We start from the raw sequence: 111746 nt of genomic DNA on the forward strand, positions 1-111746 counted from the left end.
TCCGGCCGATCGAGGAGAGAGAGAGGTCCGATGAGAAGGCACAGAACGACCCGTACCGCGGTGTTGTCGGCCGGGGCCGTCCTGCTGGCGTCGACGGCGATGGCCGCGGCGCTGCCGGCCGGGGCGGCGGCCGCCGGCTGTGCGGTCACCTACGCCGTGTCGTCGCAGTGGCAGGGCGGCTTCGGCGCGAACGTGACTGTCACCAACCTGGGTGATCCGGTCAACGGCTGGACGCTCACCTGGTCCTACGCCGCCGGCCAGACCGTCACCCAGGCGTGGAACGCCACGGTGACCCAGAGCGGAGCGGCGGTCAGCGCCCGCAACGTCGACTACAACGGGTCCATCCCCACGAACGGCAGCACGTCGTTCGGGTTCAACGGGGCCTGGACCAGCAGCAACCCCGCGCCGACGAGCTTCGCGCTCAACGGGGTGACCTGCACCGGTGGCACGACGCCGACGTCGCCGTCCACCTCGCCGTCCACGTCGCCGACGAGTTCGCCGACCACCTCACCGAGCAGCCCGCCGCCCACCGGGGCGGCGGACATCACCGTCAACACCGCCAGCCGCTACCAGACCATCGACGGGTTCGGCGCCGCCGTGTCGATCTGGGGCGGCGCCTGGTCGACGGCCGAGACGCAGACGCTCGTCGGGCTCGGCCCCAACCAGCTCGGCCTGTCCATCGTGCGTACCGGCATCTCGCCGGTGTCCGGCGAGTGGGGAACCCAGGTCAGCGCGCTGCGCACGGCGAAGTCGTACGGGTCGAACGTGAAGATCATGGCGTCGCCGTGGACCGCCCCGGCGGCCTGGAAGACGAACAACAGCCGGATCAACGGCGGCAAGCTGCGCACCGACTACTACGACGACTACGCAGGCCACCTCAACAGCTACGTCCAGTACATGCGCAACCAGGGCGTGACGATCGACGTCACGTCCGTGCAGAACGAGCCGGACTGGCACCCGGACTACGACTCGATGGACTGGAGCGGCACCGAACTCCAGACCTTCGTGCGGGAGCAGGGCGCCAAGGTGCAGAACACCAAGCTGATGGTCGCCGAGGCGGTGAACCTGAACTACAGCTACACAGACCCGACGCTCAACGACGCGGCGGCCCGCAACAACATCGGCTACATCGGCGGTCACCTCTACGGCACCGAGGCGTCCGGCCGGCTGAAGCCGTACACGCTGGCGCAGCAGTACAACAAGCCGGTGTGGATGACCGAGTGGAACCTGCACGAGGCCGACGGCGGCGGCTCCAACATCTGGGGCAACCCGGCCAACGCCGCGGCCTGGAACGAGACGCTCGACGACATCATGCGCACCGTGCACAAGTCGATGGAGTCGAACTGGAGCGCGTACGTCTGGTGGTACGGCAAGCGCTACTACTCGTTCATCGGTGACGGCGAGTCCGCGTACGGCACCGTGGCGGGCGCGCCGCTCAAGCGCGGGTACGCGTTCTCGCAGTACGCGAAGTACGTGCGGCCCGGCTACCAGCGGGTCGCCCTGACCAAGAGCTCGAAGGCGTCGCCGCTGGAGGTGACCGCCTATTCCGGCGACGGGAAGGTCACGCTGGTGATCCTCAACCGGTCGACGAGCGCGGTGAACAACGCGATCATCCAGGCGCCGCAGAACGTCAGCCGGGCGGAGTACGTGGCCACGTCGCAGAACGCGAGCGCGGCGAGCCAGCCGGTCGGCGTGAACGGCAACCAGGTCACCGTGAACGTCGGCGCGCGGAGCATCTCCACCGTCGTGCTCACTCTCTGACCGGGGACACGAACAAGGGCGGGGGCGGCCGGATCGGCCGCCCCCGCTCGTGTGACCTGCTAGCTGGCGTACGTCTCGAACTCGCCGACTCTCGGCGTACCGCTGGAGCTGTTGATCTTGAAGTTGATCTTCTTCAGCGAGGTCGCGCCGAAGGTGATCTGGCCGGCCCCGCTGCCGGAGGCCAGCACCGCGCCGTTGTCGTTGTTGACGAGCTGCCAGGACCCGATCGAACCCGAGGTGCCCGACGGCTCGCGGATGACCACGCGGGACACGGTGGTGGCCGAGCCCCACTTGATCGAGACGGTGCCGGTCGACCCGGACGGCGACCAGTACGTGCTCAGGTTGCCGTCGCGCACGTTGCCGTAGCTGGTGCCGTCGGCCTTGCTGGACCCGTCCGCGCCGGCGCCGGAGAGCAGACTCAGGTTGGTCCCGCCGGACGGCGGCGGGGTGGTCGTCCCGGGCGGCGGCGTGGTGGGTGCGGGCGTGGTCGGCCCGGGCGTGGTCGGCGCCGGGGACTGCGGCGTGCAGTTGCCGTCGGACACCCGCAGGCCGGTGTTGGCGCCCGCCGTCTGCCGCACGATGTCCGGCACGCAGCTCGCCGCGTCGAGCCGGTACGAGTACGGAACGCTGACGGTGGTCGTGGACGTCACGTTCGGCCCCGCCGGGTAGTTGTCGCTCCCGGGCGAGGACCAGGTCACGTTGTCGAAGATGTTGCCACTGACCTGCCAGGTACCGCGCTCGCTGGTGTAGAACGTGCCGAGCACGTCCTTGGAGTTGCGGAAGTAGTTGTTGTCCACCTTGGCCCGCGCGCCGGCGCGGGAGTTGATGCCCGACTCGTGCAGCCCGGTGTAGTGGTTGTTGAACATGTGGGCGATGCCGCCGCGCAGCAGCGGCGTACGGGAGTCGATGTTCTCGTACAGGTTGTGCTCGAACGTGATGTAGCCGTTGCCGCGGTCGCTCTCACTCGATCCGATGAGGCCACCCCGGCCGGAGTTGCGCAGGATGCTGTACGACAGCGTCACGTACTGGGTGTCGTCCTTCATGTCGAACAGGCCGTCGTAGCCCTCCGACTCCCCGCCGGACGCCTCCAGCGTGACGTGGTCGACCCAGACGTTGCGGACGCTGCTCTCCATGCCGATCGCGTCGCCGCCGTTGGAGGTGGGCGAGCCGGACTTCTTGACGTTGCGCACCGTCACGTTGCGGATGATGATGTTGCGGGAGTCGCGGATGTGGATGCCGAGCTGGTCGAACACCGCGCCGCTGCCCACGCCGATGATGGTGACGTTGCTGATCTGCTTGAGCTCGATCACGCCGTCCGCGGTGTTGCAGCTCGATCCGGAGACCTTGCTGGTGTTGCCGTGGTTGATGGTCCCGGTCACCTCGATGATGATCGGGGTGCTGCTGCCGGCCCGGCCACACAGCGCGGCGTGGATGGCGGTGCCGGTCGTGGCGCGTACGGTCTGGCCGCCCGCGCCGCCGGTGGTGCCGCCGTTCTGGGTGGCGTAGCCGGTGGCACTTCCGGCCGCCGCCGACGCCTGCGGGGACGGCAGTACCACGGCGATGGCGATACCGACGGCCGCCGTGGCCAGTGCCGCGTGGAGTCGCAGCGCGACTGGTCTTCTCATGTCGCCTCATTCCTTTTTCGAGCATGCGGGAATTGCCGCCGAGCAGCGGCAGTCACCGAATGGGAATAATGAGGAGCCGCGACGCGATCAGGCGCGCCGCCAGCGAATGTGGTTCATCTGCGATGCCCGGCCCGCACATGAAACATCGATGTAACGCAATCGTATGAAAGCGCTTTCCAGGAAGGCAAGAGCTGGCGTTTGCAGGTTTTTTGCACTACTCCGGCCACCGGGCGCGGGAGGGCGCCGCCTTGACGGGACGCGAGATCGATGATTGCCTGCACCCCACCCTGGCATCGAAGTTTGTCTACCTCATGCCCCCACGAGGAGCGTCATGCCCCATTCCCGCAGGACCCGCCCGCTCGCGGCGGTCGCCGGCGTCGTCGCCGCCGTGTTGGCCGCCTCGCCGGCACCCGCCGCACCACTGACGGCCCCGGCGGCCACCGAGAACACGTGGAGCGCCGACCTCACTGCCGTCGACTCCGACGACGTCAACGTCCGCTGGACCGGCACGGAACTCCGCCTCGCCGACCCGGCCCACCGACCCGCGGCCCGGCACGGCATCGCGGCCGAGGGCACGCTCGTCGTCACGCCGCATTCGCTCGCCGTACCGGCCAACCGGGTCCGCGCCGACATCGTCGCGACACCCGGCCCCGACGGCGCCGTCGAGGTGGCGGCGCGCGGCTGGCGATCGGGCGCGTGGACCGAGTGGCGGTCCGTCTCCGGCGCGGCCGTCTTCGACCAGCCGGTCACCCGGGTGCAGATCCGGGTGGCCCTCACCGCCGAGCGGCCGTCCACCGCGCCCACCGTGCGCGGGGTCCGGCTCGTCGCCGACTCGGTCGCCGCCGTCACGGCCGCCACCCCGGGCCTCACCTACCGGGTGTACGCCACCCGCGAGGGCCTGGTCGGCGGCACCACCGCCAACGGGCACGTGATCGTCTCGCGGGACCACTTCGTCGCGCTGCCGTCGGCCCGCGGGCTCGCGCCGAAGAACAGCGGCGACTACACCGTCCGGGTCTGCACCACCACCCGCAGCCGCTGCGAGTACGCGCCGGTCTGGGACATCGGACCGTGGAACACCAGGGACGACTACTGGAACCCGAGCGGTGTCCGGGAGATGTGGAAGGACCTGCCGCAGGGCTGGCCCGAGGCGCAGGCCGCGTACCAGAACGGCTACAACGGCGGCCGGGACCAGTTCGGGCGCGTGGTGGGCAGCCCGGCCGGCATCGACCTCGCCGACGGCACGTTCTGGGACGGTCTGCTGCTCACCGACAACGCCTGGGTCGACGTCGCCTACCTCTGGACCGGCACCGGCACCCGGGGCCGGATCGGCAGCGGCCCGCTCAACATCCGCTCCGGTCCGAGCACGAGCAATCCCGTCGTCGGCCTGGCCGCCACGTACGCCGACGTGCCGATCGAGTGCTCGGTCACCGGCCAGTCGGTCAGCGGCCCGTACCGGACCACCAGCCAGTGGAACCGCCTCGCGTCAGGACACTTCGTCAGCCACGCGTACGTCTCCAGCGTGACGGGCACGATCGCGCCCTGCTGATGACGACCCGCCCGGGGCGTGCGCCGGCACCGCGCCGCCCCGGGTGCGCTGGATGAGCACCACGCAGGCCAGCACCGCGCCCGCCACCACCAGCGCGCCGGGCGTGACCGCCTCACCGAGCAGCACCGCCGACCAGATCAGCGTGAGCACCGGCTGGACGAGCTGGATCTGCCCCACCTTGGCGATACCGCCCCGGGCCAGCCCGGCGTACCAGGCGAAGAAGCCCAGGAACATCGACACCACTGTGAGGTAGCCGAACCCGGTCCAGGCGGCGGCGCCGCCCTGCGGCGGGTGGACGAGAGCGGCCACCGCCGTGACCGGCACGGTGACCGGGAGCGACAGCAGCAACGCCCAGCAGATCGTCCGGGCACCGCCGAGTTCGCGGGCCAGCCGGCCGCCCTCGGCGTACCCGAGTCCGCAGAGCACCACGGCGGCGAGCAGGAACAGGTCGGCGGCCGACAGGGCGCCGCGCATCGAGCCGCTCGCGGCGAGGAACGCGAGCACCAGCGCCAGGCCGGCGGCACCGGCGAGCCAGAACAGCGGCGGCGGCCGTTCGCCGGCACGCAGCACCGCGAACACGGCGGTCATGGCGGGCAGCACGGTGACGACCACGGCGCCGTGCGCTGATGTCTGTGTGGTGAGCGCGAGCGAGGTGAACAGCGGGAAGCCGACCACGACGCCTAGCGCGACGATCGACAGCCGTCGCCACTGGTCCCGGGTGGGGCGTGGCGCACCGGTCAGCCGCAGGTAGGCCCACGCGAGCAGCGCCGCGCCGACTGCCCGTCCGAACGCGACGAACCAGGGGTCGAGTGTGTGCACCGCGACGCGGGTGGCCGGCAGCGACATGCTGAAGGCCAGTACGCCCAGCGCGCCGAGGGCGATCCCGGCGCCCGGTCTCACCGTTACCGTCGTCGGTGCAGTAGCGCTACTCTGTTCCGTCATGAACGATGGTAGCGCTATCGACCGTGTGGTCCGGCATCTGGGTGCGCTGGCGGCTGACGCCGCGCCCGGCACGCGGCTGCCGTCGGTACGGGAGCTGACCGCGCACCATCACGTCTCCCCCGTCACGGTCGCCGAGGCGACCCGGCGGCTCGTCGCGGACGGGCTGGTCGAGACACGTCCGGGCCGCGGCGCGTACGTGGCGGCCCGCCGAGCCGACCCACCGCGGGCGGACCTGTCGTGGCAGACAGTCGCGCTCGGCTCGCGGCGGGGCGGCGAGGAGGAGATGCAGGCGCTGCTGGCGCTACCGCCGTCGGGCGCGATCCCGCTGACCGGCGGCTACCTGGACCCGGACCTCCAGCCGGCCGCCGCGCTCGGTGCGGCGCTCGCCCGGGCGTCCCGGCAGCCCGCCGCGTGGCAGCGCGGCCCGGTCGAGGGACGCGCCGACCTGCGCGCCTGGTTCGCCCGCGAGGCGGGTGGCGGCCTGCGCGCCGAGGACATGGTGATCTGCCCGGGCGGGCAGGCCGCGCTCTCCTCCACGCTGCGGGCGCTCACCGTCCCCGGGGACACGGTGCTGGTCGAGTCGCCCACCTACCTGGGCGCGCTCGCCGCCGCGCGCGCCGCCGGGCTGCGGGTGGTGCCCGTCCCCGCCGACACCGACGGGGTACGCCCCGACCAGCTCACCGCCGCGTTCGCCCGTACCGGCGCCCGCCTGTTCTACTGCCAGCCCTTGTACGCCAACCCGCACGGCGCGACCCTGTCCGCCGCCCGGCGTGGCGAGGTGGCGGAGGCGGTGCGCGAGGCCGGGGCGTTCTTGGTCGAGGACGACTACGCCCGCGACCTCGCCATCGACGGCGAGGCCCCGCCGCCACTGGCCGCCGACGACCCGGACGGACACGTCGTCTACCTGCGCTCGCTGACCAAGTCCACAGCGCCCGGCCTGCGCATCGCCGCGATCGGCGCGCGCGGGCCGGCCGGGGCGCGACTGCGCGCCGCCCGCCTGCTCGACGACCTCTTCGTGGCCGGGCCGCTGCAACAGGCCACAGTCGAATTCCTCAGCGCGCCGGCCTGGGACCGGCACCGCCGCAGCCTGCGCGTACAGCTGCGCGCCCGACGGGAGGCGCTGCTCGCCGCGCTGGACCGGCACCTGCCGTCGCTGACCCCGCGCGCCGTCCCGCGCGGTGGCCTGCACCTGTGGGTACGCCTGCCCGACAACACCGACGACGTAGCGGTGACAGCGGCGGCCGCGGCAGCGGGGGTGACCGTCTTCCCCGGCCGCCCCTGGTACGCGGCAGAACCCCCCGCCCCCCACCTGCGCCTGACCTACGCCGCCGCCGCTCCCGAGCAGATGGACGAGGCAATCCGCCGCCTCTCCACCACCCTCCCCCACTGACCGCGGCAACTGACGCCGCCGTCGATCTTGGACTTGTGGTGCCACATCTTGCCGGCTTCGCCCCCGCTATCAGAGGTGCCACAACTCCAAGATCGCCGCGCCGCCCCCACACCACCCCGCCCCCACTCCCGCGATCTTGCAGTTTGGTGCCCCTCGTACCAGGAGTAATCCGGCAGTGCAGGGGCCGAAAGTGCAAGATCGCGGGGGCGGAACCGGGCGGGGCGGGGCGGGCGGGGTCGGGTTAGTTGCGGGTGATGGTGAAGGTTGTTGTGGTGTTCTTGATGTCCTGGGCGTTGTCGGTCAGGCGGAGGTTCGTGAAGGTGGCCGCGCCGACGGCGGGGCCCTGACCTGGCTCGGGCATCTCGTTGACCCAGATGCCGAAGCCCGACTTCGCGTCGAACGCGTCGCCGCTGCGCCGCGCACCCGAGATCGACACGTTCGTCAGCACCGTGTCGGTGATCGGGTTCTCCGGCTGGCTGCCGTTGTACTTGGTCTGGAACATGATCCCCGAGTACGTCGGATCGACGATGTCCACATCGGTCACCCGGATGCCACGGAACTCCTTCGACGCGGAGAACAACCACATCGCCGGGAACGTCTGCGCGCCCCAGAAGTGCCCGCCGGACCGGATCAGCGAGATGTTCTCGAACCGGGTGGGCGGGCTGGCGCCGAACCCGACGAACGGGTAGCCGAAGTCCAGCGAGCTGATCGTGATGCCCGAGTACGTGAGCTGGTCGGCGATGTACAGGTTGCGGAACACGTTGTCGTAGCCGCCGTACACCGCCAGCCCGGCCGCCCGCCAGGTCAGCGTGGCGGTCAGGTTCTCGAACACGTTGCCGTGGTTGCCGCCGGAGCCTCCCTGGTCGGTGGCGGAGAACAGCGCGAACGCGTCGTCGCCGTTGGAGCGGCCCTCCGAGTTGGTGACCAGGTTGTTCGTGCTGCCGTTCGTCATGTTCACCGCGTCGGCGAAGGTGTTGCGGAACCGGCTGTCCCGGATGGTCAGCCCGTCCACGCTCACCCCCCAGTACGCGCAGACGGTGTGCTCCACCCAGACGCTGTCCAGCGTCAGGTCGTCCACGTCCTTCAGTTCGCCCCACACCTTGCCGGGACCGTCGATCCGGTTGGTGTAGTTGCCGAAGAACGCCAGGTGGGCGAACGTGGAGCCGCTGGCCGAGGACTCGACCCGGAAACCGGCGTCGGTGTTCTGCTGGTTGCGCGGCGTCTGGAACCGGGTGAACCACATGCCGGCGCCGACGACCTGCACCGCCTTGCCGTACACCTGGAACTTCTGCGCCGTCTCGTACGTGCCGGCGGGCAGGTAGACGCCGACCAGGGTGCCGGTGGTGTCCATCCGTACCGCGTCGAGCGCGTTCTGCACGTCGGCGTGGCTGAATCCGGTCGGCACCTTGTAGCGGGCCGGGTCGGGGTTGGCGCGCGGCGAGACCAGTTCGGTGTCGACGAAGTCGATCGCGTACGTGGTGCTGTTCGCCGGGTCCTTCTGGAGCCGGATCCGGCTACCGGCCGGGACTGTGGTGTCGAGCAGCACGTTCGCCTCGTCGTACAGGTGCCGGGGCGCGCCGGCGCTCGGCGAGTCGCTCGGCCCGGCCTCCGCGCCGTAGAGCCAGATGTGCTTCGAGGTGAGGCTCATCGGCTTGTGCAGCACACCGTTGACGTAGACGTTGATGGTCGAGTCGATCCCGCCGCCGCCCGGCGCGTCCGGGATGGAGAAGCGGGCCACCAGGGCGTTGGCCGCCGAGCGGGTGGTCCACTCGACGTACGCGCCGGTGGTGTTGAGCGTGACCGCGCGGCGGCCGGACGCCTCCCCGGCGAGGTCACCGATCGTGCGGTTCGGGCCGATCACCTGCGCGCCGCCGCCGGTCGTGCCGTCCTCTGCCTCGTACGCGTCGTACGGCAGGTTGGCGCCGCGGCCGACGAACAGCGACCGGTCGCTGGTGTTGTTCTGCCGCTTGACCGGCAGCTCGTTGGCGTCGTCGGCGAGCACCACCCGCACCGTGTACCGGCCGTTCGCGGCGGTCCAGGTGCCCAGCGACACCGGTCCGGCGCTGGCCCCGGCGGCGATCGTGCCGCTGTACGAGCCGGTGAGCGTGCGGACCACCGCGCCGGACTGGTCGCGCACCGTCAGCGTGACGCCGTGCGCGCCGCTCGCCGACGCGATGGTGCCCTGGTTGCGCAGCGTCACCGCGAAGGAGACGGTGGCGCCGGCGCTCGGCGTGCCGGGTGACCAGGTGACGACGGAGGCGACCAGGTCGGAGCTGGCGACCGGGCTGACGGTCAGCGGGGTCGGGCTGGTGTAGGAGTTGTTCGCCTCGTTCTGCTCGATCACCGCGTTCGACTCGTCGACCTTCGCGGTGAGCGGGTAGCTGCCGGCGTCGCGTACGCCGATGCTCGCCGAGACGGTGCTCGACGCGCCTGCGGCGAGCGCGCCGACGGCGGCGGTGCCGACCTTCGTCGTACCCAGGTAGAGGGTGACGGCGGTGGCGGTGGAGGTCGCGGTGCCGGCGTTGCGCACGGTGGCGGACAGCGTGATCGTGTCGGTCTCCACCGGCGCGGACGGCGACGCGGTGACGGCCGTGACGGTGAGGTCCGGGTTCGGTGCCGGAACGCCGATGACCTGGAGTTCGGCGACCTGGCCGTTGGAGGAGCCGGAGTTCGCGGTGAACTGGAGCCGGACGTCCGCGGCGGTCGCGGAGACCGGGACGGTCACCGTGTTGGCGCTGTTCGGGTTGAAGGAGTACGTGGCGGAGCCGGCCAGGCTGGTGAACCCGGACGCGGACTGCTCCCGCCCGAGCACCTGGAACGTCTGGGTGCGCGCGCCCCAGGCCGGGTCCGGGTTGAGCTTCACCACGACGGCGCTGATGGCGGCGTTGGCGCCGAGCGCGACGGTGAGCGTGCTCGGGTACGCGCCGGGCGCGCCCTCCCAGTACGTGGTGACGTCGTTGTCGACGGCGTTGGCGGCGGCGAACACGTGCACCATCGACGACGCGGTGGCGGGCTTGCCGACCGCCAGGTTGGTGCCACCGGACGTGCTGCCGGTGCGGGTGACGGTGTTGCTGTTCGCGGACACGTTCCCGGCGGCGTCGCGGGCCCGGACGTGGTACGAGACGGTGGCGCTGTCCGGCTGGCTGTCCGTGTACGTGAGCGTGGACCCGCTGACTGTGGTGCGCAGCGTGCCGTTGGCGTACACCTCGTAGCCGGTGACGCCGACGTTGTCCGTGGACGCGGTCCAGGTCAGCCGGATCTGCCCGCTCGCCGGCTGGCTGAAGGCCAGGGTGCCGGGCGCGGTGGGCGCGACCGTGTCCCCGGTGTTGCCGGTACGGGTCACCGTGTTGCTGTTCGCCGACACGTTCCCGGCCGCGTCCCGCGCCCGCACGTAGTAGGAGACGGTGGTCCCGGCCGGCTGGGTGTCGGTGTACGTCAGCGTGGAGCCGCCGACGCTCGTGCGCAGCACACCGTTGGCGTACACGTCGTAGCCGGTGACGCCCACGTTGTCTGTCGACGCGGTCCAGGTCAGCCGCACCTGGTCGGTGGCGGGTTCGGTGAACGCGAGGTTGCCCGGCGCGCTCGGCGCCTGGGTGTCACCGGTGGCCGGACCGTAGACCTCCAGCTCGGCGAGCTGCCCGGCGGGCCAGGCGCTGTTTGCGGTGAACAGCAGCCGCACGTACCGGGTGGACGCGGTGGGCACGGTGACTGTCACCGTGTTGCCGCCGCCCGGGTCGAACGCGTACGACGCGGAGGCGACGAGCGTGCCGAACGTGGAGCCGTTCGTGCTCCCCTGCACGGTGAGCGTCTGGGTGCGCGCGCCCCAGCCGGACGGCAGCCGCAGCACCAGCCGGTTGACGCTGGTGGCGACGCCCAGGTCGGCCTGGATCCACTGCGGGAACGCGTTGTTCGGGCTCTCCCAGTAGGTGGCCGCGTTGCCGTCGTTGGCGTTGCCCGCGCCGTACACGTCGGCGTGGCCGCTCTCGGTCATGGTCCGGCCGAGCGCCAGGTTGGTCGAGGAGGTGGCCGCGCCGTACACCTCCAGCTCGGCGAGCTGCGCGGCGGCCCACCCGGTGTTCGCGGTGATCACGACCCGCAGGTAGCGGGCGTCGGTGGCGGTGAAGCCGAGCGTCACGGTGTTGGCGGCGGCCGGGCTGAACGTGCGGGCGGCGGACGCGACGACAGTGGTGAAGCCGCTGCCGTCGGCGCTTGCCTGCACGGACAGCGTCTGGGTGCGGGCCTCCCAGGCGGCCGGGAGTTCGAGCACGACCTGGTCGACGGCGCGGCTGGTGCCGAGGTCGACCTGCGCCCACTGGGGCAGCGCGCCGCTGCTCTCCCAGTAGCTGCCCTGGTTGCCGTCGGTCAGGTTGGCCGCGACGTAGGGGCCGTTGACGCTGCTGGCGGTGGCGGTGCGTCCGGCGGCGAGGTTCGGGCCGCCGGCGGCGAGGGCCGGTGGGGCCGGGGCCGCGGTGACGACCAGGCCGACCGCGGCGAGCACCGCGACGATTCCGGTACGGAGTCTGGACATGGTGGACGGACACCTTCTTCCCGGGGGAGGTGGAGAGGCGTTCGGGGTGGGGTGCGGTGGCGCGGCGGGACCGGGGCGGCCCCGCCGCGCCGGGTCAGGAGGCGTACACCTCGAACTCGGACAGCTGGCCGGCCGGCCAGCCGGTGTTGCCGGTGACTGTCAGCCGCACGTAGCGGCGGTCACCGGCGGGCAGCGTGATCGACACGCTGTTGCCGCCCGCCGGGTCGAACGTGTAGCCCGCCGCCGCCTTCAGGGTCGAGAACGACGAGCCGTCGGTGGAGCCGAGCACCGCCACGGTCTGGGTACGGGTCTGCCAGGCCGCCGACGGGGGCAGCCTCAGCACCACCCGGGCGACCGGCCGGGCGCTGCCCAGGTCGACTGTCACCGACTGGGGGAAGGCGTTGTTGGCGCTCTCCCAGTAGGTGCTGGCGTTGCCGTCGACGGTGTTTGCGGCGCCGTACACGTCGGCGTGGCTGGTCTCCGCGACCGGACGGCCCGCCGCCAGGTTGCCGGCCGGCGGCGCGGTGGTGGGCGGCGCTGTCGTGGTGGGCGGCGGTGTGGTGGTGCCGCCGCCGTACACCTCCAGCTCGGCGAGCTGGCCCGCCGGCCAGCCGGTGTTGCCGGTGACGGTGACCCGGACGAACCGGCGGTCGCCGGACGGCAGCGCGATCGACACGGTGTTGCCGGCGGCCGGGTCGAACGTGTAGCCCGCCGCCGCCTTCAGGGTCGAGAACGACGAGCCGTCTGTGGAGCCGAGCACCGACAGCGTCTGGGTACGCCGTTCCCAGCCGGGCGGGAGCTTCAGCACCACCCGGTCGACGGCGCGCGACGCGCCGAGGTCGACGGTGAGCGACTGCGGGAACCCGTTGTTGGCGCTCTCCCAGTAACTGGCGGCGTTGCCGTCGACGGCGTTGCCGGCGGCGTACGTCTGGGTGGTGCTGGTGGCGGTCGCCGGCCGGCCCAGGGCCAGGTTCCCGCCGGCCGGCGGCGTCGTGGTGGGTGGCGCTGTCGTCGGCGCTGCCGTGGTGGTGGGCGCCGGGCTGGTGGGCGGCGGGCTGGACGGGCCGTTGCCCCACTGCGGCTGCGGCCACGGCCCGCAGTACGGGGTGGCCGTGTACCAGCCGGAGTTGCCGGCGCCCTGGGTGATCTGGAAGCCGCTGCCGACGCAGTTGTGGATCGGGTTGGACTGCGCGATGCCGGTGGCCCGCACGTTGGTGAACCGGACCTGGCTGGGCGCCTGCACCTGGAGCGCGTACGTGCCGGCGCCGTCGATGCGGACGTTGTCGAACGAGATGCCGCTGGTCTGCCCCTCGATCCAGTGCAGCGCCGCGTACGAGCTGTCCAGGATGTCGGTGTCGGTGACGGCGATCGTGGCGCCCTGGATCGGCTCGTTGAGCGCGGAGAACCAGATCGCGCCGACGCCGAACTGCCAGTTGTAGTCGGAGTTGCCGTTGCGGATCAGCGTGTTGCGGGCCACCGTGATGGTCCCGGCCACTGCTGTCGGCCCGGTGACGCCCGGGTAGCGGTTCGCGACGTGGATGCCGCCGCCGTTGGTGACCGAGTCGGCGGTGACGTTGTCCGCGATGGTGATGTCCCGCCCGCCGTATGTGACCAGGTGGTTGGCCAGGATCGTCACGCCGATGGTGTTGCGGGTGAAGGAGTTGCCGACGTTCGGCACGCTCTGCGCCCACATGGCCAGCGCGTCGTCACCGGTGTTGCGGACGAACGTGTTGGTGACCGTGGAGTTGGTGACGCCCCAGTGGAAGTTCACCCCGTCGGCGGTCTGGTCGAGGATGCGGCTGTTGCGGATGGTGAAGTTGTCCATCGGCCCGTCCATCCAGGCCCCGACCTTGGTGTGCTGCAACCACAGGTTGTCCACCACCGAGTTCGTCATCGCGCCGCCGATGGCGTTGACCTGGTCCTCGTCCACACGTTCCCGGATGTCGCCGATGATGGCGAAGTCCCGCAGCGTGACGTTGCGGCTGGGCCCACCGGCCTCGTGCGGGCGGATCTCGCCGGAGTAGCCGCCGCCCGGCACGTACTTGCCGTAGATGCCGGCGGCGCGTTTACGGTCGGTCGGGTGCCGGCCGCCGAGCACCGAGTACCAGGGGCCGGCGCCGCGCAGCGTCACGCCGTCGACCACCACGTGGTCCCAGAGCGTGAACGTGCCGGCCGGGATCCACACCGCCCGGCCCTGCGCCCTGCCGGCGTCCACGGCGGCCTGGAACTTCGCCGTCGAGTCGGTGGTTCCGGTCGGGTCGGCGCCGAAGTCGGTCACCACGTCCAGCACGCCGGACGGCTTGGTGATCGGCCCTCCGACCAGCTCGAAGTCGGCCAGGTCGATGGTGAACGTGGGCGACTGGGCGGTCGAGGAGACCTGGAGGCGGATCTTCGTACCGGCCGGGTAGGTGGTGCCGAACATGGTCCGGGTCTCGTCGTAGAAGTGGTGCGGGTTGGTGTCGCCCGGGTTGTTGTGGAACGGGTAGCCGCCGTAGTACCAGCCGTACCGGGAGGTGACCGGCACCGCCTTGACCAGGGTGCCGTCGGCGCGCAGGTCGATGGTGGCGTCGCGGCCGGTGCCGGCGGCGTTGTCCGGCAGGCTGTACCGGAACGTGACCGCGTTGGCGGGGGCGGTGAGCGTGAACTCGACGTACTCGCCGACGGCGTCGAGGGTGACCGCCTCCCGGCCGGACGCCTCGGACGGCAGCGTGCCGTAGCGCCGGTCGGGGCCGATCTTCGTGCCGGTGTGTGCGGCCTGCTCGGCCTCCTGCTCCCGGAACGGCACTGTGGCGCCGCGTCCGGTGATGTCGAACGGGGACAGTCCGGCGGCGGACGCCGGGGTGGCGGTCGTGGTGAGCGCCACGACGACGAGTGTCGAGGCGGCGAGCGCGGCGGCGGCCAGGGCGGCCACGCCGGTGGTGCGGTGGCGGTGCGCGGTGCGGTGCTCGGCCATGCGGGGTGTGCTCCCTTTCGTCGGTGGCCAGATCCCCCCGTGCGGCGTTGCCTCTCCTTCCTCCTCCCCAGGTGTGTCGCGCGGTGGCGGCCGGGACGGGCCGCCGGTGTCGCGGCGCCGGCGGCGGGACGGGGCCGCCGGCGCCGCGGTCAGGCCGATCGGGTACGCAGCCAGACCGCGGTGTCCGGTGGCAGCCGGTCGTCGTCGAGTGGGCCGCTGGCGAGCAGCAGCCGGTCGTGCGCGGGCAGCGGCACCGCCGCGCCGCCGAGGTTGACCAGGCAGGTGAAGCCGGGTTCGCGGGCGAACGCGAGCACCCCGTCCGGTGCGGGCAGCCAGGCGAGCGTGCCGTCGCCGAGCGCCGGTTCGGCGCGGCGCAGCGCCAGCGCGGCCCGGTACAGCTCCAGCATCGAGTGCGGATCGCCGGTCTGGGCGCGGACCGTGCGGTCCTTCCAGTCCGCCGGTTGCGGCAGCCACGGCGCGGCGGTCGCGCCGTCCGGGCTGAACCCGAACGGCGGGGTGTCGCCCTGCCAGGGCAGCGGCACCCGGCAGCCGTCGCGGCCCGGGTCGACCCGCCCGGACCGCTCCCACATCGGGTCCTGCCGCAGCTCGTACGGGATGTCCTCGACCTCCCAGAGGCCCAGCTCCTCGCCCTGGTAGACGTAGGCGGCGCCGGGCAGCGCGAGGGACAGCAGCGCGGCGGCGCGGGCCCGGCGGGTGCCCAGTTCCAGGTCGGTGGGGATGCCCTCGCGCTTGGCGGCGAAGCTGAACCGGGTGTCCGCGCGGCCGTACCGGGTGACGTGGCGGGTGACGTCGTGGTTGGACAGCACCCAGGTGGCCGGCGCACCGACCGGGGCATGCGCGGCGAGCGTGCCGTCGATGCTCGCCCGCAGCGCGGTGGCGTCCCAGGCGCAGCCGAGGAAGTCGAAGTTGAACGCGGTGTGCAGCTCGTCCGGGCGCAGGTAGTTAGCGAACCGTTGCCGGTCGGGCAGCCACACCTCGCCGACCAGTGCGCGCCCGCCCGGGTACGAGTCGGCGATGCGCCGCCAGGCGCGGTACACGTCGTGCACGCCGTCCTGGTCGCGGAACGGGTGCGGCCGGTCCGGGCCGACCTCGGGCAGCGTGCCGTCCTTGACGAGCAGCCCGGCCGAGTCGATGCGGATGCCGTCCACGCCCCGCTCGAACCAGAAGCGCAGGATGTCCTCGAACTCGGCGCGGACCCGGGGGTGGTCCCAGTTGAAGTCGGGCTGCTGCGGGGCGAACAGGTGCAGGTACCAGTCGCCGGGGGTGCCGTCCGGGTCGGTGATGCGGGTCCAGGTGGGGCCGCCGAACTCACCGGTCCAGTCGGTGGGTGGCAGGTCACCGCCGGGTCCCCGGCCGGGACGGAACCAGAACAGGTCCCGCTCGGGCGCGCCCGGGCCGCCGGCGAGCGCGGCCCGGAACCACGGATGCGCGTCGGAGCAGTGGTTGGGCACCACGTCGACGATGCTGCGGATGCCGAGCGCGTGCGCCTCCGCGATCAGCGCCTCGACCTCGGCGAGGGTGCCGAAGACCGGGTCGATGTCGCGGTAGTCGGACACGTCGTAGCCGGCGTCGGCCATCGGCGACGGGTACCAGGGGCTGAACCAGATCGCGTCGACGCCGAGCGCGGCGAGGTGGTCCAGGCGGGACCGGATGCCGGCGACGTCGCCGATCCCGTCGCCGTCGCCGTCGGCGAAGCTGCGCGGATAGACCTGGTAGATCACCGCGGAGCGCCACCACGGGCTGTTGTCGGCCATGGACACGGGCACCTGCTTTCTGCGGGGTCGGTTCTGCGCTGGCGGGTTCGGCCGGCGGCGGCCGTGCGGCGGCCCGGTCAGCCCTTGAGGCCGCCGGTGGTCAGGCCGGACATGATGTTGCGCTGGAAGATCAGGAACAGCACGACGGTGGGGATGGCGGCGATCACCGACGCGGCGATGACCACGTTCATCGGGGTGCCGCCGGCGAAGGCGTAGATGCCGACGCTGACGGTCCGCGTCTCCGGCGACGGCATGACCAGCTTCGGCCAGAGGAAGTCCTTCCAGACCGCCGTCACCGCGAAGATCGCGACCACGCCGAGGATCGGGCGGGACATCGGCAGGACGATGGACCAGAGCGTGCGCAGCGGCGAGGCGCCGTCCATCACGGCGGCGGCCATCAGGTCCTCCGGGATCGAGTCGAAGAACCGTTTCAGCAGGAAGATGTTGAACGCGTTCGCCACCAGCGGCAGCCAGATCGCGAACGGCGAGTCGAGCAGGTTGACGTGCACGATCGGCAGGTCGATCACCGTCACGTACTGCGGGACGATGAGCACCATCGCCGGGATCATCAGCGTCGCCAGCATCATGCCGAGGATCAGCCTGCCCAGCACCGGGCGCAGCTTCGACAGCGCGTACGCCGCGGCGGTGTCGAACACGAGCTGGAACAGCACCGCCCCGGCCGCGTAGTAGAACGTGTTGAACAGCAGCTTCGCGAGATCCAGGTTGGTCCAGGCGTCGACGTAGTTGCCCGGCTGCGGATCGCGCGGGAACAGCGTCGGCGGCGTCTGGGCGATCTCCTGGCCGGACTTCAGCGCGCCGGTGACCATCCAGTAGAGCGGGCCGAGGAACACCAGCGTGAACCCGGCGACGACCACTGACAGCACGACCCAGTAGAGGACGCGGCCGCGACCGCGCCGCAGCTGGGCGTGGGAGATGAGGGTACGGTTGGTGCTGTCGGCGGCCATATCCTAGTCCTGTCTCGCGGTCAGTCGCAGGTAGACGGCGGAGAACCCGGCCAGCACCACCAACATGATCACGCCGAGCGCGGCGGCGCCGTTGAGGTCGTTCTGGAAGAACCCGTGCTGGTAGATCAGGTACGCCACGGAGGTCGCCGAGTCCTGCGTACCGGCGCCGTTGGCCAGGATCAGCGGTTCGATGAACAACTGCATGGTGGCGACGATCTGGAGCATCGCCAGCAGCGCCAGGATCAGCCGGGTCTGCGGGATCGTCACGTGCCGGATGCGCCGCCACACCCCGGCGCCGTCGATCTCGGCGGCCTCGTACAGCTCGCCGGGGATGTTCTGCAGCGCGGCCAGGTAGATCAGCACGGCGCCGCCCATGTTCATCCAGGTCGACGCGATCACCATGGCCGGCATCGTCATCGTCGGCGACTGCATCCACTCCGACGTGGGCAGTCCCAGCGCGGTGAGGATCGCGTTGAACAGCCCCGCCTCGCTCGGGTCGTACGCGTAGAACTTGAACAGGAACAGCGCTGAGGCCGGCGGCAGCATCACCGGCAGGTAGACCAGCACCCGCAGGTAGCCCTTGGCGTGGCGCAGCTCGTTGAGCAGGATCGCGACGAAGAACGGCACCAGGTAGCCGAGCACCAGCGCCAGGCCGGTGAAGACGAACGTGTTCTTCCAGGCGGTCCAGAAGCTCGGATCGGCGATGATCCGGCTGTAGTTGTCCCAGCCCACCCAGGTGGTCTCGCCCCGGCGGGTGCGCTGGAAGCTCATCACGACGCCGCGGACCATCGGGTACCAGGAGAAGACGGCGAAGCAGACGACAGCGCCGATGAGGAACGTGTGCCCGGTGAGGTTGTCCCGGACCTTGCGGCCGAGGCCGGTGCGGCGTCCGGCGGTACGCGACGACGGCGGCGCGACGGGGCCGGGACGGCGGGTGGCACCGGGGGCGGTGGTGAGCGCCAAGACGACTCCTGCGGTGCTCGGGGAGGTGGGGCCGGTGCGCCGGCCCCACCTCCGGTCGGGTCAGCTCTGCGCGGCCAGCAGCTGGTTGACCTTGTCCTCGGCGGTCTTGAGCAGCGCGTCGATGTTCGCGTTCGGGTTCGTCAGCACCCCGGACATCGCGGCGTCGAGCACCGCGTAGATCGCCTGGGCGTTACGCGGTTCGCCCTTGATCGGCACCGGGTTGGCCTCGAAGACCGCGAAGTTGGTGGTGTCCACGTTCGCGTTGGCCTTGCGCAGCTCCAACTCCTGCTTCTGCGCGTCGCTGCCGTTCGCGAACAGCAGTGGCTGGGGCAGGCCGACCGGGTAGTTCTGCGGCTTGGCGCGCACGTAGTCGAACTGGCCCTTACCCGGGGTCAGCTTCTGGTAGGCGAGCCACTTCAGGCCGGCCTTCACCTGCTCCGGGCTCAGGCCCTTCTTGAAGAAGTAGCCCTCGCCGCCGCCGAGCGTCGCCTTGGCCGGGCCGTCCTGGCCGGGCAGCGGGCCCATCGCCCAGTCCTGGTACTTGCCCTGGAACTGGCTGACGATCGCCTGTGTCGCGTCCGGCGCGCCGATGAACATGCCGACCTTGCCGGCGCCGGCGTTGGTGAGCAGGTCACCCCACTGGAGCAGCTGCCGGGCACCCATGCTGGTGTCGCCGTACCGCATGTCCTTGAGGTTCTGCAGGACCTGCCTGCCCATCGCGTTGTTGAAGTCGGCCTTCTTGCCGTCGGCGCTGAGCACCTGGCCGCCCTGGGAGTAGAGCAGCGAGGTGAAGTGCCAGCCGCCGGTGTTGCCGGCGCTGTACTCGGCGTACCCGGCGATGCCGTCGCCGAGCGCGGAGATCTTCTTGGCCGCGGCCCGCACCTCGGGCCAGGTCTTCGGCGGATTGTTGACGTCGAGCCCGGCCCGCTGGAACAGCGCCTTGTTGTAGATCAGGCCCATCGAGTAGTTCTTCACCGGTACGGCGTAGAGCTTGCCACCGTCGGTGAAGACCTCCTTGAGCGCCGGGTCGACGCTGTCCCAGGTGGGGATGGTGTCCTTTGTGGCGTACTGGCCGATGTCCATCGCCTGGCCGGAGTCCAGCACCTGCTGCAGGTCGGTCATGTAGCCGTAGAACACGTCGGTGACGGTGCCGCCGGCGAGGCGGGCGGTGAAGTCCGGCGGGTTGTTGCACTGCTCGCCGACGCTGACGCTCTTGACGACGATGTCCGGGTTCTGCCGCTGGAACTCGGCGACGTCGTCGTTCCAGTTCTTCAGCAGTTCCTTCTGCGCGCCGACCGGCTGGCAGTCGACGGTGATGGTGACCTTGCCGCCGGCGTCGCTGCTGTCGTCGCTCTTTGTGGAGCACGCCGCAAGGCTGAGCCCGAGGCCGGCCGCGAGCGCCACGGCCGCGACCTTCCGATACTGCGGTACGGACATCTGTCCATCCCTTCGGGAACGGGTGTATCCATGGCCTTCACTGATGTGCGGTGACCGCGCGGCTGCCCTCAGGTGGTGGAACGGCAGCCGCGCGCGCCCTGCCTCCGGAAACCGCGCCCCGGGTCAGGTGTGAGTGGAGTCACTGTAGCGACGCGTACCGAACCCAGCAAGATGCGAACGCAGGAATGCAAGAACTCGACTGCGGTGCGGGTGGCTCGTCGATCTTGGAGTTGTGGCACCTCGGATACCGGAACTAGGCCGCATTCCGGGCGCCACAACTCCAAGATCGACGGACGCGGCGGGGCGCGGCGACGCGGGGCGGGCGGGCGGAGCCCGCCGGGGGTCAGCGGCGGGGGGCGGGGGCGGTGGAGCCGCGTACCACCAGCTCGGGCTCGAACAGCAGCTCGTCGTGCAGCACGCCGGCGCCCTCGATCTGGGTCACCAGCAGGTCGACGGCGGCCTGGCCCATCGTCTCGATCGGCTGCCGCACAGTGGTCAGCGGCGGGTCGGTGCAGGTCATGAACGCCGAGTCGTCGAAGCCGACCACCGAGACGTCGGCCGGCACGGCGCAACCCAGGCGGCGGGCGGCCCGGATGGTGCCCAGCGCCAGCACGTCGCTGGCGCAGACGATCCCGGTGGCGCCGCGCTCGATCAGCTTCGTGGCCGCGACCCGCGCGCCCTCCATGGAGAAGCTGGACCGCTCCACCAGGGACCGGTCCTCGCCCCAGCCGGCGGCCCGGACCATCGCGTCGAGCTTGCGGCGCGACGGCACGTGGTCGGCCGGGCCGAGCACCATGCCGATACGCTCGTGGCCGAGGGAGCGCAGGTGCCCGTACGCCTGCTCGACGGCGACCGCGTCATCCGTGGACACCCGCGGGAAGCCCAGCTCCTCGACGCCGGCGTTCACCAGCACCACCGGCAGGCCACGGTCGGTCAGGCGCCGGTAGTGCTCGTGCGAGGCGTCGGCCAGGGCGTACGAGCCACCGGCGAAGATGACGCCACTGACCTGGTGGTCGAGCAGCATCTCCACGTACCCGGACTCCGGCACGCCACCGATGGTGCGGGCGCACAGCGCCGGGGTGAAGCCGCGCTGCGCGAGGGAGCCGGTGACCACCTCGGCCAGCGCCGGGAAGATCGGGTTCTGCAGCTCCGGCAGCACCAGGCCGACCAGGCGGGCGCGCTCGCCGCGCAGCTTGCTCGGGCGCTCGTATCCGAGCACGTCGAGGGCGGTCAGCACGGCGGTCCGGGTCGCCTCGGACACGCCGCCGCGGCCGTTCAGCACCCGGCTCACCGTCGCCTCGCTGACGCCCGCCTTGCGGGCCACCTCGGTCAGGCGCTTCGTCACGGCGGCAATCGTACGTCGGATTCTTGCAAGAAATGAACAGCCGGAGCGGGTCGGGTCTTGCCGCGAACGGCCGCAGCCGGTCCGAAAGATGCGAGCAGATTGATGCTTGAAAGGCGACAGAGCAGCGGAATAACATGGGGAACCTTGTCGATGGCCTGCGCCGCCGGGGCCACCCGTCCCCCGAGAAAGTGGGTGCTCCGATGTCGCGGAGCGTGCCGAGGATCCTCGCGGCGCTGGTCGTCGCCGCCGCCCTGCTCGTCCCGCCCGGCGCCGCCACGGCGGGCCCGCCGCGCGGACCGGCTCCCGTGGTGACCCGCGCCGGGCTCGACCCCGCGCTGGTGGCCGGGCGCGGCGCGACAGTGGACTACGTCGAACAGGAGGCGGAGCACGGCCGGACCACCGGCACCGTGATCGGGCCGGACCGGTCGGCGTACACACTCGCCGGTGAGGCGTCCGGCCGCCGGGCCGTACGGCTGCTGCCCGGCCAGTACGTCGAACTCACGCTCCCCCGGCCCACGAACGCGCTGACCGTGCGCTACAGCATCCCGGACGCGCCGGGCGGCGGCGGGATCACCGCGCCGCTGCGGGTGTCCGTCGGGCACGCGCGCGCCCGCACCATGACGTTGACCTCGCAGTACGCCTGGCTCTACAACCAGTACCCGTTCACCAACGACCCCGGCGCCGACCTGCTGCACCCGGACTGGTGGATCACCGAGTGCTCCTGCGTCCCGGCGGCCACCACGCCGACGCCGGTTATCAGCAAGCCGTTCCGGCCGCACCACTTCTACGACGAGCAGCGCCTGCTGCTCGGTCGTACCCATCGGGGCGGTGAGGTGGTCCGGCTGACCGCGCCGCGCGGCTCGGCCGCCGCGTGGACGGTCATCGACCTGGTGGACGCGCACCTGGTCGCGCCGCCCCGCGTGGTCCCCCGCGCGGTGGACGCGCTGTCCTTCGGCGCCGACCCGACCGGCCGGCGGGAGTCCGCCGACGCGTTCGACCGGGCCATCGCGTACGCCCGCCGGATGGACCGCCCGCTCTACCTGCCGCCGGGCACCTACCAGGTCAACCGGCACATCGTCGTCGACGACGTGACGATCGCCGGGGCCGGGAGCTGGTACACGATCGTGCGGGGGCGCGAGGTCGCCCTGGGCACCCCAGCGCCCGACGGCTCCCGGCACACGGGTGTCGGCTTCTACGGCCGCGACGCCGCCGACGGCGGCAGCAGCGACGTGCACCTGTCCGGTTTCGCGATCGAGGGCGACGTACGCGAGCGGATCGACACCGACCAGGTCAACGCAGTCGGCGGGGCGCTGAACCACAGCACGATCGACGGCCTCTACCTGCACCACACGAAGGTCGGCATGTGGTTCGACGGGCCGATGACCGGCCTGCGGGTCACGAACACGGTGATCGCCGACCAGATCGCCGACGGGCTGAACCTCCACACCGGCGTCACGCACTCGTCGGTGACGAACTCGGTGGTCCGCAACAGCGGCGACGACGCGCTGGCGATGTGGTCGGAAGGCACGGCGAACGCGTCGAACACGTTCGCGTACAACACCGTGCAGTCGCCGGTGCTCGCCAACGGCATCGCGCTGTACGGCGGCACCGACCTGACCGTCGCGCACAACCTGATCGCCGACCCGGTACGCGAGGGCAGCGCGATCCAGGTGGGCTCCCGGTTCGGGGCCGAGCCGTTCACCGGCCGGCTGCTGATCACCGGCAACACCACGGTGCGGGCCGGCACGTACGACCTGAACTGGAACATCGGCCTCGGCGCGATCTGGTTCTACGCGCTGGACCGCAGCATCGACGCCGCGGACATCCAGGTGACCGGCGACGCGTACCTGGACAGCACCTACAACGCGATCATGCTGGTCAGCGACTGGCCGGTGAAGGACAGCGTCCGCATCGACAACGTCCGCTTCCGCGACATCCGGGTCGACGGCACCGGCACGTCGGTGGTCAGCGCGCGTACGGCGGGCGGGGCGAGCTTCGCGAACGTGGACGCCCGCAGCGTGGGCGCGGTCGGTGTGAACAACTGCGGGTCGTTCCACTTCACCCCGGACGGGTCGGAGTTCGGCCTGGCCGACCTCGGCGGCAACGACGGCGGCTGGCTGGCGCCGTGGCTGCTGCCGAACACCGTCACCTGCGACGACCGGCCGCCGGTGGTGCCGCCGCCCCCGCCCTCGCGCTGGTGACACACGACGCGACCCCGACACACGACGCGACCCCCGCCGGCCGGGCCGGTGGGGGTCGCGGTGCGGGTGGATCAGGCCTCGGTGAGCTGGCCGCGCAGCTTGGTCAGGGCGCGGGCGAGCAGCCGGGACACGTGCATCTGGGAGACACCGACCCGGGCGGCGATCTCGCTCTGGGTCAGGTTGCCGTAGAAGCGCAGCGTGAGGATCTTCTGCTCCCGCTCGTCGAGCGTGGCGAGCGCCGGGCCGAGCGAGGCGCGCAGCTCGGCCAGCTCGTACTCGTTGTCCTCGGTGCCGAGCGTGTCGCCCAGCTCGGTGGCGCTGTCGCCGTCGCCGATCGGGGTGGACAGCGAGACCGCGTTGTACGCGCGGGCGCCCTCCAGGCCCTCCAGCACCTCTTCCTCGGTGACGTCGAGGTGGGCGGCGATGTCGGCGACGGTCGGGGCCCGGTTGAGCGTCTGGGTCAGCGTGCTGTTCGCCTCGGAGATGCGCAGCCGCAGCTCCTGGAGGCGACGCGGCACCCGGATGTTCCAGGTGCGGTCGCGGAAGTGCCGCTTGATCTCGCCGAGGATGGTCGGGATGGCAAAGCCGGCGAAGTCGACACCGCGCGAGGCGTCGAACCGGTCGACGGCCTTGATCAGGCCGAGCGCGGCGGTCTGGGCCAGGTCGCCGGCCGGCTCGCCGCGACCGCTGTAGCGGGCGGCCAGGTGGTTCGCCAGCGGCAGCCACGCCTCGATGACCTGGTTGCGCAGGGCGGCCCGCTGCGGGTGGTCGGCGGGCAGCGCGGCGAGCGCCACGATCAGCTCACTGGCGCGGCTCTCCTCACCGGTCTGCGGCGCGCGCTGCACCTCGGTCGCGGTCGATGCCATGGTCATCGTGGTCATGCTGCCCTTCCTGTCCTCGGAGAACGGGTGGCCTCCCACACCGGTCGTGCCAGCCACACTAGACCAAAGGCCACCATCAAATCAACCGAACGGACGATGGAGATTTAGTGTCATATCCGGACATAGAGCCGGTAGGGGCGCGTCAACGAGGCAGCAGCGGCCGGTAGTCGGCGGCGGTGAGCGGCAGCGCGGAGAGGCTTCCGTCCGCGCGGGGCACCTCCAGCGGCTGCCCGTCCCGGCGGAACGCCACGCTGTACACGTCCGGCCGCTGAGTGAGGCTGCACACGATCTGCCCGAAGGCCAGCACCTCGTCGTTGCGGCCGGTCTCCTCCCCCGCCTGGCGCACGTCGACTGTCGCCAGCGTGCCGGCCAGCGTCGCGCCGGCCACCGCCACCGTGCCCGGCAGCGCCGTGGCCAGCCCCTGACGGCGCTCGCCGCCGTCCGGCCCGGCCAGCAGGTGCTGCAGATGCGCGTCCACGCCGGGCAGCCCGTCCACCCGGCGCGTGACCACGACCAGCCCGTCGTCGCGGACGAAGCAGAACGGCTCGTCCACCCGCCCGTCCACGTCGGCGGTCGAGGACACCGTGGGAGTCGGGAACGCCCCCGGCGGCGTCTGCACCGGGCGGGGCTCGTCGTCCACCGGCACCCCGCAGCCGGCCAGCAGCACGACCGCGAGCAGGCCGGGCAGGAGCCGCCGCCGGCTCATCGCAGCGCCCCGGGCAGCTCGACCCGGAACCGGGCGCCGGGCTCGCGGTCCAGCACCGCGGCCGTACCGCCGTGCGCGGCGGCGTGCTGCGCCACCAGCGCGAGCCCGAGGCCGGTGCCGTCGGTGCCGGCCCGGTCGTGCGCCGCCCGCCCCCTGACGAACCGGTCGAAGATGATCTCGCGGTCGCCGGGTGGCACGCCCGGACCGGCGTCATCGACCTCCAGCACGCCCACGCCGTCGCGCCCGGCCAGGCGTACCGTGACCGGTCCGCCGCCGTACCGCTCGGCGTTCTCCAGCAGGTTCAGAAGCGTCTGGGCGAACCGGCGCCGGTCGACCCACCACAGGCGCGGGGCGTCGCCGTCGACTGTCACCAGGCTCTCCGGCAGCGACCGTTCCCGGCAGACCGTCCGGGCCAGCTCCACCACGTCGACCGTCTCGCGGTGGGCCGGCTGCTCGGTGCGGGCCAGCTGGATGAGGTCGTCGACCAGGCGCTGGAACCGGGTCACCTCGTCGGCGACCAGGCCCGCCGCGGTCGCGGTGCGTTCGTCCTGGTGCTCCCGGCGGCGGTGGAGCACGCTCGCGGCGGCGGCCAGCGTCTGCAACGGCGAACGCAGCTCGTGACTCACGTCGGCGGCGAAGCGCCGGTCCCGCTCGATCCGGTGCACCAGCTTGTCGACCATCTCGTTGAACGAGCTGGACAGGCGCGTGAGGTCGGGATCGGTGGTCGGGTCGAGCCGGGTGGCGAAGTCACCCGCGGCGATCCGTTCCGCCGCGTCGGCGACCGCCGTGAGCGGCCGCAGGCTGTGCCGGGTGGCGTACCAGCCGAGCGCCGCGCCCGCGCCGGCGACCATGATCGCCACGGCGATCAGCGCCAGGCCCACCACCTGGAACGTCTCCTCGACCTCCCGCAGCGAGGTCAGCTCGTAGTAGCCGAGCGCGCCGGGCAGCGGCACGCCCACCAGCAGCGCGGGCTGCCCGTCGAGCCGGATCCGCTGCACCGCGGGCTTGCCGTCGGCCACCATCCGCTGCAACTCCACCGGCACCGAGCGGGCGCCCACGTCGGCGGTCCGGGCGTACCAGCCGTCGGGCAGGTGCAGCAGCGGACGGCGGGCGCTGCCGGTGTCGAGCGAGCGCAGCACGGCCACCACGTCCGGGGTGCCGGTGTCCAGGCCGGAGCGAACCACTGCGGCGTCGTAGTAGGCGGCCCGGACCGCGGTGCGCTCCCGCTCGTCGAGCAGCGAGCGCCGGGTCAGGTCGTACGAGAAGAGGGCCATCAGCGCCGACAGCAGCAACGCACCGACGGCGAACGCCGCGGTGACCCGGGCGCGCAGGCCGGGGCGGGTCATCGCTGGAGCTTGTAGCCGAGGCCGCGCAGGGTGACCAGGTGGCGCGGGTTGGCCGGGTCGGATTCGATCTTCTGGCGCAGCCGGCCCACGTGCACGTCGACGAGCCGCTCGTCACCGGTCTCGTAGCCCCAGACGCGGCTGAGCAGCTGCTGGCGCGACAGCACCCGGCCGGCGTGCTCGGCCAGCTCGCAGAGCAGCCGGAACTCGGTGCGGGTCACCGGCACCGGCCGGCCCGAGCGCCGCACCTCGCCGGCCTCCGCGCTGATCTCCAGGTCGCCGAAGAACTGGGCGGGCACCGGCCCGGCCACCGTGCGGACGCGCCGGCGCAGCGCCCGCAGCCGGGCGGACAGTTCCTTGATCGCGACCGGCTTCACCACGTAGTCGTCGGCACCGGCCTCCAGCGCGGCGACGATGTCGTGGGTGTCGTCGCGGGCGCTGATCACCACGACCGGTACGTCGTCGTCGCGGCGCAGCTGACGGATGCAGTCGAACCCGTTCATGCCGGGCAGCATGAGGTCGACGAGCACGTAGTCCGCCGGCTTCTCCCGCTGCCGGCGCAGCCCGTCCTCGGCGGTCGGCGCGCCGTCGGCCTCGTAGCCCTCCTCCTCCAGGGCGAGCTGCAGCGCGAGCCGGATGCGGTCGTCGTCCTCGATCACCAGTACGGCCGTCATATGGGCATCATGACCGGCCCGGCACGGGTCGCCCAATCGCGTGGGCCGTTCGTGGTTTTTGTCATCGAACCGTCATACAACCGTCCGGTGACCTCCAAGATCCCTGCGCAGAGTGGGGACTGACCCGATCCCGTCACGGAAGCGACCCGATGCCTGCCAGCCTGCCGTCCCCGCCGGAGTCCGCCGTGCCGCACGTGCGCGTGGACATCACCGACGAGCTGGACCCCGCCGGGCTGGCCGAGGTCGCCCACGTGCTGGACCGCATCCTCGCGCTGCGGCCCCGCGAGCTGACCGTCGACCTCGCCGGGTGCCGGCATGTGGACCCCGCCGCCGTCGCGCTGCTGCTGGACGTGCACCGCCGGCTGGCGCGGCAGGGCGGCCTGCTCACGCTGAGCAATCCACCTCCACGGATCCGGCGCATCCTGGAGAACTCCGGGCTCGGTGCCGTACCTGTCGTCGACACGCCCCGTCCGGCCGTGCGCGGCCGGGCCCGGGTCGCGTCCGCATCTCGCTGAGGAGGAGTGGTGACCGGCAGCACGCTCGTCGGAGCGCTCGTGGTGGGTCTGGCCGTCGGCGGGCTGGGACGCCTCGTTCTGCCGGGGCGCAAGGCCGTCCCGGTGTGGCTGACACTCGCGCTCGGCGTGGCGTCCGCGCTGCTCGGCGCGATCGTGGTCGGCCTGGTGGACCACCGCACCGACGGATCGCCGGTGCTGCCGCTGGTGGTGCAGACCGGCTTCGCCGCCGTGGCGGTCGTGCTGGCGGTGGTCGCCGCGGGCCGGCCGGAGCCGGAGGGCCAGACGCCGCCCGGTGCGGGCGGCGGCCGGCGGAAGGAGGAGGTGTGACTGTCGTACCCGCTGACCACCTGATGATGCTCATCTGCGACGGCTGCGGCGACAGCGTCACCGGCACCGGCGCCACGCTGCCCGACGCCGAGGTGGTGTGGACGCTCGTGTTCGAGCACGACTGGGTCGGCTCTCCGTTCGCGTCCGGCCCCCACCACTGTCCCCGGTGCAGCACCCGGGCGGTCATCGCCGACGACGGCCTGGGCATGGACGATCTGGAACAGGTCGCCGGCACCCCGGCGGCGCACGACGTCGACCCGGCCACCGCGGTCCGCCGCGCCCTCGCCGAGCGCTCCCACCGCGACGACATGGAGCTGGTCGACCTGTCCGGCCTGGAGGTGATCGACTCCGCCGGGCTCAGCCTGCTGGTGCGCGCGCACCAGGACGCGCGGCGCGACGGACGGCAACTGTGTCTGCTGTCGCCGTCGCGGTTCGTGCTCACCGTGCTGCACACCATGCGGCTCGACGGCGTCTTCACCGTCGTCGACGGCCGCGCCCCGGCGCCGGGCCCCGCAACCCGGCGACCGGTCCTGACCGAACAGAAGGAGCCCTCCCCGTGGTGATGCCCTGGCCGTACCCCGAGTTCCCGTACACCGGCGGCGGACCGGAGCCCGACGACGCGGACACCCGGCTCGCGTCGCTCGTCGCGCAGCGGCTCAGCGCCGACTGGACCACCCGCCGGCAGCAGATCACCGTGACCGTGCAGAACCGGGTGGTCATCCTCGCCGGCCTGGTGGCCGACCCGGAGACCCGCCTGGTCGCCGCCGAGCTGGCCTGGGACGTGCCGGGTGTGTTCGACGTCTGCAACGCGCTGCGGCTCTACGGCGGGCGGCGCGGCGGCCGCTGAGCCGCAGTTGTTGCACGCATCGGCGTCCACCTCTACGCTCGGCCTGGGAGCGCTCCCCCCAGGCCGCCGCGTCGGGCTTTCCGGGCAGGTTCACGACGGGCACCGTCCGATCACCATCCAGCGATGGGACCTTCCCGCATGTTCTCGATTCCCCGCCCGTCCCGGCGGCACCTGCTCGCCGGCGGCGCGGTCGGCGCGCTCGCCCTGGCGGCGGTGGCCGTCCTGCCCTCGCCGAACGCGATGGCGGCGACCGGCTGCGCCGTCACCTACACCACCAACTCCTGGCCCGGCGGCTTCACCGCGAACGTGGCGGTGCGCAACCTCGGCGATCCGGTGAGCAACTGGACGCTGGGCTTCACCTTCCCCGACGGCGGCCAGCGCCTGGTGCAGGGCTGGTCGGCCACCTGGCAGCAGAGCGGCTCGGCGGTCACCGCGCGCAGCCTGGACTACAACGGCACGCTCGGCACCGGCGCGAGCACCACGATCGGCTTCAACGGCTCATGGACCGGGTCGAACCCGAACCCCACGTCGTTCACGCTCAACGGCACGGTCTGCACCGGCGGCACGAGCACCCCGCCGCCCGCGACCACGCCGCCGCCGACCACTCCCCCGCCCGCCACCCCGCCACCCACCACCCCGCCGCCGACCGGCACCACGCCGGTGGCGATCAACGGCCAGCTCCAGGTGTGCGGCGTCAACCTCTGCAACCAGTACGGGCGGCCGATCCAGCTGCGCGGTATGAGCACGCACGGGTTGCAGTGGTTCGCCAACTGTTACACCGACGCCTCACTGGACGTGCTGGCGAACGAGTGGCGCTCCGACCTGCTGCGCGTCTCGATGTACGTGCAGGAGCAGGGCTACGAGACCAACCCGGCCGGCTTCACCGCCCAGGTGAACACGCTCGTGGACAAGGCCGAGGCGCGGGGCATGTACGCGCTGATCGACTTCCACACGCTGACCCCCGGCGACCCGATGTACAACCTGGACCGGGCCAAGACGTTCTTCGCCACCGTGTCGGCGCGCAACGCGGCGAAGAAGAACGTGATCTACGAGATCACCAACGAACCCAACGGGGTGAGCTGGTCGACCATCCGCACCTACGCCGAGCAGGTCATCCCGGTGATCCGGGCCAACGACCCGGACGCGGTGGTCATCGTCGGCACCCGCGGATGGTCCTCGCTGGGTGTGTCCGACGGCAGTAACTCCGACGAGATCGTGAACAACCCGGTGCGGGCGCAGAACATCATGTACACGTTCCACTTCTACGCCGCGTCGCACAAGGACAACTACCGCAACGAGGTGCAGCGGGCGGCGAGCCGGTTGCCGCTGTTCGTCACCGAGTTCGGCACCGTCACCTACACCGGTGACGGCGCCGTCGACACCGCGAGCAGCAACGCCTGGCTCGACCTGCTCGACCGGCTGAAGATCAGCTACGCGAACTGGACGTTCTCCGACGCCCCCGAGGGCTCGGCGGCGCTGCGGCCGGGCACCTGCGCGTCCGGCTCGTTCGGCGGAACGTCGGTGCTCACCGAGTCCGGCGCGTACATGCGCGACCGGATCCGTACCGCCGACGACTTCCCCACCTCCTGACCGGGCGGCCGGCGGCGATCCTTTCCCCTTCGGGTCGCCGCCGGTCAGCCCTCCACCAGCCCGGCCCGGCGCCACAGCACCAGGCCCGGCCCGGCGACCAGACCCAGGTCGGTCAGGTGGTCGGCGATCCGCTGCGCGGACCAGCGCAGCGTGGCCCGCCAGTGCGGGTTCGTACGCGCCGCGGCCCGCCCGGCCGCCGGATCGATCCCGACCGCCGCGTACGCCCGCGGGTGGACCAGGCGTCGCGTGATCGAGTACGCGGCCCGGCCGATCACCAGCCGCGCGTACGCGAGCGCCACCGGCCCGGCGGCCTCGACCTGGCGGGTCAGCTCGTCGCGGGCGAAGCGGACGTGCCGGGCCTCCTCCACCACGTGGATGCGCGACACCATCCGGATCAGCGGCTGCAACGACTCGTCGGCCATGATCTCGCGCTGGAACGAGTCGAGGATCTCCTCGGCGATCAGGATGGCCGCGTACATCTGCGGGCCGGTCGCGGTGGACTTGAGCCATCGCCCGAGCAGGTGGTCGAACGGCTCGGCGCGGTAGACCGGCGCGCCGGTGGCCTCGATGAGCCGGCCGAACATGACGGAGTGCCGGCACTCGTCGGCGACCTCGGTGAGGGCGTACTGGGCGTGCCGGCTGGTCGGGTCCGCGTCGTAGTACTGCCGGATCAGCATCTGCATGAGGATCGTCTCGAACCAGATCCCGGCGGCGGCGGCGCTGGCGACCTCGTGCTTGGTCAGCTCAACCCGCTGGTCCTCGGTCAGTCCGTCCCACAGGGACGTGCCGTAGAGGCTGCTGCGCGTCGGCGGCATCCAGTACGCGCCGGGCACCGGTGGCGCCGACCAGTCGATGTCGACCATCGGGTCGTAGCTGGTGCGCACCGAGGCGGAGAGCAGGCGGTCGGCGACCGCCTCGCGCGGGAATCCGGCCATGACCCCTCCATATTGACGTAACTTCGAGTAACTGTTACGAGTGGTAGCATGCGACGGACCACCACCGATGTCAATGGCCCCGACGCCCCCCGGGAGCCGGCCGCACCCCGCTCCGGCGGGCGGCGCGACCGCTGGGCCGACCACCGTGAACAGCGGCGGCAGGAACTGATCGCGGCGGCCGTGCAGGCGCTGCTGCAGCACGGCCCGAGCGTCGACATGGACCAGGTCGCCGCCACCGCCGGGGTCAGCAAACCGGTGCTCTACCGCTACTTCGCCGACAAGGCACAGCTCTGGCTGGCGGTCAGCGAGGTGGTCGCGGCGCGCGTGGTCGCCGCCATCGCCCCCGCCGTGGAGCAGGTACGCGAGGAGCGCGCGCTGGTCGAGGCGACCATCGACGCGTACCTGAGCGTGGTCGAGTACGAGCCGTCGCTCTACCGGTTCCTCGTGCACGAGTCCGGGCATCCCGGCATCCAGCAGGTGGTGACGGGCACCAGCCGACAGGTCGCGACCGGGCTGGCCCGGGTCATCGGCGACCGGCTGCGTGCGCTCGGCCTCGACGCCGGCCCGGCCGAGCCGTGGGCGTACGGGCTGGTCGGGTTCGTGCAGGCGGTCGGCGACTGGTGGACCACGCACGGGCAGCCGATCCACCGGGCCGCGCTCACCGAATACCTGACCACGCTGCTGTGGAGCGGCATCGAGGGGGTCCGCCGGGGCGCGGACCTGCCACCGGAGCTGACCCGCGCGCACGAACGGATCGACAGGTGACCTGGGAGGGTACGGCCCGGATCGCCGGCACCACGGTGCGGCTGCACGGCGGCGGGCGGTTCGAGCCGGTCGACGGCCGCTACCACTGGGCCGGGCGGGTCGAGCCGGAACCGCGCCTGGTCCGGCTGCTGCGCTCCGGCCGCCGCGACGTGGAGGTCCGGATCGGCGAACGGGTCACCCGGGCCCGGCTGGCCGAGGTGGACCCGTGGGGCGGCATCCGCATCACCGGCGTCGGCACGCCACCCTGGCCGCCGGACGACGAGTGATCCGCGCCGTACCGTGAAGGGATGACGTCTCCCGCCACCGTGCTGCTGGTCTTCGGCCGTGGGGTGGTGGCCGGCGACGACGGCTACCGGCTCACCGCGGAGAGCGTCGCGCGCACCGAGGCCGCGGTGGCCTACGTCCGCGCGCACGCCGAGGCGTTCCGCCGCGCGCCGGACGCCCGGGTGGTGTTCACCGGCGGCTGGCCGCACGGCCCGGCCGGCGCGCCCGGCCCGCCCGCCGGCTACCGGGAGGCGGAGCTGATGCGGGCGCTGGCGCGCGAGGCCGGGCTCGACGCGTACGCCCGGTCGGCGGCCGAGACCCGCTCCCGCACCACGCTGCAGAACCTGGCGCACACCGTCCAGGACGGGCTGTTGGGCGCGGCGGAGTTCACCGCGCGGCACCCGCTCGGGCTGGTCTCCCACCCGTGGCACCTGCCCCGCGTCCGGATGCTCGCCGCGCGCGTGCTCGGCCTGTCCGGTCCGGCGCTGGCCGACGTGCCGGTGACCGCGCCCGACCCGGTGCCCGTCCGGCGGGAGCGGGCCGCCCGGGCGTTCAGCCGGATCGGCTTCCTCGGTGTGCGTACCCCGGAGGCGTCGCTGCGCCGCGAGCGCGCGCTGACCCGCGCGGCCGAGCGGATCGGACGCCTCACGCCCCGGCGGTGATTCACCGCCGCGCGCCCGGGGTACGAGCGTCCTCGATCGACCCGGCGGGCCTTGCCGGCGGGCGAGTCCACCCGGGAGGTTCCGTGATCGTGCTCGTGCCCGTGTACCGACCGGGTGACCGGCTGCCGCCGCTGGTCGGCGACCTGCGGGGCGCCCTGCCCGGGGCGGACGTGCTCGTCGTCGACGACGGCAGCGGCCCGGCCGCCGCCGGAGTGCTGGACGCGGCCCGCGCCCGGGGCGCGACCGTGCTGCGCCGCCGGGTCAACCGGGGCAAGGGCGTGGTGCTGCGCACCGGCTTCCGGTACGCCTCGACGCACCACCCGGGACGCGACGTGGTCTGTGTGGACGCCGACGGCCAGCACGGTGTGCCCGACGTGTGCGCCGTGGCGGACCGGATGCGCGCCACCGGAGCGCCGACGCTCGGCGTCCGCGAGTTCGACGGTGAGGTCCCGGCGCGCAGCCGGTTCGGCAACGCGGCGACCCGGGTGGCGTTCCGCCTGGCGACCGGCCGGGACGTGCGCGACACCCAGACCGGGCTACGCGCCTACCCGGCCGCGCTGCTCGGCTGGCTCACCACGATCCCCGGTGACCGCTTCGAGTACGAGATGACGGCGCTGCTGCGGCTGGTCCGCGCCGGGCTGCCGGTCGAGCAGGTGGAGATCGCCACCCGCTACCACGGCGACAACTCGGGTTCGCACTTCTCCGCGCTCGCCGACTCGGTACGGATCTACCGGCCGCTGGCCGCCTCCGCGCTCGCCCGCCTGGCCGGGCGCGCCGAGGTGGACGACGTGCCCGCCGCCACCGTCACGCCGTCGCGCCCCACACCTGCGTCTCGAACTTGCTGAGCCGGTCGCGCGGCGACGGCGGCCTCAGCCCTGCCGGGCCTTCTGCCGCCGGTCGGACTTGTTGAGGACGAACAGCTTGCCCCGGCGCCGGACCACTATCGAGTCGGCCTTGCGCTTGAGCGCGCGCAGGGAGCTTCGGACCTTCATATCCGCTCCTTCGGTTCCCGCCGGTGTCCGTCCGGCACGGGTACCCGCCGCCGGTGCGGTCATGCCCGGCCGCGCCCGCCCCGGTCGGGGCGGGCGCGGCCGGGACGCCGGCGCGACCCGCTCAGGAGGTGGTGCAGGTGCTGCCGTTGAGCGTGAACGAGGCGGGACTGCCGGTGTTGCCGGTGTGGGTGGCCTGGAAGCCGATGTCCACCGAGCCGCCCGGCGGGATCGACGCGTTGTAGGACACGTTGCGGGCGGTCACCGCGCCGCTGGACGGGCTGTACGTCGCGTTCCAGCCGCCGGTGATCGTCTGACCACCGGGCAGCGTGAACGCGAGGCTCCAGCCGTTGATGGCCGTGGTGGACGTGTTGGTGATCGTCACCGCCGTGGTCAGGCCGTTGTTCCAGGCGTTCACCACGTACCCGACCCGGCAGGCCCCCGACGGCGGCGGCGTGGTCGGCGGCGCCGTCGTGGGCGGCGCCGTGGTGGGCGGGGGCGTGGTGGGCGGCGCGGTGGTCGGCGGGGGCGTGGTCGGCGGCGCGGTGGTCGGCGGCGGCGTGGACGAGTCCAGGCCGAAGAAGCGGATGACCTGCGCCGCGTCGACCGGCAGGTTGTGCGTGACGCCCTGCATGCTGATCGCCTCGACGGTCGCGGTGCCGCCGGTGCCGCCGTAGCGGGTGCGGGTGTAGCCGGGCTGCGGACTGTCCGTGTACGCGGGCGTCTGGCTCAGCCCGTTCACGTTCGTCCACTGGTCGATCTGCTCGCCGAAGTTCGGGTAGCGCAGCGTCTCGTCGTTGGTGCCGTGCCAGATCTGCATCCGCGGACGCGGACCGGTGTAGCCGGGGTAGGCGTTGCGTACCAGGTCACCCCACTGCTGCGGGGTCTTCAGCACCTGGCCGTTGGCGCACTCGCTGTTCCACTCGGAGCCGTTGGTGGTGGCGAAGCATCCGAACGGCACACCGGCGAAGGCGGCACCGGCGCGGAACACGTCCGGGTAGTCGCCGAGCAGCACGTTCGTCATCATCGCGCCGGACGAGGTGCCGGTGACGAAGATCCGCTGCGACTCCACCGGGTAGCGCTGCCGTACGTAGTCCACCATCGACTTGATGCCCACCGGGTCGCTGCCGCCGTCGCGGCGCAGCGCCTGGGGCGAGGAGACGTCGAAGCACTTGCTGCTGCGGGTCACCGACGGGTAGACCACGATGTAGCCGTACCGGTCGGCGAGCGACGCGAACTGGGTGCCGGAGTACATGGCCGGACCGCTGCCGGTGCAGTAGTGGTTGACCACGAGCAGCCCGGGCCGGGCCGCCACGGTGTCCGGGACGTACAGGTACATGCGCAGGTTGCTCGGGTTGGCGCCGAAGTTCGTCACCTCGGTCAGCGCGGCGGCCGAGGCCGGCCCGGGGACGGCGAGCGCCGCTGCGACGGCGAGCCCGGCGGCGGCCAGCGCCGCGCCGAGCAGCCGGAGTCTGCTCATTCTGGACAGCATGCTGTTCTCCTCGGTGGTGGGAACGCCGCACGGGGCGGCGTCCTCGCCGGCGAGGCGCCTGCGACGGGCGGCCCGGACCCTCGGAGACGAGATAGACAGTCGCGGATCGATGCGACTCGAATCGGAGTCTAGGCTCCGCCCGGCGGGCCGACAACCACCGCGGCCACCCGGCGGGCGCGGTCCGCGTGGGTGAGCACGTCCACGCTGTCCACGTACTGGTCCACCGCACCCACCGGCGGCCGGTCGCGCAGTTCCGGGTCGGTGATCGCGGCGCGCAGCGCCTCGACGAACCGGCCCGCGTGCAGCACCAGGAACGGCCGGCCGTGGAACGGCCGCGCGGCCGGATCCACCGGCGCCGCCAGCGTCGCGCCGTTCGTCCAGCCGGCGACCGTCTCCAGCGCCCGGACCAGGCCGGGCTGCCGGGCCGGCCAGTCGCCCGGGCCGAGCGCGGCGGCGAGTCCGTCCACCACCGGCGCCGCGCCCGGCAGCGCCGCGAACACCGTGCCGAGCCATTTCGCGTACGGGGGCCAGCGCCGGTGCAGCAGCAGGCCGAGGCGCATCAGATCCCGGGCCAGCCCGGCGACCACGACCCGGCTGCCCAGATCGTCGCCGACCTCGGCGCACCGGCCGGCCAGGTGCTCGGCCTGCGCGACCCGCTGCCATCCGGCGGCCAGCACGTGCCGCCACACGTCGTCCGGATACCAGGCGAGCCGGGCGCGAACGGCGGTGAGCGCGCCGTCGAGCCCGTCGTGGAACACCGCTCCCCCGGTCAGCTCGGCGAGCCGCTGCGTCGGCGTCGCCAGCCAGTCCGCCGTCGTCAGTCCGGCGCGCGGGTCGGCGCCGAGCCGCTCCCGCAGCCACCCGCCCAGCTCGTCCACCGGAACGCCGTGCCGGTCGCCGTCGGCGCGGGCCGTGCCGAGCCGCGCCTCCGGCCCGCTCGCGTAGCGGGTCGGCCAGCCGAGGAACCGCGCCGGCAACTCGGCGTCCAGCGCCGCCCGTACCGGCGCCACGTCGTGCGCGCTGCCCACGAAGACCTGGGTACGCGGGCCCCAGTCGTGGTCGGTGGAGCGGGGCGTGTCGAGGCCGAGCAGCTCGGAGCCGCCGTCGAGCAGACCGGCGGAGTACGGCAGGCCGGGCAGCCGCCGCGCCAGCAGCGGACCCACCACCTCGTCGTGGAACCGGCGGGCCAGGGTCAGGCCGGGTACGAAGCTCACCCCGCCAGTCTGCTCATGCCATGCCCCGTGCGCCCCCAGGTTTTCCGGTCCGGCGGTCGCCTCCCCCATCCCGTCACAGGGCTGTGGAAGGCTTGTCGCCGTGGCACACCGACAGCCGATCCTTCTGATCGACTCCCCCAGCCTCTACTTCCGCGCCTACTTCGGGATCCCCGAGTCGGCCGCGAAGACCGGCGACGGCCAGCCCGTCAACGCCGTTCGCGGCTTCCTCGACATGCTCGCTCAGCTCGTGCGCACCCGCCGGCCCGACCGGATGATCTGCGCGCTCGACCACGACTGGCGGCCGGCGTGGCGGGTGGAGCTGCTGCCGTCGTACAAGGCGCACCGGGTCGCACCCGAGGGCGGCGAGGTCGTGCCGGACACGCTGTCACCGCAGGTGCCGATGATCCTGGAGGTGCTGGACGCGCTCGGCATCCCCGCTGTGGGCGCCGACGGCTACGAGGCCGACGACGTGCTCGGCACGCTCGCGGTGACCCAGCCGGGCCCGGTCGAGGTGGTCTCCGGCGACCGCGACCTGTTCCAGCTCGTCGACGACGCGCACCCGGTGCGTCTGCTCTACGTCGGCCGGGGCGTGGCCAAGCTGGACGACTGCGACGACGCGGCGGTCCGCACCCGTTACGGCGTGCCCGCCGACCGGTACGCCGACTTCGCGGCGCTGCGCGGCGACCCCAGCGACGGGTTGCCCGGCGTCGCCGGTGTCGGCGAGAAGACGGCCGCGCGGCTGATCGACCGCTACGGCGGGCTGGACGGCATCCTGGCCGCGCTCGACGACCCCCGTTCCGGTTTCGCGCCGGGGCTGCGGGCCAAGCTCGACGCCGCCCGCGACTACCTGGCCGTGGCGCCGAAGGTGGTCCGGGTCGCCACCGACGTGCCGCTGCCCCAGCTGGACCCGGCACTGCCGACGTCCCCCGCCGACCCGGACCGGCTGCTGGAGCTGGCGCAGCGCTGGAACCTGGCCGGCTCGTGCCGCCGCCTCGTCGACGCTCTGACCGGCGACCGATCGTGATCAGTTGATCACTAGGGGCGGTCTGTGCTCCGGCGGGTCGGGAACTGAGCGCCGGGCTGCGCCAGTGTCGAGCGGGCGCGCAGGCCGACCGGGTCGGGCGCGGGCTCGGCGGCCACGGTCTGCGGCCCCTCGTCGAGACGCGCGCTGACGTACGCGGCCCCGGCCCGGTCGTCGTCCGACGGCGCGGCGAGCAACGCGTAGACGAGCCCGACCACACCGAAGACCACCGCCAGCACGATCGGCACCAGCAGTCCGCTCACCTCGGTGCCGGAGGCCGGTCCGCGGCTCTCGTGCAGGTGCACCGACAGCGCGCTCATGCCGGTGAAGTGCATGCCGTTCACCGCGATGCCCATGACCAGTGCCGAGGCGGCGATGGCGAGCCCCCGCCGGACGGTCATCGCCAGCCAGAGCGCGACGGTGGCGGCCACGATCGCGATGACCACCGACAGCGTCACCCGCAGCGGGTCGTAGCCGAACGAGCCGTCCAGGCGCATCGCGGCCATGCCGGTGTAGTGCATGGCGGCCACCCCGGCGCCGGTGAAGAACCCGCCGGCGAGCAGCCGGGGCGCGGCCAGCCGGCCGGTGCCCACGATCGCCAGCCCGATGCCGACCGCCGCCACCGCGATCGCCGTGCTGGCGGCCGTCAGCGGCACGTCGTAGCGGATCCGGGTGCCGCCGACGGCGAAGCCGAGCATCGCCATGAAGTGCATGGCCCAGATCGCCGTGCCGCCGAGCGCCCAGGCGGCCAGCAGGCCCCACCAGGCGCGCTGGCCGGCGCTGGTGGCGGTCCGGATCCGCCCGGCGCAGACCAGGCCGAGCGCCGAGCCGAGCACCGACAACGCGTAGCTGAGCGCGGGTGTGATCCACCCGTACTCGAAGTGATTGATCTCGCCCACGACGCCCTTCCCTCACCCTCGGCTCAGCGCGACCCACGGCGCCCGGGGCAATGATGGGATAGGCCCTGACCAGGGCGTGCATCGGCCCCCCGACAATTCGCGGGGTGGCAGCACCGTGACGCAGCGGTGCGTCGATTCCCGGCGACCGGTGACCGAAAGTGACCCTATGCGGAGGCGTGGTAGGCCAGCACGCCCCGGTTGACCGCCGCGATCGCCTGCCGGGCGGTACCGCGCAGCTCGGCCGAGGCGCCACCCGAGTCGGCGACCTGGCCGAGCAGGTCGACCACCTGGCGCGCCCAGCGGACGAAGTCGCCCGCCGGCATCTCCCCGTCGATCTGGTGGCCGCTCGCAAGCACCTTCGCCAGCGCCTCGCCGCGCGCCCACCGGTAGATCGGCCAGGCGAAGCCGAGATCCGGCTCCCTTGTCACGGCCAGGCCGCGTGCCGCCTCGTCCGCCTCGATGTCGCCCCACAGCTTGAGCGTCTCGTCGACCGCGTCGGCCACCGCGCCGCGCGGCAGCGACGCCCGCTCGTCGACGTCCCGCCGGGCCTCGAAGACCACCACCGACACGGCGGCGGCCAGTTCGGCCGGGGACAGGCCGTCCCACACCCGGCGGCGCAGGCACTCGGCCACCAGCAGGTCGGCCTCGGTCCAGATCCGGGCCAGCATCCGCCCGGCGTCGGTGACCTCGCCGTCGGCGGCCAGGTAGCCGCGCGCGGTCAGCAACGCCACGATCCGGTCGAAGGTACGGGCCAGCGATCCGGTCCGCCCGGACACCCGCTCACGCAGCTCCTCGGTGTCGCGTTCCAGCCGGCGCCGCCGCTCCGCCCAGCGGGCGTGCTCCTCCCGGTCCGGGCAGGCGTGACACGGGTGGGCGCGCAGCTCGACGCGGAGCTGGCTGAGCCGGTGGTCCTCCCCCGCCGCCTGCCGGGACCGGCCGCCCCGCCGACCGCCGTGCCGGTCCAGGCCGGTGCCGCTGACCGCGGCGGCCAGGTCTCGCCGGGCCGCGGGCGAACGGTGGTTGAAGTGCTTCGGCACCCGGATCCGGGTGAGCACCTCGGCCGGGGTGGTGAAGTCACCGGGGGTGACCCGCCCGGCCCAGCGGTCCTGGGTGAGGACCAGCGGCCGGGGCTCGCCGAACCCGCCGGTGGCCGGGTCCAGCACCACCGCCAGTCCGGCCCGCCGCCCGGACGGCACCCGGATCACGTCACCGACCCGCAGCCGCTCCAGCGAGGCGACCGCCGCCGCCTTGCGCTGGGTCTGCCCCTGCCGGGCGATGGCGCGTTCCCGGTCGGCGATCGCCACCCGCAGCGCGAAGTACTCGTCGAAGTCGCCGTGGTGGCAGGCGGCCTCCGCGCCGTACGCCTCGATCGTCTCGGTGTTGCGCTGCACCTGCCGGGCCAGGCCGACCACCGACCGGTCGGCCTGGAACTGCGCGAACGAGGACTCCAGCAGTTCCCGGGCCGGTGCCGCGCCGACGCTGCCGACCAGGTTGACGGCCATGTTGTACGAGGGCCGGAAGCTGGAACGCAGCGGGTAGGTGCGGGTGGAGGCGAGCCCGGCCACGTGCCGGGGGTCGGTCTCCGGCGACCAGACCACCACCGCGTGGCCCTCCACGTCGATGCCCCGGCGGCCCGCCCGGCCGGTGAGCTGGGTGTACTCGCCGGGGGTGAGGTCGACGTGGGCCTCGCCGTTGAACTTCACCAGGCGTTCCAGCACCACGCAGCGGGCCGGCATGTTGATGCCCAGCGCGAGCGTCTCGGTGGCGAAGACGGCCTTGACCAGCCCGCGGACGAACAGCTCCTCGACGACCTCCTTGAAGGCGGGGAGCATGCCGGCGTGGTGGGCGGCCAGGCCGCGCTCCAGGCCGTCGAGCCACTCCCAGTAGCCGAGCACCGACAGGTCCTCGCCGGGGATGGCGGTGACCCGGGACTCCACCACCCGGCGGATCTCGGCGCGTTCGTCCGGGGAGGTCAGGCGCAGCCCGGCGGCGAGGCACTGCTGCACGGCGGCGTCGCAGCCGGCCCGGCTGAAGATGAACAGGATGGCCGGGAGCAGCCCTTCCCGGTCGAGCCGGTCGACGATGTCCGGGCGCATCGGGCCGCGCCAGCGGGGGCCGCGACGGCCACCGCCGGGGCCGGCGCTGCGGCCCTCGCCCAGCTCCAGCCGGCGCATCGTGTCCCGGGTGTAGCGCAGCAGCTCCGGGTGCACGTCGTGCTTGCGGGCCGCGTCGGCGTCGTGGAACAGGTCGAACATCCGCTTGCCGACGAGCATGTGCTGCCACAGCGGCACCGGACGGTGCTCGGAGACCACCACGGCGGTCTCGCCGCGCACGGTGACCAGCCAGTCCGCGAACTCCTCGGCGTTGGAGACGGTGGCCGACAGCGACACGAGCGTGACCGACTCGGGCAGGTGGATGATCACCTCTTCCCAGACCCCGCCGCGGAACCGGTCGGCCAGGTAGTGGACCTCGTCCATCACCACGTACGCCAGGCCCTCCAGGGTGGCCGAGCCGGCGTAGAGCATGTTGCGCAGCACCTCGGTGGTCATCACCACCACCGGCGCGTCGCCGTTTATCGCGTTGTCGCCGGTGAGCAGGCCGACCTGCTCGGCGCCGTAGCGGTCCACCAGGTCGTGGTACTTCTGGTTGGACAGCGCCTTGATCGGCGTGGTGTAGAAGCACTTGCGCCGGGTCGCGGGCGCGTCGCCGCCGGGCCGGCCGCGCAGCGCCAGGTGCACCGCGAACTCACCCACCACGGTCTTGCCGGCGCCGGTGGGAGCGCAGACCAGCACGCCGCTGCCCCGCTCCAGCGCCTCGCACGCCTCGCGCTGGAAGTCGTCGAGATCGAACCCGAGATCCAGCGAGAATTCGTCCAGGGCCGGGAAGGCGGAGGCCTGCGCGGCCCGGCGGCGCGCCGCGGCGTACCGCTCGGCGGGGCTCGACATGGATCCAAGATTAATCGGTGCTGCCGAGGAGTACCGGTCAAGGCCATCCGGCAGGACGGTCGGAGCGGTCGGTAGGGTGCACGACGTGCCGGACCGTACCGAACTGCCCCACGTCTCGAGCGGCGCCGACGACGCCGTCCGCCCGGGCCCGTCCCGCCGGCCCGTGGAGGCGGTGCTCTTCGACTTCCACGGCACCCTCGCCCAGGTGGAGGAGCCGCTGGCCTGGGTGCTCGCCGCCGCGGCCGCCTGCGGCGTCGAACTGGACCGGATCCGGGCCACCTCGCTGGCCGACCGGCTGCTCACCGCCGGGCGTGCCGGTGGCCCGCTACCGGCGCGGGTGCCGCCCCGGCTGGCCGAGCTGTGGGCCGACCGGGATCTCTACCCGCACGCGCACCGGGGCGCGTACACCGGGCTGGCGGAGACCGTGGACACCGGCATCGACGGGTTCGCCGACGCGCTCTACGAGCGGGTGCTGGTCCCCGAGGGCTGGGTGCCGTACCCGGACACCGCCCCGGTGCTCGGTGCGCTGCGGTCGGCCGGGGTGAAGGTGGCGGTGGTCAGCAACATCGGTTTCGACCTGCGGCCGCTGTTCGCCGCCTGGGGCCTCGACGCGTTCGTCGACGCGTACGCGCTGTCGTACGAGGTGGGGCGCTGCAAGCCGGACCCGGGCATCTTCCTGCGGGCCTGCGGGATGCTCGGCGTCGACCCGGAGCGCACGCTCATGGTGGGCGACACGCCGGCCGACGCGGGCGCGGTGGCCGCAGGGTGCGGGGTGCTGGTGCTGCCCTGCGCCGACGCGGGCCGCCCGAACGGGCTCGGCGCGGTGCTCGACCTGGCCGGGGCCGCCTGAGCACACCCCAGCGGCGCGAACGCGTCGCGGCGCACCGGATACCGTCAGGGGCATGACCGGTGTCCACCCCTTGCCGCCGCGTGCGCCGGGACGGCTCGGCGGGGTCGCGCTGGTCCTCGGCGGGGCGCTGTCGGTGCAGTTCGGCTCCGCGCTGGCCGCACTGCTGTTCCCGCGTACCGGGGTGGCCGGGGCGGTGACGTTGCGGCTGACCATCGGCGCGCTGCTGATGCTCGTGGTGTGCCGCCCCCGGGTACGCGGGTACGGACGGCGCGACTGGGCGGCGGTGCTGGCGTTCGGGCTGGCCCTGGCCGGCATGAACTCGATCTTCTACCAGGCGATCGAGCGGATCCCGCTCGGCCCGGCCGTCACCCTGGAGGTGCTCGGGCCGCTGGCGCTGTCGGTGATCGCCGCCCGCCGGGTGGCCGCCTGGTGCTGGGCCGCGCTGGCACTGGCCGGTGTGGTCCTGCTCGGCCAGGGCGGGTTCGACCGGCTCGACCCGGCCGGCGCCGCGCTGGCGCTGACGGCGGGCGCCATGTGGGCCGCGTACATCGTCTGCTCGGCGCGGATCGGCGCGCGGTTCCCCGGCGCGGACGGGCTGGCCCTCGCGCTGACCGTCGCGGCGCTGCTGACGCTGCCGTTCGGGCTTGCGGACGGCGGCGGCCGGCTGGCCGACCCGATGGTGCTGGGGCTCGGTACCGGGCTGGCGCTGCTCGCCTCGGTGCTGCCGTACAGCCTGGAGCTGGCCGCGTTGCGGCGGCTGCCGACCGCGACGTTCGCGGTGATGATGAGTCTCGGTCCGGCGATCGCCGCGGTGGCCGGTTGGCTGGTGCTCGGCCAGGCGCTGCGCCCGGTCGAGGTGCTCGCCATCGCGCTCGTGGTCGCCGCGAGCGCGGGCGCGGTCCGCGCCGCCGCGCCGCCGCCCTCGCCCGCGCCGCCTTCTCCGGCGCCGCCGGCCGTTCCCGGCCCGCCGTCTGCGGCGGACCCGGCGGGGGTCAGCGCAGCAGCCGCAGCGCCGCCGGCGCGGCGGTGACTGTCACCGGCAGGTCGAGGGAACGTTCCCCGTCGGCGTACGTGGTGATGCCCTCGGCGGCCAGCTCCACCGTCCGCGCCCGGTAGACGCGCGCCAGCGGGTGCGTGACGTGGGTGCCCCGGTAGATCTGCGGCTTGACCCGCATCAGCGTGCGCCTGTCGAACCGGCCGCCCACCACCACGTCCAGCAGGCCGTCGTGCGGGTCGGCGTCCGGACAGATCCGCATGCCGCCGCCGTAGCTGGCCGTGTTCCCCACCGCCACGAGCACCGCGTCGACCTCCTGCGCCACCCCGTCGAGCACCAGCCGGTAGCGGCGCGGCCGCAGCCGGGCCAGCTCCACCACGATCGCCATGTCGTACCGGCGCGGGCCGCGCGGCCAGCGCATCCGGTTGGCGCGTTCGTTGACGATCGCGTCGAAGCCGGCCGCGAGCACCGCGCCGAACCAGCGGTCGGCCTCGCCGGGCCGGGACAGCCGCGCCAGGTCCACCGGCCGGGAGCGGCCGGCGGCGAGCGCCGCGGTGATCACCTCGACGGCGGCCGTCGGGTCGGCCGGGAAGCCGGTGTCCACCGCGAAGTCGTTGCCGGTGCCCGCCGGGACCGGCCCGAACGGCACATCGGTGCCGGCGACCGCCTGCAACGCGCGGTGCATGGTGCCGTCGCCGCCCACCGCGACGAGCGCCCCGGCGCCGCCGGCGACCGCGGCGTGGCACGCCACCTCCGCCTCCTCGGGGGTACGCGCGCGCAGCAACTCGACCGGGCGGCCCGCTGCGGCGAGGCGCCCCAGGATCCCGGGCAGCAGGCCGCGGTGCCGCCCCCGGCCCGCTGTCCGGTTGGCGAGCACGGCGACGGGGCCGGGCGGGACATGATCGTGCGCGGTCACGGCGAGCACCGTACGGCACAGCCCGCGCCGCCCACCAGAGCCAGGTCACACGGCGGGTGGGCGGTACACGCCGACGGCGCCCGGCAGGGGGTGCCGGGCGCCGTGGCGGGGGTGGTTCAGGGCAGGTCGATCGGGCGCAGCACCCGGTCCACCGCGTGCGCGATCTGCTTGTTGCCCTTGTTGATGTCGTACCGCACCACCTTCGCGTTGCGGTCGCTGGTGTCGGCGTCGACCAGGCGCACCTCGCGGCCGTACCAGCAGCGCTTCACGTCCACCTCGACGGTGGCGCCGAGCGCGGTGGTCAGGTCCGCGCCGTCGGCCTTCAGCGCCGCCTTCCGGTCGATCGTCGCGCCGGGCACGACGTGGTAGAGCAGGACGTCCTCCACGGTGTCCACGCCCAGGCCGGCGACCGCGTCGAACGCGGCCTTCTCACCGGGCAGCTTCTTCGCGGCGGTGATGTCCCGCACCAGCTCGCGGAACGCGTAGTCGTTCGGCACGAACGCGGTCAGCGCGACGGTGCCGTCGGTGAGCACCTTCACCGGCGAGTCCGGCTTGGCCTGCAGCACCGTCAGGACCGCCTTGGTGAGGACGTCGAAGTCCCGCGAGTTGCGGTCAAAGCCGCTCTTGTCGGCGGTGAGCACGGCGGCCAGCGACCGCGTACCCGGCTGCTTGGCGCCGGCCTGGGCGGGCACGGCGACGGCGGTGGTGGCCACCGCCGCCGCGGTGGCGCCCACGGCCAGCCGGGCGGCGAGACGAGCGATGTTCATCGGGGAGCCTTTCGTCGAAGCGACCAGGTCCGTGACTGTCGTCACGACCATTGCTTCGCCCCGACCCTCCCCGGTGGATGCACCCGGATCGACGGTTTTCGCGGCCGCCTCAGCGCACCACCAGCCGCTTGCTCACCGACTGCACGCCGTCGCCCTTGACCTTCAGCGACCAGTCCCCCGCCGCGCCCAGTGTCACCACCGTCTCGGCCGTGCCGTTGGCCTCGGCCTTCATCTCGGCGACCCGCTTGCCGTCGGGGTTGAGCACGTACAGCGTCCGGGCCCCGGCGGTCTTGTTCGTCACCTTGAACGCGAGCTTCTCGCCGGGCTCCGCGATCAGGGCGTCCACACCGGTCATCGCGTCGTCCGTCAGCTCGATCGTCACCGACCGGTCGTAGGCCACCTCGGCCGCGGCGCTGGCCAGGTTGCCGTCGTCGGACACGATGATCTTCGTGCGCACGCCGTCGCCCTGCCGGCCGGGCTTGCAGGCCACCTCGTACGTGCCGGTCTGCAGCGACGCGCGCAGGTCGCCGGTGCGGCCCGCCGGCACGTCCGCGACCTCGGCGATCACCTTGGTGAAGGCGTCGCCCTCCCGGCCGTAGACGTATACCCCGGTGGCCTGCTGGCCCCGGTTGGTCACGGTGAAGGTGACGGTGCCGGGGGTGAACAGCGTGGTGGTGACCTCGCAACTGGTGTCGGTGGCGGTCACCGGCACCTGCTGGCCTTTCGGCGCGGGCTCGTCGTCACCGCAGGCGGTGAGCGCGGTGGCCGCGCAGAGGACGGTCAGGACGGCGGCGGTACGGCTCTTCATCGGGTTCTCCGGAGCGCAGGTCAGACGGGCTGACCGGAACGGGGCGCCGACGCACCCCGGCACACCGCCCGGGGGGCTCGGCGGAGTCAGCAGAGTCTAAGCGGGTACGGCGTCCCGGCAAGGCCCGAGGGCGACCGAAGTCCGGCCCCGGCCGGCGGTGGTCCGCGCGCGGGGCATGATGGCGGCATGCGGCTGGTCTCCCTGCTCCCCTCCGCCACCGAGATCGTGTACGCGCTCGGCCTCGGTGACGACCTGGTCGGCGTCACATTCGAGTGCGAGGTGCCCGCGTCGTACCGGTCGGGCACCACTGTGGTCGTCGGCGGCCGGGACACCCGGGGCATGAGTCCCGGCGACATCGACGCGTACGTCCGGGCGCAGGTGGCGGCCGGTGCCGACCTCTACACGCTGCACTCCGGTGCGCTGGCCGGGCTGGACCCGGACCTGATCCTCACCCAGGACCTGTGCCGCGTCTGCGCGCTGCCCTCGGGCCGGGTCGCCGACGCCGTGGAGCACCTGGGGTGCCGGGCGGACGTGCTGTCGCTGGACCCGTACACCCTGGACGACGTGCTGGAGTCGATCCGCGCGGTCGGCGCGGCGGCCCGGGTGCCGGACCGCGCGGAGGCCCTCGTCGACGGCCTGCGGGCCCGGCTCGCGGCGGTCCGCGCGGCGGTGGCGGGCCGGCCCCGGCCACGGGTCGCGGTGGTCGAATGGGTCGACCCGCCGTTCGGCGCCGGGCACTGGATCCCCGACCTGGTCGACGTCGCCGGCGGCGAGCCGGTCGCCACCCATCGCGGCGCCCGGTCCGTGCCGACAACCTGGGCGGCGCTGCGGGCCGCCCGTCCGGAGGTGGTGCTGGTGGCGCCGTGCGGGTTCCGTCTCGACGGCGCGGCCGAGCAGGCCGCCGCGGTGGCCGGGCAGTTCCCGGACGCGCAGGTGTGGGCGCTGGACGCGGACGGGCTGATCGTGCGCGCCGGCCCCCGCCTGGTCGACGGCGCCGAGACCGTAGCCGCCATCCTGCACCCCGACACCGTCCCCCCACCCCACCCCACAGCAGCCCGCCGCCTCACCTGACCCGCCCCGCCCCGCCCCGCCCCGCCGATCTTGCAGTTTCGGCCCAGACAAAGGGTGTATATCGGGCACTGGGCGGGCACAAAGTCCAAGATCGACGTGGGATGGGGTGGGGCGTGCCGGGAAGGCTCGGAGGGGCTGCCGTGGGAACGCGGACGCCGTCCCCGTGAGGTGGGGACGGCGTCCGGCGGTGAGCGAGGCCGGTCAGGTCATGTCGTCGTAGCGGCGCTCGATCGGCTTGGGGGCGACGATCGGCTCGGGTGCGCCGATCGGCTCGGACGCCTCGATCCGGCCACCGGTGGGCACCGGCTCGTCCGACAGGTCCAGCGGTGACACCTCGTCGTCGGCGATGCCGGCGTAGGCCTCACGCCCGCGACCGCGCCGCCTGTCATTGAGGAACGCCACCCCCACCGCGGCGAAGTAGAGCGCGCAGAGGCATATCGCCAGCGCGGTCATGCCGAACGGGTCGGGTGTCGGCGTGACCACCGCGGCGAACGCGAAGAACACGAACACCGCCACCCGCCACCAGCTCAGCAGCCGCTTCGCGCTGGCCAGGCCGACGAAGTTGAGCATCAGCACGATCAGCGGGAACTCGAACGCCACCCCGAACAGCAGGATCAGGTTCGTGACGAACGATATGTAGCGGGTCACCTCGAGGTTGGTCGCGATGTCGTCGCCGGAGACGTCGAGCAGGAACTCGAGCCCCTTGGTGGTGACGAAGAACGCCAGCACCGCGCCGGCCGCGAACAGCGGGGCCGCCAGGGCGGTGAAGACGTACGCGTACCGCCGCTCGTGCCGGTGCAGGCCGGGCGCGATGAACGCCCAGAGCTGGTAGAGCCAGATCGGCGCGGCGATGATCAGGCCCACCCAGAGGCCGATCTTGAGGTTCAGCAGGAAGACGTCGGCGACGCCGAGCTGCACGAACTTGCACTTGCCGGTCGCCGGGTCGAACGACTGCGGCAGGTCGCAGTAGGGCTTCGACAGCAACACCCGGACCGGCTCGGCCAGCCAGATGCCGAAGCCGAAGCCGACCAGGATCGCCAGCGACGCCCGGAACAGCCGGTTACGCAGCTCACGGATGTGCTCGATGAGCGTCATCGAGCCGTCGGCGGCCCGCGCGAAGTTGCTCGGGCCGCGCTTCTTCAACCCGAAGGCCACGGTGTTTGAGGCCCTCTCGGATCAGTTCTCGCGGACGCGCTGCACCGGGTCGGCCGGCGGGGCCACGGGCTGCTGCGGCTGCGGCGCGTACGGCTGCTGCGTGTACTGCTGCTGGGCGTACGGCTGCCCCTGCACGGGCTGCTGCGGCTGAAGCGGCTGGTAGCCGGCCTGCGCGTCGGCCTTCTCGGCGAGATCGCGGTCGTCGTCGTGCAGGCTCTTGGTCTCAGCCTTGATGATCCGCAGCGAGCGGCCCAGCGAGCGGGCCGCGTCGGGGAGCCGCTTCGCGCCGAACAGCAGGATCAGCACGACCACGAGTACGGCGATGTGCCACGGCTTGAGGGCACCCATGGGAAGCTCCAGTCGCTCTGTGTCGGTGAGGGGTGGGTCGTCGCCCATCGTACGTGTGTCGCAGCGGCTTGCCACCCCCGCGGGCCTGCCGGTGCGGGCCCGATCGGTGAAGTTTCGACCAACCCGAAGTGTCCCGTCAACCGTCCAGGTCCGCGCATTCCTGCGCGTAACCACCCGGGAACGCGCAGACGACGCTCACCGGGCCGACAGCCGTCGATCAGTCGCCCCGCTTGGCCTTGATCAACGTGATCCGCTCCTGCGCGAGCGCCGCCCGCTCCTGGAGCGACTCGGCCCGCGCCTGCAACTGCTCGGCGGCCGACCGCAGCGACTCCGCCTCGCCCGCCCGGCGCTGCAACGCCAGCGCGGAACGGCGCAGCCCGGGCAGGCGGCTCACCACCGGACGGATCGCCAGGGCCAGTACGACCAGCGCGAACACCACGACCCCGAGCACGATCCACTTCACCACGGCGGTCAGCCTATCGGGTGACGCCGGCGGCCGCCGGGTCGGCGCTGCCGGCCGGGGTGGCGTACGCGTCGAGCGCGGCCACGGCCTGGGCGCGTACCTGCTCGGCCAGCTCGGCCGGCGCCACCACGGTCACCTCCGGGCCGAGCCCGAGCACGAACCGCCGGGCCCACCCGAGGTCGGTGACGCGCAGCGACACCAGCCACTGCTCGCCGTCGGCCTCGACCCGCTCGCACGGATAGTATTCGGTGATCCACCGCTCGCCCCGCCCGATCCGCAGCGTGATCAGCGGCAGGTCGGCCGACGGGCGGAACACCCCGTCGCTGAGATCGTGCGGGCGGGCCTGCGGCGGCACGACCGCCTGCTCCGGCAGTTCGGTCACCGCGTCGATCCGGTCGGCCCGGAACAGCCGCACCGCCTCGGCGCGGCGGCACCACGCCTCCACGTACGCCCGGCCGCCGACCATCAGCATCCGCAGCGGGTCGATCGTGCGTTCGGTGGTCTCGTCCCGCGCCGCCGTGTAGTAGGTGATCCGCAGCGCCCGACCGCGCTCGACGGCGGCGCGCAGCTCGCGTACCCGGGCGCTGTCACCGGGCAGACGGACCTCGACCGGCGCTCCGGCCAGGTCACCGGCGGCGTTCTCGATCTTGGCGAGCGCCCGCTCGACCGCCTCCCGGTTCGCCACGCCCGGCGTCTCGGCGATCATCCGCAACGCCACCACCAGGGCCAGGGCCTCGTCCGGGGTGAGGCGCAGCGGACGGTCGATGCCCGCGTCGTAGGTGATGGTCACCCGGTCGCCGTCGAACGCCATGTCGATCAGGTCGCCGGGGCCGTAGCCGGGCAGCCCGCACACCCAGAGCAGTTCCAGGTCCTCCCGGAGCTGCTTCTCGGTCACCCCGAGGTCGTGCGCCGCCTCGGCGATCTCGATGCCGGGGCGGGCCAGCAGGTAGGGCACCAGGTTGAGCAGCCGGGCCAGCCGGTCGGCGGAGGCACGGCCCGCGCGGGCCGCCGGGCGGGTCACCGGGCACCCCCGGTCACTGCCAGCTCGTCGTGGCGGGCGGCGACCTCCTTGAGCCGCTGGATGACCGCCTCCCGTACCTCCGGTGGCTCCAGCACGCGCACGTCCGGGCCGTACCCGACGATCTGGCCGGCCAGGTAGTCGGCGTCGGCGTACGGCAGCACCAGCCGGTCGCCGTCCGGACCGGCCTGGCACTCCACCGCCCAGCGGCGCAGCCCGGCGGCCCGGCCCGGCGTGGCCAGCACGGTGGCCCGACCGGTGCGCTCCACCGGCCCGGACCAGCGGGCCACGTGGCTGATCAGGTCGACACCGGCGGGCGGCTCGTAGGCGCCCGGCTCACCTGTCGCCCGGACCGTGCCGACCACCCGGGACAGCCGGAAACAGCGGGTCGCCGCGCGGTCCAGGTCGTGGCCGACGACGTACCACCGGCCGCGCCAGCACACCACGCCCCACGGCTGCACCCGGCGGCGGGTGGGCGCGTCCCGGTCCGGCACGCGGTAGTCGAAGCTCACCTCGCGGCGATCCCGCGCGGCGGCGGTGAGCGGCGCGAACGCCGGGTCGACAGTCACCATCGGCTCCAGGCCCAGGGTGGCCTGCGGGTCGACGTCGATGCCGGCGGCGCGCAGCTTCGCCAGCCCGGACGACGCGGCAGCGGCCAGGCCGGCGTGCTGCCACAGCCGCGCGGCGATGCCCACCGCGGCGGCCTCGTCCGGTTCGAGCGGGATGTCGGGCAACGCGTACGCGCGCGGCGCGATCCGGTAACCCGGCTCGGCGTCGAAGACGCTCGCCGTGCCGGTCTCCAGCGGCACGCCCAGCTCACGCAGCTCGGCCTTGTCACGCTCGAACTTGCGCTGGAACGCCTCGTGGTCCTTGGCGTCGTCCGGGTCGTGCTCGTAGCCGGGCACGGTCGCGGCGATCTGCGCGGCGGTCAGGAAGCGTCGCGTCGACAGCAGGCAGATCACCAGGTTGACCAGGCGTTCGGTACGGGTCCGGGACACGCCCAAACGCTAGCAGCCCGCGCGTGGCGCGCGGGCACCCGCGCGGCGCGGCGCGGGGGTCTTCCCACACGGCGGCGGGCATCGACCGGTCATAGGGTGATCGCATGGCGGAACCGGAGGTCAAGACCGAGAGCGTGGGCACCGTCGTGGTGGCCGGCGCGGCGAACCTCGCCATCGCCGTCGCGAAGCTGGTCGCGGGCCTGATCTCGGGCTCCGCGGCGATGCTCTCCGAGGCCGCCCACTCGCTCGCCGACACCACCACCGAGGTGCTGCTCTACCTGGCGCTGCGCCGCGGCGCGCGGCCTGCCGACACCCGGCACCCCTTCGGGTACGGCAAGGAGAGCTACATCTGGGCGTTCCTCGCCGCGCTGTTCACCTTCGTCGCCGGGGCGGGCTTCGCCATCACGCACGGCGTCACCACCATCCTGGTGCACGAGCACAGCGGCGAATACCTCGTCGCGTACGTGGTGCTGGCGGTCTCCTTCGCGATCGAGTCGGTGTCGCTGGCCCGGGCGGTCCGGCAGGTGCGCGGCGAGTCCCGCCGCTGGGGCACCACCCCGCGCCGCTACCTGCGCCTGACCGCCGACACCACCGTCAAGGCCGTCTTCCTGGAGGACAGCGCCGCGCTGATCGGCCTGCTGATCGCCGCCGGCGGGCTCACCCTGTCGCACCTGACCGGCGACGAACTGTACGACGGCATCGCCTCGATCCTCATCGGCGTGCTGCTGCTGGTGGTCGCCGCCGTCCTGGCCCGCAGCAACATCTCGCTGCTTGTGGGCCGCTCGGTGTCGGACCGGCTGCACCGGCGCATCGAACGGGAGCTGGCGGACGTGCCGACGGTGGACCGGGTCGACACGCTGATGACCATGTTCCTCGGCCCGGACGACATCCTCGTCGCCGCCAAGGTCGACTTCCGCGACGACGCCACCGGCGCCGACATCGAGGCCGCCGCCGACGAGGCCGAACGCCGGCTCCTCGGGCACTTCCCGGAGATCGCGTACGTCTTCCTCGACCCCACCCGGTCCCGCTCCGCCGGCCGGCCCGCCCGCACCACCCAGGACGAGGCGGGCCGCCCGGTCGACGACCCGGACGCCTGACCCGCCCGGCGCCCGTCCCGGTGGCGGCCGATACCGTGCACCGCATGGTGCGATGGCGGTCCGGCACGGTCACGACGGTACGGCGACGGTGGACCGGCGCCGTCGAACTCGACGTCGACCTGCCCGACGGCACCAGGATGCGCGCCCTGGCCTACCCGGCCCTGGTCGGCGAGCCGGAACCCGGTGACCGGGTGCTGCTCAACGCCGGCGCGCTGCTGATGGGCCTGGGCACCGGCGGCTACGCGCTGGTCGTCGCGCTGCCCGACCGGCTGCCCCCGGACCCGCCGCAGGCCGGCGACAGCCGCGACGCCGGGCATCTGGTCAAGGCCCGCTACACGCCACTGCAACCGATCCTGCTCGGCGTGGACGAGGAAGCGTCACCGCACCACGACCGGCTCGCCGCCGCCGACACCGTCGACGGCATGCCGGTGGTCATCGCCGACCTGCACTCCGCGCTGCCGGCGGTCCTGGCCGGGGTACGCGCCGACGCGCCCGACGCCCGGGTCGCGTACGTGCTGACCGACGGCGGGGCGCTGCCGGCCTGGTTCTCCCGCACCCTGGCCGGGCTGGCCGGGCACCTCGTGGGCACGGTGAGCGTGGGCCAGGCGTTCGGCGGCGACCTGGAGGCGAGCACGCTGCACAGCGGCCTGCTCGCCGCCCGGCACGTGCTCGACGCGGACCTGACGATCGTCGCCCAGGGGCCGGGCAACCTCGGCACCGGCACCCGGTGGGGCTTCTCCGGCGTCGCCGTCGGCGAGGCGGTGAACGCGATCGCCACGCTGGGCGGACGCCCGGTCGGCTCGCTGCGCATCTCCGACGCCGACGCCCGGCCCCGGCACCGTGGCGTCTCCCACCACAGCCTGACCGCGTACGGCCGGGTCGCGCTGGCCCCCGCGGAGCTGGTCGTGCCGGACGGTCTCGACCCCGGCCTGGCCGCGGAGGTCACCGCGGCGCTGAGGCCGCTGGCCGACCGGCACCGACTCGTCACCGTGCCCACAGACGGCCTGGACGCGGCGCTGCGGAACAGCCCGGTCGGCCTGTCCACGATGGGCCGGGGCCTGGACGCCGACCACGCCTACTTCCTGGCCGCGGCCGCCGCCGGCCGGTACGCGGCGGGCCTGCTGACCTGACCGGCGCGGCCCGCCGCCGGACCGCGGTGGCCGGCGTCGCGGTGGCCGACGTCGCGGGACAGGCGCGGCCGGCGTCGCGGGACCGGGCCGACCGGCGCGGCGCTCAGCCGAGGAAGATGATCAGCCCGAGCCAGGCGCCCACGATCAGCGCCAGCGCCACCGCCAGTACCCACGTCGGCACCGTGTAGTCGCCGCGCCTGTTGCGTTCGATCTCGGCGCGGATCTTCTCCCGGCGGCGGTCGATCCAGTTGAGCTTCTCGGTGCCGTCACGGCCCGAGGACGTCTCGCGGCCGGGCCCACCGGCGGATTCGGAAGTGTTCATCGCGACGCCAGCGTACCCGTGGACGAGCGGCCGGTGCCGGGCACCGGCCGCCCGCACGATCACATGCTGGCGATCAGCCGTTCCACCCGCTCGTCGTAGGCCCGGAACGGGTCCTTGCACAGCACCGTGCGCTGCGCCTGGTCGTTCAGCTTCAGGTGCACCCAGTCCACGGTGAAGTCGCGCCGCTTCTCCTGCGCGTGCCGGATGAACTCGCCGCGCAGCCGTGCCCGGGTCGTCTGCGGTGGCGTCTCCTTCGCCTCGAAGATCTCCGGGTCGGTCGCCACCCGGTCCACCTCGCGGCGGCGCTCCAGCAGCCCGTACAGGCCACGCCCGCGCCGCAGGTCGTGGTAGGCCAGGTCCATCTGCGCCACCCGCGGGTGCGACAGCGGCAGGTCGTGCTTGCGCTGGTAGCGCTCGATCAGCTTCAGCTTGGTGACCCAGTCGATCTCCCGGGCCACCGGGTCCAGGTCGCCGGTCTCGACCGCGCGCAGCACCCGCCCCCACAGGTCGACCACCCGCTTCGCGGTCTGGTCGCCACCCCGGCGCTCCACGAACTCCGTCGCCTTGGCCAGGTATTCCTGCTGGATCTCCAGCGCCGAGACCTCCTTGCCGGAGGCGAGCCGCACCTTGCGGCGGCCGGTGATGTCGTGCGACACCTCGCGGATGGCCCGGATCGGGTTCTCCAGCGTCAGGTCGCGCATCACCACGCCGGCCTCGATCATTCGCAGCACGATGTCGGCGGTGCCGACCTTCAGCAGCGTGGTGACCTCGTTCATGTTCGAGTCACCGACGATCACGTGCAGCCGGCGGTAGCGCTCGGCGTCCGCGTGCGGCTCGTCCCGGGTGTTGATGATCGGCCGGCTGCGGGTGGTCGCCGAGGAGACGCCCTCCCAGATGTGCTCGGCCCGCTGGGACAGGCAGTAGACCGCGCCGCGCGGCGTCTGCAGCACCTTGCCCGCGCCGCAGATCAACTGCCGGGTGACCAGGAAAGGAATGAGCACGTCGGCCAGCCGGCCGAACTCGCCGTGCCGGGACACCAGGTAGTTCTCGTGGCAGCCGTACGAGTTGCCGGCCGAGTCGGTGTTGTTCTTGAACAGGTAGATCTCGCCCGCGATGCCCTCGTCGTGCAGCCGCTTCTCCGCGTCGACGAGCAGCCCTTCCAGGATCCGCTCACCGGCCCGGTCGTGGGCCACCAGGTCGGTCACCGAGTCGCACTCCGGAGTCGCGTACTCCGGGTGCGAGCCCACGTCCAGATAGAGGCGGGCGCCGTTGCGGAGGAACACGTTGCTCGACCGGCCCCACGACACCACCCGCCGGAACAGGTACCGCGCGACCTCGTCGGGGGACAGTCGGCGTTGCCCGCGATAGGTGCAGGTGACGCCGTACTCGGTTTCGAGGCCGAAGATTCGCCGCTCCATGATGAGACACTAGCCGCCCGGAGCCTCCGATGGGCAGCGCCGACGCTCGCCGCTTGCGATCTCCCCCACCGGATCGTGGAGGTGGCGGGCTCCGTACACGAAAGACCCCGCCACCTCGGCGAGGTGGCGGGGTCCGCGAGCGCGGATCTCACTCGCCGGGCTTGTCCTGCGCGTTGCCCTCCAGATCGGCCGAACCCGCCGACGTGGTCGGCTTCTTCGCCTCCTCCGTCGGCACGGCCGGCGTCTTCGCCCGGCCCGGTGCCGGCGCGGTGTCGGCCTCGGCGTCGCCCTCCAGCAGCGCGGTCAGCGCGGCGCCGGTCACCCGCCGGAACGTACGCCCGACCCGGCGCCGGTCCAGGACCGCCACCTCCAGCTGGTTCGCGGCGATCGTGCGGGCCGCACCGCCCTCGCCGCCGACGCTGCTCAGCGCCTTCATCGCGGCGCGGACCGCCTCCGACAGCGACATCTCCGGCCGGTGCTCGTTCTTCAGCACCCCGCTGATCGCCTCGGCCTGGCCACCCATCGCCATCCGGCCCGGCTCGTCGTTCACCGAGCCGTCGTAGGTCACCCGGTAGAGGGAGTCGTCCTCGGCGGTGGCGCCCACCTCGGCCACGCAGATCTCCACCTCGAACGGCTTCGACTGCTCGGTGAAGATCGCGCCCAGCGTCTGCGCGTACGCGTTCGCCAGCGCCAGGCCGGTCACGTCCCGGCGGTCGTAGCTGAGCCCGTTGAGGTCGGCCATCCGCACGCCCGCGCGACGCAGGTTCTCGAACTCGTTGTACCGGCCGACAGCGGCGAAGCCGATCCGGTCGTAGATCTCGCTGACCTTGTGCAGCGTGCTGGACAGGTTCTCGGCGACGAAGAGCACCCCGCCCGCGTAGCTCAGGACCACCGCGCTGCGGCCCCGGGCGATGCCCTTGCGGGCCAGCTCGGAGCGGTCGCGCATGATCTGCTCGGGCGAGGCGTAGAACTGCATGGCCACGGCGGCGGTTCTCCTTCTGCGGGACTGCTGACTCGGTGGACGGTGCGGAGCGGCATCAGCCGCCGGGATTCTCCATCCGGCCGGACACCACGCTCTCCGCGATCGCCGCCGTCTCGGCGTCGGTGAGCCGGTGGGTGCCCTCGGCGGTAGCGGTCATCACGACCGGGTAGATCCGCCGGGTCAGGTCAGGGCCGCCGGTGGCGGTGTCGTCGTCCGCCGCGTCGTAGAGCGCCTCGACCGCCAGCCGCGTCGCGTCCTCGACCGACAGACCGGCCCGGAACCGCTTCTTGAGCGCGGACTTGGCGAACAGCGATCCGGAGCCGATCGCGTCGTAACCGGTCTCCTCGTACGGGCCGCCGGTCACGTCGAAGCTGAAGATCCGCCCGGCCCGCGCCGGGTCGCTCGCGGCCAGGTCGAAGCCGGCGAACAACGGGATCACGGCGAGGCCCTGCATGGCCGCGCCCAGGTTGCCCCGGATCATCGACGCCAGCCGGTTGGCCTTGCCGTCGAGCGAGAGCATCGCGCCCTCGATCTTCTCGTAGTGCTCCAGCTCCACCTGGAACAGTCGCATCAGCTCGATGCCGATGCCGGCCGTGCCCGCGATGCCGACGAGCGAGTACGCGTCGGCCGGATGCACCTTCTCGATGTCGCGCTGGGCGATCAGGTTGCCCATCGTGGCGCGCCGGTCGCCGGCCATGACCACACCACCGGCGGCCGAGATGGCCACGATGGTGGTCGCGTGCGGCGCCATGTCGGCGGCCATGCCGGGCGGCAGCGGCCGACGGCCGGGCAGCATCTCGGGGGCCACCTTGCTCAGGAACGCTGTGAAGGAGGACGTCCCCGCGTTGGTGAACACATCTGGAAGACGCCCGGATGGATCAAAACCCGCTGCCACGTGGTTCCTCTCAGGTACGTGATCGCCCTGGCCAGGACGTCGGCGTTGTCCTTGAACTGGCCAAGACCACCGTTGCAGTTGAAGCAGAGTATCCCGCGCACCCATCCGGTGCGATGATCGTGGTCCAGATGTTCCGGATCGGGGCGCCGGCAGATCGCGCACACGCCGCCCTGCTCGGCCAGGAGCTCCTGGAACTCCTTCTCCCCGACCCCGTAGCGACGGCGCAGGTGGTACTCGCGGCTACCGCCGTACAGGCGTAGCCTCGTCTCCTTGCCCTTCTCGTTGTGGCACGGCTTGCAGTAGCTGCCCCGACCGTCAGGGCGACGACTGTTGGCGCAGAACTCCTCAAGCGGCTTCCACTCGCCACAGTCCCGGCAACGGCGGTAGCCGTCCCGGTCGCCGAGAGCCCTGGGCATGTCCGATTTGATCGGCTATGCCCTACTGGCCCCCTTTTTGCACGTAGCCCCTCACAAATTCCTCTGCGTTCTCCTCCAGGACGGAGTCGATCTCGTCGAGCAGGTCGTCCACGTCCTCGGTGATCTCGGCGTGCCGCTCGGCCACCTCGGGGTTGGCCTCAGCGGTGACCTCGTCGACCTCCTCGCGGGACTTGCCGGACTGGGTCTGCCCACCCTCTTGCGTCGCCATGGTGGTGCCTCCTCCACGATCGCCTGCGATCAACTTACCTCGCGGGAGCGACGAAAGGCCCGTCGCGTGCCCGTTTCCGGCACCCGGCGGGCCTTCCGGCATCGGGGTCACCCGCCGGTGAGCGTCTCCAGCAGATCCTTGGCGCTCTCGCAGCGGTCGAACAGCTCACCGACGTGCGCGCGGGTGCCCCGCTCGGGCTCCATCATCGGCACCCGGACCAGCGACTCCCGGCCCACGTCGAAGATGACCGAGTCCCAGCTCGCGGCGACCACCTCGGAGGCGTACCGGTCCAGGCAGCGGCCCCGGAAGTAGGCCCGGGTGTCCTCCGGCGGCTCGGTCATCGCGGTACGCGTCTGCTCGTCGGTGAGCAGCGTCTTCATCGAGCCGCGCTGCACCAGCCGGTGGTAGAGGCCCTTCTCCGGCCGCACGTCGGAGTACTGCAGGTCGACCAGTTGCAGCTTGTGCGAGCCCCAGGCGAGCTTCTCCCGCTCCCGGTAACCCTCCAGCAGCCGCAGCTTGGCCACCCAGTCCAGTTCGTCGGCGCACTCGAAGGCGTCCCGGCCGAGCCGGTCCAGCACGCTCTCCCAGCGGCGCAACACGTCGGCGGTCTGCGCGTCCACGTCCTTGCCGTAGCGGTCGTCCACGAAGGAGGTCACCCGCTCCAGGTACGCCCACTGCACGTCCAGCGCGGTCAGCTTGCGGCCGTCGCGCATCCGCATCAGGTGCTTGAGCGACGGATCGTGGCTGACCGCGCGCAGCTCGGCCACCGGGTCGGCGATGCCCAGGTCCGCGCCGAGCGCCTTCTCCTCGATCATGGCGAGGATCAGCGAGGTGGTGCCGACCTTGAGGAACGTGGAGATCTCGGAGAGGTTGGCGTCGCCGATGATGACGTGCAGCCGGCGGTACTTGTCGGCGTCGGCGTGCGGCTCGTCCCGGGTGTTGATGATGGGCCGCTTGAGCGTCGTCTCCAACCCCACCTCGACCTCGAAGAAGTCGGCCCGCTGGGAGATCTGGAAACCGGCCTGGCCGCCGTCCTGGCCGATGCCGACCCGCCCGGCGCCGCAGACGATCTGCCGGGTGACGAAGAACGGCGTCAGGTACGCCACGATGTCGGCGAACGGCGTCTGCCGGCGCATCAGATAGTTCTCGTGCGCGCCGTAGCTGGCGCCCTTGTTGTCGGTGTTGTTCTTGTACAGGTGGATCGGGTGGGTGCCCGGGATGGTCGCGGCGCGGCGGGCCGCCTCGGCCATCACCCGCTCCCCCGCCTTGTCCCACCGCACCACGTCGAGGGGGTTCGTCACCTCGGGCGTGGAGTACTCCGGGTGCGCGTGGTCGACGTAGAGACGGGCGCCGTTGGTGAGTATGACGTTTGCGAGTCCGAGGTCCTCGTCGGCGAGCGCCTCGGCCGGGTCGTACGCGGCGCCGGAGTAGGTGAACCCGCGGGCGTCGCGCAGTGGCGACTCCTCCTCGTAGTCCCAGCGGGCCCGGCCGCCCCGGTTGAGTTCCGGCCGCGCCCCGTAGGCGTTCACCACCTGGGAGGAGGTGACCATCGGGTTGGCTCCGGCCTGACCGGGCACGGAGATGCCGTACTCGACCTCGGTGCCCATGATCCGTCTAACGCTCATCGACCTGCCCGCTCCGCTCGCCGTCCCGGTCCCCGTCACGTCGAGCGTAGTCGCCGTCACGCGTGCAGGGGGCGTGGCGGCAGCGCCGGGTCCGGTGTGGCGGCTTGCCCGGATGCGCGCGAAGGCCCGTGGCGCGTACGCCACGGGCCTTCGTCGAGGGGGTCGGACTACAGGTACTGGCCGGTGTTGCTGGCGGTCTCGATGGACCGTCCGGCCTCGGCGCCCTTGCCGCCGGAGACGAGCGTGCGGATGTAGACGATCCGCTCGCCCTTCTTGCCGGAGATGCGCGCCCAGTCGTCGGGGTTTGTGGTGTTGGGCAGGTCCTCGTTCTCGCGGAACTCGTCGACGCATGCGTCGAGCAGGTGCTGCAGCCGCAGACCCTTGCGTCCGGAGGTGAGGAACTCCTTGATGGCCATCTTCTTGCCCCGGTCGACGATGTTCTGGATCATCGCGCCGGAGTTGAAGTCCTTGAAGTAGAGGACTTCCTTGTCGCCGTTGGCGTAGGTGACCTCGAGGAAGCGGTTCTCCTCGGTCTCGGAGTACATCCGCAGGACCACCGCGTCGATCATCGCCGCGACGGTGGCCTGGGCGTCGCCGCCGTGTTCGGCCAGGTCGTCGGCGTGCAGCGGCAGGCCGGCGAGGATGTACTTGGAGAAGATGTCCTTCGCCGCCTCGGCGTCCGGCCGCTCGATCTTGATCTTCACGTCGAGCCGGCCGGGGCGCAGGATCGCCGGGTCGATCATGTCTTCCCGGTTGGAGGCGCCGATGACGATGACGTTCTCCAGGCCCTCGACGCCGTCGATCTCGCTGAGCAGCTGCGGGACGATGGTGTTCTCCACGTCGGAGGAGACGCCGGAGCCGCGGGTGCGGAACACGGAGTCCATCTCGTCGAAGAACACGATCACCGGAGTGCCCTCGCCGGCCTTCTCCCGCGCCCGCTGGAAGATCAGCCGGATGTGCCGCTCGGTCTCGCCGACGTACTTGTTGAGCAGCTCGGGGCCCTTGATGTTGAGGAAGAAGCTGGTGTGCCGCTCCTTGCCCTCACGCTCGGCGATCTTCTTGGCCAGCGAGTTCGCCACCGCCTTGGCGATGAGCGTCTTGCCGCAGCCGGGCGGGCCGTAGAGCAGGATGCCCTTCGGCGGCCGGAGCTGGTGCTCACGGAACAGGTCGGAGTGCAGGAAGGGCAGTTCCACCGCGTCGCGGATCTGCTCGATCTGCGCCTGGAGACCGCCGATGTCCTCGTAGTTGACGTCGGGCACCTCCTCCAGGACCAGTTCCTCGACCTCGCTCTTCGGGATCCGCTCGTACGCGTACGCCGAGCGAGGCTCGATCATGAGCGAGTCGCCGGCCCGGATCGCACTGCCGATCAGGGTCTCGGCGAGGTGCACGATGCGCTCCTCGTCGGAGTGCGAGACCACGAGCGCCCGGTCACCCGGAGCGCCCTCGGGGCCCGCCAGGATCTCCTTGAGCATCACCACCTCGCCGACCCGCTCGTAGCCGAACGCGTCGACGATGTTGAGCGCGTCGTTGAGCAGGACCTCCTGGCCACGGCGCAGCTCGTCGACCTCGAGCGACGGCGAGACGGCCACCCGGAGCTTGCGCCCGCCGGTGAACACGTCCACCGTGCCGTCGTCGTGCTTGGCCAGGAACACGCCGTAGCCACTCGGCGGCTGGGCGAGACGGTCGATCTCCTCCTTGAGCGTCACGATCTGCGCGCGAGCCTCCTTGAGGGTGCTCACGAGCCGTTCGTTGTTCTCGGTCAGCCGCGCCAACTGTGCCTGGGTGGCCGCCAGCCGCTCTTCGAGCTGCCGGACGTGTCGGGGGCTTTCGGTCAACTTGCGCCGCACCAGAGCGAGTTCCTCTTGCAGGAACGCGACCTGCGTGGAGAGATCGTGGGCTTCCTTTTCCCACCGTGCGGCGCGCGAGTCCGCGTCGTCGCTGCGTGCCACGTCCCACCTCCCCGGGGGGCTTGAACGTTCTGACCTAACACTAGCCGCTATGAGCCCGATTCGGTCCACAGCAACGCGCTCGTCACCGAAGCTTGATCGCGAAGGGCTGGTCGCGGGGCGGGTACGGGCGTTCGGGTACCGTCGGAGTGTGGGACGGGAGAACATGGGGGGTGCTTCGTGACCGACGTCGCGACCGACCAGTTGCAGGTCTGGGTGGATCAGGACCTCTGCACCGGTGACGGGCTCTGCGTGCAGTACGCGCCGGAGGTCTTCGAGTTCGACGTCGACGGCCTGGCGTACGTCAAGGGCCCGGACGGCGAGCTGCGGCAGGCCCCGGGCGCCCGGGTGGACGTGCCGGAGCACCTGCGCCTCGAGGTGATCGACTCGGCGAAGGAGTGCCCGGGCGAGTGCATCCACGTGGTGCGCGGCAGTGACGGCGTGGAGGTGGCCGGCCCGGAGGCCGACGACTGACCGTGGACGGAGACGACGGGCCGGGGACGACACGTCCCCGGCCCGTCGTGCGTCCGCCTCAGAGCAGGGGCCGGCCGACCACCGAGGCGACCAGCCGGGCGAACTCCTCCAGCCGGGCGATCTGCCCGGCCCCGCCGTCGTCGAGGGTCTTGCCGAAGCGCAGCGCGTCGTGCCGGGGCGCGCCGATCGCCTCGTCGCTGGGCGGCGCCTCGTCCAGCGAGCTGAGCAGCAGGTAAACGTCGATGCTGTCGACCCGTACGGTGCCGTTGTCGGCGCGCATGAGCCGCCGCCGGCAGCCGACCTCGGTGACGGTGGACAACGGCACCACCCGCAGCGACGAGGTCATCGCGCCGGGCGGCCCCTCCCCCGGCGGCACGTCCTCGCCGTGCCAGAGCACCAGCCGGCTGCCGTCGCAGACGACGACCTCCTGCCACACCCCGTTCACCTCGTTGACGAAGCGTTCCAGCGTGAAGCCGAGCACGGAGGCGCCGCGCAGCACGCCGTCGAGCGCCTCCAGCGCGATGTCCGGGTCGCGCAGGTACGCCCGCGCGGCCGACTCCAGATCCGTGTAGGGCGACCAGTCCGGGAAGACGGCCGGCAGGTCGCCGTTGCCGTAGCCGGGGTTACTCACGCCGCCTCCCGCCCGGCCGCGCCGCCGTACTGCCACCGGTCCCGGTCACCGGCACGGGCACGCCGCCCGACGCGCGCCCCGATCCGCTCGCTCATGCCACCGTCTCCACCCGCTCAGGTGTCGTCCCCACCGGCACACATGATCCGCCCGTGCGCGCGCGCCCGCGCGGCGGGGGTCAGGACTCCTGCGGCTCCTCCGCCGCGCGGGCCGCGGCGGCGGCGCGCAGGGCGTCGCGGCGCTGCGCGTACGCCTCGGCGCCCTTGCTGGGCTTGCGGCGGCGAGGCGGCGCGGTGACCCCGGGGGCGAGCTTGCGGGCGGACACCAGGAACGCGGTATGGGCGATCATCCGGTGGTCCGGGCGGACCGCGAGCCCCTCGGCGTGCCAGTCGCGCACGAGTGACTCCCAGGCGCGCGGCTCGGTCCAGCCGCCGCGCTCGCGCAGCGCCTCGACCAGCTCGGACAGCTGCGGGGTGGTGGCCACGTAGCCGATCAGCACGCCGCCGGGCACGAGCGCCCGCTCGACCATGTCGAGCATCTCCCACGGGGTGAGCATGTCCAGGATGATCCGGTCGAATCCGGTCTCGGCGCAGTCGGCGACGTCGCCGACGTGCAGGTTCCAGGCCGGGTGCGGGCCGTTGAAGAACGCCTCGACGTTGCGGCGGGCGATCTGGGCGAAGTCGTCGCGTACCTCGAACGAGTGCAGCTCGCCCTCGGTGCCGACGGCCCGCAGCAGCGAGCAGGACAGCGCGCCGGATCCGGCGCCGGCCTCCAGCACCTTGGCGCCGGGGAAGATGTCGCCCATCGCGACGATCTGTGCCGAGTCCTTCGGGTAGATCACCTGGGCGCCGCGCGGCATGGACAGCACGTAGTCCGACAGCAGCGGCCGCAGCGCCAGGAACGCCGTGCCGCCGCCGGCGGTGGTGACCACGCTGCCGTCGGGCAGGCCGATCAGGGTGTCGTGCTTGAGGATCCCGCGGTGGGTGTGGAACTCCTTGCCGGGCTCCAGCGTCACGGTGTGCATCCGGCCCTTCGGGTCGGTCAGCTGGACCCGGTCGCCCGGCCGGAACGGCCCGCGATGGACCGGGGGCAACGCCGGGACGGTGGAGATCTCTGCGGTCACGTGTTCGTCTTCCGTTCGGGTTCCAGGAGCTGGGCGAGATCCGCGATGTGCAGCACGCCGACCACATCTTCGCCTGCCGTCACGACGTACTGCGCGCCCGGGTGGGTGCGCACCGTCTCCAGCACCCGCTCGCCGTCGGCCCCGAGCGGCAGGGCCGGCACGGCGGCCAGGTCGCGGGCCACCTCGTCCACCGCGACCCACGGCCTCCGTTCCGGGGGTACGCGGGCGGCGCGCGCCGGGTCGACCAGGGCGACGGTACGGCCGGCCGAGTCGGCCACGCCGAGCGCCGCGTCGGGGGTGCCCGCCTCGTCGCGGCGGCGCTGCGCCTCGGCCAGTGGGGTACCGGCGGGCACCGGCAGCACCGGGCGGGCCAGCCGGGCGAGGTCGACCAGGTGCAGCCGGCGGCCGATGCGGGCCAGCCGGATCGACTGGCCGGCGCCGCGCCACAGCGTCAGCGCGACGAGCAGCAGCAGCGGCAGGGCCAGCGGGGCCAGCGCCCGGCGCATGGTGAGCACCACGACCAGCGCCAGCGTGCCCAGCGCGACGGCCCGACCCACCCAGCCGGCCACCTCGGTGCCGCGGTGGCGGTCGCGGGTGAGCGCCCACACGGCGGCGCGCAGTGCCCGGCCGCCGTCCAGCGGCAGCCCGGGCAGGCTGTTGAAGATCGCCACCACGACGTTGCTGACCGCGAGCTGGAAGGCGAGCTGGTGGCCGAGCGTGCCGGCGGGCAGGGCGAGGGTGGCGGCGACCGCGCCGGCGCCGAGCACCGCGGAGACGGCCGGGCCGGCCAGGGAGATCAGCAGCTCGACCCGGGGGCTGGGGGCGTCGCGGTCCATCTCGGTGTACCCGCCGAGCAGTTCCAGCGTGATCCCCCGCACACCGATGCCGTACCGGCGGGCGGTCAGCGCGTGGCCCAGTTCGTGCAGCAGCACGGAGCCGAGCAGCGAGATCACGAACCCGAGGCCGACCAGGTAGCCGCCGAGCGGGCCGAGGTCGAGCTGACGGCGGGCCAGCGCCGCGTACAGCACGGTGACCACGACCGTGAGCAGCAGCATCGAGGCGTCGACGCGCAGCGGCACCCCGAGCACCCGTCCGAGGCTGAGGCCCGGCCGGCGGGGTCCTCGGCTCCGCTGCTGCACCGGCCCGATGCTACGTGAGCGCGGGGAGCGAGCCGCCGCGGTCGCGCGGTTCCGATCATGCTTCGGTGCGGCGACGGGGGCCCTGTCACACGCGTGCCCTAACCTTCCGGGCATGACGGCGGAACCGATGATCGACAGTCCCGGCGACCAGACGGCGGCAGCGGCGCCGGTCACGGTGCGGGCCTCGTTGTCGCCGTCGCGGGCGGCCGACTTCAAGACCTGCCCGCTGCTCTACCGGTTCCGCAGCATCGACCGGCTGCCCGAGCGGCCGACCGTCGAGCAGGCCCGGGGCACGCTCGTGCACGCCGTGCTGGAGCGGCTGTTCGACCTGCCGGCCGCCGCGCGCACCCCGGAGTCGGCCGGTGACCTGGTCGCCCCGCAGTGGGACCGGCTGCTCACCGAAGAGCCGGAGCTGGCCACGCTGTTCGCCGACGGCGACGCCGTCGGGCCGCAGGAGTTCCTCCGGTCGGCGACGGCGCTGCTCGACGGCTACTTCGCGGTGGAGGACCCGCGCCGGCTGGAGCCGGCCGAGCGCGAGGCGCTGATCTCCGCGGTGGTGGACGACGAACTGCTCATCCGTGGCTACCTCGACCGGCTCGACGTCGCGCCGGACGGCGCCCTGCGGGTGGTCGACTACAAGACCGGCGGGGCTCCGCGCGAGGCGTTCGAGGCGCGGGCGCTGTTCCAGCTCAAGTTCTACGCCCTGGTGCTGTGGCGCACCCGGGGCGTGGTGCCGCGGGTGCTGCGCCTGCTCTACCTCAAGGACGCCGAGGTCTGCGACTACGCGCCGGACGCCGACGAGCTGGTGCGCTTCGAGCGCACCGTGGTGGCGCTGTGGCGGGCGATCGAGCAGGCCACCGACCGGCAGGACTTCCGTCCCCGGCCGAGCCGCCTGTGCGACTGGTGCAACCACCAGGCGCTGTGCCCGAGCTACGGCGGGACGCCGCCGCCGTTCCCGGTGGCTGCCGCCGCACCCGACCCGCTCGTGGACGCCCGCTCCCGCCCGGCGCCACCCGGCGCCGACGAGTGACCTCCGTTCCCGCCGGAGGATGCCCGGGCTGACGCCGGGCCGGGCGGCACCGGATCGGCAGGCGCTCCCGTGCAGGGCCAGCACGCAAGCCGCCCGCGATCCCGCTGGGAAACCAACCCCCGCCTGACCGCCCGCTTCCCGCCACCTGGGCGCATGCGGCCACTTCGCCGAGGTGGCGGGGTAGACGGGAGCGGGACGCGCCACCTCGGGGAGGTGGCGGGGTCGACGGGGGTGGGATGCAGCCACCTCGGCGAAATGGAGTCGATCGAGCGTGTGGGGCGTGCACCACCGGCCGGGACGGGTTCGCCGAGCCGGCGCGCCGCGCTCCCCGAGCCGGGCGAGTCCCGTGGCAGGTCACCGCGGGGCGAATCGGATGCCGGTCACCCTCGGACGAATGCGGCGCCGGGTCACCGTGGTGCCCCGCGATCCCGTGTTCGCCGGGCGCGCAGAGCCCGGCCAACCCGCGGGATCGGGCGGCCTGATCGGCGGCCGGGCGGCCGTCGCCCTCTACGGTGGTTCGCGGCGGCCCGGTTCCACGCCGGACGGATCGCGGGCGCGTGCCGGTGCCCGGGTCCCGGCCGGACCACCCGCCCCGGACGACGAGGGGGACGCATGACCGAGGGCGCCGTGTCCCGGCCGGTGCGGGTTCTGCTCGCCGACGACCAGCCGCTGCTGCGTACCGGATTCCGGATGGTGCTCGGCGCGGAGGACGACCTCGACGTGGTGGGTGAGGCCGGCGACGGCGCGGAGGCGGTGGACCTGTCCCGGCGGCTGCTGCCCGACGTGGTACTGATGGACGTCCGGATGCCGCGCCTGGACGGGGTGGCCGCGACCCGGGCGATCGTGTCGGCCCGGCTGCCGGTGCGGGTGCTCGTGCTCACCACGTTCGAGCAGGACGAACACGTCGTCGGGTCGCTGCGCGCCGGGGCGAGCGGCTTCCTCACCAAGGACGTGCCGGCCGAGGACCTCGTCGCGGCGATCCGCACTGTGGCCGCCGGGGGCGCGGTGATGTCCCCGCGCATCCTGCGGCGGCTGCTGGACCGCTTCGCCCAGGTGCTGCCGGACCCGGCCGCCGCGCCGGCGCGGGCGCTGGCGCCGCTGACCGACCGGGAGCGCGAGGTGCTCACCCACATGGCGCGCGGACTGTCCAACGCGGAGATCGCCCGGGTGCTGTCGGTCAGCGAGACCACCGTGAAAACCCATGTCGGGCACGTGCTGACGAAGCTACGGTTGCGCGACCGGGTGCAGGCGGTCGTGCTCGCGTACGAGACGGGACTGGTCCGTCCCGGCGCCTGAGGTGGCGCGGGTCACCTACCGTGACCAGCGGCGGGGCTGATGTGTTGACCATCACGCCAGGTGAGGCCCTGACGTCGGCGTCGCCTGCCGGTCAGGGGTCACCCTGAGCCCGGATGGGGGTCGACCCTCACCGGAAGATCGGCACGGATTCCACCCCAGGTCGGAGGGCTTTCGGGCTCGCGACCTCGAGGATGGATTCCGCCGCACCGGCCAGCGGGGGCGGTGCGGCAATGAGAACGACAGACGGAAGAGGTAGATGACGTGACCGCGACGGTAGGCCGACAGCAGGCCGCGGCCCGGGCGAACGACGTGTGGAAGGTGTACGGCAGCGGTGAGGCTCAGGTCATCGCGCTGCGGGGGGTGAGCGCCGAGTTCGAACGCGGCCGGTTCACCGCGATCATGGGCCCGTCCGGCTCGGGTAAGTCCACGCTGATGCACTGCCTCGCCGGTCTGGACACGGTGACCAAGGGCACCGTGATGATCGGCGACACGACGGTGACCGGTCTCAACGACGCGGGTCTGACGAAGCTGCGCCGGGACAAGGTGGGCTTCATCTTCCAGCAGTTCAACCTGCTGCCCACGCTCACCGCGCAGGAGAACATCCTGCTGCCGCTGTCGATCGCCGGGCGCAAGCCCGACCCGGCCTGGTACGACACGGTGATCGACACGGTCGGCCTGCGGGAGCGGCTCGGGCACCGCCCGGCGCAGCTCTCCGGCGGCCAGCAGCAGCGCGTGGCGTGCGCCCGGGCGCTCGTCGCCCGCCCCGAAGTGATCTTCGCGGACGAGCCGACCGGCAACCTGGACTCCCGCTCCGGCGCCGAGGTGCTGAAGTTCCTGCGCAACTCGGTACGCGAGCACGGCCAGACCATCGTGATGGTCACGCACGACCCGACCGCCGCCGCGTACGCCGACCGCGTCGTGTTCCTCGCCGACGGGCAGATCGTCTCGGAGCTGATCGAGCCGACCGCCGAGACGGTGCTGGACACGATGAAGAAGCTGGACGCCCCGGTCGAGGTGGGCAACTGATGCTGCGGGCAACGCTCAAGAGCCTGCTGGCGCGCAAGCTGCGCCTGCTGCTGTCCGGCCTGGCGGTGGTGCTCGGCGTCATGTTCGTCTCCGGCGCGTTCGTGCTCACCGACACGCTCGGGCGGTCCTTCGACGCGGTCTTCGCCGACGCGTACGCCGAGGTCGACGTCAGCGTCGAGGCGAAGCCGAAGATCGACGTCTCCACCGCGGAGGGCATGCCGCTGAGCACCCCGATGCCGGCGTCGGTGCTCGACCGGATCAAGGCGGTGCCCGGCGTCGCCGACGCCAAGGGCGTGGTCGCCGCCGACGGCGCCCGCATGATCGGCAGCAACGGCAAGGTGGTCACCTCGTTCGGTCCGCCGCAGCTGGGCCAGAACTGGCTCGGTGAGAGCGACCTGGTGGAGATCCGCGAGGGCCGCGCGCCGCAGGCCGACGACGAGATCGTGATCAACACAGCGCTGGCCGAGGCGGGCAAGGTCAAGGTCGGCGACCGGGTCGGCGTGCTGACCCTCGCACCGAAGAAGGAGTTCACGCTCGTCGGCGTGTTCGGCTACAGCGGCGGCCGGGACTCGATCGGTGGCGCCAACGAGGTCTACTTCACCACTCCGGTGGCGCAGCAGCTGATGCTGGGCAAGCCGGACGTGTTCAGCAACGTCAGCGTCCAGGCCGCCGACGGCACCACGCCGGCCGCGCTGCGCGACGAGGTGGCCCGCACGCTCGGCGCCGACTACCAGGTCAAGACCGGCGAGCAGCTCGCCGCCGACGCGTCGGCCGGCCTCAAGGAGGGGTTGTCGTTCTTCAACAAGATCCTCCTCGGGTTCGCCGCGGTGGCGCTGCTGGTCGGCACGTTCCTGATCCTCAACACGTTCTCGATCATCGTGGCCCAGCGGACCCGTGAGCTGGCCCTGATGCGCGCGATCGGGGCCAGCGGCAAGCAGGTCATCGGCTCGGTGGTGCTGGAGGCGCTCGCTGTCGGCCTGATCGCCTCGGTGCTGGGGCTCGCCGCCGGCATCGGTGTGGGCGCGCTGCTGGCGTACCTGTTCGGTCAGCTCGCCGGGGGTCTGACCCTGGCCGGGCTGGGCGTGCCGGCCTCGGCGGTGATCGGCGCGTTCGCGGTCGGCATGCTGATCACGGTGATCGCCGCGCTGCTGCCGGCGCTGCGTGCCTCGCGCATCCCGCCGATCGCCGCGATGCAGGACGTCGCCACGCCGGACCGGCCGCTGACGAAGGTCACCATCGGCGGCGCCGTGGTGACCGGCATCGGCGCGGTGCTGCTGTTCCTCGGTCTCGGCGGGCACGCCGGCGACAGCACCCTGGCGACCATCCTCGGCGGCGTGCTGTTCGCGTTCATCGGGGTGGCGCTGCTGACGCCGATCATCAGCCGGCCGGTGGTCTCGCTGCTCGGCGCGATGTTCTCCTGGTCGGTGCCGGGCAAGCTGGGCCGGCTCAACTCGGGCCGCAACCCGCGCCGTACCGCGATCACTGCGGCCGCGCTGATGGTGGGCATCGCCCTGGTCACCGGCGTGACGGTGATCCTGGACTCGGCCAAGGGCAGCATCGGCAAGCTGGCCGAGGACACCATCAAGGCGGAGCTGGTGATCTCCGGGTCCACGTCCGGGCCGCGTCCGGCGAGCTTCGACCCGGCGGTGCTGGAGAAGGCCGCCGCGATCCCGGGCGTCCAGATGGTCGACGGCGAGTACGGCGACATGGCAGTGGTCGGCGGCGAGCGGACCTGGGTGGCCGTGTCGAGCAACGTGGCCGCGCTGCAGCAGATCTTCGGGGCGAAGGCCACCGCCGGTGACATCGGCAAGCTGGCACCGGACCAGATGCTGGTCAGCTCGGACACGGCGAAGGCACGCAACCTCAGCGTCGGTTCGACGGTACCGGTGCAGCTGTCCCGCGGCGACGCCCGCACGTACACGGTCAGCGGCATCTACGAGAGCTCGCAGCTGACCAACCCGGTGACGCTGCCGCCGCAGGCCGCCGCGGACTTCGCCATCCCGCAGCCGATCCAGGGGTTCCTGCAGCTCGCCCCCGGCACGTCGGTGGACGCGGTGCAGCCGCAGATCGAGCGGCTGCTGGCGGACAGCCCCGAGGTGTCGGTGGCCGACCGGGCCGGGTTCATCGAGCAGCAGACCGGTCAGCTGGACTCCCTGCTCCAGATGATCCAGATCCTGCTGGCGCTGGCCATCGTGATCGCGGTGCTGGGCATCATCAACACGCTCGCGCTGTCGGTGCTGGAGCGGACCCGGGAGCTGGGTCTGCTGCGGGCGATCGGCCTGCGCCGCGCCCAGACCATGCGCATGATCACGGTCGAGGCGGTGGTGATCTCCATCTTCGGCGCGCTGCTCGGCGTGGTGGTCGGCACGGGTCTCGGGGCGGCGGTGGTCGAGGCGCTCAAGGACGAGGGCATCAGCGACCTGGTCCTGCCGTGGGGTCAGATGGTGACGTTCCTGATCCTGGCCGCGATCATCGGCGTGGTCGCCGCGGTGCTGCCGGCGATCCGCGCCGCGCGGATCAACGTCCTGGGCGCCATCGCCCACGACTGACACACCGGAAAAGGGGCCCCTCTCGTCGAGAGGGGCCCCTTTCCGCTATCGGTTGAGCAGGGCCGCGAGCAACTCCAGGTCCGCCCCGAGCAGGCTCTCCATCTGGTGTACGCCGTCGGCGGGCGCGAGCGGCACCTCGGCCGGTACGGCCAGCACCGCCGCCCCGGCGGCGAGCGCACTCGCCACCCCGGTCGGTGAGTCCTCGATCGCCACGCACCGTTCGACCGGCACGCCCAGCAGACGCGCGGCGGTCAGGTACGGCTCCGGGTGCGGCTTCGCCGAGTCCACCTCGTCGCCGCAGACCACCGCGTCGAAGCTGTCCCGGCCCAACGTGTCCAGGGCCACCTCGACCAGGGACCGGCCGCTGGAGGTGACCAGCGCGGTGGGGATGCCGGCGTCGCGTACCGCCCGCAGCAGCGCCAGCGCGCCGGGGCGCCACTGCAGCCCGGTGCGGAACAGCTCCAGGATCCGGGCGCTGATCCAGTCGGCGCTTTCCTGCACGTCCCGCTCCGGCTGGCCCAGGTCGTCGTGCACGATCCGCATCGCGTCGGCCATCCCGGTGCCGACGATCGCGCGGCGGGCGTCATCGGACAGGACACCGCCGTACACGGCGGCCAGTTCCTGCAACGCGACGTCCCACAGTTTCTCGCTGTCGACCAGGGTGCCGTCCATGTCGAAGAGCACGGCGGCGGGGTGCTTGCTGCTCAGCGGGGGCCTCCTTCGGTACGCGTACCCCGCCGATCCTGCCAGCCGCGTCCGGTGCGCCAGTCACCGTCCCCGATCGGGGTGACCCGCGGCATCACCGGAGGCCGCAGGCGCCGAGCGACTTCTCGTACCCCCGGAAGAACGATTCGCTGCGCTGCTCGGCGGTGCCGTGCGAGCCCTCGGCGAACCAGGGCTGGTCCGGGTCGTCGCCGACCGCCAGCAGCCCTTCCCGGAACTCCTCCAGGTCACCGTCCTCCAGCTCCAGCGCCCCGGACCGCACGCTGTCCCCGAGGTACGCCCCGGCCATGCAGTCGGCCTGCAGCTCCTGCTGGATGGTGAAGTTGTAGCGGATGCCCAGCCGCACCTGCATGCCGTGGGCGTACTCGTGGCCGAGCAGGTAGAACAGGAACGCGTCGCCGATCTGCCGGAACGCCGCCACCGACCAGTTCACGTCGTAGGCGATGAAGTCGCCGGCCGAGCAGTAGACCGCGTTGTTGCGCGGCAGGCCCTGCCCGGCGCAGGCCACCTCGCCCTCGCGGCTGTAGGCCACCACCCGCCGGATCGGGGTGAATCGCTGACCCGAGGCGCGGAACTGCTCCGCCCAGTAGCGTTCGGCCAGCCGGACCGCGTCCTGGATGTCCTGCTTGAACTCGGCCACGCTCGTCGTGCCGTCCGCGCGGGTGGTCTGCGACTCGGGCTGCGCGCTGCGCGGGGGTGCGGGCTGCTGCGGCTCGCCCTGGTCGTAGCCGCCGGCCATGCAACCGGCCGCCACCAGCGCGGCCACCACCAGTCCGGCGACCGGGCCGCGCCCCTGACGTCCCGCCCTGTCCCCCACCATGACCTCCCGGCTGTTCGTTCCCGTGTCCCGCAGCAGTACCCCCGGCGGCCGCCGGTGATGCTCACCGGCTCTCACGCACCGCCGCCGGGAATCGTTCACCGTGCGCGGGAACGGTACTGTCGGCGCGCCCGCCGGGCAGGTCGCGGCCGGGCAACGATCGTCGGCACGATGCTGCTCACCGTCGGCGGCAACCGGTACGCCGCTGGTCGGCGTGGGCGCCACCGTCTCACCGGCGCCGAGCGTGGAGCAGCGGCGGCGGTTGGAGGAGTACACGGCCCGCGCCGAGCCGGTCCCCGACCTCGCGTCCTGGTGGGAGGTGCCGGCGCGGGCCGGCGTGACGGTGCGCTGACCGGCGCGGTCAGTCCAGGCCGCGCATGATGTGCGGCTCGCCGTCGTCGTCGCCGAAGCAGCGGTGCAGCACCTGGGCACGCGCCCACAGGTCCAGGCTGCTCGGCGGTCCGACCGGTCCCGTGCCGGCGGGTCGGGGCAGCACGGGAGCCGGTTCCGGCGGGACCTGCGACGTCACCTCGTCGGTCATGTCCGCCCCTTTCGTCGTACCCATGCTCGTCTGCGGGCGTTTCCGCCACGTCAACGCCGACGGCGGGGGCGTGGACGCGGCGCGCCTGACCCACGCCGGCCCGTACTCCGGTGACGGTAGCCCGCCGGGCCGTCGCGCACAGCCGTATTCCCGACGTCGCCGCAGGTCGCGGCCGGTGATCACGCCTGCGGGCCGCCCGGGCCGCAGGTGGCGCAGCAGGTGTCGCCGCGCCAGGCGTCGCGGCCCTCGCGGACCGCGGCCACGGCGATCACCAGGGCGGCTCATCAGCAGGCATCCGGCGTACGCGTGCCGCGACCATACAACGCGTGCTTCTTCCGGGTGACGGGCTTGCATCCGGTACCCCGGTACGGGCTTACCGTCGAGAGGTGACCGACGATTCCTGGGTGCCCGACACCTGCACGCTGCCGACCACCGAACGGCCGCTGCGGCTGGCCGAGTTCGACGGGCTGTTCCACGACGCGCTGCGCGGCGCCGACCGGCCGGCCGCCGGGCATCTGCGGCTGCACCTCGACGGCAGTGCCGAAGCGCTCGCCCGGGACCTGATCGCCCGCGAGTCGGCATGCTGCTCCTTCTTCACCTTCGATCTCGTCCGCCCGGACGGCGACACGCTGACGCTCGACATCCGCGTTCCGGCGACCCGTGTCGCCGTACTCGATGCCCTGGCCCTGCGGGCCACGGCCGCGCGGGGCCGGTGATGGGCGAGCCGGAGCTGCGCAGCGGCCGGCTCGCCGACGCAGCCGGGGTCAACGTGCAGACGCTGCGCTGCTACGAACGGCGCGGGCTGCTGCCCGCGCCCCGGCGGTCGCCGGGCGGGCATCGCCTCTACCCGGCCGAGACGGTCACCCTGCTGCGGGTGGTGAAGGCCGCGCAACGCCTGCTGCCCCCTGCCGTTCGCCGGGCCCGCCGACCGGGCCGCCCGGCCGGTCCCCGGCCCGGTGTCGCTACGGTCTGACGCATGACGGTCGTGCGGTCCATCCTGCTGTTCCTGCTCGCCGCGCTCGCCGAGATCGGCGGCGCCTGGCTGGTGTGGCAGGGCTGGCGGGAGAACCGCGGGCTGCTCTGGATCGCCGCCGGGGTGATCGCGCTCGGCGCCTACGGGTTCGTGGCCACGTTCCAGCCGGACGCGAACTTCGGCCGCATCCTCGCCGCCTACGGCGGCGTCTTCGTCGCCGGGTCGCTCGCCTGGGGCATGGTCGTCGACAAGTTCCGGCCCGACCGCTACGACCTCGTCGGCGCGGCCATCTGCCTGGTCGGCGTCGCGGTCATCATCTACGCCCCGCGCACGGGCTGACGCCGCACGCCTCGGTGCGGGACGGCCGTGCGGGCGTACCGGCGCGTTTTCGGGGCGGCGCGAGGATCGCCGGCGGCCTACGATTCCCCCTCATGCGTCGTTTCGCCCTGCTTCTCGCACCAGTGCTTCTGGTCGCCCTGCCCGCCTGCGCGTCCGAGCCCGAGGAGGCGGCGCCACCACCCTGACCGTCCTGCTGGACCACGACGCGACGGCGGAGCAGAAGGCGACGGCGGAGCAGATCCTGCGCGGGACACCGAGCGCCGGGGACGTGACCCGCCGGACCCGCGAGCAGGCTTACGACCAGCTCCGGAAGGACTCACCGGACCTGGCGGCGCAGGTCGACCCGACGACCATGCCGGAGTCGTTGCGCACCACCCTCACCGACCCGTCGGTCGCCGAGGCGGCCGAGTTGACGATGGTCGCCGTCGACGGTGTCGCGTCGTCCGTCCTCACCGCTGCGGCCGCCGATCCGCTGCCCTCCGCGATCGGCATGATCGTACGGCTGGAACCGTCGATCACCGAGAAGCAGCGGGCCACAGTGGAGGAGACGGTCCGGGCGCTGCCCAAGGCCGAGTCGGTCCGGTTCGAGGACCGCGACGCCGCCTACGACCGCCTGCGCGAGCAGTGCCGGGGCAAGGGTGACCTCGCCGGCCGGCTGGAGACGGACATGACCCGCCCATCGCTGCGGCTGAAGCTGCCCCTCGCGCACCAGGGCGGGATCAACCCGCCCGAGATCGCACGCATGGACGGGGTCGAGGACGTGCTCCTCGTGCCGACGGCGGTGCTCTGAGCCGTCACGGTGATGAGTTTCCGCGCCCGTGCCCGTCACACGTACGACGGGACACGACAAGCGGAAGGATGACGTGATGGGTGCGGACACGCGGCCGGCAGAGCCGGGCGTACGCGATCTGGCCGGGTTCGACGAACCGGCGTTCACCGGGCTGGCACAGCGGCACCGGCGGGAGCTGCACGTGCACTGCTACCGGATGCTCGGGTCGTTCGAGGACGCCGAGGACACCGTCCAGGAGACGTTCCTGCGCGCCTGGCGGCGGCGGGAGACGTTCGCGGGCCGGTCGACGTTCCGGGCCTGGCTGTACCGGATCGCCACGAACGCCTGCCTGGACCTGCTCGCCAAGTGCCGGCCCGAGCCGGCGACCGGCGGTGAGGTGCGGTGGCTCCAGCCGTACCCGGACCGGCTGCTCGACGAGCTGCCCGCCGCCGGCGCGGACGAGCCGGAGACGGTCGCTGTCGCGCGGGAGACGATCGAGCTGGCGTACCTGGTCGCGGTGCAGCACCTGGCGCCGCGCCCGCGCGCCGTGCTGATCCTGCGGGACGTGCTCGGCTGGCCCGCCAAGGACGTCGCGGAGCTGCTCGGCGACTCGGTCAACTCGGTGAACAGCGCGTTGCAGCGCGCCCGCGCGGGCATGCGGGAACACCTGCCCGCCCAGCGGCAGGACTGGACCGGCGACGACACGGACACCCGGACCCGCGAGCTGGTACGCCGCTTCACCGACGCCGCCGTCGCCAAGGACGTCGGCGCGCTCGCCGCCATGCTGCGCGACGACGTGCGCTGCTCGATGCCGCCCACCCCGGGGCTGCAGATCGGCCGCGACGCGGTGGTGAGCGACTGGATCGCGGACGGCTTCGAGAGCCTGGGCAGCCTGCGAGCAGTGCCCACCGCCGTGAACCGGCAGCCCGCCGTCGCGTTCTACCTCTGGCAGGACGGCGTCGGCGCGTACCTGCCGCTCACCGTCGACGCCCTGCGCGTCACCGGCGGGGCGATCACCGAGATCGTCACGTTCCACGCCGACCGGTTCCCGCGGCTCGGGCTGCCCGAGCGCCTGCCCGCCGACCGTACGCCGTAGTGCCCGCGCGGACGCTCGCGCTGCCCGGCGGCGCGCGCGTTCCGGTGGTCGCGGCCCAGTGGCGTCACGCGTACGGCGTGGTGACGCGCGGCCGGGTGCAGCTGGAGCTGCGCGACGGCAGCCCCGGGCCGGTCCTCGGCCGCGACGCCGGCTTCTGGCTGCGCGGCACCGGGGTACGCGCGCTGCGCAATCCCGGCCGTCGCACCGCGACGGTACGGATCCTCACCCCTCATGAAGACGTTCGGAGGAACGACATGATCAGCAGCACCGACACCGGCGTCGTCTCTCGCCGTGCGCACGGCTTCCGGCGGCTCGCCGTCACCGGTCTGGTCGCCACGCTCGCGGCGGCGGTGGTCACCACGCTCGCGGCGGCGCTCGCCCGGGCCGCCGGTGTGGACTTCGAGATCCCCGACGGCGGCGGCGAGACGATCCCGTTGGGCGGGTTCGCCGTGGTGACCGGATTCTTCTCGCTCATGGGCGTCGTCATCGCCGCCGTCCTGCTGCGGTTCAGCGCCTACCCCGCGCGGCGGTTCGTGTGGACGGCGGTGGCGCTGACCGCGCTGTCGATGGTCCCGCCGCTTATCGCCGGAGGCGACGCCGCCACGACGATCGGGCTGGTCGGGCTGCACCTGGTCGCGGCGGCGGTGATGATCCCCGCCCTGACGTGGGGCCTGCGCGCGAGGATCGGCTGACGCTCCGCCTCCGGCGGCGAATCGCGGCTACGGGGCACCTGCTGCCTCCGGCCGGAGGCACGGTGGTCCGCGAGCCTCCCACCACGCGACGGCTCCGATCGAACGCCTACCATCCCCACCCGTGGAGGGTCTGTTCTGGATGCCCGTCGTCGCGCTGTGCGGCGTGTTGGGCTGTCTGCTCCCGTGCGCCGTCCTGGCGGCGCTGGCCACATGGCCCAGGAAGGGCGACCGCGGGTAGCTGCACCCTTGACGTGTACCCGTGGTCGGGCGGACCATCCGGCTACTCGGCCGTGGCTCCGCGACGGCGCAGGGCCACCCTGGTGCCGCCGAACGCGACGAGCCAGGGCAACACCAGGAAGCCGCCGCAGCCGATCACGATCAGCCACAGCGTCTCACTCGGTTTTCCCTGGTGCTCCAGTTCCGGCCAGGTGAAGGCACTGCCGAGCAACGACAACACGTAGAACAGGACGATCACGATCGCGGCAGCCGTACCGATCCGGCGGCTGAGCCCGATGCCCGCGGCGCAGAGAAAACCGAGCCCCGACATGACAACCGGGGCGAAGTACATGCCGGACAGGACGACGAAGGTGTAGTACGTCGCACCAGGGTCGAGATCCGAGTCCGCCATCGGTGGCGGGCCGGCTCCGACCGTGTGGACGACTACGGAGAGGGCGGAGTTCACCACTTCGGACTCCTCGCGCCGGGACGCTCGCACGCCGTCGGGATCGATCCCTCATTCTGACGGATCGGAAGCTGTGGGCCCGTCCCGGAGAATTTCGTGCGATCTGCAGGGTTCGATCCAAGACACTCGGGCACTTCGATACGGACCATACGCCGGGCGCCGCCAGTCGGCGCCCGGCGCCACGTACGACCGAGAGGTGACACCATGACCTTCCGCGCCAGGCTCGTCGGAGCCGCACTCGTAGGGACGCTCGCCGCCGGTGGATCGGCACTGGCCACGGCCTCCACGGCCAGCGCGCAGGCCGAACCCTGCGTGCAGCGCATCGCCGTGGTGAACAACGCCGCCTTCGTGATGTCCTTCAGTGTTCAGGCGAGCAACGGTCTGGAGACGGCGAACACCGACACCTACCCGATCAACCAGTCGCGGACGATCGATCTCACCACCACCGCGCTGCCCGTCGGGTCCGATGTCCGGCCGGTGGTCGACGCGGTGGCCGGAGCGCAGCGGACGCCGAGCAGCTTCGTGTCGTACTGCGAGAACGGGCAGACCGCGACGTACTCGGTGACCGGGACGACGTACGACTACTCGGTCACGCTGATCGGCTGACCGACACGTTCACGCCTCGGGGCGTCCGCCATTCCGGCGGGCGCCCCGCGCTCGTCAGTGGCTACCCGACCGACAGGCGGGTGCCGCAGATCAACGAGTCGTCCGATCGGTGCGGAGGGGCCACACCGGCATCTATTGCTCTGGTTGAATGCGTCTGCGCACTGCGCCCGCTGTGCACACCGGCGGCACCCCCAGGTCCAAGGAGGACATCATGAGAAGCCGACGGCTCGTTCTCCCACTCATCATCGCCGCCCTCGTGTCAGCCGTCGGCTGGGCACCCTCGCCTGCATACGCCTATCCCGTGACACCCTTCAGCGCCAGCCTTTCCGGGGGCCTGACGGAAGGCGGCGTTACCTGGTACAACCGCTCGGTCGGCTTGCAAGGCTATGTCTCGGACCACACCCCCGGCAGCACGACAGCCGTGTTCGAATTCCGCCAGGGAGAGAAGCTCGACAGTGCAGTTCTCCTCTCCACGCAGACCCGGACCGCATCGGGCTACGGCGAGAATCGCACGGACTTCAATTTCACGCAGGAGGGGCCGGTAGGCGGGATCACGTGGGTCGTGATCTCCCTCTGCACCGACAAATGCCAGATCGTAAGAACCTTGAAGAGGCCCTGATCGGCTGGCCGGCACATCGACGCTTCGGGGCGTCCGCCGTCGCGGCGGGCGCCCCGCGCTCGCACGGTAGCTTGATCGAGTGCCCGTACCCCGGCTGATTCCCATCGCGCACGAGCCCGGCCACCGGACGGACACGATCGGCCGCTACGACGACGGGTTGTTCCTCGCCTCGGCGTGGGACCACCACGCGTACGTGCACCGCTTCGACCACGACGGGACGTACCGGGACTCGACCATCACGCGGGTTCCGCATCGAGCCGCGCTCAGTGAGGCACTCGACGTGCTGCTCGCGAGCCTGCCCGGCAAGTCGTACGGCGACATCGCCGTACGACTGTTCCAGACCCGTCAGGACGGCGTCGTCTTCGGTCTGGTCGACGAGTCCGGCGACCGGGCGGGCGACGGCAGCCACGTCGACTGGGTCGAGCTGTATCCGGATCGCCTCGGATTCCACGAGCCGTGGGATGGGCTCTACGACACGTGACGGCCGGCGTTGTGGTCCTCACAGCCGGAATTGGTGTCTCCGACGATGCGGCCGGTGGCGGACCAGCAGGTGCCGCGAACGTGGCCGCTCGACGCGTACGGCCGTTCAGGGCCGGACGACGCGCGGTCAGCGGCGAATGAGGACGCCGCCGTTACCCGGTTCGGTCCATGTGGGCGAGGTAGCGCAGGCCGCGTTTGAGGAAGCTGCGCGGATTGGTGTCGACGTACCTCGCCCATCCCGGGTCCGCCTCGCCGCGCAGCCACCCGTACCGGGCCAACGCGTAGCCGTACATGGGCTCGGTCAGATAGCCGAGCTGGTTGGTACGGGCGTAGACGTAGTCACCCCGGGCTTCTCGCGAGTACTCGAACGCGGCGTTGGCGCTGAAGATGCCAAGGCCGAAGAACACGGTCAACAGGTCCGTGAGTGCTTCCTGATCCTGTTGCTGCGCCGAGATCCGGCCGTCGCCCAGCAGCAGGACATGGCCCAACTCGTGAGCGACGGTCGCCACCAGCGCCATCGGACGAGCCGCCTGATCGTCGCGGATCCCGATGACGGAACGACCATCGCGGATGCGGTGATGCCCGGCCGCGTTCCTCGACTGCGCGTGGATCGGGACGTGCGCGGACAACTCCGGGTTGTCGTCGGCCGCGTCGTGCTCGAGTTCCACTCGGGCGGGGTCGATGCCCATGTGAGTGCAGAGCCGGTTCAGCACTGATCGGATGTCATCGCGGGTGCCCCGGTAGACGCCGGGGAAATAGTCGTCGGTCGGCAGCACAACCTCGCCGTGCAGCCGATCCGTGCCGAACTGCGCCACGAACCAGTCCATCGACCGTTCGATCCAGTCCTGTTCGATCGGCCGTACCGGGCACTCCACCCGCCGCCACCACGTCATGGCCTGGATTGTGAGGCATCATCACAAGCCGCAGAGAGCACGTAGCCGCCCACACAACGGCGTCACTTGGCGTTGAAGTAGTTCGCCTCCGGGTGGTGCACGACGATCGCGTCGGTGGCCTGCTCCGGCACCAACTGGAACTCCTCGGACAACTGCACCCCGATCCGCTCGGCGCCCAGCAGCTCCACGATCTTCGCCCGGTCCTCGAGGTCCGGGCAGGCCGGATAGCCGAACGCGTACCGGCAGCCCCGGTAGTCGGTGCGCAGCAGACCCGCCAGGTCGGCCGGGTCCTCGTCGGCCACGGTGCCGCCGCCCGGCAGCACCAGCTCGGCCCGGATCCGCCGGTGCCAGTACTCCGCGAGGGCCTCGGTGAGCTGCACGGACAGGCCGTGGACCTCCAGGTAGTCGCGGTACTCGTTGCCGGCGAACATCTTCGCCGTGTACTCGCTGATCGGCTGCCCGACGGTGACCAGCTGCAACGCCACCACGTCGAGCTGGTCGCCCTTGGGCCGGAAGAAGTCGGCCAGGCACAGCCGCCGCTCCTGCCGCTGCCGCGGGAACGAGAAGCGGGCCCGCTCGCTGTGCCCGTTCTCGTCCAGCACCACCAGATCGTTGCCCTCGGAGTACGCCGGGAAGTAGCCGTACACCACGGCCGCCTCCAGCACCTGGTCGGAGATCAGGCGGTCCAGCCAGTACCGCAGCCGGGGCCGGCCCTCGGTCTCGACCAGTTCCTCGTAGGACGGGCCCTTGCCGCCGCGTGCGCCGCGCAGCCCCCACTGCCCCAGGAACGTGGCACGCTCGTCGAGCAGCGCCGCGTAGTCGGCCAGAGGTACGCCCTTGACGACGCGGGTACCGAAGAACGGCGGCTTCGGCACGGACACGTCCACCGCCACATCGGAGCGGACCGACGCGTCGTCCAGTTCGGGCAGCGCCTCGCGGACCTGCGTGCGCTGCCGCTCGCGGCGCTCCCGGCGGGCCGCCAGTGCCGCCTCCCGCTCCGGGTCGATCACGGGCGCGCCGCCGCGCTTGGCCGCCATCACGCGATCCATCAGGGACAGCCCCTCGAACGCGTCGCGGGCGTAGTGCACCTGGCCCGGGTAAATCGACCGCAGGTCGTCCTCCACGTACGCGCGGGTCAGCGCCGCGCCGCCGAGCAGCACCGGCCAGCGCTCCGCCACGCCCCGGGAGGCCATCTCGGCCAGGTTCTCCTTCATGATGACTGTGCTCTTGACGAGCAGGCCGGACATGCCGATCGCGTCGGCCCGGTGCTCCTCGGCCGCGTCGAGGATCGCGTTGATCGGCTGCTTGATGCCGATGTTCACCACGTCGTAGCCGTTGTTGGACAGGATGATGTCGACCAGGTTCTTGCCGATGTCGTGCACATCGCCCTTCACCGTGGCGAGCACGATGCGACCCTTGCCGTCGTCATCGGTCTTCTCCATGTGCGGCTCCAGGTAGGCCACCGCGGTCTTCATCACCTCGGCGGACTGGAGCACGAACGGCAGCTGCATCTGGCCGGAGCCGAACAGCTCGCCGACCACCTTCATGCCGTCCAGCAGCAGGTCGTTGATGATGGACAGCGGCGTACGCCCCTGCGCCATCGCGGTGTCCAGGTCGGCCTCCAGGCCGTTGCGCTCGCCGTCGATGATCCGTCGCTTGAGCCGCTCGTCCAGCGGCAGCCCGGCCAGTTCCTCGGCCCGGGTGGCGCGCGCCGACGCGGCGTCCACGCCCTCGAACGCCTCGATGAACCGCTGCACCGGGTCGTATCCCTCACGACGCCGGTCGTAGACCAGGTCGAGCGCCACCTCACGCTGCTCGTCCGGGATCCGCGACATCGGCAGGATCTTGCTGGCGTGCACGATCGCCGAGGTCAGCCCGGCCTGGGCGCACTCGTGCAGGAACACCGAGTTGAGCACCTGCCGGGCCGCCGGGTTGAGGCCGAACGACACGTTGGAGATGCCCGCGGTGAAGTTGACGCCCGGGTAGCGCGCGGCGATCTCCCGGATCGCCTCGATCGTCTCGATGCCGTCGCGGCGGGTCTCCTCCTGCCCGGTGGCGATCGGGAACGTCAGCGCGTCGATGAGGATGTCCTCCCGGCGCATGCCCCACCGGCCGGTCAGGTCGTCGATCAGCCGGCAGGCCACCCGTACCTTCCACTCGCGGGTGCGGGCCTGGCCCTCCTCGTCGATGAGCAGCGCCACCACGGCGGCGCCGTGCTCCCGGACCACCGGCATGATGCGCGCGTAGCGGGACTCGGGGCCGTCGCCGTCCTCGAAGTTCACCGAGTTGACCACGCACCGGCCGCCGAGCATCTCCAGCCCGGCCTCGATCACCGCCGGTTCGGTGGAGTCCAGCACGATCGGCAGCGTCGAGGCGGTGGCGAACCGGCCGGCCAGCTCCCGCATGTCCTGCGTACCGTCGCGGCCGACGTAGTCGACGCAGAGGTCGAGCAGGTGCGAGCCGTCGCGGGCCTGGCTGCGGGCGACCTCCACGCAGGCCTGCCAGTCACCGGCGAGCATCGACTCGCGGAACGCCTTCGAACCGTTGGCGTTGGTCCGCTCCCCCACCATCAGGATGCTGGCGTCCTGGGCGAACGGCACGTGGTGGTAGATCGAGGAGACCCCGGCCTCCGGCTTCGGCTCCCGCGCCACCGGCGCCCGCCCGCCCAGCCGCTCCACCAGCACCCGGATGTGCTCCGGGGTGGTGCCGCAGCAGCCGCCGATCAGGGCCACGCCGTAGTCGGTGACGAACTGCTCCAGCGCGTCGGCCAGCTCGTCCGGGCTGAGCGGGAAGTACGCCCCGTCGGCGGTCAGCACCGGCAGGCCCGCGTTCGGCATCACCGAGATCGGGATACGCGAGTGCTGCGCCAGGTAGCGCAGGTGCTCGCCCATCTCCGCCGGGCCGGTGGAGCAGTTCAGCCCGATCAGGTCGACGCCGAGCGGCTCGATCGCGGTCAGCGCGGCGCCGATCTCACTCCCAAGCAGCATGGTGCCGGTGGTCTCCACGGCGACCTGGCAGATGATCGGCACGTCCCGGCCGGCCTCGGCTCGCGCCCGCTTCGACCCGACCACCGCCGCCTTGACCTGGAGCAGGTCCTGGCAGGTTTCGATGATCAGCGCGTCCGCCCCGCCGGCGATCAGGCCGGCGGCGTTCTCCTGGTACGCGTCGCGCAGCGAGGCGTAGCTCGCGTGCCCGAGTGTGGGCAGCTTGGTGCCCGGGCCCATCGAGCCGAGCACGAACCGGGGGTGCTCCGGCGTCGCGTACGCGTCGGCTGCCTCCCGCGCGATCCGCGCGCCCGCCTCGGACAGCTCCCGGATGCGGCCGGGGATGCCGTACTCGGCGAGGTTGGGCAGGTTCGCGCCGAACGTGTTGGTCTCCACGCAGTCCGCGCCGGCGGCCAGGTAGGCGTCGTGCACGCCGCGGACCACGTCCGGCCGGGTCACGTTGAGGATCTCGTTGCAGCCTTCGAGGCCGTCGAAGTCGTCGAGGGTGAGATCGGCCGCCTGGAGCATCGTCCCCATCGCGCCGTCCGCGATCAGGATCCGATCCGCCAGCAGGTCACGCAACGAGATAGACACATGCTCCAGGGTAGTGCGCCCGAGTACGGCAGAGTCACCCGAACCGGGCCATCCCACATTCTGCCCACCGGGCCGTCGTACCCCTTTCCGCCGGTTCGCCCGGGTGGTCCGGCCCGGCGACCGGCGCGGCCGACGGGCCGGCCCTCGCGGGGGCACGTAGGCTGACGGACGTGAAGGACAACAGGGGTGCGACAGTGCGACGGGGCGGCGCCGCGCCCGACGAGCAGGGTGAGGTGACGGCGTGACCGAGTTCGACGGGCTGCCGGTGCTGCGCTCGCCGGTCGCCATCGCGGCCTTCGAGGGCTGGAACGACGCCGCCGACGCCTCCACCGCCGCCGTGGAACACCTGGAGCAGGTCTGGCAGGCCCGGCAGGTGACCGAGCTGGACCCGGAGGACTTCTACGACTTCCAGGTGAGCCGGCCGACGATCACCATGGCCGACGGAGAGACCCGGCGCGTCGAGTGGCCCACCACGCGGTTCATGGTGGCCAGTCCGGAGGGCACCGAGCGGGACGTGGTGCTGATCCGCGGCATCGAGCCGAGCATGCGCTGGCGGACGTTCTGCGAGCAGGTGCTGGAGATCTGCCACAGCCTGGAGGTCGAGCGGGTGGTGCTGCTCGGCGCGTTGCTGGCCGACGTGCCGTACACCCGGCCGCTGCCGATCAGCGGCAGCGCGTCGGACGCCGACGCGGCCAAGCGCTACCAGCTCACCCCCACCCGGTACGACGGGCCGACCGGCATCGTCGGTGTGCTGCACGACGCGTGCACCCGGGCCGAGGTCGACGCGGTGTCGTTCTGGGTGCACGTGCCGCACTACGCCAACAACCCGCCCTGTCCGAAGGCCACCCTCGCGCTGCTGCACCGGGTCGAGGAGGTGCTCGACCTGCCGGTGCCGATGGCCGACCTGGCCGAGGAGGCAGCCGAGTGGGAGCAGCGGGTGCGCAGCGCCGCCGAGCAGGACGCCGAACTCGGTGAGTACGTCCGTGAACTGGAGGAACGGGTCGGCGACGCCGGCATCACCCCGTTGACCGGGGACGAGATCGCCCAGGAGTTCGAGAAGTACCTGCGTCGCCGCGGCGGTTCCGCCGGACCGACAGCGGGTTCCTGGTAGTTCTCCCGCTTCGCTGAAGCCGGGCCTCGGATCGGGGCCCGGCTTCTTCGTGTCCGGGGTGGCGCCGTCACACCCTCTAGGGCATCCTAGGAACCTAGCTGTTCTGAGGAGGTCCGGCATGCAGATCAACCCGGGCGCGGCCGAGTTCCCGCACCGGCAGATCGCCGCGCAGCTCAAGGCCCAGGTGCGCCGCGGCGACTGGGGTCCGGGCGAGCGGCTGCCGTCCATCCCGGCCATCGCCGAGATGTTCGGCGTCGCGAAGCAGACCGTGCAGCGCGCCGTCGACCAGCTGCGGGTCGAGGGCATCCTGATCACCAAACCCGGCTCCGGTACGTACGTCCGGGGCACCCGGCGCCGCCTCAACCGCCTGTCCCGGGGCCGGTACGGCGGCTTCCGCGGCTACCACACCGACCTGGCCGCCCGGTACCGCCAGCAGCTCGTCTCGGTCGGCCGCTCCCCCGCCCCGGCGGAGGTGGCCGACGCGTTCGGCGTCACCGACGGCACCGAGCTGCTCTGCCGCCGGCACCTGGTACGCACCGACGACTCCCCGGTCGAGGTCGGCGCGTCGTGGTTCCTGCCCGCCGACACCGCCGGCACGTCACTGGAGCGGGCCGAGGCGTTCGGGCGCCCGCTCTACCAGGAGGCCGAGGAGGTCACCGGCCGGCGGTACGTCACCGCCACCGACACGATCAGCGCCCGCCAGCCCAGCCGGGAGGAGGCGGAGATCCTCCAGATCCGCCCGGACACGCCGGTGCTGCACCTGTTGCACGTCGCGTACGACGAGCGGCACAAGCCGATCGAGGTCGCGCAGGCCACCTGGCCGGGCCCGATGACCACGCTGACCGAGGAGTACAAGATCCCCGCCCCCGCTCCCGACCAGGACCCCGACCCCGGCCTGGTCCTGGGCTGACCCCGCCGGGTTCCCCGCGATCTTGCACTTTCCGCCCCGACAAAGGGAACATTAACGACACCATCGGGGCCACAACTGCATGATCGCCGAGAGCGACTGAGATCGGACGGCGTGAGGGGGCGGGAGGGCGCGACGAAAGGGCGGGGCTAGAGGGCGATGCCGAGGAGGGCGTCCACCGTGTCTCGGAAGAGGGCCGGGGCGTCCGGGTCGTCGGCCGCAACGTTCAGGGCTCCTTCGGCCCAGCGGTCGGCTGCCGCGAGGGCACCGGGCGTGTCCAGGTCGTCGGCCAGGCGCTCGCGTACCTCGGCCAGCAACGCCGCCCCCGACGGCCCGGCCGGCGCGGCGGCGGCCCGCCGCCAGCGGCCCAGCCGCTCCTGCGCCTCCGTGAGCAGCTCGTCGGTCCAGGAGCGGTCGCTACGGTAGTGCCCGCTCATCAGCGCCAGCCGGACCGCCATCGGGTCGACCTTGTCGGCCCGCAGCCGGGACACGAAGACCAGGTTGCCCTGGGACTTCGACATCTTCTCGCCGTCCAGGCCGATCATGCCGGCGTGCACGTAGTGGTCGGCGAACGGCGCCTCGCCGGTCAGCCGCTCGGCGTGCGCGGCGGAGCACTCGTGGTGCGGGAAGATCAGGTCGTTGCCGCCGCCCTGCACGTCGATCCGGTCGCCGAGCAGGTTCAGCGCGATGACCGTGCACTCGATGTGCCAGCCGGGACGGCCCGCGCCCAGTTCGCCGCCGGGCCAGGACGGCTCGCCCTCGCGGGCGCCGCGCCACAGCAGCGGGTCGAGCGGGTCGCGCTTGCCGGCGCGCTCCGGGTCGCCGCCGCGCTCGGCGAACAGCTCGATCATCTGCTCGCGGGACAGGTTGGACTCGTAGCCGAACCGGGGCGCGGCGGAGATGTCGAAGTAGACGTCCCCGGTGCCGTCGTCGAGCCGGTACGCCGCGCCGTCCTTGAGCAGCACCAGCACCTTCTCGGCGATGTCCGGGATCGACTCGACGGCGCCGACGTAGTGCGCCGGCGGGATCATCCGCAGCGCCTCCATGTCCTCGCGGAACAGCGCGGTCTCCCGCATGGCCAGGACCTTCCAGTCCTCGCCGTCGCGCTCGGCGCGCTCCAGCAGCGGGTCGTCGATGTCGGTGACGTTCTGCACGTACCGCACGTCGAGGCCGGCGTCACGCCACATCCGCTGCACCAGGTCGAACGTGATCATGGTGGCGGCGTGCCCGAGGTGCGTCGCGTCGTACGGGGTGATGCCGCAGACGTACATCGAGGCCGCGCCCTCGGGCCGGCTGGGATGGGCGCCCTGCCGCGCCGAGTCGTACAACCTCAGCGACACGCCCTCGCCGGGCAGCCGTGGCACGTCATGTCCCGCCCAAGACTCCATGACCGCCAGCCTAACGATCCGTCAGACGCTCGGGTGCCGCCCTACGGGTGATCAACGCGACAGCGGCTCACATCGGCGGCCAGGGCATCGCCGGCCACTCCTGCGGCGGCAGCGGGAACCGGCCGCTCTCGCCCAGCCGCTCGACCCGTTCCGCCAGCGCGGCCAGCTCACCGATGGTCAGGTGCTCGGCCAGTTCCTCGCCGAGCGGCCCGCGCAGCTGCCCGGCCAGGCCGTCGAGCATCTCCACCGCGTCCGGCGGCAGCTCCCGGCCGGCCCAGCCCCACAGCACCGTACGCAGCTTCTCCTCGACGTGGAAGCTCACGCCGTGGTCGACGCCGTAGATCCGGTCGTCCGGGCCGACGAGCACGTGCCCGCCCTTGCGGTCGGCGTTGTTGATGATCGCGTCGAGCACGACGAGCCGGGCCAGGCGGGGGTCGTCGGCGTGCGCCAGCGCGTACGCCGCCCCGTCGTCGTCGCGCGCCGCGGCGACCGGGAACCAGCGCGGCGGGATCTCCCGCGCCGGCACGAACCCGACGAGCGGCTCGGCGTCGTCCGGCTCGTCGATCCAGAGCTGGCACGAGCCGGGACCGAACGGGCCGTCGCGCAGCACCGTCGGGGGCACCAGGTCCCAGCCGGTGGCCCGGGACACCAGGTAGGCGGACACCTCCCGGCCGGCGAGTGTGCCGTCCGGGAAGTCCCAGAGCGGGCGCTCGCCGCGTACCGGCTTGTAGACGCAGTGCGCGGTCACCTCGCCGAGCGCGATGACGCCGCGCAGTGTCGCGTTGGAGGCGTCGACGAGCCGCCCCTGGAGGGTCAGCTCACCGTCGGCGAGCAGCCGCAGCGCCTCGGCGCCGTCCTGTCGGGGCTGCAGTTCCGACGAGGTCACCGGTGATAGCCGTTGTGCCGGGGGCAGAGGTGACCGGCCGGGTCGAGCGGCTGGCCGCACAGCGGGCAGGGGGGCCGGCCGGCGTTCACCACGCGCTTGGCGCGCTCGATGAACTCGCGGGTCGCCTCCGGGGTCAGCCGCACCCGCAGGCGGTCGAGGTCGTCGTCCGGCTCGTCCGGGTCCTCGTCGGCGTCGTCGTCGGCGTCGTCGTCCGCGTCGCCCAGCTCGACCTCGACCTCCGCCTCGCCGACGGCGATCGCCTCGATCACCACGGTGGCGGTGTCCACGTCGAAGGCCAGGCCCAGCGTGCCGACCCGGAACTCCTCGTCCACGGGCGTATCGAGCGGCTCGTTGTCGCCGGTCACGGTCGTGACCGGCTCCGGCAGCTTCACGCCGAAGCGGCGCTGCGCCTCGGCGAGCAGCTCTTCCAGCTTCTCGGCGAGCAACGACACCTGGACCTTCTCCAGCGACACGCTGACCAGCCGGCCGCCGCCGCGCGCCTGGAGGAAGAACGTGCGCTCCCCCGGCGGGCCGACCGTACCGGCGACGAACCGCTCCGGCGGCTCGAAGGCGTGCACCTGGTGCGTCATACCCACGACCCTATCCGGCGTCCGGAAGCACCGCGCAGCCCACCGACGCCGAATCCGCCCAGAGCGAACGCGCCGCGTACGCCGGTCTCACCCGGCCGCGCCCGCGCCTCCGCCGACCGCCGCGTCGGACTCGGCCGCCCGCGCCGGGCGCCGGCGCCGCTTGCGCGGCGGCGGGACCAGCGCCGACAGGTCGCCGCCGGTGTCGTTGAGCCGGACCAGGAACGGCCGCAGCGGGGTGTAGCGGATCGCCGTCACCGACGCCGGGTCGGCCACGATCCGCTGGAAAAGATCAAGGTGTACGCCGAGCGCGTCCGCCACGATCGCCTTGATCACGTCGCCGTGGCTGCACGCCAGCCAGACCGCCTCCGGCCCGTGCTCGGCGGTGACCCGCGCGTCCCACGCCCGTACCGCGGCCACGGCGCGCGCGGACATCGCCGCCATCGACTCGCCCTGCGGGAACGCGGCGGCGCTCGGGTGCTGCTGGACCACCGGCCAGAGCGGCTCCTTCGCCAGCTTCTTCAGCGACTGCCCCTCCCAGTCGCCGTACCCGCACTCGATCAGCCCGTCCTCGACGACCGGCTCGGCGCCGGGCAGCGCCAGGTCGAGAGTCTGCCGGCAGCGGATGAGCGGGCTGGTCACCACCGCCGCCAGTGGCAGCCCGGCGAGGCGGGCACCGACCGCTGTGGCCTGCGCGCGGCCGGTGTCGTCCAGCTCGACCGGCTGCCGCCCGGCCAGGCCGCCGTCGGCGTTCGCGGTGGTCCGGCCGTGTCGCAGAAGCAGAAGGGTCGCCACGGTGACCACCCTAGGCGGTACGCCCCTCGGATGATCGTCCCGCCACGACAGGCCGCGTTCCGATGGTGCGGCCCTACTCCCGGTACACCCATCTCCGGAACCTGTCGGCCGCGTCCGACGCGCCGTCGGGCTCCGCCAGGGATCGCAGGGACCGCAGCGATGCCCGGTGCCGCCGGACCAGGAGCGCGACCCAGACGACCACCACCGCCCACAGCACCAGAGAGATGCTGCGGTACCGCCTGACCGCCGCGTCGGTCCGTGCCTCGGCCTCCGCCCTGACCTGGAACGCGTCGTAGATCACGGTGCCGTCGACGACGAAGGTCTCGGCTATGACCAGGTAGGTCGCGTAGTCGTACAACCGTGCGCGCTCCAGATCCGGCCGGGGATCCCTGCTCATCTCGAATCGGACCGGCGTGCCGGGCATCAGTTCCTCGCGAGGCAGCTCTCGTACGCTGAACTCGACCCGGGGGTGCTCGCGGAGCAGCACCCGATGGACCACGACGCCGAGGTTTCTGCTTCCTCCCGTCGTCTTTTCCCAGGTCTCCTGTACCGAGTCGACTGTGCCCGTCACCACGAACATCTCCGCCGGCAGCTCCGGCTTGTCGAAAGGCTCTGCCAGGTTCCACACAAAGGCCGCCAGAATGCCGATCATCACGGGAACGCCGTACAGCGGTCTGAGGCGAAAACGCGACATGCGGGTGAGAGTAGCCACCCCCGGCCACCGGGCCGCGCAGTCGCACACGCCGCGCGGCCCGACGTGGCTGGGTGGGCGACGAAGCCGAAGGCCGGCCACCTCGGACATCGGGGTGGCCGGCCTCTCGCACGACGACGTCAGGTGGCGCTGATCGTGCCGGTCGCCAGCAGGCAGATCACCAGGCTGCCCAGCGCCACCCGGTACAGCACGAAGACGTACAGCGTGTGGTGGGCGACGTAGCGCAGCAGCCACGCGATGGCCGCGTACCCGACGGCGAACGCGATGAGCGTCGCGATGACCATCTGCGCCACGCTCGGCGCGGCGGTGCCGGGCGCGGACGGCTCGAACACGTCCGGGAGGCTGAACACGCCGGAGATCACCACGGCCGGGATGGCCAGCAGGAACGAGTAGCGGGCCGCGGTCTCCCGGGTCAGGTTGAGCAGCAGGCCCGCGGTCAGGGTGCCGCCCGAGCGGGAGACGCCGGGGACCAGCGCCGCGGCCTGGGCGAAACCCATCACCACACCGTCGCGCATCCGGAAGTTCTCCAGCGTACGGGTCTGCCGGCCCCAGTACTCGGCGAAGGCCAGCAGCATCGCGCCGATGATCAGCGTGCAGGAGATCAGCCAGAGGTTGCGGCCGGCGGTGCGGATCTGGTCCTTGAAGATCAGCCCGAAGATGCCGATCGGGATGGTGCCGACGATGACGTACCAGCCCATCCGGTAGTCGAGGCTGGACCGCACCGAGCGGTCGACAAGGCCGACGAACCAGGTGCGGACGATCCGCCAGATGTCCTTGGCGAAGTAGATCAGGACGGCGGCCTCGGTGCCGAGCTGGGTCACCGCGGTGAACGACGCGCCCGCGTCCCGGCCGAAGAACAGCTCCGAGGTGATCCGCAGGTGCCCGGACGAGGACACCGGAAGGAACTCGGTCAGCCCCTGGACCAGGCCCAGGACGATGGCCTCGATCCAGGTCACTCCCCGACTCCGGACAGCTCCAGGGCCTCGGCGACGGTACGCAGGGTCTGCACCCCGCTGTCCCGGTCGGCCACGAACAGCGACACCGACAGCGTGGTCACGCCCGCGGCGGCGTACTCCCGCATCCGCTCGGCGATGCGCTCCTTCGGGCCGAGCAGCGAGGTGCGGTCGATGAACTCCATCGGTACGGCGGCGGCCGCGTCGCGCTGCCGCTTGGCCAGGTAGAGGTCCTGGACCTCGCGGGCCGCGTCGCCGTAGCCCATCCGGGTGGCGAGCTGGTTGTAGAAGTTCTGCTTGCGGCTGCCCATGCCGCCGACGTACAGCGCGGCGTACCAGCGCACCAGCTCGGCGCAGGTGGCGATGTCGTCGCCGACCACGACCGGCACGGACGGCACCACGTCGAAGCCGGCCAGTTCCTTGCCCGCCGCCGCCCGCCCGGCGCGCACCGAGGCGAGGTGCTCCTCGGCGAACTCCGGGGAGTAGAAGACGGCCAGCCAGCCGTCGGCGATCTCGCCGGCCAGCTCCAGGTTCTTCGGACCGACGGCGGCCAGGTAGATCGGGATGTGCTCGCGCGGCGGGTGGAAGCCCAGCCGCAGCGCCTTGCCGGGGCCGTCGGGCAGCGGCAGCGTGTAGTGCTCGCCGTCGTACGCGACCTCCTTGCGGGCCACCGCCAGCTTGACGATGTCGACGTACTCGCGGGTGCGGGCCAGCGGCTTGGCGAACCGCACACCGTGCCAGCCCTCGGAGACCTGCGGGCCGGACACGCCCAGGCCGAGCCGGAACCGGCCGCCGGAGAGCGTGTCGATTGTCGCGGCGGTCATCGCGGTCATGGCGGGGGTACGGGCCGGGATCTGCATGACCGCGGAGCCCACGTCGATGCGCTCCGTCTGACCGGCGATCCAGGCCAGCATGCTCGGCGAGTCCGAGCCGTACGCCTCCGCGGCCCAGACCACCGAGTAGCCGAGCCGGTCCGCCTCCTGGGCCAGCGCCAGGTGGTCGAAGGGCGTGCTCCACGCCGTCTGGTATCCGAGGTTGAGCCCGAGTCGCACTGATCCTCCCACCGTCCGCACCACAGGTCGCATCAGGTTACGCAATGAGCGTGGCGCCCTCGACGTCCGGCTCGCCCCGAACATGTCACACCGGGTGGAGGTCGCGCGGGAAGTTGACTGCGGCGAGGATATCCGTGACGCCGGGTTCGAAATAAGGTTCACGCATGCAACAGCGACCGCTCGGCCGAAGCGGGCTGGCGGTATCGCGGCTCGCGCTCGGCACCATGACCTGGGGACGGGACACCGACGCCGACGACGCGGCCGCCCAGCTGAAGAGTTACCTCGACGCGGGCGGCAACCTCGTCGACACCGCCGACGTGTACGCCGACGGTGACGCCGAGTCGGTGATCGGCTCCCTGCTGGGCACCCTGGTGGACCGCGACGAGCTGCTGATCGCCACCAAGGCGGGCCTGCGGCCGGGCAGCCGGCGCCGGGACGGCTCGCGGGGGCACCTGCTGCGCACGCTCGACGCCTCGCTGCGCCGGCTCGGCACCGACCACGTCGACCTGTGGCAGGTGCACGGGTACGACCCGGACACCCCGCTGGAGGAGACGCTCTCGGCCCTGGACCACGCGGTGTCCAGCGGGAAGGCCCGCTACGTGGGGGTGTCGAACTTCTCCGGCTGGCAGACCGCCCGGGCCGCCGCCTGGCAGGCCGCCTGGCCGGGGCGCGCGCCGGTGGTCGCCGCGCAGGTGGAGTACTCGCTGCTGGAGCGCGGTGTGGAGCGGGAGGTGCTGCCCGCCTGCGCCGGGATGGGACTGGGTGTGCTGCCCTGGTCGCCGCTGGGCCGGGGCGTGCTGACCGGCAAGTACCGCAACGGCCGCCCGGCCGACTCGCGGGCGGTGTCGCCGCACTTCGAGCGGTTCGTCGCGACGTACCTGGAGCCGCGCTGCTCCAGCATCGTGGAGGCGGTCGCCATCGCGGCCGGCGGGCTCGGCGTGTCGCCGCTTGAGGTGGCGCTGGCCTGGGTGCGGGACCGGCCGGGCGTGACCGCGCCGATCCTGGGCGCCCGGACCGTCGGGCAGCTGCTCGGCGCGTTGCAGGTGGAGCGGATGACGCTGCCGGAGGAGATCGTCACGGCGCTGGACGACGTGTCGGCGGTGCCGGTGGGTTACCCGGAGCGCGACGGCTGAGCCGTACGAGGGCGATCCGGGTCACCCGCAGGGGGTGGCGGAGGGCCCGCGACCTGGGCAGCATAGGGGCATGGACTACGAATACGCGCCGCTGCGGTTGCCCTCGAACGTCGATCGGCTGACCGCCGCGGCGCAGCTGGCGATCCAGGCCGAGTTCTCCGGCTGGGAGCTGGCCCGGGTGCGGCTCTACCGGGACGGCACGCGGCAGGTGGTGCTGCGGCGCCGCCTGGTCAACCAGTCGCAGCCGGGCCTGTCGTACTGACAGGCCCGTCCCCGGGGCCGCGCGACGCGGCGCCGCCCCGGGGACGCGCACGGCCTAGTGCGCGTGGTCGTGCTCCTCGTCGAGCTCCATGAACGGGTGCTCGTCGAGCCGGCCGACCAGCCGGTCGTCGGCCGCCGGCTGGAACGGCCCGACCGGGTCGTCGTCGTCGAACGACTCCAGGTCGACCGGGGTGCCGACCTCGCTGACCATCACCACACCGTCCAGCGGCTCCAGCTCCGGCACGTCGAGCGCGGACAGCGAGCCGTCACCGCTCTGCAGCAGTTCCAGCACCGCCTCGCCGACCCCCTCCACCGGCGCCGGCTCGTCCTCCTCCGGGGTGCCCTCCCGGCGGGCCGCCTCGGCCGCGCGCAGCAGCGCGGCGACGCTCGGCACCCGGTAGTCGCGCCGCTGCCGCACCGAGATGACCCGTGGGTGCGGATCGGTGGGCTCGCCGCCCTCGACGGCGCCGAAGCGCTCGTCGGCCTCGTCCGGGTCGATCGACTCCACGTCCCAGGGCGTCACCTCGCCGAACGCGTCGAGCAGCTGCTCGTCGTAGGCGAACGAGGCGTTGTTCAACGCGACGTACGCCTGCCAGACGGCGTCGTCGTCGATCCGGCCCTGGGCGGCCCGGACGGCGGCCAGGTGGGCGCGGGCCGCGTCGATCACCCGCTCGAGGGCGGCGTCCAGCTCACCGTGCTGGTCGGTCATGTGTGGCAGTCCCTTCGCGATGGGGGGAGGTTCCGCGCCGGCGGCGCCGCGGCGGGCGCGGTCAGCAGGTACGGAGGAAGCGGTCCAGAACCCGCACGCCGAACTGTAGTCCGTCCAGCGGAACCCGCTCGTCGATGCCGTGGAACAGGCCGGAGAAATTGAGGTCGGCGGGCAGCCGCAGCGGCGCGAAGCCGAAGCAGCGGATGCCGAGCTGGGAGAACGCCTTGGCGTCGGTGCCGCCGGAGAGCATGTACGGCACCGGGTGCGCGCCCGGGTCCTCGGCGCGCAGCGCCTCCGACATGTGCGCCACCAGGTCACCGTCGAACGTGGTCTCCAGGGCCGGCTGGCGCTGGACGTACTCGATGGCGATGTCCGGCCCGACCAGCTCGCGCAGCTGCCGTTCCAGTTCCTCGCTCTGCCCGGGCAGGCTGCGGCAGTCGATGGTGGCGGTGGCCCGGCCGGGGATGACGTTGTCCTTGTAGCCGGCGGCCAGGCGGGTCGGGTTGGCGGTGTTGCGGACGGTCGCGCCGATGATGTTGGCGATCGGGCCGAGCTTGGCGATCGCGGTCTCCGGGTCGTCCGGGTCGATCTCGATGCCGAGCACGTCGGAGACCTCGGCGAGGAACGCCCGTACGGTGTCGGTCATCACCACCGGGAAGCGGTGCCGGCCGATCCGGGCGACCGCCTCGGCGAGCGCGGTGACCGCGTTGTCGTCGTGCACCATCGAGCCGTGGCCGGGCCGGCCCTTGGCGTGCAGGCGCAGCCAGTCGATGCCCTTCTCGGCGGTCTCGATCAGGTAGAGGCGGCGCTGCTCGTCGACCGAGTAGGAGAAGCCGCCGACCTCGCCGATCGCCTCGGTGCAGCCGTCGAACAGGTCACGGTGCCGCTGGGTGAGGAAGTGCGCGCCGTAGTCGCTGCCGGCTTCCTCGTCGGCGGTGAACGCGAGCACGATGTCGCGCCGGGGGCGGACGCCGGTGCGCTGCCAGTCGCGGACCACGGCGAGCACCATCGCGTCGAAGTCCTTCATGTCGATCGCGCCGCGGCCCCACAGGTAGCCGTCGCGGATCTCGCCGGAGAACGGGTGCACCGACCACTCGTCCGGGTCGGCGGGCACCACGTCGAGGTGGCCGTGCACGAGCAGCGCGTCGCGGCCGGGCTCGGTGCCGGGGATGCGGGCGACCAGGTTGGCCCGGCCGGGCGCGGATTCGTGGATCTCGGCGTCGACGCCGGCCTCGGCGAGTTTCTCCGCGACGTACTCGGCGGCGCGCCGCTCCCCCGCGCTGGTGTCGTTGTCGCCGGTGTTCGTGGTGTCGATGCGCAGCAGGTCGCGGCAGAGGTCGACGACCTCGTCGGTGGCGTCCGGTCGGGCGGGGGCGGCGTCGCTCGTCATCGCTTCCTTATACCAGCAGGTGAGGTGGTCGCGGGCCGCCGGTGGCCCGGCGGCGGTTTCGCGGATCGCCGGGCCGGGTACCGCCGGACCGCCCGGACATCGACTCCGGCCGTCACGAGGAGGGCACCATGACCGTCCCCCTGCCGCCGTTGCCGCCGGCCGCCGACGACGCGTACCGGCCGGGTGGGCGCAGCGTCGCCGACCTCGTGGACACCGAGCACCGGGCGCTGCTGGGGCTGGCCGACCGGGTCACCGACCCGGCGCTGGACGCGGCCGGACGGCGCGAGGTGCTCGACGTGCTGACCGCTGCGGTGTCCCGCCACCTGTCCGCCGAGGAGCAGTACCTGTTTCCGGCGGCCCGCGCCGCGATGCCGGAGGCCGCCGAGCTGGTCGAGCGGGAGATCGAGGCGGACGCCGGGCTGCTGACCGCGCTCAAGGAGCTGTCCGGTGCCGACGACCCGGCGGTCGCTGACGTGGCCGAGCGGGTACGCCGGCACGTCAGCCGCGTCGCGGCGCTGGTCACGCCGCTGCGTGAGGTGGCCAGCGACGCCGAGCTGATCCGGCTGGGCAACCGGTGGGAGATCGCGGAGGAGGCGGCGCCGACCCGGCCGCACCCCGGCACGCCCGCCACCCCGCCCTGGAACAAGATCGTCGAACCGGCCGTCGGGGTGCTGGACAAGGTGCGCGACGCGGTCACCGGACGGCGTACCCGGCTGAGCGACCTGGAGCACCATCGCCAGGGGTGAGCCGATCGCCCCTTCCGTGTATCGGTTCGTGGTCCTACCGTCACGGTATGGATCTGGAGCTGCGACACCTGCGTGTGGTCTGCGCGATCGCGGAGACGGGGAGCGTCACCAAGGCCGCCTCGGCGCTCGGCCTGGCCCAGCCGGCGCTGACCGCCCAGCTTCAGCGGATCGAACGGGCGCTGGGCGGGCCGTTGTTCGAACGGGACCGCCGCGGCGCCCGTCCCACCGCGCTGGGTGAACTGGTGCTGGACCGGGCGCGGGTGCTGCTGCCGGCGATGAAGGGCCTGCGCGACGAGGCGGCCCGGATGGCCGGCGCGGGCGATCCGCTGCGCCGGTACCGCTTCGGCGGGGTGAACAGCCCGATCCTCGGGCGGCTGGTGCACCGGCTCGCCGCCGAGCGGCCGGACGCGCAGATCACCACGTACGGCTCCTGGTCGGTGGACGAACTGGCGCAGATGGTCGCGGGTGGCCGGCTCGACTTCGCGCTGACCGGCGTGTGCGGCGACTCGACGCCGTCGGCCGGGTTCGGGCTGAGCTGGCGGGAGGTGGCGGTGGAGCCGATCTGCGTACTGCTGCCGCAGACCCACCCGCTGGCCGGCCGCGCCGACGTCGACCTGGTCGACCTGCGGCGTGAGCGGTGGGTGGCCGCGCCGGGCGACGGCTGCTTCGGCGACTGCTTCGCCGCCGCCTGCGCCCGCTCCGGCTTCACCCCGAAGAAGGTGTACGAGGCGGACGTGCGGGCCGCGCTGGACCTGGTGGACGCGGGCGAGGCGGTGGCGTTGTGCCAGGCCACGTTCCGTCCGGTGGCCGGTCTGGTGACCCGCCGGCTCGCCGGTACGCCGCTGCGCTGGCGGCTGCTGCTGGGCTGGCATCCGGATGTGCCGGCCGCGGCGGTGGCGGAGCCGGTACTGGCGGCGGCCGTCGCGGCGTACACCGACGCGCTGGCGAACCATCCGGAGTACCTGGGGTGGCTGCTGGCGCATCCGGAGTTCGGCGTGCAGCCCAACGGCTCGGGTGGGGTGCGAATCGCCTGAACCCGGGTAACACCGGCGACATGACTGATCTGTATCCGGCCGCCGACCAGCGGGAACTGCTGCGCCAGGCGGCCACCGCGCACACCACCGCCGCCGCCGAGGTGGAGGCGTTCCTGCGCCGGTTGCCGGAGGTGCCGGGGCCGGCCGACGTGACCGAGTACGCCAACCTGCTCAGCCGTGAGGAACGCGCCCGCGCCGACCGGCAGGCCGCTGCGGACGCGGCCGGGCTGCGCCTGCCCAGCCTGGAGTCGGAGTAGCAGCCGGCGCCCGGGCGGGTGGTCCACCCGGGCGCCGCCTTTCGGCTCAGCGTTCGACGAGTACGTCGTGACCGAGGTCGAGCAGGGCGTGGCGCCACTCGTCGTCGGCGTTGCCCCGGCGTGGCCGCTGCGCGGTCAGCTCCCGGATCCGGCTGATCGCCTCGCGCATCACCTCGATGTCCTCCGGCGTGAGGTCCACCTTGCGCTTGCGCAGCACGGCGAGGATCTGCCGGCCGGGCTCCGGCAGGTCCAGGTCCGGGCCCGGACCGAACGCCTCCTCCCCCGAGCCGCGGGTCAGCAGCCACTGCCGCAGCGTCTCGGAGGACACGTTCACCTCGGCGTGGAAGTCGTCCCAGATCACCTCGACCTCGGGGTCGAGTCGCGCCTCGCGTACCATCACGCCTCCTCTCCCGGCGGCGGCCCGGATGCCGGCTCGCCCTCGTTGGGTGTGTGCTGCTTCAGGCCCTCCGGCGGCACCCGCACCCGGGACGGGTTCGCCGTCGGGGTCGCCTCGATCGGGTCACCGGCCCCGACGTCGTCGTCGGGGATCTCCTCGGGTTCGGTCATGTCCGCCCTCCGGTCCTTCGGTGACGGCCCGTCCCGGCCCGGCCGGGACGGGCCCCGGCCGGTCATCGGGGATGGGACGTGGTGGCCGGCGTGTAGCCCCGCTCACCGGCGGTGACGTCGAAGACGAGCTGGTCGTCGCGGGTGTCGACGGTGACCTTCTGCCCGGGCGAGATCTCGTTCTCCAGCAGCATCCGGGACAGCCGGTTGTCGACCTCGCGCTGGATCACCCGGCGCAGCGGGCGGGCTCCGAACTCGGGCTGGTAGCCGTGCTCGGCGAGCCAGTCGACGCCGGCGGTGCTGAAGTCGACCTGGATGTCCTGGGCGTGCATGCGGCGGCGGGTCTCCTCCAGCAGCAGCCCGGTGATCTGGCGCAGCTGCTCGGCCTCCAGCCGCTGGAAGATGATCACCTCGTCGATGCGGTTGAGGAACTCCGGGCGGAAGTTCTCCTGGAGCCGGCGCATCAGCCGTTCCCGCAGCTCGTCGCTCTCCTGCTCGCCGGGCGCGCCGGTGGCGAAGCCGACGGTGCGCTGGGTGCCGGTGATCAGCTCCGAGCCGAGGTTGCTGGTCATGATCAGGACGGTGTTCTTGAAGTTCACGGTGCGGCCCTGGCTGTCGGTGAGCCGTCCGTCGTCGAGCACCTGGAGCAGGATGTTGAACACGTCCGGGTGCGCCTTCTCGATCTCGTCCAGCAGCACCACCGCGTACGGGCGGCGCCGCACCGCCTCGGTGAGCTGGCCGGCCTCCTCGTAGCCGACGTACCCGGGCGGGGCGCCGACCAGCCGGCTGACCGTGTGCCGTTCCTGGAACTCGCTCATGTCCACCCGGACCATCCGGTCCGCCTCGCCGAACAGCGCCTCGGCCAGGGCGCGGGCCAGCTCGGTCTTGCCGACGCCGGTCGGGCCGAGGAACAGGAAGCTGCCCATCGGCCGGTCCGGGTCGGCCAGGCCGGTACGGGAGCGGCGTACCGCCTCGGAGACGGCGCTGACCGCGTCGTCCTGGCCGATGATCTTCTCGTGCAGGTGCCCCTCCAGGCGCAGCAGCCGGTCGCGTTCCTCCTCGGTGAGCTGGGTGACCGGGATACCGGTGGCCCGGGAGACCACCTCCGCGATCTCCGTCGGCCCCACCTCGGGCACGTGGTTGGGGCCCTCGTCGCCGCGGGCACGGCGGACCTGGTCCTCCAGTTCGGCGAGCCGGTCGCGCAGCGCGGAGGCCCGCTCGTACTGCTCGTCGGAGACCGCCTGCTCCTTGTCCCGGCGTGTCTCGTCGAGCTGCTGCTCCAGCTCGCGCACGTCCTCGGCGGGGGTACGGGTGCGCAGCCGCACCCGGGCGCCGGCCTGATCGATCAGGTCGATCGCCTTGTCCGGCAGGAACCGGTCGGTGACGTACCGGTCGGACAGCTCACCGGCGGCGATCAGCGCCTCGTCGGTGAACCGGACCTGGTGGTGCGCCTCGTACCTGTCGCGCAGACCCCGCAGGATGGCGATGGTGTCGTCGACGGTCGGCTCGGGCACCAGCACCGGCTGGAACCGGCGGGCCAGCGCGGCGTCCTTCTCGATGCTGCGCCGGTACTCGTCGAGCGTGGTCGCGCCGATCACCCGCAGCTCGCCGCGCGCCAGGGCCGGCTTCAGCATGTTGGACGCGTCCATTCCGCCCTCGCTGCCGGCGCCGCCCGCGCCGACCAGCGTGTGGATCTCGTCCAGGAAGATGATCAGCTCCTCGCGGTGGGCGCGGATCTCGTCGATCACCTTCTTCAGGCGCTCCTCGAAGTCACCCCGGTAGCGGGTGCCGGCGACCAGGCCGGACAGGTCCAGCTGGATCACCCGCTTGCCGATCAGCGTCTGCGGCACGTCGCCGTCGCAGATCCGCTCGGCCAGGCCCTCGACGATCGCGGTCTTGCCGACACCGGCCTCGCCGATCAGCACCGGGTTGTTCTTGGTCCGCCGGGACAGGATCTCCACCGCCTGCTCGATCTCGTCGGCCCGGCCGATCACCGGGTCGATCTGGTCCATCCGGGCCAGCTCGGTGAGGTCCTGGCCGTACTGGTCGAGCGTCGGGGTGCCCCGGTCCGGGCGCGGGACGTTCGTCGCGCCGCGCTCGGCGCTGGCCGCCTGCAACGACTCGGGCTGGATCCGGCCGGCGGCGAGCATCCGGCCGGCCGGCGACTCGGGGTTCAGCGGCAACGCCATCAGGATGTGCTCGGGACCGATGTAGTTGGCGCCCATCGCGCGGGAGAGCTGGTGGGCGTCGAGCAACGCCCGCTTCGCCGCCGGCGTCAGCGACAGGTTCGGCGGCACCTCGCCCCGCGGCGCACCCTCGCCGGGCCCGCCCAGCGCGCCCAGCAGCGACTCCGGGTCGGCGCCGGCCCGGCGTACCAGGTCGCGCAGCGGCTCGCGCTGCAAGGCCGCCCAGAGCAGGTGGTCGGTGTCCAGGTCGTTGCTGTGCTTCTGAGCGGCGCGGCGGGCCGCGTCGGCGAGCATCTCCCGCGCGTCGGCGGTCATCAGGCGCGTGATGTCGACCCGGTGCGCCGGCCGGCGTCCCCCCTCGCCCCGGCCGAAGTATCGGGCCAAGAACTCGTCCCAGGGGTCGTTGCCGAAGTCACCCGGTCCCATCATCTCGTCCTCCGCAGTCAGTCGGCACGACCGGCACCCGGCACGCGCGGCACGGTCGGCGGTGGCTACCCGGCGGTCGGCGCGACAAACGCGACCGGATGGCAGGCTGGGGGCATGGAGAGCAGACCGCTGCTGATCGTGGACGGCGCGAACGTGGTGGGCTCGCGCCCGGACGGCTGGTGGCGGGACCGGGCCGGCGCGGCGGTCCGGCTGCGCGACGCGCTGGCGTCCGTCGGGGACGCGGGCGTGCCGCCGGAGCTGCCGCCGCCGGTGCAGGTGGTGCTGGTGGTGGAGGGCGCGGCCCGGCACGTGCCGCCCGCGCCCGGCGTGGACGTGGTCTCCGCGCCCGGCTCCGGCGACGACACGATGGTCGAGCTGGTGGCCGCCGCGCCGGATCGGCGGCGGGTGGTGGTCACCGCCGACCGCGAGCTGCGCGAGCGGGTCACCGCGCTCGGCGCGGAGGTACGCGGCCCGCGCTGGCTCGGCCGCTAGGACGCCGGTCCCGCTCGCGGGACCGCGGTGTCCGCCGGCAGGACCGCCGGCCGGGGTCTTCGCGCACGTCAGCGCGGGAACCGGACACGAGGGCCGCAACCACGCGAGGGTGGATGTTCGTCCACCCGTTCCGATGGGTTGTAATGGAGATCTCTTCCGCCCCCAGGAGGTCCCCGTGGCGAGCGTCGCCGAGCTGAAGGCCGCCATCGATGTCGCTCTCCAGCAGATCGGTGACGGCCAGACAGCGGTGCAGGCCGCCGGCGAGAAGCTGGCCGAGGCGCAGCAGACCCTGGCCGGCGCGCTGGAGGGCAGCGGCCACGAGACGGTCGAGGCGGCGCAGGCCTCGCTGACACAGGCCGGCCAGGAGCTGGAGGAGTGTCTGGCCGCGACACTGGTCGCGGTGGAGCAGGCACAGCTCTACGTCGCGACGCTCTGAGGCCCGGCCGTGTCCATCGTCGAGGACATCGGCGCGCAGGTGCGCGCCGCCGCCGAGGAACTGCCGCTGGCGCAGCTCGCCGCCGCGTTGGAGAAGCTCGGCCAGGCGCAGGAGCGGCTGCGCTGGGTACGCCAGGAGTCGTCCGACCCGATGGGGGTGCCGGAGCTGTCCTCGGCCACCGAGCACGCCGAGACGGCCGGCTACGCGCTGCGCGTGGCGCAGGAGCAGCTCACCGCGTACCTGGCCGCGATCGGGCTGGCCCCCGACGGCGCTCGCCCGACCTTGCCGGGCGAGCGGCCGCCGAAGCACGACACGCCGCGCGGCGAGGAGCCGCCCGTGCCCGGCCCGGCCGCCGAGCCGGGCGAGCAGCCGGCGGTGCGGCGCTGGTGGGCGGTGCGGGTGGCGGAGCTGACCGGCGGCCGGGAGGGTGCGCCGGACGAGCCGGACGAGCGCGTCGTGGACTCACACGAGTTGCTGCGCCGGGTGGCCGCCGGGGTCCGCTCCGGCGACCGGGACCGGCTGCACCGCGAGCTGCGCCGGGCGCACGCCGACGTGGGGCTGGGGCTGGCCGCGATCACCCCGCCGCTGCTGCGCGAACTGGCCGGTGAGCTGCTCGGCCATCCGCCCCGCGCGGACGACCTGCCCCGGCTGCGCGGCGCGCTGGACTCCCGGGTCCGCGACCTGCTGCCCGGGCTGCCGCGGCCGGTGCTCGACACGCTGCTGACCCGGGTGTGCCGGATGCCCCCGCCGCGCCGCGACGACGACGCGGAACAGCCGCACGCGGCCGACCCTGCGGTCACCGCCGGTGTGCTCACCGGCGTACTGCTCGACCGGCTCGGCCGGGACCTGCCCGAGGACACCGACGAACGGGAGCCGTCCCGTGGCTGACGTCCGCGCTCGACTGGTGACGCGGGTCCGGGGGATGCTCTCCGAGGCCCTCGGCGCCACCCGTACCCGGCTCGCCACCGCCGAGGCCGACCTGGCCGCCGGGCGGGACCGGCTGGCCCGTACCCGCCGGGCCGCCGCGGCGGTGCCCGCCCGGGTGGGTGCCGCCCGCGACCGGCGCCTGGCCGAGATCGACGCCCGGCACACCGCCCGCCTCGCCGAGCTGGCCCGGCGGGCCGCCGCCGCGGCGCAGCGGGAGGCGCCCGGCGCGGCGTCCGCGCCGTGGGACCGCTGGCAGGCCACGCCCGCCGGCCGGTCCGAGCCGCCGGGTGCCCTGCGCGTCGGCACGGTACGCCTCGACGGCGCCGAGCCGGTGCCGGCGCTCGTCCCGCTGCTCGATGCCGGGCACGCGCACCTGGCCGGCGGCGACCGTGCCGGGCTGGCGACCGTGGTACCGGCACTGCTGCTGCGCTCGGTCGGGCGGGCCGACCCGGGCGCGGTGCGGCTCTACGGGTACGACCCGGAGCACCTGGGCGGCGGGCTGGCCGGGTTCGCGCCGCTGGGCACGGCCGGGCTGCTCACGTTCGTCGGGCCGGGCGGGTTGGGCCGGCTGCTGGACGACCTGGTGGAACAGATCCGCCGGATCAACGCCACCGTGCTCGCCGGTGAGTACGGCTCGCTGCGCGAGCTGGCCGCCGCCACCGGACGCCGCCCGGAGCCGTGGCGGGTGGCGGTGCTGCTCGGCGGCGACGAGCTGTCCCGGCACGAACGCGGCCAGCTCGACCGGGTGGTGCGGACCGGCGCGGCCTGCGGCGTGCACCTCGTGGTCCGCGGCATCGAGCTACCAGGCGACCCGACAGTCACCCGGATCACCGTGGAGCCGGACGACGCCCGGGTGGCCGGGCTGCCGGTGGTGCTCGACGCGCCGCCGCCGCCCGCCCTGGTCACCGAGACGTGCCGTACCGTCGCCTCCCGGGTGGCCGCCGGCCCGCCGCCGACGCCCTTCACCGACCTGCTCCCGCCGCCGGACGAGTACTGGCGGGAGAACTCCGCGCACGGCCTCAGCGCGCCGATCGGCGAGGGCCCGCACGGGCGGCAGGTGCTGCTCACGCTCGGCGACTACCCGCCGCACGCGCTGATCGGCGGCCCGTCCGGCACCGGCAAGACGAACCTGATCTTCGCCTGGATCGGCGCCCTCGCCGCCCGGTACTCCCCCGCCGAGCTGGAGTTCTACCTGCTGGACTTCAAGGAGGGCGTGTCCTTCGCCCGGTTCGCGCAGGGCCGGCGCGACCCGAGCTGGCTGCCGCACATGCGGCTGGTCGGTATCAACGTCAACACCGACCGGGAGTTCGGTCTGGCGCTGCTGCGCTTCCTCGCCGAGGAGCTGCGCCGTCGCGCCGACGCGGCGAAGAAGCACGAGGTCACCAAGCTGGCCGAGCTGCGCGCGGTGGACCCGGACGGGCACTGGCCGCGCATCGTGGCGGTGGTCGACGAGTTCCAGGCGCTGCTCGCCGGGCGGGACGTGGTCGCCCGGGAGGCCGCCGACCTGCTGGAGGACCTGGCCCGGCGGGGCCGGTCGCAGGGCATCCATCTGGTGCTCGCCTCGCAGGACGTCCGCGGCATCGAGGCGCTGTGGGGACGGCCGGCGCTGGTCGCCCAGTTCACGCTGCGGATCGCGCTACCGAAGGCGCTGCGCATCCTGGCCGAACGCAACGACGCGGCGCAGTCGCTGCCCCGTCACCACGCGGTCGTCAACGCCGAGTCGGGCCTGGCCGAGGGGAACGAGGTGGCCCGGATCCCGTCGGCGAGCGACTGGGAGACGTGGAGCGAGCTTCAGCACCGGCTGTGGCGGATGCGCCCGCAGGACGCCGCGCCGGCCCGGCTGTTCGACGGCGACGCGATCCCGAAGCTGGCCGACGCGCCGGACTTCCGGGCGCTCACCGCGCCGGAGCAGGGCGTGCCGCGCAGCCCGGTGGCGCTGCTCGGCGAGATCATCGACGTGCAGTCCCGCTCGGCGGCGCTGCGGCTGCCCCGCGCGCCGGGCCGCAACCTGGCGGTGCTGGGCACCCGGGTGGACGAGGCGTGCGCGGTGCTCGACGCCGCCGCCCGGTCGCTGGCGCGGCAGTACCGGCCCGGCACCGCCCGGTTCTCCATCGCCTGCCTGGATCCGGACGCCGACCCGGCCGCCCGCGCCCTGTACGAGGACCTGGAAGGCGACGCCTCCTGGTACGACGAGGAGACGGTGCCGGAGCTGATGGCCGAGGTGGGTGACGGACTCGGCGCGCCGGGTGCGGCGCGTACCCCGCACTTCCTGCTGCTGTACGCGGTGGACGCGGCCGCCGCGGCGCTGGCCGGCAAGGCCGGTACGCGCACCGGGCTGGAGCAGTTGCGCCGGATCCTGCACGACGGGCCGGAACGGCGTACGCACGTGCTGGCGTGGTGGCGTGGCGTGGCCCGGATGCGGGTGGACCTGGGCGGCGCGGGCGCGCGCACGGATCAGATCGGCGCCTGGGTGGCGCTGGACGTGCAGGGCGGTGAGCTGGGCTCCTCGCTGTATCCGGGCAGCGGCGGGCCGGACTGGTATCCCCGGCCGTGGCGCGGTCTCTACTTCGACCGGGCGGTGCACCGCACCGGACAGGTGATCATCCCTTATGGTCCCTCCCGATGAACGAACCGGTTGCCAGTGAGACGTACAGCGCGCAGATCCGCCGGCTCGCCGAGCTGACCGCCCGGGTGGCCGCCCAGCGGGCCGAGGCGCACACCTGGTACGACCAGCAGGTGGCCGCGGCCGACCGGGCGGTCGCGGAGGCCGCCGAGCAGGTGCGGCAGGCCGAAGCGGAGGTGGCCGAGGCGTCCCTGCTCGTGGAACGCGTCGACGGCGAGGTCACGCACCTGTGGACGCAGTTGCGGGCCCGGCTCGGCGGGAGCGCGCGGCGGCTGGGCGACCCGCCCGGCCCGGTACGCGGCGCGGCCGGTGACCCGGTGCCGCTGCTGCGGGCGGTCCGGGAGCTGCTGGACCGCACCGGCTCGCCGGGCGAGCTGCCCGGTTCGGTGAACCCGCTGCTCGTCGCGTGCGGGATCGGCGGGGCGCTGGTGGCGTACGCGCTTGGGGTGGGCGCGCGGGCCCTCGCGGCCGGTTCCAGCGGCGATCTGGCGGTGGGCCTGCCGGTGCTGGCGCTGGTGGTGACGCTGCTCGGCCCGGTGATCGGGCTGGCGCCGGCGCGGCTGCTGGCCGACCGCCGCCACGCGGTGCTGACCCCCCGCCCGATGATCCTGGTGGCCGCTTCCGGCCTGGTCACGACGCTGCTCCTGCTGACGGTGACCTACACCCGCTGACCGCCGCCCCGCGCGCCGGCTCTCCCGCCGTCGATCATGAGGTTGGCGGCGCGACACGCCGTCGCGCCGCCGGTCAACCTCATGATCGCCGGGATCAGGCGGGGGTCAGGACGGCCTCCTTGAGGAGGCGGCGGGCCAGCGTCAGACGATCGGCGTCGTCGTCGAGGCCGGGCAGGTCACCGACTCGGGTCACCTCGCCGGTGAGCAGCGCGCGCAGCGCGGCCTCGCAGGTGCCGGGCAGGGTGAGCGTGCGGTCGGGCACCCGCAGCGTGACCCGTCCGTCGGCGGCCGGGGTGAGCTGCCACCGCAGGCCGCCGCGTACCGCGACCTCGCTGTCCGCGCTCAGCCGGGCCAGCGCCTGCGCCTGGGCCAGCGGCCGGATCGGCGCCGGACGGGCGGCCGGCCACACCCGGGCACGCAGCCGGCCGGCCACCGCCGCCGGGTCGGCCCGCAGCAGCCAGTCGCGCAGCGCCTCGACGGTCTCGGTCAGCTCCGGCTCGATCGCGTCCGGGTCGGCCAGGTCGAGCCCGAACGGCAGGCTCGCGCGCAGCCGCGCGTCCTCGGCGGCGAGCGCGAGCAGCTCCTCGACCACCGCGTACCGGGTCAGCGCCCGGATGCCCACGGTCAGGTGCAGCGAGCTGGACTCCTGCGCCTGGGCGCTGTGCAGCCAGCCGCGCGGCAGGTAGAGCGCGTCGCCCGGTTCCAGCACCACGTCCAGTTCGGGGCGGCCCTCGGCGGTCGCGGAGACCTCGTCGGCCCGGCCGCCCCACGGCTGGCGTTCCAGCGGGTCGGCCAGCACCGGCGGGTGGATCCGCCAGTGCTTGCGTCCGTCCACCTGGAGCACGAACACGTCGTGGGTGTCGTAGTGGGTGGCGAAACCCTGGCTGCCGGCCGGGGTCAGGTAGGCGTTCACCTGCAACGGCTGGGCCAGCGCGGTGCCCAGGTCGCGGGCGAAGTCGACGATCGCCGGCCAGGTGCGGTGCAGGCCCTGCAGCACCAGCGTCGCGCCGTTGGCGTACAGCGCCAGCACCTTCTCGTCCAGGACCTGGTCGCCGATCTCGGCGCCCGCGCCACCGCCGCCGGTGAACCGCGCCGCCGGCACCAACTGGCCGTCCTTCGCCACCCGCAGGAACGGGGTACGCAGGCCGCGGCGGCTGAGCAGCTCGTCGGCGTCGGCGGTGCTGAGCAGGTCGGTGAAGCCGTCGGCGTTCGGCAGCTCGGCGGCGCGGGACAGCAGCGGGCTGCGCCCCCAGTGGTCGGCGGCGAACTTGGCCGGCTCCACCGCCACGCACCGGGCCAGCGCCTCGGTCGCGGAGAACGGAACCGCCGGGCGGCCGTGGCCACCCGGCGGGTCGACGTGCGTGGTGCTCATGTGTCAGGCGCTGCCGTCGGCGCCGCCGTCGTGCTGACCCGGGGTCGCGCCGCCGTCGGCCGGACCTTCGGCGCTGCCGTCCGCGCCACCGTCGTGCTGACCCGGAGTCGCGCCGCCGTCAGCGGGGCCCTCCGCGCCGCCGTCCGCGCCACCGTCGTGCTGACCCGGAGTCGCGCCACCGTCGGCCGGACCCTCCGCGCCGCCGTCCGCGCCACCGTCGTGCTGACCCGGGGTGGCACCGCCGTCGGCCGGGCCCTCCAGGCCGCTGCCGCCGCTGCTCTGGATGTCGTCGTCGTTCAATGCCATGGGTGCTCCCTCGGTGTGCCGCCCCGCGTGGTGCCGGGGTCCGTGTGCAGCGGGTGGTACCCCACGCCCGATCTTCTCTAACCACACCGTAGACGCCCGGACGCCGCCGTACGGACGGTTCGCGGGGCAAGCGGTGGGAGCGGGCGAGTGCCAGGATGGCGGGAGGACGACGCGAGGAGACGCACGTGACGCAGCCGGAGCCACTCACCCCGCTGACCGAGGACTGGCAGCGGGCGCTGGCAGTGGTGGCCCACCCCGACGACCTGGAGTTCGGCGCCGCCGCCGCGGTGGCGCGCTGGACCGGGCAGGGCAAGGAGGTCGTGTACTGCCTGCTCACCAGCGGCGAGGCGGGCATCGACGGGATGACGCCGGAACGCGCCCGGGTGGTGCGCGAGGAGGAGCAACGGGCCTCCGCCGCCGTGGTCGGGGTGTCGGAGGTCGAGTTCCTCGGCCTGCCCGACGGGCTGCTGGAGTACGGCGTGCCGCTGCGCCGGGCCATCGCCGCCGTGGTGCGCCGGCACCGGCCGGACGTGGTGCTGACGAACAACTTCCGGGAGACGTGGGACGGGGCGTACGCGCTGAACCAGGCCGACCACATCGCCTGCGGCCGGGCCACGCTGGACGCGGTCCGCGACGCCGGCAACCGGTGGATCTTCCCGGAGCAGCTCACCGACGGCACACAGCCGTGGTCGCGGGTCCGCGAGGTGTGGGCGGCCGGTTCGCCGATGGCCCGGCACGGGGTGGACGTGACCGACACGTTCGACAGGGGTGTGGCGTCGCTGCGGGCGCACGGGGCGTACCTGAGCGGGCTCGGCGACGGCGGTTTCGACGCCGAGGAGTTCCTGGAGGGCATGGCCCGCCCGGCCGGCAGCCGGCTCGGCGCACGGTTCGGCGCCACGTTCGAGGTCTTCCAGATCAACCTTCAGTAGGGCACGGCGATGTTCCTGGTCGGCACGTCGGGCTGGCAGTACCGGGACTGGCGGGAACGGTTCTACCCGGCCGGGCTGCCACAGCGGCGCTGGCTGGAGCACTTCGCCGCGCGGTTCGCCACGGTCGAGGTGAACAACGCGTTCTACCGGCTGCCGGAGCGAGACACGTTCGTCGCGTGGCGGGAGCGTACGCCCGGCGACTTCTGCGTGGCGGTGAAGATGAGCCGCTACCTGACGCATATCAAGCGGCTGCGCGACCCGGCCGAGCCGGTGGCCCGGTTCCTGGACCGCGCGTCCGGGCTCGGCGACCGGCTCGGCCCGGTGCTGGTGCAGCTCCCGCCGACGCTGCGCGCCGACCCGGACACGCTGGCCGGCGTGCTGCGCCGGTTCCCCGCCCACGTGCGGGTGGCCGTCGAGCCGCGACACCCGTCGTGGTGGACCGACGACACCCGGCGGGTCCTGGAACGGCACCGGGCGGCGCTGGTCTGGGCGGACCGCCTCAGCCGGCCGATCACCCCGCTGTGGCGCACCACCGACTTCGGGTACCTGCGGCTGCACGAGGGGCGGGCCCGGCCGTGGCCGCGCTACGGGCGGGCCGCGCTGGCTAGCTGGGTGCACCGGCTGGCCGGGGAGTTCGGTGACGGCGACCCGGCGTACGTCTACTTCAACAACGACCCGGGCGGCGCGGCGATCGTCGACGCGGTCGCGTTCGCCGGGCTGGCCCGGCGAGCCGGGCTGCCGGTGTCCCGGACGCCGGCGGCCCGCCCCGCCGAGGGGGCGGGACGGGCCGGTCCGGTGCCGGATCAGGGAATCATCTGACGCAGGTCACCCGGCATGGTGGCCTTCACGTCCTCCCACTCGCCCTGGGTGACGTGCCGCCGCAGCGTGTCCAGCACGACCTGCACCACCCGCTGCGCGCCGCCCTCGACGTCGTACGGGAAGCCCTGGCGCACCTCGTACAGGAAGTCGTCGCGGTTGAGCTTGATCGGCACGTTCTCCGGTTGCCAGCCGTCGAAGTAGATCCCTCGCACCAGCACCGGCAACTGCTGGGCGAACTCGGCGCTCTCCTGCACCGGCAGCCGGTCCCGCAACAGGTGCAGCACGGTACGCAGCGCGGCGTAGGACTGGTTGCGCTGTTCCTTCGGCCAGCCGTACGCGGACTCGATCTCCTTGAGGATCACGTTCGTCTTGTCCAGCGAGGACTCGAACGCGGACAACAGCTGTTCGGCCATCGGGCTCACCCCCGTACTTCGGTCTCCCAGCGTCGGTCGTCGGCGCGGCGCGGCGGACCGCTGGGGCCCCGCCACAACCGGGTCGGACTGAACCGGCCGGGCCGTTCGGCCCGCCGTGGCGCCTCGGAGCTGCCGACCACGTGCAGTACGCCACCGCGGCGCCGGTCCGCCACCACCCGTACCGTCATGACCCACCTCCTCGTCGCGGCGCCCGAGCCGGCGCCCACCGTTCATGCTGCGGCGGGGGTGGGTGAGTGGACCTCACCCGGACCGGGTGAGTCGCTCAGGCGTCCAGCAGGCCGGCGAGTGTGGTGGCGTTGCGCTGCGCGTAGTCCCGATAACAGTTGTTCATCAGGATGTGTGTCTGCCCGGCCTCGCCGGCCAGCTCGCGCAGCTTCGGCGCCCAGTCGCGCAGTTCCCGCTCGGAGTAGTCGTAGCCGAACTTCTCGTGGATGTCCTTGCTGGTCCACTTGTCGCTGTGCCCGTGGAACCGGACCACCGCGAGGTCCGCGGTGGCCGCCAGCACCGGCGGTACTGACGACTTGTGTCCCTGCGGCATGTCCACGCAGACGAAAGGCAGGTCGTGCTCGCGCAGGAAGCCGAGCGTCTCCTCGGCGTTGTCGCCGTCGAACCAGGAGGCGTGCCGGAACTCGACCACCGGACGCAGCGGCGCGCACCGGCGGGCCACCTCCAGCAGGTACTGCTTGTTTGCGCGCTTGATGGTGAACCAGGGCGGGAACTGGAACAGCAGCGCGCCCAGCTTGCCGGCCTCGACGAGCGGGTCGAGGGCGGACAGGAACCGGGTCCACACCTCCTCGTACGCCTGCGCGGGCAGGTCGTCCGGGTAGACGTTGCGCTTGTCGGTGTCCGGGCGCAGGTCCTTGTAGAGCGCGGAGACGCGGGTGGGGTGGCCGGTCAGCAGGCTGAACGCCTTGACGTTGAACGTGAACCCGGGCGGGGTGCGTTCGGCCCACAGCCTGGCGGTCCGCTCGGCCGGCGGCGAGTAGTAGGTGGCGTCCACCTCGACCAGCGGGAACTGCCGGGCGTAGTAGGACAGCCGCTTCTCCGGGGTGTCGGCGCTCGCCGGGTACCAGCCGGAGTCGAGCAGCGTCCGGTCGGTCCACGAGGCGGTGCCCACCTTGATCTCACCCATGATGGGAGTTCACCGCGCTGCAGGACCGACCGGCAACCGGAACGGCGTTCAGGCCGCCCGCCGCTCCCTGGTCTGCTTGCAGGCCACACAGGAGGTCGCGGACGGGAAGATCTCCAGCCGCTCCACCGGGATCGGGGCGGTGCAGCCCTCGCAGAAGCCGTAGGTGCCCTCGTCCAGGCGGGTCAGCGCGTGCTCGAACTGGGCCCGCCGGTCCAGGATGGTGCGCAGCAGCGACTGCGCGGTGTCCCGCTCGGCGGTCTTGGTGCCGCTGTCGGCCTGGTCGTCGCCGGCGGTGTCGCCGACCTCCACCAGCCGCAGCACCTGGCTCTGCGCCACGGTGTTCTCGTACTCGGCGGTCAGCTCGTCGTACCGCGACCGCAGGGACTGCCGGATCTGGTCGACCTCCGCCTGGGAGCGGCCGGTGGCTGTCGTGTCGTGGACGAGCATCGCTGCCTGCCTTTCCTACACCCTCATACCGGACCGGGGCGGCCAGCGCCCCGGACCCGGTCCGACTGTGGATGCGCGGGCGACGAGATCACCCGTGCTCTGTGAGCCGGGCGATTACCCCCGCCCTCGGCGGGTCAAACCGGCTGTTTCCTGAGTGTTTCCGGTGAGTCCGCAGCCGCTGGTCAGGCGGCCTCGACGAGCGCCGGACGACGCGGATCGTCGGCCCGGACCACCACGTCGGCGAAGGACGCCGGGTCGACCTCGCCGGCGTAGCGGGCGAACGCGGGCAGGGTCCAGCGCAGCGCCGGGTCGGTGCGCCGCGCAAGCGCCGCCGGGGAGAGCACGAGGTGGACGGTGACGTCGAACGGCAGCGTGCCGCCGAGCAGCAGCGCGCCGCTGACCAGGACCACGCCGCCGGGCGGCAGATCGACGTACGCGGCGCGGCTGGCCCGGTCGGCGGCGGCGTCCCACAGTGACGGCAGCAGCCGGCCGGAGCCGTCCGGGCCGGCCGGGTCGAGCACCTCGCGGCGCAGCCCGGGTTCGTCGAGCCAGCCCTCGTAGTACGCGTCGGGGTCGGTCCGGCCGTGCTCCAGGCGTACCGAGGCGGGGCGGAGGAAGTCGCCGGCGCGGACGTGCAGCACCGGCCGGCCGGCGGCGCGCAGCGGGTCGACGAGCGCCCCGGCGAGCGTGTCCGGCCCGGCGGCGGGTGGGCCGTCCACGGCGACCCGCAGCCGGCCGGGCGTCCCGGTGCGGGCGAGACGCTCGGCCAGCTCGGTGACGAGCCGGTCGGGGCTGATCGGGCGCACGCGCATCGGACCATCGTGCCGCGCGGGCGGGCGGGTCACCACATGATCGGTTCGGGCGGTCGGGGCTCCGTCCGGCGCCGATCGGCGGGTGGTGGTCCCGGACGGTCAGCCGGTGCGGTCGATGGTGACGCGGGCGTCGTCGGCGAGCCGGTAGCCGACGCCGTAGACGGTGGTGACGAGCGGGACGTCCACGCCGACCTTGCCGCGCAGCCGGCGTACGTGCACGTCGACGGT

The 111746-nt window shown here is 72.9% G+C and carries 111 protein-coding genes (1 of these 111 running past the window's edge); 48 read left to right on the top strand and 63 right to left on the bottom strand.

Features of this window, described 5'->3' with window-relative positions; genetic code table 11:
• The first annotated feature begins 30 nt into the window (after window positions 1-30).
• Window positions 31-1761 carry a cellulose binding domain-containing protein gene (locus tag IRY44_RS18440; protein WP_194801546.1) on the top strand — a complete coding sequence of 577 codons (1731 nt, stop codon included), beginning with the start codon at window positions 31-33 and terminating at the stop codon, window positions 1759-1761.
• 59 nt (window positions 1762-1820) lie between these two features.
• On the opposite strand, the gene IRY44_RS18445 is transcribed toward IRY44_RS18440, so the two are convergent.
• On the bottom strand, window positions 1821-3386 hold the full coding sequence (locus IRY44_RS18445; RefSeq protein WP_194801547.1) for a polysaccharide lyase family 1 protein: 1566 nt from the start codon (window positions 3384-3386) through the stop codon (window positions 1821-1823).
• Between the two features lie 331 nt (window positions 3387-3717).
• On the opposite strand from IRY44_RS18445, the gene IRY44_RS18450 reads away from it, so the two are divergent.
• Complete coding sequence (locus IRY44_RS18450) at window positions 3718-4932, top strand: hypothetical protein (RefSeq protein WP_194801548.1); 1215 nt, start codon at window positions 3718-3720, stop codon at window positions 4930-4932.
• Here IRY44_RS18450 and IRY44_RS18455 read toward each other — a convergent pair.
• Window positions 4870-5832 carry a DMT family transporter gene (locus tag IRY44_RS18455; protein WP_194801549.1) on the bottom strand — a complete coding sequence of 321 codons (963 nt, stop codon included), beginning with the start codon at window positions 5830-5832 and terminating at the stop codon, window positions 4870-4872. The genes IRY44_RS18450 and IRY44_RS18455 overlap by 63 nt on opposite strands.
• Window positions 5833-5872: 40 nt before the next feature.
• On the opposite strand from IRY44_RS18455, the gene IRY44_RS18460 reads away from it, so the two are divergent.
• A complete protein-coding gene (locus IRY44_RS18460; RefSeq protein WP_194801550.1) occupies window positions 5873-7264 on the top strand; it encodes a PLP-dependent aminotransferase family protein in 1392 nt (463 codons plus the stop codon).
• A gap of 241 nt (window positions 7265-7505) precedes the next feature.
• Here the strand turns inward: IRY44_RS18460 and IRY44_RS18465 are convergent, their stop codons facing one another.
• From IRY44_RS18465 to IRY44_RS18495, 7 genes are all read right to left on the bottom strand, one after another.
• Window positions 7506-11792, bottom strand: a complete 4287-nt coding sequence (locus IRY44_RS18465; protein ID WP_194801551.1) for a discoidin domain-containing protein — start codon at window positions 11790-11792, stop codon at window positions 7506-7508.
• 94 nt (window positions 11793-11886) lie between these two features.
• Window positions 11887-14745, bottom strand: a complete 2859-nt coding sequence (locus tag IRY44_RS18470) for a discoidin domain-containing protein (RefSeq protein WP_194801552.1) — start codon at window positions 14743-14745, stop codon at window positions 11887-11889.
• A 149-nt stretch (window positions 14746-14894) separates the two neighbouring features.
• Entirely contained in the window at window positions 14895-16520 is a 1626-nt protein-coding gene (locus IRY44_RS18475) for a glycoside hydrolase family 13 protein (protein ID WP_194801784.1), read from the bottom strand.
• A gap of 77 nt (window positions 16521-16597) precedes the next feature.
• Complete coding sequence (locus tag IRY44_RS18480) at window positions 16598-17485, bottom strand: carbohydrate ABC transporter permease (protein ID WP_194801553.1); 888 nt, start codon at window positions 17483-17485, stop codon at window positions 16598-16600.
• A gap of 3 nt (window positions 17486-17488) precedes the next feature.
• Window positions 17489-18448, bottom strand: a complete 960-nt coding sequence (locus IRY44_RS18485; protein WP_194801554.1) for a carbohydrate ABC transporter permease — start codon at window positions 18446-18448, stop codon at window positions 17489-17491.
• Between the two features lie 60 nt (window positions 18449-18508).
• A complete protein-coding gene (locus IRY44_RS18490) occupies window positions 18509-19885 on the bottom strand; it encodes an ABC transporter substrate-binding protein (protein ID WP_194801555.1) in 1377 nt (458 codons plus the stop codon).
• 343 nt (window positions 19886-20228) lie between these two features.
• Window positions 20229-21230: a LacI family DNA-binding transcriptional regulator gene (locus IRY44_RS18495; RefSeq protein ID WP_194801556.1), complete on the bottom strand. Its 1002-nt coding sequence runs from the start codon at window positions 21228-21230 to the stop codon at window positions 20229-20231.
• Window positions 21231-21430: 200 nt separating this feature from the next.
• On the opposite strand from IRY44_RS18495, the gene IRY44_RS18500 reads away from it, so the two are divergent.
• Window positions 21431-23431 (top strand): glycosyl hydrolase family 28-related protein, encoded by a 2001-nt coding sequence (locus IRY44_RS18500; protein WP_194801557.1) that lies wholly within the window; start codon window positions 21431-21433, stop codon window positions 23429-23431.
• A 71-nt stretch (window positions 23432-23502) separates the two neighbouring features.
• On the opposite strand, the gene IRY44_RS18505 is transcribed toward IRY44_RS18500, so the two are convergent.
• The 4 genes from IRY44_RS18505 to IRY44_RS18520 all read right to left on the bottom strand — a co-directional run bounded on the left by IRY44_RS18505 (window position 23503) and on the right by IRY44_RS18520 (window position 27035).
• On the bottom strand, window positions 23503-24312 hold the full coding sequence (locus IRY44_RS18505) for a SigB/SigF/SigG family RNA polymerase sigma factor (protein WP_194801558.1): 810 nt from the start codon (window positions 24310-24312) through the stop codon (window positions 23503-23505).
• 142 nt (window positions 24313-24454) lie between these two features.
• The gene (locus IRY44_RS18510) at window positions 24455-25018 is read right to left on the bottom strand and encodes a GerMN domain-containing protein (protein WP_194801559.1); all 564 of its coding nucleotides are present in this window, start codon (window positions 25016-25018) and stop codon (window positions 24455-24457) included.
• On the bottom strand, window positions 25015-26364 hold the full coding sequence (locus tag IRY44_RS18515; protein WP_194801560.1) for a cell wall metabolism sensor histidine kinase WalK: 1350 nt from the start codon (window positions 26362-26364) through the stop codon (window positions 25015-25017). The genes IRY44_RS18510 and IRY44_RS18515 overlap by 4 nt, the downstream gene beginning before the upstream one ends.
• Window positions 26361-27035 (bottom strand): response regulator transcription factor, encoded by a 675-nt coding sequence (locus IRY44_RS18520; RefSeq protein ID WP_194801561.1) that lies wholly within the window; start codon window positions 27033-27035, stop codon window positions 26361-26363. The genes IRY44_RS18515 and IRY44_RS18520 overlap by 4 nt, the downstream gene beginning before the upstream one ends.
• Window positions 27036-27184: 149 nt before the next feature.
• On the opposite strand from IRY44_RS18520, the gene IRY44_RS18525 reads away from it, so the two are divergent.
• The 5 genes from IRY44_RS18525 (at window position 27185) to IRY44_RS18545 (ending at window position 30314) form a co-directional block, all read left to right on the top strand.
• Window positions 27185-27550 carry an STAS domain-containing protein gene (locus IRY44_RS18525; RefSeq protein WP_194801562.1) on the top strand — a complete coding sequence of 122 codons (366 nt, stop codon included), beginning with the start codon at window positions 27185-27187 and terminating at the stop codon, window positions 27548-27550.
• A 9-nt stretch (window positions 27551-27559) separates the two neighbouring features.
• Window positions 27560-27877, top strand: a complete 318-nt coding sequence (locus IRY44_RS18530; RefSeq protein ID WP_194801563.1) for a GlsB/YeaQ/YmgE family stress response membrane protein — start codon at window positions 27560-27562, stop codon at window positions 27875-27877.
• On the top strand, window positions 27874-28440 hold the full coding sequence (locus IRY44_RS18535; RefSeq protein ID WP_194801564.1) for an STAS domain-containing protein: 567 nt from the start codon (window positions 27874-27876) through the stop codon (window positions 28438-28440). Before IRY44_RS18530 ends, IRY44_RS18535 begins: the two co-directional genes overlap by 4 nt.
• Window positions 28434-28724: a BON domain-containing protein gene (locus tag IRY44_RS18540; protein WP_013476931.1), complete on the top strand. Its 291-nt coding sequence runs from the start codon at window positions 28434-28436 to the stop codon at window positions 28722-28724. The genes IRY44_RS18535 and IRY44_RS18540 overlap by 7 nt, the downstream gene beginning before the upstream one ends.
• A gap of 138 nt (window positions 28725-28862) precedes the next feature.
• The gene (locus IRY44_RS18545; protein ID WP_194801785.1) at window positions 28863-30314 is read left to right on the top strand and encodes a cellulase family glycosylhydrolase; all 1452 of its coding nucleotides are present in this window, start codon (window positions 28863-28865) and stop codon (window positions 30312-30314) included.
• Window positions 30315-30358: 44 nt separating this feature from the next.
• Here the strand turns inward: IRY44_RS18545 and IRY44_RS18550 are convergent, their stop codons facing one another.
• Window positions 30359-31249 carry a diiron oxygenase gene (locus tag IRY44_RS18550; RefSeq protein WP_194801565.1) on the bottom strand — a complete coding sequence of 297 codons (891 nt, stop codon included), beginning with the start codon at window positions 31247-31249 and terminating at the stop codon, window positions 30359-30361.
• 48 nt (window positions 31250-31297) lie between these two features.
• Here IRY44_RS18550 and IRY44_RS18555 point away from each other — a divergent pair, with 48 nt between their 5' ends.
• From IRY44_RS18555 to IRY44_RS18570, 4 genes are all read left to right on the top strand, one after another.
• A complete protein-coding gene (locus IRY44_RS18555) occupies window positions 31298-32014 on the top strand; it encodes a TetR family transcriptional regulator (protein WP_135239979.1) in 717 nt (238 codons plus the stop codon).
• Window positions 32011-32280 carry a DUF4873 domain-containing protein gene (locus IRY44_RS18560; protein WP_194801566.1) on the top strand — a complete coding sequence of 90 codons (270 nt, stop codon included), beginning with the start codon at window positions 32011-32013 and terminating at the stop codon, window positions 32278-32280. The genes IRY44_RS18555 and IRY44_RS18560 overlap by 4 nt, the downstream gene beginning before the upstream one ends.
• Before the next feature lie 21 nt (window positions 32281-32301).
• Window positions 32302-32940: a YdcF family protein gene (locus IRY44_RS18565; protein WP_194801567.1), complete on the top strand. Its 639-nt coding sequence runs from the start codon at window positions 32302-32304 to the stop codon at window positions 32938-32940.
• A gap of 89 nt (window positions 32941-33029) precedes the next feature.
• Window positions 33030-33785 (top strand): glycosyltransferase family 2 protein, encoded by a 756-nt coding sequence (locus IRY44_RS18570; RefSeq protein ID WP_269696881.1) that lies wholly within the window; start codon window positions 33030-33032, stop codon window positions 33783-33785.
• Between the two features lie 24 nt (window positions 33786-33809).
• On the opposite strand, the gene IRY44_RS18575 is transcribed toward IRY44_RS18570, so the two are convergent.
• From IRY44_RS18575 to IRY44_RS18585, 3 genes are all read right to left on the bottom strand, one after another.
• On the bottom strand, window positions 33810-33932 hold the full coding sequence (locus IRY44_RS18575; RefSeq protein WP_043324353.1) for a ribosomal protein bL36: 123 nt from the start codon (window positions 33930-33932) through the stop codon (window positions 33810-33812).
• 121 nt (window positions 33933-34053) lie between these two features.
• Window positions 34054-35421: a PHB depolymerase family esterase gene (locus IRY44_RS18580; RefSeq protein WP_194801569.1), complete on the bottom strand. Its 1368-nt coding sequence runs from the start codon at window positions 35419-35421 to the stop codon at window positions 34054-34056.
• A gap of 128 nt (window positions 35422-35549) precedes the next feature.
• The gene (locus IRY44_RS18585) at window positions 35550-36635 is read right to left on the bottom strand and encodes a DUF4037 domain-containing protein (RefSeq protein WP_194801570.1); all 1086 of its coding nucleotides are present in this window, start codon (window positions 36633-36635) and stop codon (window positions 35550-35552) included.
• Window positions 36636-36735: 100 nt separating this feature from the next.
• Here IRY44_RS18585 and IRY44_RS18590 point away from each other — a divergent pair, with 100 nt between their 5' ends.
• Entirely contained in the window at window positions 36736-37659 is a 924-nt protein-coding gene (locus IRY44_RS18590) for a 5'-3' exonuclease (protein WP_194801571.1), read from the top strand.
• Between the two features lie 11 nt (window positions 37660-37670).
• Here the strand turns inward: IRY44_RS18590 and IRY44_RS18595 are convergent, their stop codons facing one another.
• Both IRY44_RS18595 and IRY44_RS18600 read right to left on the bottom strand, forming a co-directional pair.
• Window positions 37671-38555, bottom strand: a complete 885-nt coding sequence (locus IRY44_RS18595) for an MHYT domain-containing protein (protein ID WP_194801572.1) — start codon at window positions 38553-38555, stop codon at window positions 37671-37673.
• 164 nt (window positions 38556-38719) lie between these two features.
• Window positions 38720-41500 carry an RNA helicase gene (locus IRY44_RS18600; protein ID WP_194801573.1) on the bottom strand — a complete coding sequence of 927 codons (2781 nt, stop codon included), beginning with the start codon at window positions 41498-41500 and terminating at the stop codon, window positions 38720-38722.
• Between the two features lie 85 nt (window positions 41501-41585).
• Between IRY44_RS18600 and IRY44_RS18605 the strand changes: the two genes are divergently transcribed.
• Window positions 41586-42350, top strand: a complete 765-nt coding sequence (locus IRY44_RS18605; protein WP_370584967.1) for an HAD family hydrolase — start codon at window positions 41586-41588, stop codon at window positions 42348-42350.
• Window positions 42351-42402: 52 nt separating this feature from the next.
• A complete protein-coding gene (locus IRY44_RS18610; RefSeq protein ID WP_194801575.1) occupies window positions 42403-43380 on the top strand; it encodes a DMT family transporter in 978 nt (325 codons plus the stop codon).
• On the opposite strand, the gene IRY44_RS18615 is transcribed toward IRY44_RS18610, so the two are convergent.
• From IRY44_RS18615 to IRY44_RS18625, 3 genes are all read right to left on the bottom strand, one after another.
• Window positions 43343-44269 (bottom strand): diacylglycerol kinase family protein, encoded by a 927-nt coding sequence (locus IRY44_RS18615; RefSeq protein WP_194801576.1) that lies wholly within the window; start codon window positions 44267-44269, stop codon window positions 43343-43345. The genes IRY44_RS18610 and IRY44_RS18615 overlap by 38 nt on opposite strands.
• Before the next feature lie 107 nt (window positions 44270-44376).
• Window positions 44377-45027, bottom strand: a complete 651-nt coding sequence (locus IRY44_RS18620) for a fasciclin domain-containing protein (RefSeq protein ID WP_187694154.1) — start codon at window positions 45025-45027, stop codon at window positions 44377-44379.
• 109 nt (window positions 45028-45136) lie between these two features.
• The gene (locus tag IRY44_RS18625; protein WP_194801577.1) at window positions 45137-45835 is read right to left on the bottom strand and encodes a hypothetical protein; all 699 of its coding nucleotides are present in this window, start codon (window positions 45833-45835) and stop codon (window positions 45137-45139) included.
• A 186-nt stretch (window positions 45836-46021) separates the two neighbouring features.
• Between IRY44_RS18625 and IRY44_RS18630 the strand changes: the two genes are divergently transcribed.
• Window positions 46022-46906: an ABC transporter substrate-binding protein gene (locus IRY44_RS18630; protein WP_194801578.1), complete on the top strand. Its 885-nt coding sequence runs from the start codon at window positions 46022-46024 to the stop codon at window positions 46904-46906.
• Between the two features lie 201 nt (window positions 46907-47107).
• On the opposite strand, the gene tatC is transcribed toward IRY44_RS18630, so the two are convergent.
• The 5 genes from tatC to IRY44_RS18655 form a co-directional block, all read right to left on the bottom strand.
• Window positions 47108-48061 (bottom strand): twin-arginine translocase subunit TatC, encoded by a 954-nt coding sequence (gene tatC / locus IRY44_RS18635; RefSeq protein ID WP_194801579.1) that lies wholly within the window; start codon window positions 48059-48061, stop codon window positions 47108-47110.
• A 21-nt stretch (window positions 48062-48082) separates the two neighbouring features.
• Complete coding sequence (tatA, locus tag IRY44_RS18640) at window positions 48083-48409, bottom strand: Sec-independent protein translocase subunit TatA (protein WP_194801580.1); 327 nt, start codon at window positions 48407-48409, stop codon at window positions 48083-48085.
• A 217-nt stretch (window positions 48410-48626) separates the two neighbouring features.
• A complete protein-coding gene (locus IRY44_RS18645) occupies window positions 48627-48875 on the bottom strand; it encodes a hypothetical protein (RefSeq protein ID WP_194801581.1) in 249 nt (82 codons plus the stop codon).
• 10 nt (window positions 48876-48885) lie between these two features.
• Entirely contained in the window at window positions 48886-49893 is a 1008-nt protein-coding gene (locus IRY44_RS18650) for a YafY family protein (RefSeq protein ID WP_194801582.1), read from the bottom strand.
• Window positions 49890-50888 carry a YafY family protein gene (locus IRY44_RS18655; RefSeq protein ID WP_013286115.1) on the bottom strand — a complete coding sequence of 333 codons (999 nt, stop codon included), beginning with the start codon at window positions 50886-50888 and terminating at the stop codon, window positions 49890-49892. Before IRY44_RS18655 ends, IRY44_RS18650 begins: the two co-directional genes overlap by 4 nt.
• A 104-nt stretch (window positions 50889-50992) precedes the next feature.
• Here IRY44_RS18655 and IRY44_RS18660 point away from each other — a divergent pair, with 104 nt between their 5' ends.
• A complete protein-coding gene (locus tag IRY44_RS18660; protein WP_194801583.1) occupies window positions 50993-51985 on the top strand; it encodes a cation diffusion facilitator family transporter in 993 nt (330 codons plus the stop codon).
• 44 nt (window positions 51986-52029) lie between these two features.
• The gene (locus IRY44_RS18665) at window positions 52030-53115 is read left to right on the top strand and encodes a DUF3866 family protein (RefSeq protein ID WP_194801584.1); all 1086 of its coding nucleotides are present in this window, start codon (window positions 52030-52032) and stop codon (window positions 53113-53115) included.
• 103 nt (window positions 53116-53218) lie between these two features.
• Here the strand turns inward: IRY44_RS18665 and IRY44_RS18670 are convergent, their stop codons facing one another.
• The 8 genes from IRY44_RS18670 to arc all read right to left on the bottom strand — a co-directional run bounded on the left by IRY44_RS18670 (window position 53219) and on the right by arc (window position 60951).
• Entirely contained in the window at window positions 53219-53437 is a 219-nt protein-coding gene (locus IRY44_RS18670; protein ID WP_194801585.1) for a hypothetical protein, read from the bottom strand.
• Window positions 53438-53496: 59 nt separating this feature from the next.
• Window positions 53497-54855, bottom strand: a complete 1359-nt coding sequence (pafA, locus tag IRY44_RS18675) for a Pup--protein ligase (RefSeq protein ID WP_013286109.1) — start codon at window positions 54853-54855, stop codon at window positions 53497-53499.
• A gap of 148 nt (window positions 54856-55003) precedes the next feature.
• Window positions 55004-55837: a proteasome subunit alpha gene (gene prcA / locus IRY44_RS18680; RefSeq protein ID WP_194801586.1), complete on the bottom strand. Its 834-nt coding sequence runs from the start codon at window positions 55835-55837 to the stop codon at window positions 55004-55006.
• A 55-nt stretch (window positions 55838-55892) separates the two neighbouring features.
• Entirely contained in the window at window positions 55893-56732 is an 840-nt protein-coding gene (prcB, locus tag IRY44_RS18685; protein ID WP_181726645.1) for a proteasome subunit beta, read from the bottom strand.
• Window positions 56651-57148, bottom strand: a complete 498-nt coding sequence (locus IRY44_RS18690) for an endonuclease VII domain-containing protein (protein ID WP_194801587.1) — start codon at window positions 57146-57148, stop codon at window positions 56651-56653. Before IRY44_RS18690 ends, prcB begins: the two co-directional genes overlap by 82 nt.
• Window positions 57149-57170: 22 nt before the next feature.
• The gene (locus tag IRY44_RS18695; RefSeq protein WP_030504127.1) at window positions 57171-57377 is read right to left on the bottom strand and encodes a ubiquitin-like protein Pup; all 207 of its coding nucleotides are present in this window, start codon (window positions 57375-57377) and stop codon (window positions 57171-57173) included.
• Between the two features lie 107 nt (window positions 57378-57484).
• On the bottom strand, window positions 57485-59002 hold the full coding sequence (gene dop / locus IRY44_RS18700; protein ID WP_348651252.1) for a depupylase/deamidase Dop: 1518 nt from the start codon (window positions 59000-59002) through the stop codon (window positions 57485-57487).
• 167 nt (window positions 59003-59169) lie between these two features.
• Window positions 59170-60951 carry a proteasome ATPase gene (gene arc / locus IRY44_RS18705; RefSeq protein WP_018784497.1) on the bottom strand — a complete coding sequence of 594 codons (1782 nt, stop codon included), beginning with the start codon at window positions 60949-60951 and terminating at the stop codon, window positions 59170-59172.
• Between the two features lie 177 nt (window positions 60952-61128).
• Between arc and IRY44_RS18710 the strand changes: the two genes are divergently transcribed.
• Window positions 61129-61422: a ferredoxin gene (locus tag IRY44_RS18710; RefSeq protein ID WP_043324386.1), complete on the top strand. Its 294-nt coding sequence runs from the start codon at window positions 61129-61131 to the stop codon at window positions 61420-61422.
• A 58-nt stretch (window positions 61423-61480) separates the two neighbouring features.
• Here the strand turns inward: IRY44_RS18710 and IRY44_RS18715 are convergent, their stop codons facing one another.
• From IRY44_RS18715 to IRY44_RS18725, 3 genes are all read right to left on the bottom strand, one after another.
• Window positions 61481-62053: a hypothetical protein gene (locus IRY44_RS18715; protein ID WP_013476950.1), complete on the bottom strand. Its 573-nt coding sequence runs from the start codon at window positions 62051-62053 to the stop codon at window positions 61481-61483.
• A 175-nt stretch (window positions 62054-62228) separates the two neighbouring features.
• The gene (locus IRY44_RS18720) at window positions 62229-63173 is read right to left on the bottom strand and encodes a tRNA (adenine-N1)-methyltransferase (RefSeq protein WP_194801588.1); all 945 of its coding nucleotides are present in this window, start codon (window positions 63171-63173) and stop codon (window positions 62229-62231) included.
• Window positions 63170-64228 carry a M50 family metallopeptidase gene (locus IRY44_RS18725; protein WP_228532420.1) on the bottom strand — a complete coding sequence of 353 codons (1059 nt, stop codon included), beginning with the start codon at window positions 64226-64228 and terminating at the stop codon, window positions 63170-63172. The genes IRY44_RS18720 and IRY44_RS18725 overlap by 4 nt, the downstream gene beginning before the upstream one ends.
• Before the next feature lie 196 nt (window positions 64229-64424).
• Between IRY44_RS18725 and IRY44_RS18730 the strand changes: the two genes are divergently transcribed.
• The 4 genes from IRY44_RS18730 to IRY44_RS18745 all read left to right on the top strand — a co-directional run bounded on the left by IRY44_RS18730 (window position 64425) and on the right by IRY44_RS18745 (window position 70213).
• A complete protein-coding gene (locus IRY44_RS18730) occupies window positions 64425-65342 on the top strand; it encodes a RecB family exonuclease (RefSeq protein WP_370584968.1) in 918 nt (305 codons plus the stop codon).
• Window positions 65343-65954: 612 nt separating this feature from the next.
• On the top strand, window positions 65955-66638 hold the full coding sequence (locus IRY44_RS18735) for a response regulator transcription factor (RefSeq protein WP_194801589.1): 684 nt from the start codon (window positions 65955-65957) through the stop codon (window positions 66636-66638).
• Window positions 66639-66899: 261 nt separating this feature from the next.
• Window positions 66900-67664 carry an ABC transporter ATP-binding protein gene (locus IRY44_RS18740; RefSeq protein ID WP_194801590.1) on the top strand — a complete coding sequence of 255 codons (765 nt, stop codon included), beginning with the start codon at window positions 66900-66902 and terminating at the stop codon, window positions 67662-67664.
• Complete coding sequence (locus IRY44_RS18745; protein ID WP_194801591.1) at window positions 67664-70213, top strand: ABC transporter permease; 2550 nt, start codon at window positions 67664-67666, stop codon at window positions 70211-70213. The genes IRY44_RS18740 and IRY44_RS18745 overlap by 1 nt, the downstream gene beginning before the upstream one ends.
• A gap of 45 nt (window positions 70214-70258) precedes the next feature.
• On the opposite strand, the gene IRY44_RS18750 is transcribed toward IRY44_RS18745, so the two are convergent.
• Both IRY44_RS18750 and IRY44_RS18755 read right to left on the bottom strand, forming a co-directional pair.
• The gene (locus tag IRY44_RS18750) at window positions 70259-70897 is read right to left on the bottom strand and encodes an HAD family phosphatase (RefSeq protein WP_194801592.1); all 639 of its coding nucleotides are present in this window, start codon (window positions 70895-70897) and stop codon (window positions 70259-70261) included.
• Window positions 70898-71012: 115 nt separating this feature from the next.
• Window positions 71013-71753 carry a neutral zinc metallopeptidase gene (locus IRY44_RS18755; protein ID WP_194801789.1) on the bottom strand — a complete coding sequence of 247 codons (741 nt, stop codon included), beginning with the start codon at window positions 71751-71753 and terminating at the stop codon, window positions 71013-71015.
• A gap of 103 nt (window positions 71754-71856) precedes the next feature.
• Here IRY44_RS18755 and IRY44_RS18760 point away from each other — a divergent pair, with 103 nt between their 5' ends.
• A complete protein-coding gene (locus tag IRY44_RS18760; protein WP_194801593.1) occupies window positions 71857-72105 on the top strand; it encodes a hypothetical protein in 249 nt (82 codons plus the stop codon).
• A gap of 9 nt (window positions 72106-72114) precedes the next feature.
• On the opposite strand, the gene IRY44_RS18765 is transcribed toward IRY44_RS18760, so the two are convergent.
• Window positions 72115-72294, bottom strand: a complete 180-nt coding sequence (locus tag IRY44_RS18765) for a hypothetical protein (RefSeq protein WP_194801594.1) — start codon at window positions 72292-72294, stop codon at window positions 72115-72117.
• A gap of 386 nt (window positions 72295-72680) precedes the next feature.
• Here IRY44_RS18765 and IRY44_RS18775 point away from each other — a divergent pair, with 386 nt between their 5' ends.
• The 6 genes from IRY44_RS18775 to IRY44_RS18800 all read left to right on the top strand — a co-directional run bounded on the left by IRY44_RS18775 (window position 72681) and on the right by IRY44_RS18800 (window position 76163).
• Window positions 72681-73010, top strand: a complete 330-nt coding sequence (locus tag IRY44_RS18775) for a hypothetical protein (RefSeq protein ID WP_194801595.1) — start codon at window positions 72681-72683, stop codon at window positions 73008-73010.
• A complete protein-coding gene (locus tag IRY44_RS18780) occupies window positions 73010-73267 on the top strand; it encodes a MerR family DNA-binding transcriptional regulator (RefSeq protein ID WP_228532396.1) in 258 nt (85 codons plus the stop codon). The genes IRY44_RS18775 and IRY44_RS18780 overlap by 1 nt, the downstream gene beginning before the upstream one ends.
• Window positions 73268-73270: 3 nt before the next feature.
• On the top strand, window positions 73271-73606 hold the full coding sequence (locus IRY44_RS18785; RefSeq protein ID WP_194801596.1) for a YnfA family protein: 336 nt from the start codon (window positions 73271-73273) through the stop codon (window positions 73604-73606).
• Window positions 73607-73847: 241 nt separating this feature from the next.
• Window positions 73848-74396, top strand: coding sequence for a permease-like cell division protein FtsX (locus IRY44_RS18790; protein ID WP_255533118.1), 549 nt, complete (start codon window positions 73848-73850; stop codon window positions 74394-74396).
• 76 nt (window positions 74397-74472) lie between these two features.
• Complete coding sequence (locus tag IRY44_RS18795; protein WP_194801598.1) at window positions 74473-75471, top strand: RNA polymerase subunit sigma-70; 999 nt, start codon at window positions 74473-74475, stop codon at window positions 75469-75471.
• Window positions 75471-76163 carry a DUF6069 family protein gene (locus tag IRY44_RS18800; protein WP_194801599.1) on the top strand — a complete coding sequence of 231 codons (693 nt, stop codon included), beginning with the start codon at window positions 75471-75473 and terminating at the stop codon, window positions 76161-76163. The genes IRY44_RS18795 and IRY44_RS18800 overlap by 1 nt, the downstream gene beginning before the upstream one ends.
• Window positions 76164-76443: 280 nt before the next feature.
• On the opposite strand, the gene IRY44_RS18805 is transcribed toward IRY44_RS18800, so the two are convergent.
• Window positions 76444-76848, bottom strand: a complete 405-nt coding sequence (locus IRY44_RS18805) for a hypothetical protein (protein ID WP_194801600.1) — start codon at window positions 76846-76848, stop codon at window positions 76444-76446.
• Window positions 76849-77049: 201 nt separating this feature from the next.
• Here IRY44_RS18805 and IRY44_RS18810 point away from each other — a divergent pair, with 201 nt between their 5' ends.
• From IRY44_RS18810 to IRY44_RS18820, 3 genes are all read left to right on the top strand, one after another.
• Window positions 77050-77451: a hypothetical protein gene (locus IRY44_RS18810; protein ID WP_194801601.1), complete on the top strand. Its 402-nt coding sequence runs from the start codon at window positions 77050-77052 to the stop codon at window positions 77449-77451.
• Between the two features lie 211 nt (window positions 77452-77662).
• A complete protein-coding gene (locus IRY44_RS18815) occupies window positions 77663-78070 on the top strand; it encodes a hypothetical protein (protein WP_194801602.1) in 408 nt (135 codons plus the stop codon).
• 79 nt (window positions 78071-78149) lie between these two features.
• Window positions 78150-78551, top strand: coding sequence for a hypothetical protein (locus IRY44_RS18820; RefSeq protein ID WP_194801603.1), 402 nt, complete (start codon window positions 78150-78152; stop codon window positions 78549-78551).
• A 151-nt stretch (window positions 78552-78702) separates the two neighbouring features.
• Here IRY44_RS18820 and IRY44_RS18825 read toward each other — a convergent pair whose 3' ends face one another.
• Both IRY44_RS18825 and metH read right to left on the bottom strand, forming a co-directional pair.
• Window positions 78703-79443: a hypothetical protein gene (locus IRY44_RS18825; RefSeq protein WP_194801604.1), complete on the bottom strand. Its 741-nt coding sequence runs from the start codon at window positions 79441-79443 to the stop codon at window positions 78703-78705.
• Between the two features lie 62 nt (window positions 79444-79505).
• The gene (metH, locus tag IRY44_RS18830; protein WP_194801605.1) at window positions 79506-83021 is read right to left on the bottom strand and encodes a methionine synthase; all 3516 of its coding nucleotides are present in this window, start codon (window positions 83019-83021) and stop codon (window positions 79506-79508) included.
• 241 nt (window positions 83022-83262) lie between these two features.
• Between metH and IRY44_RS18835 the strand changes: the two genes are divergently transcribed.
• Complete coding sequence (locus tag IRY44_RS18835) at window positions 83263-84132, top strand: PAC2 family protein (RefSeq protein WP_030504102.1); 870 nt, start codon at window positions 83263-83265, stop codon at window positions 84130-84132.
• 118 nt (window positions 84133-84250) lie between these two features.
• The gene (locus tag IRY44_RS18840) at window positions 84251-85042 is read left to right on the top strand and encodes a GntR family transcriptional regulator (protein ID WP_194801606.1); all 792 of its coding nucleotides are present in this window, start codon (window positions 84251-84253) and stop codon (window positions 85040-85042) included.
• 146 nt (window positions 85043-85188) lie between these two features.
• Here IRY44_RS18840 and mshC read toward each other — a convergent pair whose 3' ends face one another.
• The 7 genes from mshC to IRY44_RS18875 form a co-directional block, all read right to left on the bottom strand.
• Entirely contained in the window at window positions 85189-86427 is a 1239-nt protein-coding gene (gene mshC, locus IRY44_RS18845) for a cysteine--1-D-myo-inosityl 2-amino-2-deoxy-alpha-D-glucopyranoside ligase (protein ID WP_194801607.1), read from the bottom strand.
• A 67-nt stretch (window positions 86428-86494) separates the two neighbouring features.
• Window positions 86495-87313 (bottom strand): SCO1664 family protein, encoded by an 819-nt coding sequence (locus IRY44_RS18850; RefSeq protein WP_194801608.1) that lies wholly within the window; start codon window positions 87311-87313, stop codon window positions 86495-86497.
• Window positions 87310-87903 carry a DUF3090 domain-containing protein gene (locus tag IRY44_RS18855; RefSeq protein WP_194801609.1) on the bottom strand — a complete coding sequence of 198 codons (594 nt, stop codon included), beginning with the start codon at window positions 87901-87903 and terminating at the stop codon, window positions 87310-87312. Before IRY44_RS18855 ends, IRY44_RS18850 begins: the two co-directional genes overlap by 4 nt.
• Window positions 87904-87990: 87 nt before the next feature.
• Complete coding sequence (locus IRY44_RS18860; protein WP_194801610.1) at window positions 87991-88704, bottom strand: histidine phosphatase family protein; 714 nt, start codon at window positions 88702-88704, stop codon at window positions 87991-87993.
• Between the two features lie 64 nt (window positions 88705-88768).
• Window positions 88769-89407, bottom strand: a complete 639-nt coding sequence (locus IRY44_RS18865; protein WP_194801611.1) for a hypothetical protein — start codon at window positions 89405-89407, stop codon at window positions 88769-88771.
• A 119-nt stretch (window positions 89408-89526) separates the two neighbouring features.
• On the bottom strand, window positions 89527-90363 hold the full coding sequence (locus tag IRY44_RS18870) for an undecaprenyl-diphosphate phosphatase (RefSeq protein WP_194801612.1): 837 nt from the start codon (window positions 90361-90363) through the stop codon (window positions 89527-89529).
• Window positions 90360-91412 carry an LLM class F420-dependent oxidoreductase gene (locus IRY44_RS18875; protein ID WP_194801613.1) on the bottom strand — a complete coding sequence of 351 codons (1053 nt, stop codon included), beginning with the start codon at window positions 91410-91412 and terminating at the stop codon, window positions 90360-90362. The genes IRY44_RS18870 and IRY44_RS18875 overlap by 4 nt, the downstream gene beginning before the upstream one ends.
• Before the next feature lie 164 nt (window positions 91413-91576).
• Here IRY44_RS18875 and IRY44_RS18880 point away from each other — a divergent pair, with 164 nt between their 5' ends.
• Window positions 91577-92545, top strand: coding sequence for an aldo/keto reductase (locus IRY44_RS18880; RefSeq protein ID WP_194801614.1), 969 nt, complete (start codon window positions 91577-91579; stop codon window positions 92543-92545).
• A 70-nt stretch (window positions 92546-92615) separates the two neighbouring features.
• Window positions 92616-92807 (top strand): DUF5703 family protein, encoded by a 192-nt coding sequence (locus tag IRY44_RS18885; RefSeq protein WP_030274256.1) that lies wholly within the window; start codon window positions 92616-92618, stop codon window positions 92805-92807.
• Between the two features lie 54 nt (window positions 92808-92861).
• Here IRY44_RS18885 and IRY44_RS18890 read toward each other — a convergent pair whose 3' ends face one another.
• Entirely contained in the window at window positions 92862-93515 is a 654-nt protein-coding gene (locus IRY44_RS18890; protein ID WP_013286069.1) for a hypothetical protein, read from the bottom strand.
• Window positions 93516-93576: 61 nt separating this feature from the next.
• Window positions 93577-94905 (bottom strand): M20/M25/M40 family metallo-hydrolase, encoded by a 1329-nt coding sequence (locus IRY44_RS18895; RefSeq protein ID WP_194801615.1) that lies wholly within the window; start codon window positions 94903-94905, stop codon window positions 93577-93579.
• Between the two features lie 128 nt (window positions 94906-95033).
• Here IRY44_RS18895 and IRY44_RS18900 point away from each other — a divergent pair, with 128 nt between their 5' ends.
• Genes IRY44_RS18900 through IRY44_RS18910 form a run of 3 tightly spaced genes read left to right on the top strand, consistent with a single transcriptional unit; the run spans window position 95034 to window position 96942 of the window.
• On the top strand, window positions 95034-95651 hold the full coding sequence (locus IRY44_RS18900; RefSeq protein WP_194801616.1) for a hemerythrin domain-containing protein: 618 nt from the start codon (window positions 95034-95036) through the stop codon (window positions 95649-95651).
• Window positions 95652-95698: 47 nt separating this feature from the next.
• Window positions 95699-96685 carry a LysR family transcriptional regulator gene (locus IRY44_RS18905; RefSeq protein ID WP_013286066.1) on the top strand — a complete coding sequence of 329 codons (987 nt, stop codon included), beginning with the start codon at window positions 95699-95701 and terminating at the stop codon, window positions 96683-96685.
• Between the two features lie 20 nt (window positions 96686-96705).
• On the top strand, window positions 96706-96942 hold the full coding sequence (locus IRY44_RS18910; RefSeq protein ID WP_013286065.1) for a hypothetical protein: 237 nt from the start codon (window positions 96706-96708) through the stop codon (window positions 96940-96942).
• A gap of 46 nt (window positions 96943-96988) precedes the next feature.
• Here the strand turns inward: IRY44_RS18910 and IRY44_RS18915 are convergent, their stop codons facing one another.
• The 3 genes from IRY44_RS18915 to IRY44_RS18925 all read right to left on the bottom strand — a co-directional run bounded on the left by IRY44_RS18915 (window position 96989) and on the right by IRY44_RS18925 (window position 100121).
• A complete protein-coding gene (locus IRY44_RS18915; RefSeq protein WP_013286064.1) occupies window positions 96989-97339 on the bottom strand; it encodes a DUF3140 domain-containing protein in 351 nt (116 codons plus the stop codon).
• The gene (locus IRY44_RS18920) at window positions 97339-97509 is read right to left on the bottom strand and encodes a hypothetical protein (RefSeq protein ID WP_194801617.1); all 171 of its coding nucleotides are present in this window, start codon (window positions 97507-97509) and stop codon (window positions 97339-97341) included. The genes IRY44_RS18915 and IRY44_RS18920 overlap by 1 nt, the downstream gene beginning before the upstream one ends.
• Before the next feature lie 62 nt (window positions 97510-97571).
• Window positions 97572-100121, bottom strand: coding sequence for an ATP-dependent Clp protease ATP-binding subunit (locus tag IRY44_RS18925; RefSeq protein ID WP_194801618.1), 2550 nt, complete (start codon window positions 100119-100121; stop codon window positions 97572-97574).
• A 111-nt stretch (window positions 100122-100232) separates the two neighbouring features.
• On the opposite strand from IRY44_RS18925, the gene IRY44_RS18930 reads away from it, so the two are divergent.
• From IRY44_RS18930 to IRY44_RS18950, 5 genes are all read left to right on the top strand, one after another.
• Window positions 100233-100610 carry a hypothetical protein gene (locus IRY44_RS18930; RefSeq protein ID WP_194801619.1) on the top strand — a complete coding sequence of 126 codons (378 nt, stop codon included), beginning with the start codon at window positions 100233-100235 and terminating at the stop codon, window positions 100608-100610.
• A 175-nt stretch (window positions 100611-100785) separates the two neighbouring features.
• On the top strand, window positions 100786-101046 hold the full coding sequence (locus IRY44_RS18935; protein WP_013286060.1) for a hypothetical protein: 261 nt from the start codon (window positions 100786-100788) through the stop codon (window positions 101044-101046).
• A gap of 9 nt (window positions 101047-101055) precedes the next feature.
• On the top strand, window positions 101056-101934 hold the full coding sequence (locus IRY44_RS18940; RefSeq protein WP_194801620.1) for a hypothetical protein: 879 nt from the start codon (window positions 101056-101058) through the stop codon (window positions 101932-101934).
• Window positions 101927-104599 carry an FtsK/SpoIIIE domain-containing protein gene (locus IRY44_RS18945; RefSeq protein WP_194801621.1) on the top strand — a complete coding sequence of 891 codons (2673 nt, stop codon included), beginning with the start codon at window positions 101927-101929 and terminating at the stop codon, window positions 104597-104599. The genes IRY44_RS18940 and IRY44_RS18945 overlap by 8 nt, the downstream gene beginning before the upstream one ends.
• Window positions 104596-105267: a hypothetical protein gene (locus IRY44_RS18950; RefSeq protein WP_194801622.1), complete on the top strand. Its 672-nt coding sequence runs from the start codon at window positions 104596-104598 to the stop codon at window positions 105265-105267. The genes IRY44_RS18945 and IRY44_RS18950 overlap by 4 nt, the downstream gene beginning before the upstream one ends.
• 94 nt (window positions 105268-105361) lie before the next feature.
• Here the strand turns inward: IRY44_RS18950 and IRY44_RS18955 are convergent, their stop codons facing one another.
• Window positions 105362-106639: a cupin domain-containing protein gene (locus tag IRY44_RS18955; protein ID WP_194801623.1), complete on the bottom strand. Its 1278-nt coding sequence runs from the start codon at window positions 106637-106639 to the stop codon at window positions 105362-105364.
• Window positions 106640-106642: 3 nt separating this feature from the next.
• Window positions 106643-106945 (bottom strand): hypothetical protein, encoded by a 303-nt coding sequence (locus IRY44_RS18960; protein WP_026268594.1) that lies wholly within the window; start codon window positions 106943-106945, stop codon window positions 106643-106645.
• A gap of 185 nt (window positions 106946-107130) precedes the next feature.
• Between IRY44_RS18960 and IRY44_RS18965 the strand changes: the two genes are divergently transcribed.
• Both IRY44_RS18965 and IRY44_RS18970 read left to right on the top strand, forming a co-directional pair.
• Window positions 107131-107874 (top strand): PIG-L deacetylase family protein, encoded by a 744-nt coding sequence (locus IRY44_RS18965; RefSeq protein WP_194801624.1) that lies wholly within the window; start codon window positions 107131-107133, stop codon window positions 107872-107874.
• Window positions 107875-107883: 9 nt separating this feature from the next.
• A complete protein-coding gene (locus tag IRY44_RS18970; protein ID WP_194801625.1) occupies window positions 107884-108693 on the top strand; it encodes a DUF72 domain-containing protein in 810 nt (269 codons plus the stop codon).
• Here the strand turns inward: IRY44_RS18970 and IRY44_RS18975 are convergent.
• From IRY44_RS18975 to IRY44_RS18995, 5 genes are all read right to left on the bottom strand, one after another.
• Window positions 108678-109106 (bottom strand): DUF2267 domain-containing protein, encoded by a 429-nt coding sequence (locus tag IRY44_RS18975; RefSeq protein ID WP_194801626.1) that lies wholly within the window; start codon window positions 109104-109106, stop codon window positions 108678-108680. The genes IRY44_RS18970 and IRY44_RS18975 overlap by 16 nt on opposite strands.
• A 283-nt stretch (window positions 109107-109389) precedes the next feature.
• Window positions 109390-110259, bottom strand: coding sequence for a DUF72 domain-containing protein (locus tag IRY44_RS18980; protein WP_194801627.1), 870 nt, complete (start codon window positions 110257-110259; stop codon window positions 109390-109392).
• Window positions 110260-110307: 48 nt separating this feature from the next.
• Entirely contained in the window at window positions 110308-110706 is a 399-nt protein-coding gene (locus IRY44_RS18985; RefSeq protein ID WP_194801628.1) for a TraR/DksA C4-type zinc finger protein, read from the bottom strand.
• 182 nt (window positions 110707-110888) lie between these two features.
• Window positions 110889-111518 carry a uridine kinase gene (locus tag IRY44_RS18990; protein ID WP_194801629.1) on the bottom strand — a complete coding sequence of 210 codons (630 nt, stop codon included), beginning with the start codon at window positions 111516-111518 and terminating at the stop codon, window positions 110889-110891.
• Window positions 111519-111617: 99 nt separating this feature from the next.
• Window positions 111618-111746: the final stretch of a winged helix-turn-helix domain-containing protein gene (locus IRY44_RS18995; RefSeq protein ID WP_194801630.1), read on the bottom strand. Its footprint extends 483 nt past the window's final position; the window shows 129 of its 612 coding nt (coding positions 484-612); its start codon lies beyond the right edge, outside the window; its stop codon occupies window positions 111618-111620.

This window comes from Micromonospora sp. ANENR4 (assembly GCF_015354395.1).
GTDB classification, from domain to species: Bacteria; Actinomycetota; Actinomycetes; order Mycobacteriales; family Micromonosporaceae; genus Micromonospora; species Micromonospora aurantiaca.

What these genes read in the sequence shown, in the direction of transcription:
- IRY44_RS18440 (WP_194801546.1), top strand. Translation starts at nt 31, where the DNA reads ATGAGAAGGCACAGAACGACCCGTACCGCGGTGTTGTCGGCCGGGGCC.
- IRY44_RS18445 (WP_194801547.1), bottom strand. Translation starts at nt 3,386, where the DNA reads ATGAGAAGACCAGTCGCGCTGCGACTCCACGCGGCACTGGCCACGGCG.
- IRY44_RS18450 (WP_194801548.1), top strand. Translation starts at nt 3,718, where the DNA reads ATGCCCCATTCCCGCAGGACCCGCCCGCTCGCGGCGGTCGCCGGCGTC.
- IRY44_RS18460 (WP_194801550.1), top strand. Translation starts at nt 5,873, where the DNA reads ATGAACGATGGTAGCGCTATCGACCGTGTGGTCCGGCATCTGGGTGCG.
- IRY44_RS18465 (WP_194801551.1), bottom strand. Translation starts at nt 11,792, where the DNA reads ATGTCCAGACTCCGTACCGGAATCGTCGCGGTGCTCGCCGCGGTCGGC.
- IRY44_RS18470 (WP_194801552.1), bottom strand. Translation starts at nt 14,745, where the DNA reads ATGGCCGAGCACCGCACCGCGCACCGCCACCGCACCACCGGCGTGGCC.
- IRY44_RS18475 (WP_194801784.1), bottom strand. Translation starts at nt 16,520, where the DNA reads ATGGCCGACAACAGCCCGTGGTGGCGCTCCGCGGTGATCTACCAGGTC.
- IRY44_RS18480 (WP_194801553.1), bottom strand. Translation starts at nt 17,485, where the DNA reads ATGGCCGCCGACAGCACCAACCGTACCCTCATCTCCCACGCCCAGCTG.
- IRY44_RS18490 (WP_194801555.1), bottom strand. Translation starts at nt 19,885, where the DNA reads ATGTCCGTACCGCAGTATCGGAAGGTCGCGGCCGTGGCGCTCGCGGCC.
- IRY44_RS18500 (WP_194801557.1), top strand. Translation starts at nt 21,431, where the DNA reads ATGTCGCGGAGCGTGCCGAGGATCCTCGCGGCGCTGGTCGTCGCCGCC.
- IRY44_RS18505 (WP_194801558.1), bottom strand. Translation starts at nt 24,312, where the DNA reads ATGACCACGATGACCATGGCATCGACCGCGACCGAGGTGCAGCGCGCG.
- IRY44_RS18510 (WP_194801559.1), bottom strand. Translation starts at nt 25,018, where the DNA reads ATGAGCCGGCGGCGGCTCCTGCCCGGCCTGCTCGCGGTCGTGCTGCTG.
- IRY44_RS18515 (WP_194801560.1), bottom strand. Translation starts at nt 26,364, where the DNA reads ATGACCCGCCCCGGCCTGCGCGCCCGGGTCACCGCGGCGTTCGCCGTC.
- IRY44_RS18520 (WP_194801561.1), bottom strand. Translation starts at nt 27,035, where the DNA reads ATGACGGCCGTACTGGTGATCGAGGACGACGACCGCATCCGGCTCGCG.
- IRY44_RS18525 (WP_194801562.1), top strand. Translation starts at nt 27,185, where the DNA reads ATGCCTGCCAGCCTGCCGTCCCCGCCGGAGTCCGCCGTGCCGCACGTG.
- IRY44_RS18545 (WP_194801785.1), top strand. Translation starts at nt 28,863, where the DNA reads ATGTTCTCGATTCCCCGCCCGTCCCGGCGGCACCTGCTCGCCGGCGGC.
- IRY44_RS18550 (WP_194801565.1), bottom strand. Translation starts at nt 31,249, where the DNA reads ATGGCCGGATTCCCGCGCGAGGCGGTCGCCGACCGCCTGCTCTCCGCC.
- IRY44_RS18555 (WP_135239979.1), top strand. Translation starts at nt 31,298, where the DNA reads ATGCGACGGACCACCACCGATGTCAATGGCCCCGACGCCCCCCGGGAG.
- IRY44_RS18565 (WP_194801567.1), top strand. Translation starts at nt 32,302, where the DNA reads ATGACGTCTCCCGCCACCGTGCTGCTGGTCTTCGGCCGTGGGGTGGTG.
- IRY44_RS18575 (WP_043324353.1), bottom strand. Translation starts at nt 33,932, where the DNA reads ATGAAGGTCCGAAGCTCCCTGCGCGCGCTCAAGCGCAAGGCCGACTCG.
- IRY44_RS18580 (WP_194801569.1), bottom strand. Translation starts at nt 35,421, where the DNA reads ATGCTGTCCAGAATGAGCAGACTCCGGCTGCTCGGCGCGGCGCTGGCC.
- IRY44_RS18600 (WP_194801573.1), bottom strand. Translation starts at nt 41,500, where the DNA reads ATGTCGAGCCCCGCCGAGCGGTACGCCGCGGCGCGCCGCCGGGCCGCG.
- IRY44_RS18610 (WP_194801575.1), top strand. Translation starts at nt 42,403, where the DNA reads ATGACCGGTGTCCACCCCTTGCCGCCGCGTGCGCCGGGACGGCTCGGC.
- IRY44_RS18620 (WP_187694154.1), bottom strand. Translation starts at nt 45,027, where the DNA reads ATGAACATCGCTCGTCTCGCCGCCCGGCTGGCCGTGGGCGCCACCGCG.
- IRY44_RS18625 (WP_194801577.1), bottom strand. Translation starts at nt 45,835, where the DNA reads ATGAAGAGCCGTACCGCCGCCGTCCTGACCGTCCTCTGCGCGGCCACC.
- IRY44_RS18630 (WP_194801578.1), top strand. Translation starts at nt 46,022, where the DNA reads ATGCGGCTGGTCTCCCTGCTCCCCTCCGCCACCGAGATCGTGTACGCG.
- tatA (WP_194801580.1), bottom strand. Translation starts at nt 48,409, where the DNA reads ATGGGTGCCCTCAAGCCGTGGCACATCGCCGTACTCGTGGTCGTGCTG.
- IRY44_RS18660 (WP_194801583.1), top strand. Translation starts at nt 50,993, where the DNA reads ATGGCGGAACCGGAGGTCAAGACCGAGAGCGTGGGCACCGTCGTGGTG.
- IRY44_RS18665 (WP_194801584.1), top strand. Translation starts at nt 52,030, where the DNA reads ATGGTGCGATGGCGGTCCGGCACGGTCACGACGGTACGGCGACGGTGG.
- IRY44_RS18670 (WP_194801585.1), bottom strand. Translation starts at nt 53,437, where the DNA reads ATGAACACTTCCGAATCCGCCGGTGGGCCCGGCCGCGAGACGTCCTCG.
- pafA (WP_013286109.1), bottom strand. Translation starts at nt 54,855, where the DNA reads ATGGAGCGGCGAATCTTCGGCCTCGAAACCGAGTACGGCGTCACCTGC.
- IRY44_RS18690 (WP_194801587.1), bottom strand. Translation starts at nt 57,148, where the DNA reads ATGCCCAGGGCTCTCGGCGACCGGGACGGCTACCGCCGTTGCCGGGAC.
- IRY44_RS18695 (WP_030504127.1), bottom strand. Translation starts at nt 57,377, where the DNA reads ATGGCGACGCAAGAGGGTGGGCAGACCCAGTCCGGCAAGTCCCGCGAG.
- dop (WP_348651252.1), bottom strand. Translation starts at nt 59,002, where the DNA reads ATGAGCGTTAGACGGATCATGGGCACCGAGGTCGAGTACGGCATCTCC.
- IRY44_RS18725 (WP_228532420.1), bottom strand. Translation starts at nt 64,228, where the DNA reads ATGCTGCTGCTCACGGTCGTGGTCACCGTGCTGTACGCGGCGCTGGCC.
- IRY44_RS18730 (WP_370584968.1), top strand. Translation starts at nt 64,425, where the DNA reads ATGACGGCGGAACCGATGATCGACAGTCCCGGCGACCAGACGGCGGCA.
- IRY44_RS18735 (WP_194801589.1), top strand. Translation starts at nt 65,955, where the DNA reads ATGACCGAGGGCGCCGTGTCCCGGCCGGTGCGGGTTCTGCTCGCCGAC.
- IRY44_RS18745 (WP_194801591.1), top strand. Translation starts at nt 67,664, where the DNA reads ATGCTGCGGGCAACGCTCAAGAGCCTGCTGGCGCGCAAGCTGCGCCTG.
- IRY44_RS18765 (WP_194801594.1), bottom strand. Translation starts at nt 72,294, where the DNA reads ATGACCGACGAGGTGACGTCGCAGGTCCCGCCGGAACCGGCTCCCGTG.
- IRY44_RS18780 (WP_228532396.1), top strand. Translation starts at nt 73,010, where the DNA reads ATGGGCGAGCCGGAGCTGCGCAGCGGCCGGCTCGCCGACGCAGCCGGG.
- IRY44_RS18785 (WP_194801596.1), top strand. Translation starts at nt 73,271, where the DNA reads ATGACGGTCGTGCGGTCCATCCTGCTGTTCCTGCTCGCCGCGCTCGCC.
- IRY44_RS18795 (WP_194801598.1), top strand. Translation starts at nt 74,473, where the DNA reads ATGGGTGCGGACACGCGGCCGGCAGAGCCGGGCGTACGCGATCTGGCC.
- IRY44_RS18810 (WP_194801601.1), top strand. Translation starts at nt 77,050, where the DNA reads ATGACCTTCCGCGCCAGGCTCGTCGGAGCCGCACTCGTAGGGACGCTC.
- IRY44_RS18815 (WP_194801602.1), top strand. Translation starts at nt 77,663, where the DNA reads ATGAGAAGCCGACGGCTCGTTCTCCCACTCATCATCGCCGCCCTCGTG.
- IRY44_RS18825 (WP_194801604.1), bottom strand. Translation starts at nt 79,443, where the DNA reads ATGACGTGGTGGCGGCGGGTGGAGTGCCCGGTACGGCCGATCGAACAG.
- IRY44_RS18840 (WP_194801606.1), top strand. Translation starts at nt 84,251, where the DNA reads ATGCAGATCAACCCGGGCGCGGCCGAGTTCCCGCACCGGCAGATCGCC.
- mshC (WP_194801607.1), bottom strand. Translation starts at nt 86,427, where the DNA reads ATGGAGTCTTGGGCGGGACATGACGTGCCACGGCTGCCCGGCGAGGGC.
- IRY44_RS18855 (WP_194801609.1), bottom strand. Translation starts at nt 87,903, where the DNA reads ATGACGCACCAGGTGCACGCCTTCGAGCCGCCGGAGCGGTTCGTCGCC.
- IRY44_RS18880 (WP_194801614.1), top strand. Translation starts at nt 91,577, where the DNA reads ATGCAACAGCGACCGCTCGGCCGAAGCGGGCTGGCGGTATCGCGGCTC.
- IRY44_RS18885 (WP_030274256.1), top strand. Translation starts at nt 92,616, where the DNA reads ATGGACTACGAATACGCGCCGCTGCGGTTGCCCTCGAACGTCGATCGG.
- IRY44_RS18890 (WP_013286069.1), bottom strand. Translation starts at nt 93,515, where the DNA reads ATGACCGACCAGCACGGTGAGCTGGACGCCGCCCTCGAGCGGGTGATC.
- IRY44_RS18895 (WP_194801615.1), bottom strand. Translation starts at nt 94,905, where the DNA reads ATGACGAGCGACGCCGCCCCCGCCCGACCGGACGCCACCGACGAGGTC.
- IRY44_RS18900 (WP_194801616.1), top strand. Translation starts at nt 95,034, where the DNA reads ATGACCGTCCCCCTGCCGCCGTTGCCGCCGGCCGCCGACGACGCGTAC.
- IRY44_RS18905 (WP_013286066.1), top strand. Translation starts at nt 95,699, where the DNA reads ATGGATCTGGAGCTGCGACACCTGCGTGTGGTCTGCGCGATCGCGGAG.
- IRY44_RS18910 (WP_013286065.1), top strand. Translation starts at nt 96,706, where the DNA reads ATGACTGATCTGTATCCGGCCGCCGACCAGCGGGAACTGCTGCGCCAG.
- IRY44_RS18915 (WP_013286064.1), bottom strand. Translation starts at nt 97,339, where the DNA reads ATGGTACGCGAGGCGCGACTCGACCCCGAGGTCGAGGTGATCTGGGAC.
- IRY44_RS18920 (WP_194801617.1), bottom strand. Translation starts at nt 97,509, where the DNA reads ATGACCGAACCCGAGGAGATCCCCGACGACGACGTCGGGGCCGGTGAC.
- IRY44_RS18925 (WP_194801618.1), bottom strand. Translation starts at nt 100,121, where the DNA reads ATGATGGGACCGGGTGACTTCGGCAACGACCCCTGGGACGAGTTCTTG.
- IRY44_RS18930 (WP_194801619.1), top strand. Translation starts at nt 100,233, where the DNA reads ATGGAGAGCAGACCGCTGCTGATCGTGGACGGCGCGAACGTGGTGGGC.
- IRY44_RS18950 (WP_194801622.1), top strand. Translation starts at nt 104,596, where the DNA reads ATGAACGAACCGGTTGCCAGTGAGACGTACAGCGCGCAGATCCGCCGG.
- IRY44_RS18955 (WP_194801623.1), bottom strand. Translation starts at nt 106,639, where the DNA reads ATGAGCACCACGCACGTCGACCCGCCGGGTGGCCACGGCCGCCCGGCG.
- IRY44_RS18960 (WP_026268594.1), bottom strand. Translation starts at nt 106,945, where the DNA reads ATGGCATTGAACGACGACGACATCCAGAGCAGCGGCGGCAGCGGCCTG.
- IRY44_RS18970 (WP_194801625.1), top strand. Translation starts at nt 107,884, where the DNA reads ATGTTCCTGGTCGGCACGTCGGGCTGGCAGTACCGGGACTGGCGGGAA.
- IRY44_RS18975 (WP_194801626.1), bottom strand. Translation starts at nt 109,106, where the DNA reads ATGGCCGAACAGCTGTTGTCCGCGTTCGAGTCCTCGCTGGACAAGACG.
- IRY44_RS18980 (WP_194801627.1), bottom strand. Translation starts at nt 110,259, where the DNA reads ATGGGTGAGATCAAGGTGGGCACCGCCTCGTGGACCGACCGGACGCTG.
- IRY44_RS18985 (WP_194801628.1), bottom strand. Translation starts at nt 110,706, where the DNA reads ATGCTCGTCCACGACACGACAGCCACCGGCCGCTCCCAGGCGGAGGTC.
- IRY44_RS18990 (WP_194801629.1), bottom strand. Translation starts at nt 111,518, where the DNA reads ATGCGCGTGCGCCCGATCAGCCCCGACCGGCTCGTCACCGAGCTGGCC.